This window comes from Mesorhizobium sp. M0077 (genome assembly GCF_040322955.1).
Lineage (GTDB): Bacteria > Pseudomonadota > Alphaproteobacteria > Rhizobiales > Rhizobiaceae > Mesorhizobium.
On record NZ_JAMYUL010000004.1, the window covers coordinates 169,272 to 280,689 of the forward strand.

Below are 111,418 nucleotides of genomic sequence, written 5' to 3' on the forward strand. Positions count from 1 at the left end.
AGGAGACTTCGCCGCCGAGGGTAAAAGCGGTCGCGACCCCTTCGCGCTTCAGCCAATTGTCGTCGATCGATGCGGCATGGCCGATGGCGGCGCGGCCGTCCTCGATGCCGAGCACGCCGCGATGGCGGCTGCTCCACGGCGCGTAGTCGCGGCCGCCATTGCTGAACCACAGCATGGTGACCGGAAGCTCCGCCGGGTTCTTCAGCACCAGCACCAGATCCTGTTCGGCCCGGCGCGCCAGCGCCGTCCAGCCCGGACCGTCATGATCGGCTTCGACCAGGGTGATGAAATCCTCGCGCTCATCCTCCATGCGGTAGTCGGTGAGATCGAGCGTGCCGCCGCCAGTGGCTGGAAAGCGCGTCAGATCGGTCGAGCGGGCGGGATAGGAAAGCTTGAAGCGGCCGCGGGCCGGATCGGGCTCCAGCGGTGCGTCCAGTGTCCCGGCAAAGCGCTTCGGCGAAAAGGCCAGCCGGCCGCCATCGCGCATCGCCGCCATCGGATGGTGGGCGGCGGAGACCGCTCCGGAACCGCCGGAAAAGACATGCTCCTGATAGAGAAAGGGATGACTGTTGCGGAGCGTGAAGATCTTGTCGACCGTCGCGCCCATCACCGTGCGGCGCAACCGGAAGACGGCCCGCCAGCCGTCGGATGTCGCTTCGCTGACGGTGACATCCCAGGGGCTGTTGGCCGGCCAGCCATGCAGCGGTGCGGCCTCGATGTCGCTGGCCGAAAACGGTGCGCATAGGAAATCGCCCGACAGCCGCACCGTGCCTTCAGGCAGGTCCGGCGGCAGCGTCTCGCCAGCATCGATCCAGGGCGCGCGGTGCAGCGGCTTCAGCTGGCGGCCATCGCTGTCGACCGTTATGTCGGCGATATGGCCGACAGTGAGATCGAGCGTGACCGAAATGCCCTTTGCCTTGATCGTGACCGTATCCATCCGCGCACCTGCTGATTCTGATGGCAGCGAACAAACCCGCTCCGCGAGGGATGCGCAAGCACAGCGACCGGCATTTTGCATCAGGGCGATTTTTACCCTCCCCCTTGTGGGGAGGGTCGGCGAGCGATCGGAGCGAAGCGGAGATCGATCGACGGGGTGGGGGTAGCGCCCTACGAGGAGCCCCCCCCCCCAACCCCAACCCGCGAGACAACCCTCCCCACATGGGGGAGGGTGGGCGCCTACTGCCGCTTATACTCGCGCACCGGCGACTTGGTGCCGTCGGTGTAGGTGACCTGCACCGCCATCGACGTCACGTTGTCGGCGACCTTGAAGTAAGGCTGGTAGTCATAAGGAATGGCGTACGGGTCCTTCTTGTCGCAAGGCGGCAGCTTGATCTCCCTGTCGAGCGCCGTGCCGTTCAGGCTGTAGCGCACCTCCTTGATGCCGCAGCGGAACGACAGCATCTGGGAGAAATAGACCAGGCCATGATTGCCGCTGGCGTCGAAGGCGATCCACGACGTCCAGAACTGGTCGAGGATCTGTTTGTTGCCCTGTTGCAGCGCTGCGTCCGGATCGAAACTTATGTTGAACGGCCCGGTCTCGCGGCCCCTGAGATCGAGATACTTGACCCCGATGGTGGTGGCCGTGGTGCTGTCGGGCAATTCGAAGCTCGGATTGGGCATCGGCTTGCCGGTGCGCTGGTCGTTCATCGCCATCAGCCCGGTGTCGGTGAACGGACCTGACACACCCATGCGCCAGGAAATGCCGGTCGCGGCCTCGGGCAGCGAGATGGAGATCGTCCAGCCGGCATTGGAGCGCATCGGCGTCAGCGTCGGGGCAAAGCGTGCTGGGTCGAGCACGTCGCCAAGCGCCGTCAGGCGGGTACGGCTGCGGTCGAGCCAGTCGGCGAGCTGCGTCTGGTCGACGAAATATTTGAGCAGCCCGCCTTCCTTTTCATAGGAGACGAACCTGGTCAGCGCCTCGGCCTCGCTGCGCTTGTCGGACAGCGACTGGACGCCGAGGCGATCCTCGGAAAACTCCTGCGCGAGCAGGTAATAGGCCGGTGCGAAATCCGGATTGGCGGCGATGAAGGCGTTGAGCTTGTCGAGACGCTGGGCATCGTCGAACTGCAGGATATGGACCAGCTTGATCGACAGCGCCTTGGCCTTGTCGGCCAGGGCGCCGAACACTTCGCGGGCGCCGGCCTTGCCGTCCTGCACGCGCAGCAGGGTGGCGAAGCGTGTGTAGGGATCGACGGCGTCGACGTCGAAACCGGCGAAAGCGAGATAGGAGCGCCGCGCATTCAGCATGTCGCCGGAAAGCTCGTAGACGCGGGCATTGTGATAGAATTCGTCCGGCCGCTTCGGCTCGGCGATCGTCCCGCCCTGCGCGGCCAATGCGGCAAAGCCCTTGGCGATGGTGTCGATCGAGGCGGCGATCTGCACGGTGGTCGCCTGAAGCTTATCCGCCTGCTCGGCCTGTTTCTGCTGGCCGGCAGCTAGCGTTTCGGTCGTCTGCTTGACCGCCTCTACCGACTTTTGCGTCTGCGCGCCCTGCTCAGCCTGCTGCTGCTGGGTCGACGCAATTTCCTCGGTCTTCTTCGCCACCGCGTCGGTCGATTGCTTGACCTGGTCGACCGCCAGCTTCGTCTCGGTTACCGTTCGCTCGATCCTGGCCACCCTGGCCGAGACGATGCCCATCTGCTGCTGCAACTGGGCGATGGCCGGCACCAGGCCGGCGATCACACCGTTCTGCGAATTGGTCTGCTGCTGCAGGCCATAGACGCCGCCGGCGACGGCGGCAGCGCTGGTGGCAAAGATCAGCGCCGGCAGCGCCTTGGCGGCCAGCACCAGCCGCAGAACGATGGCAATGGCGATGATGGCTGCGGCAACCGAAGCGACCAGCGCGATATAGGCGGCGAACGGCGCCAGCGGATTGAGGATGTCGGAAGCAGCGCCGCCGATGAAAGCGACGCTGCCGACCCATTTGCCGGTGCGGCTGAGCGAAGCCCTGATAAGAGATGGCGCAGCCGCGCCGATGTCACCGGTCATTGTCAAATCCCCCAAGCAATTGCCGCCTCTATAGCAGCACCGCGACCCCGCAGGCAAAACAGGACAGGAAGCAGGCGATTTCGGGCGGGTGGGCGGATGTCGAGGTTGCCGTTTCAGCGCCGATGATTGGCGAAGCCGAAGCGACATCTGATCTCCCCCCTTGCGGGGGAGATTGGCAGCGTCATCGGCAGCTCCGCCGTTAACCAAATGGACGAACACAATGGGTTAGGCTAGGTTCCGGCCCTCTCAGCAACGCCGGACTTGCCTTGCCAAACTTCCATTTCCCCTCCCTCGTCCAAAAATTTCTCGCAGCCCTCCTGCTGGTTGTCTTCATGGCCGGCTGCAGCACCACCGCGCCGCCCGACAGCGTGCTGGCGGTGCCGGCGCCGCAGGAGAAATATGCCGCCATCGTAATCGATGCCGGCAGTGGCAAGACGCTGTTCGAAGTCAGTTCGAGGGCGCAACGCTATCCGGCGTCGCTGACCAAGATGATGACGCTGTACCTGCTGTTCGAGGCGCTGGAGTCCGGCCGCGTCTCGAAGGAAACGCAGATCCCGGTCTCCGACAATGCCGCCCGGCAGCCGCCGACCAAATTGCGCTTCAAGCGCGGCGAGAGCATCGATGTCGATTCGGCGATCCGGGCGATCGTGGTCAAGTCGGCCAATGACGTGGCGGTGGCGGTGGGCGAATATCTCGGCGGCTCGGAGGACCAGTTCGCCGCCATGATGACGTCCAAGGCGCGCCAGATCGGCATGAGCAGCACCGTCTTCCGCAATGCCTCCGGCCTGCCCGACGATGGCCAGCACACATCGGCGCGCGACATGGCGACGCTGGGGATGGCGCTGCGCGCCCGCTTCCCGCAGCAGTTCCACTATTTCTCCGAAAGCGACTTCATGTTCCGCGGCCGGCTGGTGCGCGGCCACAACGACATGCTCGGCCGGGTGCGCGGCGTCGACGGCATCAAGACCGGCTATATCAGGGCATCCGGTTACAATATCGTCACGTCCTACAATGCCGACGGCCGGCATCTGATCGTGGTGGTGATGGGCGCCGACAGCGCTAGGCAGCGCAACGACCATGTCGAAGCGCTGATCCAGCGCAGTCTGTCGCCCGCCATGGCCGATACGAAGACGCGGCTGATGTTTGCGGGAGATCAGCCGGCCGCGTCGCCCGGCCTGCCGCCGCCTGGTTTGCCGGCGCAGGGGTCGCAGTTGCCTGGTTTACCGCCGCAATAGAACCGTCGTTGGGTGGAGGAACTCTGAAACGCCGGCGGACAGCACCCCCCCCTGGCCTGCCGGCCATCTCCCCCTCAAGTGGGGAGATTAGCAGCTTCGGCGTCTCGCCTCTTTTTCGTGTTTGGCAAAGCCATGGCGACATCTGATCTCCCCCCTTGAGGGGGAGATGTCCGGCAGGACAGAGGGGGGTCGTGAAGGATCGCTGCCTCATCTTAACTCTGCAGCAGGCGCAACAGCACTTCGGCGGTCTGGTTGCCGAGCAGCAGGCGAGCGAGGCCCCGGGGGGCTGCGCCGCCACAGGCAATTGCAGCAGGCATTCATCACAAGCGCTTGCACAAGCCCCCAATCTTCACCGCCACAGTGGCTATGGCGTGCCGGCTTGGCGTATCGTGGGCGCGACAGCAGGAGCCGGCATCATGAGCCCAAAACCATCCGAACAGGCCGACAATGAAAACGACAGCGGCGGCGAGTATTTCGAGGCGCCGCCCGCCCACGACGCCGAACTGGTTGCCGACGAGGCGCTGGAAGCGCCCGATGTGCCGGACTCCGAACCTCATGGCCGCCTTAAGCCGAAGCGGAAACCATCGGCGATATCGGGCCGCAAATTCCGCAAGCGTGACCTGGTGCGCATCGACGACCTCAGGCCGAGCCTGGCCGACCGCATCCGCTCCGATCATCCCGACCTGCCGCGCGGCGCCCGCATCAGCCGCGAGGAGCTCGGCCGCTACCGCATGCGCTACATGGAGGAGCTACTGCAGCAGGAGCATGGCGAATTCTCCGAGCTCGACCGCCAGGTGGTCGAATCGATCGCCAGGCAGGACACGATTTCGGAAAACTCGGAAGAGGAGTTCGAGGAGCACCGCTCGTTCGCCGACCGCGTCTCCGACAACATGGCGGCTTTCGGCGGCAGCTGGTGGTTCCTGATCTCGTTCGGCAGCGTGCTTGCGGTGTGGATCGGCATCAATTTGATCGCGGGCGTGAGCAGCGCCTTCGACCCCTACCCCTTCATCCTGCTCAACCTGCTGCTCTCCTGCATCGCCGCCATCCAGGCGCCGATCATCATGATGAGCCAGAGACGGACGGAGGCCAAGGATCGCCTGCGCTCGTTCAACGACTACCGGGTCAACCTGAAAGCCGAGCTGGAAGTGCGCCATTTGCACGAAAAGCTCGACTATCTGATCTCGCGCCAATGGACGCGGCTGGCCGAAATGCAGCAGATGCAGCTGGATGCGATGCACGAACTGACCGGCGCGAAGAAGGCGAAGCGGGCGCCGCGCAGGGTGCGCAGGCGGGTGGCGAAGGTGGAGGTGGCGGGGTGAGTCCCGGGCTGAGGCTGCAGGGCGGACGCGAACTTGCCAAGCCCGCGACGTGGCTTCAAAAATATCGCCACGCCAATTGCCCGTTGAAGCCCGGCGCGGCTTCCGCTAAGAAGCCGTGGCTGGCCGGCCTATCGGCTGGTTCGTTTTCAGGTTCCTTGAAGGCACCCGTAGCTCAGCTGGATAGAGCGCTGCCCTCCGAAGGCAGAGGTCACAGGTTCGAATCCTGTCGGGTGCGCCAATCTACCCATGTATTACAATAGCTCAGATAACCCTTAAGCGCGTCACGCTGAACGGATCCATGCGACCCGCTTGAAGTCTTTGTTTTAATGGATGTCGTTGTCCCAGAACCGCGGCACTTCTGGGCGACATGCATGAGTGCCCGGGTCTAGGCACGGGCGATCAGTCGATATTCGGTGTTATTGGCGCGTCGATTACCACTTCCGCCCGTTCAGTCAGACGCTATGCTGCTGACCGTGACACCAAGGCGCGCGTTCGTGATGAAGCAAAGTCAACACCGCTTGCATGAGCGGATGACCATTCGCGGCCACCTCGAACCCGCGTCCTTCCTGCCCTGGATCATGCGCCATGCGGCCAAGCTCGGTCTCGCGCACCACATCGCTCATGCAAGCACCGATCGCATCGAACTCGATATTGTCGGTGCGGCGGAACTGATCGACATGATGGAGATGGGATGTTCGCTTGGGCCCATTGAGGTCTGGGTCGAGACGATCGACCGCGCGCCTGTCGAGCAAAAAAACATATAGCTTTGCGTGTGGTTACCGTCCGTTTGCACCTAATTTAACCAATATTGCAATTGCGAAATAATTATGCATACGTCAGCCGCATCGAGCGGTTCGCCAACTCCTTGCGCCGGCATCTCTCTGGTCGGGAAACAGTGGTATCAGTACGGAAAGTAAGGTCATGCTGTCCGACAAGACGGACACCTGGGTGCCGGTCGCCCTTTCCCAGGATCTGCCAACAGGACAGGTAATGCCGGCGCGGACGCCCGCCGGTCCCATTGCCCTCTGGCGAAGCCAATCGGGGCGCTTGGCGGCATCGGCCGATCGCTGTCCGCATCGCGGCATGCGCCTCTCCCATGGCTTCGTGCGCGGCGAGGCGCTCTCCTGCATCTATCACGGCTGGACCTATTCGCAGGCCGGTCAGTGCCTGCGCATTCCTGCCCATCCCAGCCTCACGCCGCCGGAGACGATTCGCGTTGCGACCCGGTTGGTCGAAGAGGCCGGCGGGATCATCTGGGTCGCTGATGGAGAGCCTGATGGCAACCCACCCCTTTTTGAGGGTTACGTGCCGCTCCGTTCATTGACGGCCCGTGCCGGACATTCGGCGCTCTTTCTCGCTGCCGGTACGAAGGCCACCGTTGAAGGATACGTCTGGCAGGCACCCGGCGCGCCGGCAATTCGCCTGCTGCCTATCCCGCAGGAAGCCGGCGAGACGCTGATCCACGTCCTTGTTCCAGCCGATTGCGATGCGTCCGAGCGCATCGCCGCCTCGCGAGCCGCCGAGAGCCTTCGGCGCATGGCCGAAGGGATCGAGGCGAAAGGGGCTGTGCCATGATCGACGATGCGATGCGCGACGAATGGTATCCGGTCGGGCTTTTCAGCCGGCTCGACCGCTATGGGCGCGAGACCACCCTGATGGACGAGCGGATCAAGGTTGCGCTCGACGCCAATGGCGCGGCGAAAGTGACAGGCGAAAACGGGCGCGTGCTGCCGGTTTCGGTGCGCTATGGCCATATCTGGTCGTCGCTCGGCGAACCGAAGAAACCGGTCTTTCCGATTCCCGAGGCAGACCAGCCCGGGCGCCGCTTCGTCGATGTCGGCGTGGTGCGGGTGCGCTGCTCGCCGCTCCGCGCCGTCGAGAACTTCCTCGACATCGCGCACTTCCCCTTCGTCCATACCGACATCCTCGGCTCGGAGCCGCATACCGAGGTCGAAAACTACAAGGTCGAGATCCGCGAGGAAGAGGACGAGGTCTGGGCGACCCAGGTGAAGTTCTACCAGCCGCAGGCGGCGAAATCCGCGAGCGGAGGTATCACGACGGAATACATGTACCGCGTGCCGGCTCCGACCTGCTCAGTCCTCTACAAGACCTGCCCGCCGCGCCCGGGCGAATGGGATGTCATTGCGCTATTCGTCCAGCCGCTTGCCGAGGATCTCTGCGACGTCTGGCCATGGATGGCGCTTTTCGATGACGAGACACCACTGACCGATCTCATCCATTTCCAGCAGACGATTTTCCTGCAGGACCGCTCGATCCTCGAAAACCAGATCCCGCGTCTTCTGCCGCTCGATCCCGGCATGGAAATCCCGACGCGCGCCGACCTGACCTCGGTCGCCTATCGCCGCTGGCTGAAGCGCCACGATTATACCTACGGCGCGCAATTGGTGGCACAATGAGGCTTTACGACTACGTCCTCTCCCCAAGTTGCTACAAGGTGCGCCTGATGGCGACGCTGTCAGGTGTGAAGCTCGAAATCCGCCCGGTCGACTTCCATCCCGGCGCCGAGCATCGGGGCCCCGAGCTTATGGCTCTTAATCCGGGAGGCTCCATCCCGATCCTTGAAGACGGCGACCTGATCCTGACCGAGTCTTCCGCCATGCTTGGCTATCTCGCCGCGAAGGCAGCACCGGCCTGGCTCGGCAGCGGCGCCCCCGAGGAGACGGCGCGCATCCAGCAATGGCTCTCCTTCTCGCACAGGCTGACCGCCAACCTCGGCGGCGCGCGCCTGCATGAGATGCTGCTGCGCCCCGGTGACATCGGTGCGCTTCAGGCCAATGGCATAGCGGCACTACGTGAGCTGGAAGCCGGCCTCTTCGAACAAAAAATGCGTGGCGACCGGTTTCTCGCTTCCGACCGGCCGACGATTGCCGACATTGCTTGCTTTCCCTATGTTGCGCTCGCGCCCGACGGCGGCGTTTCCCTCGATTCGTATCCCACGATCCGGCTCTGGTCGCGAGCGCTCCGCAGCCTCGACAATTTCATCGAGATGCCCGGTATCCACCGGCTGCACGAGTTGAAGCCCGAACCGCGACCCATGCTGGACGAGGCGTGAGGTGACCGGCTATCTCCTGAAGAATTGCGCAGCGGTCATCACCGACGAGGGCAGGGGTCCGAGCGTCCGGCGCAATGTCGATGTGCTGACGAATGGCCCGCAGATCGAGGCAATCGGGCAAGGCCTGCACAGAAGCGAGTTGCCGGCCGGTACTATCGTGCAGGACGCCGACGGCTGGTTCGTCTATCCCGGCCTCGTCAACACGCACCATCACTTCTTTCAGTGCTTTGTGCGCAACCGTGCCGAACTCGACTGGACGAAGCTGTCGGTCATCGAATGGCTCGACCGGATCTATCCGATCTTCTCCCGGCTCAACGAGGATTGTTTCTACCACGCCTCGATCACGGCGATGGCAGAGATGATAAAGCACGGTTGCACGACGGCCTTCGACCACCAGTACAATTTTCCGCGCCATGCCGGAAAACGGCTCATCGACCGGCAGTTCGAAGCGGCCGATCTTCTCGGCATGCGTTTCCATGCCGGCCGCGGCGGCAACACGCTGCCAAAATCGGAAGGCTCGACCATTCCAGACGAGATGCTGGAGACCACGGACGAATTCATTGCCGACTGCGCACGCCTCATCGACACTTATCACGACACCAGTCCCTTCAGCATGCGTCAGGTCGTGGTCGCTCCCTGCCAGCCGGTCAACTGCTACCGCGAGACCTTCGTGGAATCGGTTTCGCTGGCGCGTGATCGCGGGGTGCGGATGCACACCCATGTCGGCGAGGGCGAAAGCCCGATCATCGAGGCCCGCCATGGCATGCGTACGGTGGACTATCTCGAGGACCTCGGATTTGCCGGCCGAGACACTTTCTATGCCCATTGCTGGGAGCTGACGCATGACGAACTGCGGCTGATGGCGGCGAGCGGCACCGGTGTCTCGCATTGCCCTGAGCCGGTCTATCTGGTGGGCGCGGAGGTGACTGATATTCCCGCCATGTCCGCCTTTGGCCTGCGCGTCGGTCTCGGCTGCGACGGTGCTGCCTCGAACGACAATTCCAACCTCATGCACTGCATCCATTCCGCCTACATGCTGCAATGCCTGGCGGCCTCGACGCGCGCTCATCCCGTGCCTGCGCCGGTCGATTTCCTCGGCTATGCGACAACGGGCGGGGCCGCGCTTCTGGGCCGCAATGACATCGGCCGACTGTCGCCCGGCATGGCCGCCGACCTCTTCGCGATCGACACGCGCCGCATGGATTATGTCGGCACGCGCCACGATCCATTGAGCCTGATCGCCAAGGTCGGCATCGGCATGCCCACCGACATGACCATGATCAACGGCCGCATCGTCTGGGAGAAGGGTGCGTTTACCGGGCTGAACGAGACCCGGCTTGCTGCGGACGCGGAAGCCGCTTTTGCCGCGGTGGAATTCTAACAACTTAAGACAGGGGAACTGACATGCTGAACTATCTGACCCGCAGAACTCTGATGAAGGGCCTTGCCGCGACAGGGCTTGCCGGCGCGCTTGGCAGCCGTCCCGCCTTTGCGGCCGACGAGCCGCTCGGTATCACGCTCGTGCTCCCGTCGCCGGTCGGCGATGTCGGCTGGGGCCATGCGCTCGCCGCCGGGCTCGAGCCGGTCAAGGCCGCGTACGGCGACAAGGTGAAGATCACCGTCATCGAGAACATCGCCGAAGGGCCGGACGCCGACCGGATCATGAACAAGACCGTCGCCGACGGTAACAAGTTCCTGATCGCCGGCTCATTCGGCTACCAGAATGGTGCACTACAGATCGCCCGCCGCGATCCTGGGGTCACCGTGCTGCATGCCTCCGGCTTCCAGACCGCGCCGAATTTCTCGCCCTTCGCGGCGAAGTATTTCCAGGGCACTTACCTGCTCGGCATAGCCGCCGCGGCTCTTTCCAAGACCGGCAAGCTCGGCTCCGTCTCGGCCTTCGCCATTCCGGAGCTGATCACCTCGATCAACGCATTCACGCTCGGCGCACAGACTGTAAATCCCGATATCGAGGTATCGGTCGTCTGGGTGAACTCCTGGTTCGACCCGGCCAAGGAACAGGAAGCCGCCAAGGCGCTGATGGCACAGAACTGCGACGTGATCTTCTCGAACGCGCAGGACACACCCTCCGTGATCTCGGCCTGCGAGGAGGCTGGCGTCTATGCGTTCAACCTCAATTCGTCGATGAAGAAATATGCGCCGAAGAAATATCTCGGCTGCATCGCGACGGACTGGTCGCCCTTCTTCAAGGCTTCCGTGGATGCCCATCTGGCCGGAACCTTCAAGGGCGCCAACACCTTCCTCGGCGTCGCCGAAAAGGTGGTGGAGGTCGTGGACTGGAACTCAGATATCCCAGCCGACACGATGACGAAGATCAAGGAAGTGGCGGCGAAGATCGCCGACGGCAGCTTCTCGCCCTTCACAGGTCCAATCACCAAGGCCGACGGCAGCGAAGCCGCCGCCGCCGGTGCGACGATAGCGGATCCCGAGATCGTCGCGATGGACTGGCACGTCAAGGGTGTCACCACACCACTGCCGAAGTAAGTCATGACCCCGCCCCTTCTGTCGCTCCGCGGCATCTCGAAGAGCTACGGCCAGATCCGGGCCAACCAAGCCATCGATCTGGACGTGGCGCCCCAATCGATCCATGCGATTCTCGGGGAGAATGGGGCGGGCAAATCGACGCTGATGAAGCTCATCTATGGCGTTGAACAGCCGGACGAAGGCACCGTCGTCTGGAACGGAGAGCCTCTGCGCCTTGCCTCGCCGGCTGAGGCACGGCGCAGGGGCATCGGCATGGTCTTTCAGCATTTCTCGCTGTTCGAGACGCTGACTGTCGTCGAGAACATCCAGCTCGTCGTCCCCGGCGGCAAGGCGGAGCTGGCGGGGCGCATCCGCAGCCTCGGCCAGGATTTTGGCCTTGAAGTGGATCCTCTCGCCGATGTGCACGCGCTCTCGGTCGGCGAACGGCAGCGGGTGGAGATCATCCGCTGCCTGATGACGGACCCGAAGCTGCTCATTCTCGACGAGCCGACCTCGGTCTTGCCGCCGCAGGCGGTGAAGAAGCTGTTCGACACGCTCAGGCGCCTTCGCGACCGCGGCGTGTCCATCCTGTTCATCTCCCACAAACTGGAGGAAATTCGCACGATCTGTGACCAGGCGACGGTCTTGCGTGGAGGGCGCGTTATCGGCACCGTCGACCCGCGCGACTATGATGCGCACGACCTCGCCCGGATGATGATCGGCCGCGACATGCCCGAGGTGATGCCCGCGTTGGCCATGCCCGAGGGGGAGAAGCGGCTGGAAATAATCGGCATGGACTACACGCCGGACGACCCCTTTGCCACGCCGCTCTCCGGCATCAGCCTCACGGTACGATCAGGCGAGATCCTTGGCATAGCCGGAATATCGGGCAATGGCCAAGGCGAGCTTGCCGCGCTTATCTCGGGCGAAGCGATGCTGCTGAAGGAACAACGCGACCGGATTTACATGATGGGCCGCGACGTAGGCGCACTCGATGCGGCCGCGCGCAGGAGATTTGGCTTCGCCTTCGTGCCCGAAGACCGGCTGGGACGCGGCGCGGTCCCTGAAATGTCGCTCGTGCTCAACACCGTTCTTACCGCCCATCCTTTCGATCTCGTGAGGCGCGGCCTCATCAACAGCGCCGGAGCGACGGCTTTCACCAGCGAATGCATCCGTCGGTACGACGTCCGCGCCTCCGGCCCGGATGCCGAAGCGGGCTCGCTGTCCGGCGGCAACTTGCAGAAATTCATCGTCGGTCGCGAGATGATGCTGTCGCCAAAACTGCTTTTCGTGGCGCAGCCGACCTGGGGTGTAGACATTGGCGCTGCATCCGCCATCAGAAGGCGGCTCATCGCGTTGCGCAACCTGGGCGTGGCGATCCTCGTAATTTCCGAGGAACTCGAGGAACTTTTCGAACTCTGCGATTTCATCCAGGTGCTCCATCATGGAATGCTGAGTCCGCCTCTGGTCACGCGGGACACGCGCCCCGAAGACATCGGCAGATACATGATCGGAGCACATGCCTCGCCAGAGAAGGTTCCTGCATGAGCGTTTGGGCCGCGCCGTTCCTCCCCGCGCTCGTCCGCCGGGAGCATGCCTCGCTCGTCGCGGCCATGCTGGCCCCGGCTGTCGCGCTTGGCATGGCGATCATCCTCAATCTGGGCCTTTATGTGCTGATAGGCCGAGATCCGGCGGCCGTCCTGTACGCGATGCTTCTCGAGCCGTTCCTCTCCTGGGCATCGTTTGCGGAGGTGCTGCTGAAGGCGGGGCCCCTTCTCCTCATTGCTCAGGGGCTGGCGATCGGTTTCCGCGCAAAAGTGTTCAACATCGGCGCGGAGGGCCAGTTTATCCTGGGCGCTATTTTCGCCTCGGCGATCCCCGTCTGGTTTCCGCAGGCGACCGGGCAGTGGATCTGGCCGCTGATGCTGCTTCTAGGTGCCCTCGGCGGTGCACTTTGGGCATCTATCACCGCCTTCTGGCGCGTCAGGCTCAATGCGAACGAGATCCTGGTCTCCCTGATGCTGAGCCTCGTTGCGGCGCAAGTCCTCAACTACCTGCTGCTCGGCCCATGGAAGGACCCGGCCGGCTTCAATTTCCCACAATCCGTCATGTTTCAGAACGACGCGATGGTGCCGACCCTGATCACCGGTACCCGCGTCAACGTCTCGCTGCTCATCACACTTGCGCTCTCGCTGGTGGCCTGGGTTTTCATGCAGCGAAGCTTCATGGGGTATAAGCTCAAGGTCGGCGGTCTTGCCCCGCGCGCGGCCGGTTACGCCGGCTTCAGCGAAGGGCGTGCGATTTGGCTATCGCTTCTGATCGGTGGCTTGGCGGCGGGACTGGCAGGCGCGGCGGAAGTCGCGGGGCCGCTCGGCCAGCTGCAGCGCTCGATCTCGACCGGCTACGGTTATGCGGCCATCATTGTCGCCTATCTCGGCGGCTTGCATCCAGTCGGCATCATCTTTTCCGCGCTCTTTATGGCTGTCCTCTATATCGGCGGCGACAATGCGATGGTGTCGGCAAACCTGCCGATCGCCGCCGTCCGCGTCTTCCAAGGCAGCTTGCTGCTCGCCTATCTCGGCGCTGTGGCCTTCGTGCGCTACCGCATCGAGTGGCGCCGCCCCCATCACCTGAGCCAGCCATGAACGCCGTCGAGTTCATTATTTCGGGCATGCTCGCAGCGGCAACCCCCTTTCTCCTTGCCGCACTCGGCGAGTTGGTGGTCGAGCGCGCCGGCGTTCTTAACCTCGGCGTAGAGGGCCTGATGGCCCTCGGCGCGGTGCTCGCGTTCATCGTCGTCTACCACGGCGGTGGACACCTGCTGGGGTTCGTTGCCGCCGGCCTCGGTAGCGCCGTCCTGTCCCTCGTCTTTGCAGTGCTGGCACTCGGATTCCGGGCAAACCAGGTCGCGACAGGCCTTGCGATCGGCATTCTCGGCCAGGGCCTTTCGGCGCTGTTCGGCAAAAGCTACGAGAGCTTGACGGTCAAGGGGCTCCCGAAACTTGCCTTTCCCGGCCTCTCGGAAATCCCGGTAGTCGGCAGGCTGTTTGTCCAGGACGTCGTCGTATGGCTTTCCCTTGCCGTGACGTTTGCGATCTGGGCGATGTTTGCCTATACGAGAGTCGGCCTTGTCGTGAGGGCAATCGGCGAGAATCCCAAGGCAGCCCATGCCATCGGCTATCCGGTCATCGCTATCCGTATCGCGGCCATAGCTTTTGGTGGCATGATGGCGGGTTTTGCCGGCGCCTATGCGGCGGCGGTGTACACGCCCCTTTGGGCGGACGGTATGATTGCCGGACGTGGCTGGATCGCGATCGCACTCGTTGTCTTTGGTACGTGGCTCGCTGGCCGCATCTTCCTGGGTGCCTGCCTCTTCGGTGCGGTTTCGCTGATGAGCCTCGCCGCCCAGGCGACCGGTCTGGACTTGCCATCGCAACTGCTTTCCAGCCTTCCCTATCTCGTTACGATCGTCGTGCTCGGTGTCATCTCGGCGGACCGCCGCTTGCTCAGGCTGAACGGTGTCGCCTCGCTTGGCGAACCCTTCGAACGTTAGCCGGGATGAAAGTGGATTTGCGAAACTCGGCGTAAGTTGAAGAGATTCGAAACGCCAGCGGATGATCGGCATCCGATCCAAAGGGCAGAAACGCCAAACGGGGCGAAGGTATGCCCGCAAGGGTAGCGCTGACGCCGTCGACTGCGAGCAGCGGAACGATGTGACGCACAACGCGCCCGACATCGGTGGAGATCGTCGCGGGTTTCTTGGGTCGTCCCCTTTTCTGCAGTACGAGCCCCATTCTCGAGGGTCCATTCTCCACCGCAGCCTAGCGAAGCGGCGTCGCAAGATGGCCTGAGGCATGCGCCCGGTAAATTCCCGCATGCGAGCACTCGTCCTGCCTGTCTAAGGTTCCGAGTCTAACCGCAAATCCTCGATTTTTTCCGCCAATTCCAAAATATATATTCCGGTCGCCGCAAGAAGCCATAACAACGATTCCCAATACTACCTATTCTTGCAGAAACTAAAAACGCTACACTCGCGTAATCATATTGGTAACGGATGCTGTTCAACCTGCGTCCAGGCAACCAACACGGGGAGCGTCATTATGGATTTCTTTAAAAGTTTAACAAAGGCCTTGGCCGGTGGCGCTGTTGCCGTGGCTTTGTGCTTTCCGGCTGGCGCGGGCGGGCTCAGTGTGGGCATCGGCGGCAGCGGTGGGGTGGGCGTCTCGGTCGGCGGCAGTGGCGGCGGGCTTGGCGTCGGCGTCTCGGTCGGCGGCAGCAAGGGCGCCAATGTCGGCGCAACGGTCGGCGGCACCAGCGGCACCACCGCCAGTGTCGGCGCTACGGTTGGCGGCACCAGCGGCGTTGCGGCCGGCGTCGGCGCATCGATGGGCACGGGCGTCGGGGTCGGGGTCGGCGCAACCGTCGGCAGCGGTGTCGGGGTCGGCGCCGGTGTCGGGGTGGGCAATGGGGTGACGGCCGGGGTCGGGGTCGGCATTGGCGCACCGACCGCGCCCACCAGCCCTCGGGATCCCAACACGCCGGCGGTGCCGACGCGACCGGCGGTGGTTGCCATCAGCGCCATGTCGGCCGGCCAGATCGCCAAGATGAAGAAACGCTGCGCCAGCGTGCTCAGCGGCAAGGGCACCTACGACCGGGACCTGAAGGAGCTCTGCCGGATATTGGCGCGGCGCTGAGTACCGCAACATCGCATGTGCCGTGGGGCATCAGTCTCTCAGCCAGCCCCAATGCCGCAAGGTGGCGGGCATTCTTAGGGAGAGAGCTTTGCCGAGCGGTTCAGCGTTTCGCGGAAAGGCGGAACCGGTCAGGCTGTGCGCTTTCATCGGCGGCATTCTGCATGGCTTGGTCACCGAGCCGAAGGAAGCGCGCCGCCCGGTTGCGGCCTTAATCTGACCTCTACCGTCCGTCCGGTCACCCGGTTGGGCCGGCTCGAAGATTCGCCTCTGGCCTTTTGTATCACCCGCTCTAGCTGCATTGTGTTAGGCTCGTCATGTTAGCCTTGTCTTGCTGATGGAGGTTTTGATGGATCGGCGATCATTCTTGACAGCATTGTTTGGCGTTGCGGGGGCCGCGGCGCTTGCTACCTCGGTTCGGCCTCTCGAGGCCGTGGCCGGGGTTCCCAATGTCGGTAACGGCATTCTCGATGAACTCGACAAGCAGGATGCCAATTCGTTTGATGACGACGAAGGCGCTGGCGATGTTGAGCAGATCTCGCATCGGCGATGGCACCATCGTCGCCACCACAGGCGGCATGTCTGGAGACGGCACTGCCGCACGTTCTGGCGGCATGGCCGGCTGCGCCGGCGCTGCTATCGCAGGCGCTCCTTTGTCGTCTTGCGGTTCTAACCGCGGCACGTTCCCGGATAGTCCCTGCCCTGAGGCGCAACCACCAAACAGACCCATCCCGATTTGCATCGGGATGGATTGGTTCAGCTTTATCCAGCCACAGCTGCCACCGACTCCCGCTCGACCAGCGGGCATTCCAGCTTGGTGATGGGATAGCGGCCGCGGCCGGCAGGCGGCGGCACTTCGAGCTGTTCGATCGCCCATTGGCCCATCGCCATGTGCGGCAGGATCGATGTCGTCAGCGGCGGGAACAGGTGACGGGCGATCTCCTCGTCGTCATAGCCGACGACGGAGATGTCCTGCGGGATGTGCAGGCCCGCCTCCTTCAGCGCTTCGTAACAGCCGATGGCCGTGCGGTCGTTCTGGCAGAAGATAGCGGTCGGACGCTCTTTCAGCGCCAAAAGCTTCACGGTCGCCGCGTAGCCGGCGCTCGCCGACCAGTCGCCCTCGACCACCAGTTCGGGATCGAACGGGATGTCGGCGGTGGCGAGCGCCCTGCGGTAGCCTTTGAGGCGGTCCTGCGCGGCCTGCATCCACGGCTCGCCGGTGATGGTGGCGATGCGGCGGTGGCCGTGGCCGATCAGATGCCGGGTCGAGTTCTGGCCGCCGGCGATCTCGGACGGCACCACGGCCGGGAAGGCATAATCGGCCGTGTAGCAGTTGAGCAGGATGACCGGGATGTCGAGGCCGTAGAGGAAGTCCGGTGCCGTGATCTCGCGGGTGAAGATGGTCATGTAGACCAGCGCCGAGATGCCGCGCCTGGTGAGCGCCGCAATGGCGCGCGGCTCCATGACGGAGTCGCCCATCGTCTGCGCCACGAGCAACACATTGCCGGCGTTCCACGACGCCTGGCGCGCGCCCTCGATGGCGACAACGGCTTCCGGGCTTGTCGCCAGCTGGTCGACAGCGAAACCGATGACACCGTCAAGTCCATCGAAGGCGGGAACAGGTTTGCGCAGCGCCGAGAAGGCGGGTGCTGCGTAGCCGAGCGAGCGCGCGGCGTCGATCACCCGCTCGCGCGTCTGCTGCGACAGCCGGATGCCGGGCGAATCGTTGAGCACGAAAGAGACGGTCGCCTGCGAGCAACCGGCTGCCCTGGCGATGTCGGTCATGGTGACGCGGCCGCCCTTGGCGGCTCTCGCCGGCGCCTTGCGCCGCTTCGCCGTGTCGTCCGGATCCCTCGTCTCGCTCATGGCATTGCGTCCCAATCCCCAGCCTGTCTAGTCGCAAGCCTGCCACACCGACAAGATGGTGTGGCGCCGTCGACCAATGGAAATAGTCGAAGGCGTTTATCTTTATTAGCAGCTTTGAAGTTCGCCGCCATGCCGCTTCGGGCCGCGTGAAATTCGAGGACTGCAAGGCATCTGCTTGCGCGAAGCCGTGCTGCACCTGTTCGGGCAAACTAGACCTAGGGCCACGCCGAGTGTCCGCGCGAGACCTCTGCTAATAGTGTTTACTAATACAAAACGACGCTGTAACGTCAATCCGCCGTGTCCGGTCAGGTGGGACCCCGTGCGGCGAGAAGTGCACGTGAATGGCCCGATGGCGAGCGGGGTTTGCCTCCGCAAGCCTGGTCTCGGACATGTGATATGTCAGACAAATCAGACTATTTACGAGCACGGGATGAGTCTCTAAAGTCCGTGATCGCGACCGACGACGCCATTCTTCAGCGCCGGGAACCCCTGAGGAGGAGGGCGTCCAAATCGCGAGCGGCAAGTCAGTGAATGCAAGATCGGTTCAGTCCGACGACTGAGCCAAAACGGGAGGTTGAACATGAAATCCTTGATACGACATGCATCCGTGGCCACCGCAGCCCTGCTGCTTGGCCTGACCGCGACAGCCATTGCGCGCGCCGACGACAAACCGACGCTGGCCTTCGTCGTCAACGGCGCTTCCGATTTCTGGAAGGCCGCCGAAGCCGGCGTCAAGAAGGCGCAGGCCGAATTGCCCGACTACAATCTCGAACTCAAATATCCCGAGCAGTCCTCGGTCGCCATCCAGCAGCGGCTGATGGACGATCTGGTGACCGCCGGCGTCAAGGGCATCATGGTCTCGGCCGTCGACCCCAAGACCTCGACCGACGGTCTGAACAAGATCGCGTCGGAAACGGCGCTGTTCACCACCGACTCCGATGCCCCGCAGACCAAGCGCGTCGCCTATATCGGCTCGTCCAATGTCGACGCCGGCAAGCAGGCGGCCGAGATCGCCAAGAAGGCGATGCCGGACGGCGGCAAGTGCCTCGGCTTCGTCGGCCTGCTCGGCGCCGACAATGCCAAGGAACGCATCCAGGGCATGAAGGACGGCCTCGCCGGCAGCAAGATCGAACTGGTGGACGTGCGCGGCGACGACATCGACCAGGCGCGCGCCAAGAAGAATGTCGAGGACGCGCTGGTCGCCAGCCCCGACATCACCTGCATGGTCGGCTTCTATTCCTACAACACGCCGCGCATCTATGAAGCGCTGCGCGACGCCGGGAAGCTCGGCTCGATCACGGTCGTCGGCTTCGATGACGATCCGATCACGCTGGGCGGCGTCAAGGAAGGCACCGTGGCGGCGACCGTCGTGCAGCAGCCCTTCGAATGGGCCTATCAGGGCATGAAGCTGATGGCCGCCTATCTCAAGGGCGACAAATCAGGCATTCCGGAAGGCGGCCTGATCATTATCCCGACCAAGATCATCGGTAAGGACGATGTCGACACCTATGCCGCCAATCTGAAGGCGATGTCCGGAAACTGAGACCACGAGCAGTTGCGCCGGCTCAGGGTTCGCCTTGAGCCGGCGATCGTGTTGACGGGCCGGCCAAGGCCCGTCAGTCTGTAGCCCACCGGCTGCTGGCAAGCCTGATCAAATATGGCGTGATGAATTATTCCGACCCATCCATCGTCGCAACCACCCCGTTCCTCGGCCTCGAGAACGTGCGCAAGACCTATCCGGGCGTGGTGGCGCTGGATGGTTTTTCCATGGAGGTCAGGCCGGGAGAGGTGATCGGCTTGGTCGGCGAAAACGGCGCCGGCAAGTCGACCTTGATGAAGATCCTCGGCGGCGTCACCAGGCCGGACAGCGGCGCCATCACCGTCGACGGCGTTGCGCATGACGGGCTCACCGTCGAAGGCAGCCTGGGGTCGGGCATCGCCTTCGTCCACCAGGAACTCAATCTATTCGAAAACCTCGATGTTGCCGCCAATATCTTCTTCGGCCGCGAGCCGTTGCGCGGCGGGCCGCTGAGATTGGTCGACCGCGCCAAGCTGCGCGAAATGGTGGCGCCGCTGCTGAAGCGTGTCGGCGCCAACTTTTCCGCCGATACGCCGGTTGCCTCGCTGTCGCTTGCCCAGCAGCAGATGGTCGAGATCGCCAAGGCGCTGTCGATCAAGGCACGGCTGGTCATCCTCGACGAGCCGACATCGAGCCTGCCGCTTGCCGAAACCGACAAGCTGCTCGACGTCATCAAGGCGCTGAAGGCCGATGGCATCAGCGTCATCTTCATTTCGCACCGGCTGCATGAGGTCGAGCGCGTCGCCGACCGCGTCGTGGTGCTGCGCGACGGCATGCTGGCCGGCACCTTGCCGAAGAGCGCCATCAACCACGACCAGATGGTCAAGCTGATGATCGGCCGCATGCTGAAGGAGCGCGAGAAGGCCTCCGAGGCGGCGCGGGCGCCGGGCGCCACGGCTCTCTCGGCCAAAGCCATCCGCACCCCCGCCTACCCTGCCCGGCCGGTCGACCTCGACATCAGGCGCGGTGAAATCCTCGGCCTTGCCGGTCTTGTCGGCTCCGGCCGCACCGAACTGGCGCGGGTGTTCTTCGGCATCGACAGCACGCTTGGCGGTGGGCTCGAACTCGACGGCAAGCCGCTTGTACTGGGTTCGGCGGCCGATGCGGTCGCGCATGGCATTTTCCTGGTTCCGGAAGACCGCAAGCTGACCGGCATTTTGCTTGACCTGTCGATCGCGCAGAACATCTCGCTGCCCAACCTGCCGGCGCATGCGAAGCGTCAACTGGTGTCGGCAAGCTCCGAGGCCGCCACCGCAGAGAAGCAGAAGACGAATCTCGGCATCAAAGCGCCGTCGGTGCAGACGCGAACCGGCACGCTGTCTGGCGGCAACCAGCAGAAGGTGGTGCTGGGCAAATGGCTGGCGATGAACCCGAAGGTGATGATCCTCGATGAGCCGACGCGCGGCATCGATATCGGCGCCAAGGCCGAGATTTACGGGCTGATGCGAGCCTTGGCCGACGCCGGCGTCGCCGTGCTGATGATTTCCAGCGACATGGAAGAGGTGATCGGCGTGTCCGACCGCATCGCCGTCATGCATGAGGGCCAGATCTCGGGCATTCTCGACAAGGAACAATTCAGCCAGGAAAACGTGCTGTTGCTGGCGGTCGGCAAGCCGGCAAACTAGCGGGCTTCAGGCGATTGCCGGTCCGGCGCATTGGGGAGAAGACGATGAGCAAAAAAGATCTCGGCCTGCTGATCCTGATCCTGGTGGTCGGCGCCGTGGTGACCGCCATCAACCCGCGCTTCCTTTTGCCGATCAACCTCGCCAACACCTCGAACCTGATCGGCCTGTTCGGGATCCTCGCCATCGGCCAGGCCTTCGTCATCATCACCGGCGGCATCGAATTGTCGGTGGGGTCGCTGGTGGCGCTGCTCGGCACGCTGTTCATCGATTTCATCGCTGTGCGCGACATGCCATGGCCGCTGGCGCTGCCGCTGATCCTGGTGCTGGGCGGCATCATCGGGCTGGCGCATGGCTGGCTGATCACAAGGCTGAAATTGCAGCCCTTCGTGGTGACGCTGTGCGGCCTTTTGATCTATCGCGGGGTCGCCCGTTTCTATACCGCCGACGGCACCGCCGGCTTCGCCTTCGGCCAGAATTTTCCCGAGCTCGAATTCCTCACCGCGGGCCGCAGCTATGGCGTGCCCAACAGTTTCATCGCACTGATCGTCATTTCGATCGTCATGTGGGTGGTGCTGCACCGCTCGGTGTTCGGACGCTACCTCTATGCCATCGGCAAGAACGAAGAGGCGGCTAAATATTCGGGCATCCGCACCGGCCGCGTCGTGATGGCCGCCTATGTCATCTGCGGCGTTCTGACGGCGCTGTCGGCGATCTATTTCGCCATGTACACGCGCTCGATCTCGCCGGCCAGCCACGGCCAGTTCTACGAGCTCTACGCCATTGCCGCCGCCGTTCTCGGCGGCTTCTCGCTGCGCGGCGGCGAAGGCTCGCTGGTTGGCGTCATCCTGGGCACCGTGCTGCTGCAGGAGTTGCAGAACCTGGTCAATCTGCTCGGCATCCCGTCCTCGCTCAACTTCGCGGTAATGGGCGGCGTGATCCTGATCGGCGTGCTGGTCGACCAGCAATGGGGCGTGTTCCGCGCAAGGCGGCTGATGCTCGATGCCAGCCGGAAGACTGTCGCGGCGGAGTAGCGCTACATCACGCCGGATATATCCGAGAAGGCCATCGCCTTGCGCAGCACCTCGACGAAGCGTTCTCCGGCGGCTTCGCGCCGGCCGCCATTGTCGATCGAGGTGACGCCGGAGCCGGACAAAGCGATATTGGCGCTGCGGGCGAGCCGAGCCAGCACTTCGCCGCGCGATTCGCGGCCGCGCTGGGCGAGACGCTCGGCGAGGATTTCCGGCGAAGCGGTGATCTCGACGACAGCCAGATTGGCATAGCGCTCCCGCAGCACCGGGATGACTGCGCGCGAGACATTGGCCACGGCGACATGGCCATTGGCTATCGACCAGTCGACATCGGCCGGGATGCCATAGCGCAGGCCGTGCGCCTCCCAGGAAATGGCGAAAGCGCCGTCGGCCTGGGCCTCGGCAAAGGCGGCGTCGGCCAGCGTGTCGTGATCCTCGCTTGCGGCGTCGCTCGGCCTGGTGATGACCCGGCGGACGAACTCCAGCCTCGTCTCGTCGGCAAACAAGGTGCGGGCATAGCCGATTACCGTATCCTTGCCGGCGCCGCTCGGGCCGACGACGGCGACAAACACGCCGTTGCGGAGCGGAAAGGCCTCGCTGCTGAGTTCGCGCTCGATCGACGCCGAGACCATCAGGCGACCCGGCGCCCTTGGCGCCAGACGGTGCGCACGACCGGCACATGGTCGTCGACGCGCACACGCACCAGATCGGCGCGGCGGCCCTGTTCGATGACGCCGCGGTCGTCGAGGCCGATCGCCTCGGCCGGATTCTTCGACACCATCGCAACCGCCTGCGGCAGGGAAATGCCCTCGACGACGTCGCCGAGGAAGAAGGCCGACTGGATCAGGCTGAAGGGAATGTAGTCGGACGACAATATGTCGAGCAGGCCGTCGCCGGCCAGCGTGCGGGCCGAGACATTGCCCGAATGCGAGGAGCCGCGCATGACGTTGGGCGCGCCCATCAGTACGCCGAGCCCGGCATCCTTCGAGGCCTTGGCGGCTTCCAGCGTGGTCGGGAATTCCGCGACGCGCACGCCCTGCTCGATCGCCTCGTCGACATGGCCTGATGTGGCGTCGTCATGGCTCGCCAGCACAATGCCCCGCTCGTTGCAGGCGGCTGATATCGCCACCCGGTTCGGTCCCGAATTCTTCGCCGATTCCGACATCCGCTTTTCGCAGAACAATTGGAAGTCGCGATCGGTCAATTTCAGCTTGCGCTGATAGTAATGGGCGTAGGTCTCGAGATTGACGAACTGACGCTGTCCCGGCGCATGGTCCATCAGCGAGGCCAGCTTGACCCGCTCGTCGCCATCGAAATTGGCGAAAGCCCGCAAGCAATCCGGCGCCGAGACCTCGCAGCGCAGGTGCAGGAAATGGTCGGCCCGCAACCGGTCTTTCGCGACGCTGTCCTCGATCGCGCCGGCGAGCTTGCGGATGTCGTCGGAGGTAATATCCGCGTCCTCGTCCATGCCGACACGCAACGCGTCGAGGACGGTGGTGATGCCGGCGGTGGCCACCTGCGCGTCATGGGCAAGGACGGCGGCGATCGGGTTCCAGCGCACTTTCGGGCGCGGCGCATAGTGGCCTTCGAGATGGTCGGTGTGCAGCTCGACCAGGCCGGGAATGATGTAGTCGCCGCCCATGTCCTCGCCGCCCATGCTCCCGCCGGTGTGGCCGGTGCCGGCGTCGACGCCGGAGATAAAACCGTCGCGCAGCACGAGCGACCCTTCGACGATCTCGTCGGCAAGCACGATGCGGGCGTTGTGGAGAACAGTTTCGGCGGTCATTCAGGCGGTCCCTGGTTACTCGGACGAATTGCGGTCAGGCGGTTTTTCGGGCAGCGCGGCGGCCGAGCGCATGATGCGAAAGCACCATGAACGGAGCGCCCGGTTCGGTTTCGACGAACAGCGTCAGCGCATCCACCAGCACCGGCTGCTGCAGCACATCGGCGAACAGGCTGTCAATTGCCGCGCGCAGACGTTGGCTTTCCTGCGGCCCGGCCCGGCCGGACAGTGTCATGTGGAAGCGAAAGGTCTCAAACACATAGGGATAGCCCCACTGGCAGAGATTGCGGAACTCGGCCGGCTTCAGCGAATCCGGGCTGCGCCGCTCGATCTCGGCCTCGGTGAGCGGCGCGCGAAAACGGTCGAAGCTAAGCACGACATCGTCGGCGAAACGGTTGAGCGGCGGCAGCGGGCCTTCCGGCACCAAAGCGAAGAAACCATCGATCTGGCTGACGACCAGGCGCGGGATGGTGACCGTCGGCGTTGCTTCGGCAAAGGCGTCCAGCGCCGCGCGCAGCGAGCTTTCGGTTTCGTTGGCGGCCAACCGGAAGGGCGCTTTCAGCGTCGCATGAAAGCCGTAGCGCCGCGCCGATGCGGTGTGAAAAGCGACTTCGGCCGCCGACAGCTCGCCCACCGCCTCGACCGGCCTGGTGGCGGCGCCAAAGGGGTCGCGACCCAGCCAGTTGGCGGCGATCCGCGCCAGCGGTTCGTCCTGCCTCGGGGTGAAATAAATGGCGTAGCGCATCGAAAAAAATCCTCGTCAGCCCGCTGCCATAGGTGATTTCCATGACGGATTGACGAAGCTTATGCGGGTTTTCGAAGGCAAATCGACCCCGCAGGTCCTTAGCCGACGATTTTTTCCTGCTGGACCGACAGCTTCCGCCGCAAGCGAAGGCCGATCAGGCCTTCATCAGCCATTCGTGCTCGGGCGCGTTGTGGAACTTCCACGTCCGCTTCGGCCCGGCCATGACGTTGAGATAATAGAGGTCGTAGCCGTGGCAGGCGGCGCAGGGGTGATAGCCCTTGGGCACCAGCACAACATCGCCGTCCTCGATCGCCATGGCTTCGTCCAGCTCGCGGGCGCCGGTCTTGTCGGCGTCGGTGTAGACGCGCTGGAAGGCAAAACCCTGCGGCGGGTTGAGGCGGTGGTAGTAGGTTTCCTCAAGATAGGATTCGGCCGGCAGATTGTCCTGGTCGTGCTTGTGCGGCGGGTAGCTCGATGTGTGGCCGCCGGGCGTGATGACCTCGACCACCAGCAGCGAGTCGGCGGGCTTGCCCTCGGGCAATATGTTGGTGACGTAGCGCGTGTTGGTGCCTTTGCCCCGAGTCTCCTGGCCGAGGTCGTCGGGTGCGATGACGCGAACGGGCAAGCCGCCGCCCAGGCCCGGCGCCGAGCAGACCGCGAGCTCGAGATCGGTGTCGGCGGTGACCGACCAATCCGACCCCTCAGGAATATAGACCGACCACGGCTTGCCCTCGAAGGGCGACATGCGCTCGCCGAGCAGGCCAAGTTCCCGGCCGCCGGCCTTGGCCGTGCCCTTGCCGGTGACGAACACCAGGCAGACTTCGCGACCGCCCGTCTTACCCGAGGCGTTTTCGCCGGGCTTCAAACGGTGCAGGTCGAAGCCGACATAGGTCCAGCCGGCGCTGTTGGGCGTGACATGCGCGACGCGGCCATGGCCCTTGTCGGCTTTGACGAGCAGTTTCGACATGTTTTGTCTCCTATCGCAAGTCTTCGAGGTCGGCCTCTCAACTTCGTCATCCTAGGGCGAAGCAGGAGCGAAGCTCCGTCGCGAAGACCCTAGGATGACGAAGCGAGGAACGTTCCGGCCAATCACCGACGTAGGCGATACGCCAGGTGTCCAGTGTCCGACCCGCAAGCCCTTCCGAGCCACGGCCGCTTCATTCCTTCGGTTCGGCGTCCGCCTTCGCTTCGCCGGTCTTCGGTCGATCAGGCGCAGCCTTGCTCTCCTCCACCGGCTTGTAAAGATAGAAGAACTGCCACACCGCGTAGGCAGCAAAGCCGAGCGCAATGATGCCCCAGAATGGGGTGCCGGAGGCGAATTCTATTCCGGCCCAGATCACGCAGACGGCGACGACGGCAACGCGCCGCCACAGCGGCCGGAAGAACGGGTGCTCGTAATCCTTCATCGGATCGCCTCAGGCATTGGGAAAGCCTTGCGTCTCGACCGTGTAGCCGGCCGCCGTCATCACCCGCATCAATTCCTTGTGGCCGACCTGCGCCATCTTCAGCGGCGGGTTCTTCTTCGGGTCCTGCTCGGCCTCGACGACGAACCAGCCTTCATAGCCATGGTCAGCGAAGCGCTGCACGATGGCGCCGAAATCGAGCGAACCGTCGCCAGGCACCGTGAAGGCACCGAGCGCCACGGCGTCGAGAAAGGACTGCTTTGTGCGGTCGAGCCCGTCGATCACGCCCATGCGCACATCCTTCACATGGACATGGCTGATGCGCTTGTGGTGGTTGTCGATGGCGCGCAGCACGTCGCCACCGGCAAAGGCGAGATGCCCTGCATCGAGCAGCAACGGAATGCCTTCGCCGGAATGGCGCATGAAGGCATCGAGCTCCGGCTCGGTCTCGACCACCGCCGCCATGTGATGGTGATAGGACAGCGGCATGCCTTGCTCTGCGCACCATTCGCCGAACTCGGTGAGGCGCCTGGCATAGGCCCTCATCTCGTCATTCGACAATTTCGGCTTGGTGGCGAGAGGCCTGGAGCGATCGCCCTGGATCGAGCGGCCGACCTCGCCATAGACGATGCAAGGCGCATTAACCGCCTTGAACAGGTCGATCATCGGCTGGATGCGATCCTTGTTCTTGCCCATGTCCTCATCAACCAGGGTGCCGGAGAACCAGCCGCCGCACAGCGTCACGTCGGCCTGCTTCAGGATCGGCAGCATGATTTCGGGGTCGTTTGGAAAACGCCGGCCCATTTCCATGCCGGTGAAACCTGCCGAGCGCGACTGGCGCAGGCACTCTTCCAGCGAGACGTCGTCGCTGAGTTCGGCAAGATCGTCGTTCCACCACGCAATGGGGGACATGCCCAGTTTGGCTTTCAAGTTTTAGCTCCGGTTTCTTGTTCACCCTCCCCCTTGTGGGGAGGGTCGCTGCGAAGCAGCGGGGCGGGGTGCGGCGCGAGCCCCCCCACCGGACCTTCGGTCCGACCTCCACAAGGGGAGGTAGGGGGCGGGTGCATGTACATCAATCGCCGATTGTCTGCATCTGCCGCTTTTCGTCATAGGCCTTGCGGGCTGCGTTGACCTGCGGCCGTGCGGAGACTTCCGGCACCGCGACATCCCACCAATGGCCGCCGGCATCGGTGGAAATCAGCGGGTCGGTGTCGATGACCAGCACGGTGGTGCGGTCGTTGGTTTTCGACTTTTGCAGCGCGGTCTCCAGGCCGGTGATCGACGGCACCTTCTCGGCAATAGCGCCCATGCTGGCCGCATGCGCGGCGAAGTCGATGTCGGGCAAGATCTCGTGGCGCGCGTCCTTCAGGAGGTTGTTGAAGTTGGCGCCGCCGGTGGCCATCTGCAGCCGGTTGATGCAGCCATATCCCCTGTTGTCGAGCACCACGATGATCAGCTTCAATCCGAGCATCACCGAGGTGGCGATCTCCGAATTCATCATCAGGTAGGATCCGTCGCCGACCATGACGACTATCTCCTGATCGGGCTTGGCCATCTTGGCGCCGAGCCCGCCGGCAATCTCGTAACCCATGGTCGAGAAACCATATTCGCCATGGTACGAGCCGGGCGCGCCTGCCTGCCAGAGCTTGTGCAGCTCGCCCGGCAGGCCGCCCGACGCATTCAGCAAGGTCACGCCGGACCCCAGCGCGCGCTGCACGGCGCCGATCACCTGCGCGTCCGAAGGGAAGGCGGCGTTGGTCGACGCCGTCACCTTGGAGGCTTCGGCCTGCCATGCCTTCTTGCCTTGGGTCGCATTGTCGGTCCATGTCGCCGGTGCTTTCCAGCTCCCCAACGCCGCACCCAGTTCGACAAGCCCTTCGGCCGCATCGGCGACCAGCGGCAGCGCACGATGCTTGCCGGCATCGAAAAGCTGCACGTTGAGTCCGATGATGGTCTTGCCGGAATTCTTGAACAGCGCCCATGAGCCGGTGGTGAAATCCTGCAGCCGGGTGCCGATGGCGAGCACGACATCGGCTTCTTCCGCCAGCCGGTTGGCCGCGGACGTGCCGGTGACGCCGACCGCCGCCATGTTGCGCGGATGTGTGTCGGGCAGCGAGGATTTGCCGCCTTGCGTTTCGCAGACCGGAATGCCGGCGCTCTCGGCGAATTTCGCCAGTTCATCCGAACCCTGCGAATACAGCACGCCGCCGCCGGCGATGATCAGCGGTTTTTTCGCACCCTTCAGCGCGGTGACCGCCGCCGCCAATTCATGCCGGTCCGGACGCGGCCGGCGCTGGTGCCAGACGCGCTCGGCGAAAAAGCTCTCGGGATAGTCATAGGCCTCGGCCTGCACGTCCTGGCAGAGCGACAGCGTCACCGGGCCGCATTCCGCCGGATCGGTCAGCACCTGCATGGTCCGCGCCAATGCCGGGATGATCTGCTCGGGACGGGTGATGCGGTCGAAATAGCGCGACACCGGACGGAAGCAGTCATTGACCGTCGCGGTGCCGTCGGAAAAGTCCTCGGCCTGCTGCAGCACCGGATCGGGGATGCGGTTGGCGAAGACATCGCCCGGCAAAAACAGGACGGGCAACCTGTTTACGTGGGCGAGCGCCGCCGCCGTCACCATGTTGAGCGCACCGGGGCCGATCGAAGAGGTCGCGGCCATGAAGCGGCGGCGGAAATTGGCCTTGCCATAGGCGATCGCCGCATGCGCCATCGCCTGCTCATTGTGGGCGCGGAAGGTCGGCAATTCGTCGCGCAGCTGGTACAGCGCCTCGCCGATGCCGGCGACATTGCCGTGACCGAAGATCGCCCACACACCGCCGAAGATGGGCACTCTTCTGCCGTCGATCTCGGTCATCTGCTTGCTCAGAAAGCGGGTCAGCGCCTGCGCCATCGTCAGGCGGATTGTCTTGCTCATGGTGTTTTCCTCCGCAGTCCTCTTGCCGCGCCTTTATGCTGCTTTACGGCCACGCGCGGCAAGCCACGCTTCGGTCAACTGTTCGAAGCGCGCGGCCATGTCGGCGATAGCCTGGTCATCCGTCATCTTGCCTGCCAGCCATCGTTCGGCGGCGTGGACGAAGATGGTGCGGCCGACGGCAAAGCCTTTGACGATCGGCGCCTTGGCGGTGGCGGCAAAGGCCGCTTCCAGTTCGTCCTGCGGCGCTTCGAGACCCAGCAGCACGACGCCACGACACCAGGGATCATGCTTCAGGATCACCGCTTCGATCTTGGCCCAGGCGCCGGCCGACGCCTGCGGTTCGAGCTTCCACCAGTCCGGCTTGATGCCAAGCGCATAGAGTTCTTCCAGGGCGCGCGGGATCGTCGTGTCATCGAGCTTGCCGTGCTTGCCGGCGATGATCTCGACCAGAAGCTCCCGGCCGACCTTCCGCGCGGCTTCGAACAGCGAGCGCAGCTTCTGCTGCTGCTCTTCCTTGAGCGCTGCCGGATCGTCGGGGTGATAGAAGCACAGGCATTTGATGCAGTGGTCGACCGGCCATTCCACCAGTTGCGAGCCGATGTCCTGCGAGAACTCGAAGCGCAGCGGCCGCGAGCCCGGCAGTTCGACGGGACGGCCGAGCCAGGCAAAGGGGTGGCGGGCGAATTCGAACATCGCTTCGCGGCCATGCTTCTCGTCGATCAGCATGCCATAGCCGTCGCGGCCGGCGGCGACTTTCGCCGCAGCCTTGACCGCCAGCACCTTGAAATCGCGGATGCGCGCCGGATCGGCGCCGGTCTTTGCCGCGACGTCCTCAAGCTGCACACGGTGGTCGCAGGCGAGCGCCATCATCGAGGGGATATCGCGGCGGCGGGTCGTCGCCCAATGGATGTGGTTGATCGCCTCGTCCTTGCGCAACGCTAAGTGCTTGCTGCCGTTCTTGAGGAAGAACTGCAGCTCCTCGAAGGTCGGATATTCCGGCGCGCAGAGCAGCCGCGACACGGCGAAGGCGCCGCAGGCATTGGCCCAGGTCGCCGCCGTCGCGTGGTCTTCGCCTCCCAGCCAGCCGCGCAGGAAGCCGGACATGAAGGCGTCACCGGCGCCCAGCACATTATAGATCTCGATCGGAAAGCCCTTGCCGACGATGCCGTCCTCGAGATCGTCGCTGATCGGCCCGTCATAGACGATGCAGCCCATGGCGCCGCGCTTCAGTACGATGGTCGCCTTGGACAGCGCGCGGATCGTCTTCAACGCACTCAGGCAATCGTCGGCACCCGACGCGATCATGATCTCTTCCTCGGTGCCGACGATGAGATCGCAATCGGGCAGCACCGTCTTCAGCTGGGCCGAGACGCGGTCGGATTTGACATAGCGCTCAAAGCCTTCCGCGTGGCCGGCAAGGCCCCAGAGGTTGGGGCGGTAGTCGATGTCGAACACCACCTTGCCGCCCCTGGCCTTGATGATGCGGATCGCCTTGCGCTGGGCGGCGTCGCTGTTGGGTCGGGAAAAATGCGTGCCGGTGACGACGATGGAACGGGCCGAGGCGATGAAGGCTTCATCGATGTCTTCTTCGGCGAGCGCCATGTCGGCGCAGTCGCTGCGATAAAAGATCATCGGCGAGACGCCTTCGCTCTCGACCGAAAGCAGCACCAGAGCCGTCAGCCGTTCCTTGTCGGTCTTCAGCCCGTCGACATTGACGCCTTCGCGCCGCAGCTGCTCGCGGATGAAGCGGCCCATCTGCTCGTCGCCGACGCGGGTGAGCAGCGCCGAGCGCAGGCCTAGTCTCGCCGTGCCAACCGAGATGTTGGCCGGGCAGCCGCCGACCGATTTGGCAAAGGAGGTGATGTCCTCCAGCCGCGAGCCGATCTGCTGGCCGTAAAGGTCGACGGAAGCGCGACCGATGGTGATGACATCGAGCGTCGCCTGTTTGGCGTCCACGGCTTCGCTCATTGGAACCTCCCGTCGGTCTTGTTGTCTTGAGCAACGTAGTTGGGGGACACGCGCGAGCGGCAGCGTGGCGCCGGGAATATGAAATAATAATTCCAATCCATAGTCAATATGGAATGAGCATTCCTCTGCGAATTCGAGCGCCGGGCGCCGGCCTAGGCCTTACGCTTCTTGCCCGTGCTGCGCCGCTTCTCGCCGACGCCGACGGTGAGCGCCATGGCCAGCGCCATGGTGGCCGACAGCGAGCGGAAGCCGGCAAAATCGGCCTCGGCAACCTCGAACCAGACCTTGGCGAACTGAGCTAGTGGCGAAAACGAACTGTCGGTGATGGCGATGATCGGCACGCCCTGTTCGGAAATGGTGCGGGCTTCCTCGATGGTGGCCGGTGCGTAGGGCGAGAAGCTGATGGCGATGACGGCGTCCGCCGGGGTGGCGAAGGCGACCATTTCGGCATTGAGGCCGGCGGCGGATTCGATCAGCTGGTTGCGGATCTTCAGTTTGCCCAAGGCATAGGCGATATAGCTTGCCACCGGGTAGGAGCGCCGCTTGGCCAGGACATAGATGGTCTCGGCCTTGGCCAGCAGCGAGATCGCGTCTTCCAGATGCGCCTCGTCGAGCGTTCGCGAAATATCGTTGAGCGAAGTGCTGGCGGCGGCGACGAAGCCGTCGAAGATGGCTCGGTGTCCAGCACCCGCATCGGCCTTGGCGCGCAGCGCCTGCAGGCGTTCGTCATAAGAGGAATTGCGCTCGCGCAGCCGCTCGCGAAACACCTGCTGCAGGCTGGTGAAGCCGTCAAAGCCTAGTTGCTGGGCAAAGCGGATCAAGGTGGACGGCTGCACGCCCGCCGAAGCGGCGATGCTGGCGGCGGTGCCGAAGGCGATGTCATCGGGATTGTCGAGCGCATAGGCGGCGATCTGGGCGATGCGCTTGGGCAAGGTTTCACGGCGATCGAGGATCGTGGCGCGCAGCGTCTCGAAGTCGCGAGGTACCCGTTCGTCCATCGTCGCCCCGTCCAAGCTCATCTAGAGCATGATGCCGAAAAGTGTGCAGCGGTTTTCGGGCGACATCATGCTCTCTTTAACTCAAGTGACGTCCTCTCTGCCCCATCATAGCGAGCCTGCGCAAGAAGGCCATAAAAAATGAGGCAGACATTCCATTCGGAGAAGAAATGGACTAATTCATCCATCGATCGCTTCAGGTATTGGGAGAAAGAAATGGTCGGCGTTGGTCTTATCGGCACGGGTTTCATGGGCAAATGCCACGCCATTGCGTGGAGCGCCGTCGGCGCCGTCTTTCCCGATGTCGCCAAGCCGAAGCTGGTCCATCTCGGCGAGGTCAACGAGGAGCTGGCCAAGCGCAAGGCCGGTGAGTTCGGCTTCGCCAAGGCGTCGGGCGACTGGCGTGCCGTCGTCAACGACCCCGAGGTCGATATCGTCTCGCTGACCACGCCCAATCAGTTCCATCCGGAGATGGCCATCGCTATTCTCGAAGCCGGCAAGCATCTGTGGTGCGAGAAGCCGATGGCGCCGAGCTTTGCCGAAGCAGCGGCGATGGCGGCCGCGGCGAAGAAGTCCGGCAAGGTCGCAGCGCTTGGCTACAACTACATACAGAGCCCGGCCATCCGCCACATCGGCGCGCTGCTCGAGGAAAAGATCATCGGCGAGGTCAACCATCTGCGCATCGAGATGGACGAGGACTTCATGGCCGACCCGGAAGCGCTGTTCTTCTGGAAGCACGAGGCTGCTTCCGGCTATGGCGCGCTCGACGATTTCGCCGTGCATCCGCTGTCGCTGGTCTCGACACTGTTCGGCCGCGTCGCAAAAGTCATCTGCGACATGGCCAAGCCCTATGCCGACCGCAAGCTGGCCGGCGGCGGCCGCCGCGCCGTCGAGACCTACGACATCGCCAGCGTGCTGATGCATCTGGAAAACGGCATTGCCGGCACGCTGCTGGTCAACCGCTCGGCCTGGGGCCGCAAGGGCCGCATCGCCATCCAGATTTTCGGCTCCAAGGGATCGATCCTGTTCGACCAGGAGCGGATGAACGAAATCCAGCTCTACGTCACCGCCGATCGCCCGACCGAACAGGGCTACCGCACCATATTGGTGGCGCCGCACCACAAGCCTTACGACGCCTTCCTCCCGGCGCCGGGCCATGGGCTCGGTTTCAACGACCTCAAGATCATCGAGTGCCACGAATTGCTGACGCGGCTTGCCGGCAAGCCGGCACGGGTCATCGAATTTGCCGACGGGCTGGAGATCGAGCGCACCGTGCACGCGATGGCGAGGTCGTTCGAGGAGAAGCGCTGGGTGGATGTGCGGTAAGATCCGCTCGCTTCAGCCGCCAGCGACAGCGTTCGCCTCCCAGCCATTGACCCAGACCTGCCGCAGGCGATCGCCTTCGCCCTTGAAGCGCCGTCCGGTCGGCTGGCAAGCCTCGATGCGGTCGCTGCGGAAATTGCGGATGGCCTGGCGCAGTTCACACCAAGGCGACGATGTTGGCGGTTTCTGAATAGTAGATCAGCGCGATTGGACGGATCAGCCGCTCGGAGGCGCGGCCGATTTCGTCGCGATAGGACAGGTCGAGCTTTTCCTCGTCGCGGATGGCGCGGCGCACAAGCGCCAGATCGATGGTGCCGATTTCCGGTGCAGCGAACCCCCAGACATGCAGTGCGTTGGCGTCGAACGCCTGGCGTAGTGGCGGCGGCACGGCGCCGGCGATCTTGGCGCTGACGCGCTTGGCCGCCTGCTTGAGTTCGCTGTCTCCCGTGCGCTCCAGCAGGGCGAGCGACAGGACGATCGCCTCCATCTCCTCGATTGAGAACATCAGCGGTGGCAGGTCGAAGCCGGGCCGCAATATATAGCCGATGCCACGCCCGCCTTCGATCGGCACGCGCATCGCCTGCAGTGCGGCGATGTCGCGATAGATCGAACGCACCGTGACTTCCAGCTGCCCGGCGATCATCGCCGCCGTCACCGGCTGCCGCGCCAGCCGCAGGATCTGGATGATCTCGAACAGCCGCGACGCCTTGCGCATTTCCTCTCCCTGATGAACGCTACTGACACATCCCCGTCAGTTGGGATGATTTATTGGACTGCCTATCGGGTTGAAAATCAACAAATTCCTCAACGGCACCCCAGCAGGAAGTGACAAGCAACTGACATGAGTTACGCGGAAAATCTCTGGCTGTTCTTTATCCTGCTGTCCGGCATCATCATCGTGCCCGGCATGGACATGCTGTTCGTGCTAGCCAACGCGCTCACCGGCGGCCGCGACCGGGGCCTCGCCGCCACCGGCGGCATCATGGTCGGCGGCATCGTGCACACGCTGAACGGCGCCATCGGCGTCGGCCTGCTGATGCATTTCGTGCCGATCCTGTACAAGCCGCTGCTGATAGCCGGCGCCGCCTACATGGCCTTCATCGGCATCTCGCTGATGCGCAGTTCCATCACCGTCGGCCACGACGGGCCCGCCGGCAGCCGTACGGCCTGGAAGGCCTTTCGCCAGGGACTGGTGACCTGCCTGATCAACCCGAAGGCCTATCTCTTCATATTTGCCGTCTATCCGCAGTTCCTGAAGCCGGATTACGGCCCGATCTGGATTCAGGCGACGGTCATGGGCTTGCTGACGATGCTGACGCAGGCCGCCATCTATGGCGGGCTCGCCATCACCGCCGGCCGCAGCCGCAATCTGCTGGTGGCCAATCCGCGGGCGACCGCTTTTGCGGGCCGGGCGGCCGGACTGCTGCTGTTTGCGGTCTCGGTGTTTACGGCATGGGAGGGGTTGAGGGCGGCGTGATCCCGATCAAGCGATGACGCCGCGTTTCTTCGCCTCGGCGCGGCGCTTGCGGATCACTGTCCCGGTCTTTTCGTCGTCGAGGGCGGCAGCTACCCCGTCCGCGAGACCGGTGACGTCATGACCGCCTCACGCCCTCGCCCAAGACGACGAGAAGCTCGTCCAATTGCTCGAACGTCTCGCCCATCGCATCCGCCGCCCCGGTACCGGCCGCGTCGAGAGCCTCCTTCGAGGGATAGAGTTCGTGCATGACCAGCAGCGTCTTGCCACCCTTTTCCTCGAAGGTCAGCGTGGTGACGGGTCCACCGTCACCACCTTCCTCATTGGTCCAGACGAGGCGTGAGTGGGGTGTCACTTCGATATACCTGCCGAAGAATTCGTGAAGGTCCGAGGCGTCGTGGCCGAACACCAGGCGGTACGTGCCTCCGGTACGAGCATCCATCTCGCAGGAACGCAGGAACATGCCCATCGACTTCGGCACCCACCACTGCTTGAACAGCTCGGGCTTGGTCCACGCCTCGAACACGATGCGCGCCGGACCGTTGACTGTTCGCGTGACGACCAGCTCGCGTTCGGACTTCCGTTCGACCGTGGTGCGGCTGTTCGTGGGCTCACTCTCGGTTCTTTGGTGCATCGGCTTTCTCCTTCCGTTTCAATTCCTCGACAACCTTGTCCAACTCGTTGAAGCGTGCGTCCCAGAGCAGGCGGTGCCGCTCGATCCAGGCCGCCTCTTCCTCCAGTCCGCGCAGGCCGAGCTTGCAGGTCCGCACGCGGCCAACCTTCTGCGTGGTGACGAGCCCCGCCTGCTCCAGGACGCCGACGTGCTTCTTCATGCCCGTGAGGGTCATGTGGAACTTTCCGGCAAGCTCGGTGATCGAAGCGTCTGCGCGTCCGAGCTGCTCCAGAACGCCACGCCGGGTGGCGTCCGAGAGCGCGGCGAACGAGGAATCCAAGTCTGTATACTGAACCATATGGTTCAGTATTTAGCAGACCGGTTGCCGGGGTGCAAGGGGAGCCGCAGCGTCCTTCCCGCGCATCGCCTCGTATCAGGCGGCGCCCGGCCGGTTCTCCATCATGGCGCGGCGGGCTGAGCGGCGCCATTCTACGGCGCCGGCGAGGCCGTGGAGCACCGTCTCTGTGGTCGCCCAGTCGATGCAGCCATCTGTGATGCTCTGGCCATAGACGAGCGGCTTGCCGGGCACGACATCCTGACGGCCGGCAACGAGATTGCTCTCGATCATGAGGCCGATGATGCGTTCGTCGCCCGCCGCGACCTGACCGGCGACATCCGCCGCCACCTTGGGCTGGTTCTCCGGCTTCTTGGCCGAGTTGGCGTGGCTGACGTCGATCATCAGCCGGGGTGCAACGCCGATGCGGGCGAGTTCGGCCGAGGCTGCCTCGACGCTCGCCGCATCGTAATTCGGCTGAACGCCGCCGCGCAGGATGACGTGGCAGTCCTCATTGCCGGTAGTAGTCGCAATGCCGCTGCGTCCGCCCTTGGTCACCGCCATGAAATGATGCGGCTGGGCGGCGGATTTCACCGCCTCGGCGGCGATCCTGAGATTGCCGTCGGTGCCGTTCTTGAAGCCGACCGGGCAGGACAGGCCGGAAGCCAGTTCGCGGTGGATCTGGCTCTCGGTGGTGCGCGCGCCGATGGCGCCCCAGGCGACGAGGTCGGCAATGTATTGCGGCGTCGTCATGTCGAGAAATTCGGTGGCCGAGGGCAGGCCGAGATTGTTGACCGCCGACAGCACGTTGCGCGCCATCCGCAGCCCCTTGTCGATGTTGAAGCTGCCGTCGAGATCGGGATCGTTGATAAGGCCCTTCCAGCCGACAGTCGTGCGCGGCTTTTCGAAATAGACCCGCATGACGATCTCCAACCGGTCGGACAGGGTCTCGCGCAGCGCCACTAGCCGGCTGGCATAGTCAACGGCCGCGACCGGGTCGTGGATCGAACACGGGCCGACGATGACAAGCAGCCGGTCGTCGGTGCCGTTCAAGATGGCATGGGTGGCGTTGCGTGATGCGCTCACGGTGCGCGTTGCCGTCAGCGTGCGCGGGATCTCCCGCATCACCTCGTCCGGCGTGCTCAATTCTCGGATTTCCTTGACCCGAAGATCGTCTGTGGTGGTCAACACGGCTTTCTGCTCCTGTTTTTAGGGAGACCTGCCGGCTGATACAAAAAAGCCGCCAGGTCTGGCGGCTGTTCGGACTTGTTGCTGCAATCTTCAGATCGAGCGCAATCCTCCCGCCGCCAGCGAGCTGCTAAAGTACCAATAGGTGGCGGTCAGGTTGATCATCAGGCGTCATATAGTCGATGCCGAGGCGCTTGTCACGTGGGGTATGCGGAGACAATTCGGGATGGGCCGAATCCTCGCGATTTCGTCATCCCTGGGCGGAGCAGGAGCGAAGCTCCGTCGCGGAGACCCTGGGATGACGAAGTGACGGGCGCTTTTCGCCAATCGCCAAGGCGTACAACGCCGAGCGGCTCATGCGGTCCAGGGATCGAAAAGTTCAATTCCCAAGCCTTCGAAATCTTTCGTATTGCGCGTTGCCAAGGTGAGCTCGTGCGCAATCGCAGTGGCTGCGATCAGGCCGTCCATCGACGATAGACCACGACCGCGGCGCTTGCCAAAACCCATCAGGTCGCCCCAGGCCAAGGCAACCGCATCGTCCACCGGCAAAACCCGCTGTTCGAAGCGCTGGGGCAGGTCCCGGGCGAGCCATTCGGCCAGCGCCTCGCGTTTGCGGCCCTCATCCATCAGAGAGACGCCGCGCCGGATCTCGCGATCGACACTACGCTGATGAAGGAGCGGTCCTCATCAAGCTCGTCCAGCCAGCCCAGGACACGTGCGACAGGCGCTGGCCTCGTCACCTCGGACAGGACATTCGTGTCGAGCAGCAGTCTCACCGCGGCAGGTCACGCGGTTCGTCGCGCTGACGTTCAAGGTCGAGATCGGCGCCGCGCAGCGGCGAGTCCAGCAGGAACTCGGCAAGCGTACCCTTGCGTGCGATCTTGCGCTGCCATTCCTCGGCCGAGACGACAACCACGCTTGGTTTGCCGTTCTTGGTGATCGTCTGCGGCGAGGACTGTGCGCGCTCGATGACCTCGGAGAGCCGGGCTTTTGCCCCGGCAACCGTCCAGTTGGTGTCTTTGGATGACGTTAGCATCGCATGCTCGTGACTAGCCTGACTATCATGACTATGTGGGAATGGCGATGTTGCTGCAACAGGGTTTGAGGCTACTCCGGCGAGGTCCCCGCGACGTTCTGGTCGTAGTCAACCAGCGAGCCGGTCATGACACCGGATTGCGGGCTGGCCATGTAGCTGATCAGCCGCGCCAGTTGGTCGGGCCTCACCAGTTGGCCCATGGGCTGGCCGGCCTCTGCCTTTGCCAGCCAGTCGTCGGAGGCACCGTGCCATTTCTTCTGCACGATGTCCTCGCCCTCGGTGTCCATCCAGCCCGGCAGCACGGCGTTGCAGCGGATGCGGTTGAAACGATAGGCGTTGGCGACGTTCTTGGTCAGCGTCGCCAGCGCGCCCTTGCTGGAGGAATAGGGCGCAAGGAACGACTGGCCGCAATGTGCCGACATCGACAGCACGTTGACGATCGAGCCCGGCGCCTTCTTGTCCAGGAGATGGGCCACCACGCCCTGCATCAGGAAGAACGGGCCGCGCACGTTGGTCTGGAAAATCTGGTCGAAGGTCTCCTCGGAGGTTTCGACCAGCGAACCGCGCGCGGACGTGGCGGCGGCGTTGACCAGCGCGTTGATGCTGCCGAAATGCGAGATCGCGGTTGCCACCGCGCGCTTGCAGTCCGCCACTTTCGAGACGTCGGCGCTGATGAAGATCGCATCGACGCCGGCCTTCTTGAAGTGGGCGACCGCCTTGTCGCCCTTCTCCTGCGAGCGGCCGATGAGCGCCAGCGCTTTGCAGCCCTCGTCGGCCAGCGCTTCGGCGACGGCAAAGCCGATGCCTTGCGCGCCGCCGGTGACGATGGCGCGCGTCTTCGAATTGCGATCGGCGGATGTGCTCATCGCTCTGCTCCTGTGCCTTGGTTCCGGTTCTTACTTGTCGAGACGGACGGTCTTGCCTGATGTCGCCGACTTCAGCGCGGCATCGGCCAGCTTCAGCGCCACGAGGCCGTCGGCGCCGCTCGGCGATGCCTTCTTGCCCGAGGTTGCAGCAGTGATGAAAGCGGCAATCTCGATGGCGTAGGCGTCGAGATAGCGGGTCATGAAGAAGTCGTGCAGCGGCGGGCGCGTATAGCCCTTCTCATTGGCGACCTCGATCGACACCGGCCGCTGGTTCTCGGCGGCGACCATGCCCTTGGAGCCATGCACCTCGATGCGCTGGTCGTAGCCATAGGTGGCGCGGCGCGAATTGGAGATGACGGCCTGCTTGCCGGACGCGGTTTCGAGGATGACGCTGACAGAGTCGAAATCGCCCGCTTCGCCGATCTTCTCGTCGACCAGAACCGAGGCATGGGCGCTGACCGCCGCCACCTCTTCGCCGAGCAGGAAGCGCGCCATGTCGAAATCGTGGATGGTCATGTCGCGAAAAATGCCGCCCGAGCGCTTGATGTAATCGACCGGCGGCGCGCCCGGATCGCGCGAGGTGATGGTGACCATCTCGACAGTACCGATGGCGCCGTCGTCGATCGCCTTGCGCACGGCGGCGAAGTGCGGATCGAAGCGGCGGTTGAAGCCGACCATCAGCGTCGCCTTGGCCTTGTCGACCACGGCCAGGCACTTCTCGACGCGCTTGACGTCGAGGTCGATCGGCTTCTCGCAGAAGATCGCCTTGCCGGCCTTGGCGAAACGCTCGATCAGATCGGCATGGGTGTCGGTCGGCGTGCAGATGACCACGGCGTCGATGTCCTTGGCCTTCTCGATCGCGTCGATGGTGCGCACTTCGGCGCCATAGGCGGTTGCCAACTCGGTCGCCGCCTTTTCAAAAGCGTCGGCAACGGCCACCAGTCTGGCCTGCGGGTTGGAGCCGACGGCGCGGGCATGGACCTTGCCGATGCGGCCGGCACCGAGGAGGGCGAAACGAACAGTCATGGGGTATTTCCTCTAGGGGGATGGGTTCGAGAGAGTTGTGTCTCCACCTTCCTTTTGAGAAAGGTGGCAAGATAATTTTTCGAGCACGCCAGAAAACAGGATGACCATCCTGTTCAGGCCGCGAGTTCCGCCTCCCCGGTCTTGGCGCCGGTGATGTAGGAGACGATGTCGTTGCCGTCGGTGTTTTCCTTGCGCAGGTTGGCGACGATGCGGCCGCGCCGGAAGACGACGATGCGGTCGCACAGGTCGAACACCTGGCGCATGTTGTGGCTGATCAGGATCAGCGGCTCGCCATTGTCCTTCAGCGTGCGGATGATGTTCTCGACCTGCGCCGTCTCCTGCACGCCAAGGGCTGCCGTCGGCTCGTCCATGATGATCAGCTTGGAGGCGAAGGTCGCGGTCCGGGCGATCGCAACGCACTGGCGCTGGCCGCCCGACATGTGGCGAATGGTGTTGGACAAATTGGGGATTTTCACTGCCGTGCGGATCAGCGCCGCCTCGGTCGCCTTGCGCATGTATTTGCGGTCGAGGATCGAGAACGGCCCGAGATTGAAAAGCACCTTTTCGCGGCCGAGGAACAGGTTCGACGGCACGTCGAGATCGTCGGCCAGCGCCAGGTTCTGGAACACGGTCTCGATGCCCGCCGTGCGCGCTTCGATCGGCCCGGCAAAATTCACTTCCCTGCCGTCGAACCAGATCTGGCCACTGGTGCGTTGCTCGACGGCGGTGATCTGGCGCACGAAGGTCGATTTGCCGGCGCCATTGTCGCCCATGATGGCGACATGCTCGCCCTTGCGCAGCTCGAAATTCGCGCCTTCCAGCGCGTGCACGCCGCCATAACGCTTGGTCAGGTTTTCGGTCTTCAGGACGATGTCTGTCGTGGAGATATCTGGCATGGTCAAGCCCTCAATGCCCGCATGCGCTGGCGCCATTGGTCGAGAACGACCGCGCCGACGATGATCACGCCCTTGACCATCTCCTGATAGTAGGCGTCGAGGCGCAGGAAGGTGAAGCCGGAAATGATGACGCCGAAGATCAGCGAGCCGATCACGGTGCCGACGATCGAGCCGCGACCGCCCGACAAAGAGACGCCGCCGATGACCGCCATTGCGATGGCGTCTAGCTCGTACATGACGCCCATGCCGGACTGTGCCGTCAGGTTCTTGGAGGAGAGCACGACGGCGGCCAGCGCGGCTAGGATGCCGGCAATGACGTAGACGAGGATCTTGTGGTTGGCGATCTTGATGCCCGACATGCGCGCGGCATCCTCGTTGGAGCCGATGGCATAGCAATGCTTGCCGTAGCGTGTGTAGGTCATGATCAGCTGGAACAGCACCGCCAGCGACAGGAAGATGATGACCGGCATCAGGCCCTTGCCGATACCAGCGAAACTTTCGGTCGGAAACGAGATCGGCTGACCCTTGGACCACCATTTGGCAATGCCGCGCGCGGTCACCATCATGCCGAGCGTGGCAATGAACGGCGGAATGCGCGTGTATGCAATCAAGGAGCCGTTGACGAGACCGGCGAGCAGACCGCAGCCGATGGCGACCAGTACCGGCACGACGACCGGCAGGTCGGTCCAGCCTTGCGCCAGGAACATCGCCTTGGGGTTGGGGTTACCGTTGACCGTCGCCACCTGGGCAAAACTCATGGCGATCATGGCGGTGGCGCCGACGATCGAGCCCGAGGACAAGTCGATGCCGCCGCAAATGATCACCTGCGTGACGCCGATGGCGATGATGCCGACGATCGACACCTGCAGGATGATGATCTGCAGGCGGGCCTCATTGAAGATCCCGGCGACGTTGTCGCGCGTGTTGAACAGGAAGCTGTCGCCAAGAAAGATGCGGCCGATCATTTCGAAGATGACGACCAGAATGACCAGCGCCAGGAAGACGTTGAATTCGGCCGGCCATGTCCGCCTCTTCGCGTCATAGCTGACCCCGCCGACGCCATGAGATGTCTGTGACATGTCTGTCCTCCGTGAGGCGGCATTTGCCCTCCCGCACGTAAGGGCGGTGAGGGAAACGGGAGCGGCGCGATTGATGCGCCGCTCCGTTAGTCGAACGAGTCGCCGGCTCAGTTCTTCTTCAGGAACTTGTCGATGTTGGCTGGCGTCACGAGTTGGAAGGGCACGTAGACCTTGTGCTCGACCTTCTCGCCCTTGGCGAGCTTCAGCGCTGCGTCCAGAGCGCCGGCGCCCTGGCCGGCCGCATCCTGGAACACGGTGGCATCGAGGTCGCCGGCCTGCATGGCGGCAAGCGCGTCCTGCGTGGCGTCGACACCGCCGACGACGACCGTCTTCATGTCGATGTTGGCGGCCTTCATCGCCTGGATGGCGCCGATGGCGCTTTCGTCATTGTTGGCGATGACGCCGTCGAACGGCTTGCCGGTCGACAGCCAGTTGGTCATCAGGTTCTGCGCTTCGTCGCGGTTCCAGTTCGAAGTCTGCTTGTCGATGATCTTGATGAAGCTGCACTCCGGCGTGGCGATCACCTCTTCGATGTCCTTGGTGCGCTGCACGGCGGCCTGGTTGGAAAGCTCGCCCATGATGACATAGACATTGGCCTCCTTCTTGCCGGCCTCGGTGAACAGGCGGCAGACTTCCTTGGTCTCGAGCGTGCCGGAATCGGCCTCGTTCGACGCGACGAAGGCCTGGTTGTCCGGCAGCGTGTCGACATTGACCGGCTGGCGGTTGACATAGACCAACGGGATCTTGGCGGCTGCGGCGGCGTCCGACATCGCCTGCGTGGCCGAGGTATCGACCGGGTTGACGATGATGGCGTCGACGCCCGAGGCGGCGAAGTTCTTGATCTGGTCGAGCTGCTTGGCGACGTCGTTCTGCGCGTCCTCGACCTGCAGTTCCACGCCGCTCATGCCCTTGGCCTGCTCGATCATGCCGTTGCGCAGCACGGTGAGGAAGTTGTCGTCGAACTTGGCCATCGACACGCCGACCTTGGCGGCAAAAGCGGACGAACTCATCAGCGCCGCAAAGGCGACGCCCAAAATCAGTTTCTTCATTGTGTTTCTCCTCCACATTGGTGTCCGGCTGCACCGATCTACCCGGAATCCCCGATAGCCCGAGGAATCGCTCCCTGATGCCTTCCTGTTCCGTATGGCGTTTTGTCCAAGGGATGGAACGCCAGGCTCCCAGTTTGAAACAGATGTTCCGGAACGAAAGAACCAAAATACCAATCTGATGAAATATTTATTCCATTTTTTCGCAAGACGTCAAGAGCGATTCCTAAGTCGGAAAGCGGATTTTCGGTCGCCGCGCCGCAATTTCACGTCGAATCGAGGCCGACAGCGGCCCAGGCCGAGTCTGAAGGCAGAATCTGATAGATTCTATCATCGCCGGAGAGCCCACGCCGAACGGGTCGGCGCGGCAACGCGTTAGATATTTTCCGGCAGATAGATGTCGAAGGGCAGAAAGGTCTGGCCCGGCGCGTTGGCGGCGCCGGCCTCGATGGAATGCGCCATCAGGTCGACAAGCTCGCGGCACAAGGCGGCGAGCGGCGTCGAGATCACCATTGTCAGGATGTTGTCGGCGAGTGCCGCGCGCGATTCGGCGTTGATCTCGTTGCAGACGACCACCGGCATGTTTGCGGGCTTCGCTGCGCGCAGCGCCGAGACCGCGCCTTCCATGCCGCCGCCGGCGACATAGCAGCCGGCAAGATCCGGATACCGCACCAGGAGATCGATCATCGCATCGTGGGTGACCTGGTTGGCTTCCAGATTGACCAGCGTTTCCATCACCGTGAAGTCCGGCGCATGTTCGCGGAAGAAGGAGCGAAATCCGATCTCGCGCAGTTCATGACCGTGGAAGCGATGACTGCCGACGAAAAGGGCGACCTTGCCGGGGTTCTTTGCCGCCCTGGCGATCATCCAGGCCGCGGTGCGACCGACCTTGCGATTGTCGAGGCCGACATATCCCTCACGGATGCCAGCGGCAAAGTCGGACAGCAGCGAGAAGACAGGTTGCCCCCTCGCTTTCAGCGACTCCACGACCGCCGTCAGCGTCGGATGGTCCGGACCGACAACGGCGATTGCTCTGGATTTCGCTGCCAGCTTGCGCATTTGGGCGGCGATCTCGTCGGCGGCTAGCGAGCTGGCGAAATCGATGGTGGCGACGCCGCGGAAGCGCTGCGATTGCGAGACCGCCATTTCTAGCTCCCTCGCGAAATCGCCGTAAAAAACATCATTGCCCCGCAGCAGCAGAAAGCCGAGGCGGTATTCCGGCAATTCCTGGCGCATGCGCCGCTTGATCAGCCCGGCGGCGTGGTAGCCGATGCCGGTCGCCGCCTCATAGACGCGGCGCGCGGTTTCCTCGCGCACCGGCAGCCGGTTGTTCAGCACCCTGTCGACAGTGGCGACGCTAACGCCGGAGATGCGCGCCAGATCGGTGATGGTTGGCCGTTTTGCCATGACTGTCCCGCATGAGTGCCTGCAACTGCTTACATCGTTCTGATGGAAAATGATAGAAACTATCTTTGTGATATTGAGACTATCACCGCATGGCGCTATTTTGCGCTCGGACACAAGCGCCTGTAATGGACATATCCGTCCTGACGGATGCTGTGGCCGACGGAGGCAGCCCCTATGGAAGCGACACTATCCACACCACCGTCCCGGCGCGACTACAGCCTGATGGGCCGCGATTCCAAGCTCGCCGTCGAGACCGGGCTGGCGGCGGCCGAGTGGTATCACACTGATATTCCGCGCAAGCAGATGAAGGAGCTGATGCAGCGCTCCGACGGGCCGGCGATCCGCGACACCGCGATCTGGCTGGCCGCGCTGATCCTGAGTGCCGCCGGCGGCGCCTGGTTCTGGGGCAGCTGGTGGTGCGTGCCGTTCTTCTTCGTCTATGGCGTGCTCTACGGCTCCTCCACCGACTCACGCTGGCACGAATGCGGCCACGGCACCGCCTTCCGCACCCAGTGGATGAACGACGCGGTTTACCAGATCGCCTGCTTCATGATCATGCGCAATCCGGTGACCTGGCGCTGGAGCCACACCCGCCACCACACCGACACCATCATCGTCGGCCGCGACCCGGAAATCTCCGTCATGCGGCCGCCGGATCTGTTCCGGGTCGCGCTTGGCTTTATCGGCGTGCTGGATGCCTGGCATGCGATGTCGGACATGCTGCGCAATGCCGCCGGCAATATCAGCGCGGCGGAAAAGACTTTTATCCCCGAACAGGAGCAGCCTAAGGCCATTCGCATCGCCCGCATCTGGACGGCGATCTATGCCGTGACGATCGCGCTGGCGCTTTATTTCGGTTCATGGCTGCCGCTGATGCTGGTCGGGCTGCCCCGGCTCTACGGCGCCTGGCATCATGTCATGGTCGGCCTGCTGCAGCATGGCGGGCTGGCGGAAAATGTCATCGACCACCGGCTGAACAGCCGCACCGTCTACATGAACCCGGTCAGCCGCTTCATCTACTGGAACATGAACTATCACGTCGAACACCACATGTTCCCGATGGTGCCCTATCATGCGCTGCCTAAACTGCATGCGCTTATCAAGCACGATCTGCCGGCGCCGACGCCGTCGATCCTGGCCGGCTACCGCGAGATGATCCCGGCCTTTTTGCGCCAGCTGCGCAACGAGGACTATTTCCTCAAGCGCGAACTGCCGCCAACGGCGCGGCCCTATCGCGAGGAACTCCACAACGACGCCGTCGCCGCCGCGGCGGAATGATCGCGCGATTAAGCTTTTGTTTTGTCGCAACTCCGAACGGAAAACCGCAACGCACTTTTCCTGGAATTGCTTTTGGGAGGAACACATGAGCGACTGGATCGAGGCCTGCGCCGCCGGCGACATCGACGAAGAAGATGTGATGCGCTTCGACCATGGCGGCCGCACCTTCGCCATCTATCGCAGCCCTGACGACGATTATTTCGCCACCGATGGCCTGTGCACGCACGAAAAGGTGCATCTGGCCGACGGGCTGGTGATGGACGACATCATCGAGTGCCCCAAGCACAATGGCCGCTTCAATTACAAGACGGGGGCGGCACGAGGCGCGCCGGTTTGCGTCAATCTCGCCACCTATCCGGTAAAGGTCGAGGCCGGCAAAGTGCTGATCCAGATCGGATAGGACCATGCAGGCGGGAATGGTCATCATTGGCGCCGGCGAGTGCGGCGGGCGGGCAGCGCTGACACTGCGCGAGCTGGGCTATGACGGGCCGGTGACGCTGGTGGGTGACGAACCCCATCTGCCCTATGAGCGGCCGCCCCTGTCCAAGGACGCAATGACGAGCGACGCGGCCGAGATCAAGACGATCGCCAGCGACGAAATTCTGGCCGAGAAATCGATCCGGCATATCCATTCCGTTCAAGCGGTGGCGATCGACCGCCCGGCGCATATGGTGCGGCTGTCGGACGGTTCGGCCCTGCCCTACGACAAGCTGCTGCTGGCGACCGGCTCGACACCGCGCAAGCTGCCGATGCCGGGATTGGGTCCGCGCTGCGTCTACCTCCGCACCTTTGCCGACGCGCTGGCCATTCGTGCCCACCTCAGCCCGGCAAACCGCATCGCCATCATTGGTGGTGGCTTTATCGGCCTGGAGCTCGCCGCTTCGGCGCGCAAGCTCGGGGCCAGCGTCACGGTCATTGAGGCGCAGCCGCGCATCCTCATGCGCGGGGTGCCGGCGGAGATCGCTGAAATCATCCATCAGGCGCATGAGGCCGAAGGCGTGACCGTGCTCACCGGTCAGGGCATCGCTGATATCGCCGACGACGGCGCTGAGGTGCACATCATGCTCGCCGATGGGCAGGACATCGTCGCCGATCTCGCCGTCATCGGCATCGGCGCCGTGCCGGTGACCGGGCTTGCCGCGGAAGCGGGCCTGACCGTCGATAACGGCATCGCCGTCAATGGCGAACTCCAAACAATCGATCCCGACATCTTCGCCGCCGGCGATTGCTGCTCGTTTCCGCTCGCTGTCTATGCTGGCCGGCGGGTGCGGCTGGAAGCCTGGCGCAATGCGCAGGAACAGGGTGCGCTGGCCGCGAAGAACATGTTGGGCGCCCGCGAAGCGCATGCCGCGGTGCCATGGTTCTGGTCGGATCAGTATGGTTTGTCGCTGCAGATCGCCGGCCTTTCGGACGAGGGCAAAAGCACGGTCCGCCGCGATCTCGGCGACGGTGCTTTTATTCTGTTTCATCTGGCCGAGGATGGCAGGCTGGTGGCGGCGAGCGGCCTCGGTACGGGCAATGCCGTGGCGCGCGACATCAGGCTGGCCGAGATGCTGATCGCCAAGCGGGCTAGGCCGGCGCCGGAGGCGTTGGGGTCGCCGGATGTGAAGCTGAAGTCGTTGCTGGCAGCGTGAAGGACTGACTTACCCTCCCCTTGTGGGGAGGGTCGCTGCGAAGCAGCGGGGTGGGGTGCGGCACCGGCCCCCACCCCGACCTGCGGTCCGACCTCCCCACAAAGGGGGAGGTAGACGGCTGAGCTAAGCCCGCTAAAACAGCGCCTTCAGCTCGTCCAGCTTGTCGTTGACCAGCCAGCCGTAATAATTCTCTTCCGGCAGTTTGACCGTCTCACCCGCCGCGCGGCGCTTGTCGTTCTCTGCTTTCAGCGCATAGGCGCGCTGCTCGGGATTGCCGACATTGTAGAGCGTGGCGGTCAGCCCCGGATTGCCTGAGATGTCGAAGCCGGCAATGTTTTTGTAGGCGTCGATCGACTTCCTGATCGTCGCTGCGACGTAGGGCAATGTCAGATCCGGATCCATGATGGTCTTGTAGACCCCATTGGGATCGCCGACATCGAGTTCGGGCAGCCCCGACACCTTGTGCACCAGATCGCTCATCTGCAGCGCGGTCAGCGGGTTGAGCTGGCCGAGGCCAAAGGTCTGGCCGGCATAATAGGGCTGGAAGAAGGTGGCGCCGAAGCGGTCGTTGGGAAAGCTGGTGCCGTCGACGGTCTTGCCGCGGAAGGAGCGGTTCCACACCTGCTCGCGGCATTCCCACAGGTCGTAGCTGTCCGACATTGTGCACTTCTTGAATTCCGGCCGCTGCACGAAATCGGTGATGTCCTCGCCGTCATAGGCGAAGGACAGCTTGCTGGAGAGGTAGGAGATCGCCTTGACGTAGTAGGTCTGCAGCCGGTCGTAGGCATCGACATTGTAGGTGTGCTCGCCGACGATGGCGCCGACGATGTGCAAGGGGTTGATGCCGTAACCGGCAGCCGCCTTCCTGATCTTGGCGCGCAATTCGGCGTCGTTCTGCAACAGAGCGTAGACCTTGCGGTATTTGGCCTGGAAGGTGGTGTTGGTCGCCTGGGTGCGGCGGCTGGAGGCGCCCGGTATGTCAGGCTGCACGACATTGCGGTTGCCCGCCGGCACCAATGTCGCCGCGTCAGCCGCGAACAGCGTCGCCGCCAGCGTCAAGCCGAGAATGAGCAGGATCAGTTTTTTCATGCGCCGCCGCCTAGAGAATTGCCGCGCAAACTAGGTAAAGCTCCCGGTCGAGTCGAGAGCGCCCTTGCAGCCGGCAAGACGAAAGATGGCCGCATGATACCATCCGGCCACACACGATGATGTTTGCCGGAAACTGTTGCCTAAGCATCGGCCCAAAAATCGAAACCGATTTTTGGAAAGTCCGATGCGTCGATTCAATACTGTTAGAGCGACCTTTGCGCGTCCAAAGGACGCGCGGCGCTCTAATACCGGCGCCGGATGAACCGGCGCCCTCGTTTAAAGGATGAATCGCGACAAATCTGTGTTTCGCGAGAGGTCGCCGACATGCTTTTCCACATAGGCGGCATCGATGGCGACGCTGGTGCCGTTGCGGTCGGGCGCGTCGTAGGAGATCTCGTCCAGCACGCGCTCCATCACCGTCTGCAGGCGTCTCGCTCCGATGTTTTCGACGCTAGCGTTGAGGTCGACAGCGATGCCGGCCAGCGAATCGATGGCATCGTCGGTGAAGGTGAGGTCGACGCCTTCGGTCTTCATCAGCGCGATATACTGCTTGATGAGGCTGGCCTCGGTCTCGGTGAGGATGCGAATGAAATCGTCCTTCTCCAGCGCCCGCAACTCGACACGGATCGGCAGGCGGCCCTGCAATTCCGGCAACAGGTCGGACGGCTTGGAGACATGGAAGGCGCCCGAGGCGATGAACAGTATGTGGTCGGTCTTCAACGGTCCGTATTTGGTCGCCACCGTCGTGCCTTCGATCAGCGGCAGCAGGTCGCGCTGCACGCCTTCGCGCGAGACGCCGGCGCCCATGCCGCCTTCGCGCGAGGCGATCTTGTCGATCTCGTCGAGGAAGACGATGCCGTCATTTTCGGTCGCGTCGAGCGCCCGGCGCACCACCTCGTCTTGGTCGAGCAGCTTGTCGGACTCGTCGTTGACCAACAGCGCGTAGGACTCCTTGACCGTCGTCTTGCGCGCCTTGGTCTTCTTGCCACCCATCGCCTTCGACAGCATGTCGTTGATGTTGAGCACGCCGATATTAGCGCCCGGCATGCCGGGGATCTCGAAGCCGGGCATGCCGCCGGTGCCGGTGTCGGCAACCTCGATCTCGATCTCCTTTTCGTCGAGCTCGCCGTCGCGCAGCTTCTTGCGGAAGGAATCGCGGGTCGCCGGGCTCGCCGTCTTGCCGACCAGGGCTTCCAGCACGCGCTCCTCGGCATTGAGGTGCGCGCGCGCCTTCACGTCCTCGCGCATCTTCTCGCGCACCAGGCCGATGGCGATCTCGACCAGGTCGCGGATGATCTGCTCGACATCGCGGCCGACATAGCCGACTTCGGTGAACTTGGTGGCCTCGACCTTGACGAAGGGCGCACCGGCGAGTCGCGCCAGGCGGCGCGAGATCTCGGTCTTGCCGACGCCGGTCGGGCCGATCATCAGGATGTTCTTCGGCATCACCTCTTCGCGCATCTGGCCTTCCAGCTGCTGGCGGCGCCAGCGGTTGCGCAAGGCAATGGCCACGGCGCGCTTGGCGTCCTTCTGGCCGATGATGAAGCGGTCGAGTTCCGAAACGATTTCACGGGGAGAGAAGGTGGTCATATCACTAGATTCCACTTTGCCACTGCTTGATGGACTCGAACGGATGCAGCAGCATGATCACGTTGAGCGTCAGATTGTCCCGGATGAGGTAGCCGACACCCAGTTCGAAGATGAGGGCGAGGCCGACGATGCTCCATATAGGTAGCTTTCGCGCCATCACAAATCCCAGCACCATGGCCAGCGTGTCGGACACCGAATTGATGATCGAGTCGCCATAGTAATCCAGCGAGATGGTGCCGGCGCGGTAGCGCTCGATGATGAACGGGCTGTTTTCCAGGAGTTCCCAGCCGCCCTCGATGACGACGGCGAATGCCAGGCGCAGACCGATTGGCGAGCGCGGGAACAGGAACCAGGCCAAGGCGTAGAACAGGAAGCCGTGGATGATGTGCGAGAACGTGTACCAGTCGGAAATATGCTGGGAATTCTCCGAACTGTTCACCACACCGTGCCAGAGTTTGACGTAACCGCAGGTGCAGATCGGCGTGCGGCCCATGCCGTAAAGCGCGCCGGCCTGGAAGATGAGCAGAGCGAGCACGAGCAGAAGCCCCATCCGCCAGCTGTCTTCATAGGCCGAGTAATTTTTGGCAGTGCCCGGTGTCGCCATCAACTCATTCCCCTTCTTCCGCGTCGCTCTCTTCGGCATCGACGGCCATCAGCACGACGTCCCCATATCTAGAGTGTCTGCGATCGATAGCCCTGAAGCCCGCCTTTTCATAGGCGCGGATGGCGCGGCCATTGTCGGGATGCGGATCGATGATGACGCGCGGCGCGCCTTCCTCGAACAGTTGCTCGACGAATTGCCTGACGATAGCCGAGCCATGACCTTTGCCAACCAGGTCCGGCACGCCGATCGACAGGTCGATGCCGAGCGTGCCGAACGGCTGGTCGGCATAGGGATGGCCGTCCTCCAGATGCGGATCGTAGCTCTGCAGATAGGCGATCGGCCTGCCCTCGAGCTCGACGATCAGCGGCTCGACCGAAATCGAGTCGATGTTCTCCCTGATACCGGCAATTTCCGTCTCGGGGTCGTCCCACCATTCGGCGACATGCGGCTCGGCCAGCCAGCCGGCGATCATCGGCAGGTCTTTTTCGGTAACCGGTCGAAAATCATAGAGCACCGGCGGGTTAGCCGGCATCGAGCGTTTCGACAACAAAGTTGTTGTTGGTGTAGACGCAAATGTCGGAGGCGATCTGCATCGCCTTGCGGGCGATCTCCTCGGCATCCTTGTCGCTATCCATCAGCGCGCGGGCAGCGGCCAGCGCATAGTTGCCGCCGGAACCGATGGCCATGACGCCGAATTCGGGCTCCAGCACGTCGCCGGTGCCGGTGAGCGCCAGCGAAACCGACTTGTCGGCCACCAGCATCATCGCTTCCAGCCGGCGCAGATAACGGTCGGTGCGCCAGTCCTTGGCGAGCTCGACGCAGGCGCGCGTCAACTGGTCCGGATATTGTTCGAGCTTGGCTTCGAGCCGCTCCAGAAGGGTGAAAGCGTCCGCCGTGGCGCCGGCGAAACCGGCAATGACATTGCCGCCTTTGCCGATGCGGCGCACCTTTTTGGCGTTGCCTTTCATGATGGTCTGGCCAAGGCTGACCTGGCCGTCGCCGGCGATCACCACCTTGTTGCCCTTGCGCACCGTCACAATGGTCGTGGCGTGCATACTCAGTTCATTGGACATCTGCTGCTCCGATTCGCGCGATCCCGATGAGGCGATTGGCGCGGGATTTCGATCGGCCATATGTATGCATGGGGCTAACGATTGCAAACCGCCTCCGCCACGGCCGATAGCGATCCGCATCGCAACTGGCTATCGCCGGATCATGCTGCTAGAAGGCTTTCGTTTTCAAGCAAATGAGCGCCTGGAGGCATTGTCTTTTCGTTTCGCCCCGGTCAGTTGCCAAAAGTGTCGTATGCCCAAAGACAAGGACAAGGTCATGGCGTCCCGTTCCGCCGAAGTCAGCCGCAAGACCAAGGAAACCGAGATCAGCGTCTCGGTCGATGTCGACGGCACCGGAAAATCCGACATGTCGAGCGGCGTCGGCTTCTTCGACCACATGCTGAACCAGCTGTCGCGCCACTCGCTGATCGACATGACGGTAAAGGCCAAGGGCGACCTGCACATTGACGACCACCACACGGTCGAGGACACCGGCATTGCGATCGGCCAGGCGCTGGCCAAGGCGCTGGGCGAGCGGCGCGGCATCATGCGCTATGCCTCTGTCGACCTTGCCATGGACGAGACGCTGACGCGGGCCGCGATCGACGTGTCGGGCCGTCCGTTCCTGGTCTGGAATGTCGCCTTCTCGTCGCCCAAGATCGGCACGTTCGACACCGAACTGGTGCGTGAATTCTTCCAGGCGCTGGCGCAGAATGCCGGTATCACGCTGCATGTCACCAATCATTATGGCGCCAACAATCACCATATTGCCGAGACCTGCTTCAAGGCGGTGGCGCGCGCGCTGCGTTTCGCACTGGAGCGCGACCCGCGCCAGCCGGAAGCGGTTCCCTCCACCAAGGGATCTCTGAAAGGGTAGGCTGATGGCCATCTATGTCGTGATGGAACCGCCAGGCCGCACCGAGGCGGCCGACGCAACGATTTTGGTCCGCGACGGTTTTTCCTGGCTGGCTTTCCTGGTGGCGCCGCTGTGGCTCGCCTGGCACCGGCTTTGGATCGAGGCGGGGCTCGCTTTCGTCGCCATGGGCCTGCTTTCGCTGCTTGGCGAAAGACTGGGGCTGGATTGGGCTGGCTCGGCGCTGTCGCTGCTGGTGTCGCTCTATATCGGGCTGGAAGGCCAAGGGTTGCGGCTCGCAGCGCTGCGCCGCGGCGGCTGGCATGAATGGGGCGTCGTCGAAGCCGACAATCCTGACGATGCCGACATCCGCCAGTCACTGGACGCCGAGGCCCTTGCCGATGAGCCGGCGCCGCTGCCGCGCATCGTGCCGGACGCCAGCCTGGCCCGGCCGGCGCAGACCGGGCTGACGCTGGGCCTGAGCCATACGCCGGGAAAAGCCTGAGATGCGGGTTGCCATCATCGATTACGGGTCGGGCAATCTGCGCTCGGCCACCAAGGCCTTCGAGCGCGCCGCGCATGAAGCCGGCATTGCCGCTGCCATTGAGCTAACCGCCGACGCCGAGCGGGTGCGCAGCGCCGACCGAATCGTTTTGCCCGGCGTCGGCGCCTATGCCGATTGCGCGGCGGGCCTGCGCGGCGTCGCCGGCATGTGGGAAGCGGTGGAAGAGGTAGCGATCGCCAAGGCGCGGCCGTTCCTCGGCATCTGCGTCGGCATGCAGCTGATGTCGCAGCGCGGCCTGGAAAAGACCGTGACCAAGGGCTTCGGCTGGATTGCCGGCGACGTCAAGGAGATCACGCCCGCCGATCCGGCACTGAAGATCCCGCAAATTGGCTGGAACACCATCGATCTGGAGCGCAAGCACCCGCTGTTTTCGGGTATTGCGACCGGGCCTAAGGGTCTGCACGCCTATTTCGTTCATTCCTACCATCTCGACGCGACAAGGCCGGACGAAGTGCTGGCCGTCGCCGATTATGGCGGCCCGGTAACGGCGGCGGTCGCGCGCGGTAACCTTGCCGGCACGCAATTCCATCCGGAAAAGAGCCAGGCGCTCGGCCTGGCACTGATCACCAACTTCCTGCGCTGGAGGCCTTGAGATGAGCAAGAAGGGCTACTGGATGGCGATGGTCGATGTGACCGATCCGGAAAACTATCCGAAATACATCGCCGCCAACAAAGCGGCGTTCGACAAATACGGCGCGAAATTCCTGACGCGAGGCGGTCAGTCGTCAAGCCCGGAAGGGCCATCCGGCAATCGCCATGTGATCGTCGAGTTCGAAAGCTACGAGGTCGCGCTGGCTTGCTTCCATTCCCCCGAATACCAGGCAGCGCTGAAATTCCGGCGCGCTTATTCGACCTCGCATTTCGCCATTGTGGAAGGGGTCTGAACGGTGATCCTGTTTCCGGCCATCGACCTCAAGGACGGCAAGTGCGTGCGGCTGAAGCACGGCGATATGGCGACCGCGACCATCTACAATGACGACCCTGCGGCCCAGGCCAAGGCCTTCGAAGAGCAAGGGTTTGAATGGCTGCATGTCGTCGACCTCAACGGCGCCTTCAAGGGCCAGAGCGTCAACAGCGCGGCGGTCGGCGCCATCCTCAAGGCGACGAAAAACCCGGTGCAGCTCGGCGGCGGCATCCGCACGCTGGCGCAGATCGAGGACTGGCTCGACCGCGGGCTGGCCCGCGTCATCCTCGGCACGGTGGCGGTGCGCGATCCCGACCTGGTCCGGGAAGCCTGCAAGGAATTTCCTGGAAAGATCGCCGTGGGCATCGACGCCAAGGGCGGCAAGGTGGCGGTCGAAGGCTGGGCCGAGGCCTCCAGCCTCGGCGTCATCGAACTGGCGCAGAAATTCGAAGGCGCCGGCGTTGCCGCCATCATCTACACCGATATCGACCGCGACGGCGTTCTGACCGGCATCAACTGGGATGCCACGATCGATCTCGCCGACGCGGTGTCGATCCCGGTCATCGCCTCGGGCGGGCTGGCTTCGATCGCCGACATCGTGCGCATGACCATGCCCGACGCGAAGAAACTGGAAGGCGCCATCTCCGGTCGCGCGCTCTATGACGGGCGCATCGACCCGGCCGAGGCGCTGGCGGTGCTGCAGGGCAAGGCGATGGAGACCCGGCCGTGAAAATCTCCATCATCCTGGCCTCTTATGACAGCGGCCACTATCACGGCGGTATGGGCCGAGGCCCGGATGCACTCATCGCCGGCGGGCTTGTCGACGCGCTGACGCTCTCCGGGCATGACGTCGTCGTCACCGATATCGGCAGGGTTGGCGACGAACAACAGCGCGAGATCGCCACCGGCTTTGCCGTGTGCGGTGCCGTCTCCGGCGAGGTCCGCATCGCCATAGACCGCGGCCGGTTTCCCATCGTGCTGGCCGGCAATTGCCTGACATCGGCCGGTGCGGTTGCCGGCGAGGATGCCGATGCGATCATCTGGGCCGACCAGCATGGCGATCTCAACACCCCGGAGACGTCCATCTTCGGCTTTCTCGACGGCATGGCGCTGGCCACGGTTCTCGGCCTGTGCTGGAAGCCGATGGCCTCGGCCATCCCCGGCTTCAGGCCGATCGATCCGGCGCGCTGCGTGCTGGTCAACGCGCGCGATCTCGATCCGGTCGAAACGGAGCTGTTGAAGACTTTGCCGGTCATCCGCACCGAATGCCCGGACTGGGCCACGGCCTGCGACAGGCTGAAGGCGCCGGACGCGAAGCGGGTGCACCTGCATCTCGATCTCGACGTGCACGACCCCGGGGCGCTGCAGGCCAACCGCTACACCACGCCCGGCGGCCCGGAGCCGAAACAGCTGCGCCAGGCTGTCTGCGGCATGGCCGGCCTGCTGCCGATTTCCGGCATCACCATTTCCGCCTACGATCCGGCGTTCGATGCGCAGGCCGAGGTTCCGCCGCTGGTCGGCGAACTGCTCAGCGAGTTGCTGGCGACGATGGAGAAGGGCTGATGCTGAAGGCCCGAGTCATCCCTTGCCTCGACGTCAAGAACGGCCGCGTCGTCAAGGGGGTCAATTTCGTCGACCTCATCGATGCCGGTGATCCGGTCGAGGCGGCCAAAGCCTATGACGCGGCCGGCGCAGACGAGCTTTGCTTTCTCGATATCACCGCGTCGTCCGACAACCGTGAAACCATCTTCGACGTCGTCGCCCGCACCGCCGAACAATGCTTCATGCCGCTGACCGTCGGCGGCGGCGTGCGCCAGGTGGCCGATATTCGCAAACTGTTGCTGGCCGGCGCCGACAAGGTGTCGATCAACACTGCGGCGGTGAAGAATCCCGATTTCGTCGCAGAAGCCGCCGACAAGTTCGGCAACCAGTGTATTGTCGTCGCCATCGACGCCAAGAAGGTGTCGGCGCCGAAAGAGCCCGGCCGCTGGGAGATCTTCACCCACGGTGGCCGCGAAAAGACCGGCATCGATGCGGTCGAGTTCGCGCGAAAAATGGTCGATCGCGGCGCTGGCGAGATCCTGCTGACCTCAATGGACCGCGACGGCACCAAGGCCGGTTACGACATTGCGCTGACCCACGCGATAGCGGATGCGGTGCGCGCGCCGGTGATCGCGTCGGGCGGCGTCGGCACGCTCGATCATCTGGTCGAGGGCATTCGCGACGGCCATGCCGGTGCCGTGCTCGCGGCCTCGATCTTCCATTTCGGCACTTACACGATTGCGGAAGCCAAGGCGCATATGGCCGAGGCCGGGCTGCCGATGCGGCTGGACTACCCGGTTCAATCCACTCCACAAAGGCTGTAGGCTGCGCCATGGCTGAATTTTCGCTGTCCGATCTGGAAACGATCATTGGCGAACGCGCCCGTTCCGGCGACCCGGACTCGTGGACGGCAAAACTGTTCGCCAAAGGCATCGACAAGGCGGCGCAGAAGCTTGGTGAAGAGGCAGTCGAGACCGTCATTGCCGCCGTCAAGGGCGACGAGAAAGCCCTCGTTTCCGAAAGTGCCGATCTCATATATCATTGGCTCGTCGTGCTTGGCATGGCCGGCGTTTCGCTGGGCGAGGTGCTGAAGGAGCTTGAGGGCCGTACCGGCCGTTCGGGCGTCACTGAAAAGGCATCCCGGCCGAAAGGCTGACCGCGAGAGCCGGATGATTTCGGGCCGAGGCCTTAAATCTGAATCCGTCTCTAAATTGATAGAGGGAGCATGATGTCGCCCGAAAACCGCTTCACACTTTTCGGCCTCATGCTCTAGAGGGCAGGAAACTCGATGGACCAGCTCGCTCCGACCGAGAAATATTCCCCCTATCGTTTCTTCTCGGCCGAGCAATGGTCGAACTTCCGCGCCGACACGCCGATGACGCTGGGCGAAGACGAGATCAACCGTCTGCGCTCACTGAACGATCCGGTCGACCTGGAAGAAGTCAAGCGCATCTATCTGTCGCTCTCGCGGCTGCTTTCGGCGCATGTCGAGGCCAGCCAGTTGCTGTTTCGCCAGCGCCAGGCCTTCTTCAACGCGCTGGATGTGGTCAAGACACCGTTCATCATCGGCATTGCCGGTTCGGTTGCGGTCGGCAAATCGACCACGGCGCGCGTGCTGAAGGAGCTTCTGGCGCGCTGGCCGTCGAGCCCCAAGGTCGATCTCATCACTACCGACGGGTTCCTGCTGCCCAACAAGGTGTTGCGACGCGACAATCTGATGGAGCGCAAGGGCTTTCCCGACAGCTACGATGTCGGTGCGCTGCTGCGTTTCCTGTCGGGCATCAAGTCGGCCCAGCGCAATGTCCGCGCGCCCGTCTATTCGCATTTGACCTATGACGTCATTCCCGGCGAGTTCGTCACCATCGACCGGCCAGACATTCTGATCTTCGAAGGCATCAACGTTCTGCAACCCGGCAAATTGCCGAAGGACGGCAAGATAGTGCCGTTCCTGTCGGATTTCTTCGATTTCGCCATTTATATCGACGCCGACGAAAAGCTGATCCACCAATGGTACATCGCCCGCTTCATGCGCCTGCGCGAGACGGCCTTCCGCAATCCGGACTCCTTCTTCCACCGCTATTCGCAGCTTTCGGAAGACGCCGCGCGTGCCATTGCGGAAGGCTTGTGGGCCAACATCAACCTGAAAAACCTGCGCGAGAACATCGTGCCGACACGAGCGCGGGCCGACCTCATCCTGCGCAAGGGCGCCAATCATCTGGTCGAGGAAGTGGCGCTCAGGAAACTGTGACGACCGCCTCCGGGCGGCTGCCGCCAGCCGCCGATTGCCGGGCCGGGCCTGGCATCAGGATTTCGCCGTCGGGTACCAGCTTGCGGACGGCCGCACATAGGGCGATCGTGAGCGCGACCGCCGCATAACCATCGATCGCATAGTGCCAACCAAGATAGACCGAACTCGCGACTATGAAGGCGACATACAGAAATGCGATGGCGCCCAACCGCTGGTCGTACTCCCAGGTATACACCGCATTCAGGGTGATCAAGGCGACATGAACGCTTGGAAATGCCGATATTCCCGACGCGAGTCCAGTCACACCCTCGGTCTGGAGCGTCCACAGATACTGCTGGTACACGGCGGCGGAACTCGCCGACGGGCTTTGCGCAAGAAACGAAAGCTGTTCACCGAAGCGTGGCACATCGCCGGTGACATAGCCGTAGAACGCCGGTCCGGCCGACATGAACAGCCCGGCCAGGATGTTTCCGACGACTACCCACACCACCATGAAGGACAGCACATAGCGTCTCTTCAGATGCGTGGTGCGTGGTGACGTGACCATGAAAAACAGCATGCTGTAGCAAATGATGAACCACAGCATGTCGTAGTTCCATCCGACGGTTTCCCGTACCCAGTCATGCTTGCCGATAACGTAGAGCCATCGCCACGGATCAGTGCCGAAATGCAGATAGGCATCGATATCCGCCAAGGCGCGATCATAGGGGAAACCTTTCCACAGGACGGACATGCCGTTCTTGACCGAGGTGAAGGTGCTTTGGAAAATCATGATGCCCATCAACAGACATATGCCGGAAAAGAGAACCGCCATCCGCTCGGCTGAGAACATCTTGCCCGCAGCAAATTTCCGCCGACGCTCAAATCGATGCAAAAGCCAGCCGGTTTCCAGGAGAAGCGATACCGCCGGCAGCACGAAACCGAAAACCATAAGCCATATCGGCACGTAGGTCTGGTATGCGGTGCGATGGAGCGCGCCGACCCAAGCCAGAAACCCCAGCCCCGTTGCAGTGTAGATGCCAATGAACAGGTAGAGCGATGCATCCGAGCGGGCGATCGAAACCGTGCGCCATGCGGCATTTCGAATGTAGCGCCAAATCACTTCGGATTCGATTTCGAGCATGGTATCCACACCGGGAATGATGACGTTTTGGCGCAGACTAGCGGCCGAAACCTTAAATTCCGTTAGGGACTTTTCATTCGCAAGGTCAGTGGTTCAGTAAGTGCAAGAATGCACTCTCACCTCTTCAAGGCAAGGTCACCCGCCGCAGCGTGAGATTGATCCTGCCGCCTTTTTTCAGAAGCGCCGAGGTCGACGGATAGATGCGGTCGACGCCGTGGAAGCAGAGCCGGCCTTCGCCGCCGAGCACGACGACGTCGCCGCTTTTCAGGCGGAACGATTTGGTACCGCCGTCGCGTGTGGCCCCCCTGCCCGTCACTTGGCCGACCCGGAACAGGCAATCGTCGCCAAGTGACACCGAGACCACTGGGGCCGAGAAATCGGCTTCGTCGCGATCCTGGTGCAGACCCATTTTGGCGTCCTGCGTATAGAAATTGACCAGGCAGGCCTCCGGCGGATTCGGATAGGCGGCGACCTCCCGCCACAATTGCAGCAGCGCGTCCGGGATCGGCGGCCATGGCTCTCCGGTGAGTGGGTGCGTTGGCTGGTAGCGATAGCCCAGCTCCTTGTCGGTGACCCAGCCGAGCGTGCCGCAATTGGTCATGCGCACGCTCATCTCCTTGCCGGTCCGCGGCATCGCCGGCACGTACAGCGGCGCCCGCTGTACAATTGTCCTCACCTCTTCGACCAGCGCTTCCTGCGCCGCGCGGGACAGATAACCAGGCAAGTGGCGGACGCCTTTGGGCAGAACGAGCATGACTTCGCCTCCGGTTGATACTGAAACCATGCCACCGCCAATCAGAAACGGCGACCCGAAAGCCACCGTTGTCGGCCTCCCTTTCTGTGGCAATGGCGAAACCTTGCGGCTGCGGCAGGGGAGGCCGCTTTATGCGCAGTCGGCGCGGTCCTTAGTCGTTCTCTACCCGGCCGCGCAGCTTTTTGATCGTGCCGCGCCCTGCCTTGCTTTGCAGCCGCCGCTCCACCGAGCCTTTCGACGGCCTGGTCTTCTTGCGCGGCGGCGGCGGCGGTTCCGCGGCCTTGGCGACCAGCGCCGTCAGCCTTGCCCGGGCATCGGCCCGGTTCTGCTCCTGGGTGCGGAAGCGGCCGGCCTCGATGACGATGACGCCGTCCTTGGTGGCGCGCTGGCCGGCGAGCTTGATCGTGCGCGCGCGCACGCGTTCGGACAGGCCAGCTGCATTGGCGGCGTCGAAGCGCAATTGGACGGCGGTCGCCACCTTGTTGACGTTCTGGCCGCCGGGACCCGACGAGCGGATGAAATCCTCGTGCAGGTCGCCCGGATGGATTACGGCTTCGTCTGATATGATGATGTCGTCGATAGGCATGCCGCAGTCATGGCGCGGCGGACCAAAAAAGAAAAGGCCCGATCGAGACCGCGCCTTTCAAGGATGCTTCGGTGAAGATGCCTGGACTATTCCGCAGCTTCCTGCAGGCGGGGTGCTGCGCCGAGCACGACGGCATCGACATGGCTCTCGAATTTCTCGAAGTTGACGGCGAACATGCCGACCAATCGCGCTGCCTGCCGGTCATAGGCTGCCTTGTCGGCCCAGGTCGAACGCGGGTCGAGAATGGCGCTCTCGACGCCAGGCACAGCAACCGGCACCTCGAAGCCGAAATTGGCGTCAGTGCGGAAACCGGACGCCTTCAGCGAACCGTCAAGCGCTGCGGCCAGCAAGGCGCGCGTCGCCTTGATCGGCATGCGCTTGCCGGTGCCGTAGGCGCCGCCGGTCCAGCCGGTGTTGACCAGCCAGCAATCGGCGCCGTGGCGGGCGATCAGCTCGCGCAGCAGATTGCCGTATTCCTTGGGGTGGCGCGGCATGAACGGGGCGCCGAAGCAGGTCGAGAAGGTCGCTTCCGGCTCGGTAACGCCCTTCTCGGTGCCGGCCACCTTGGCGGTGTAGCCGGAGAGGAAGTGATACATCGCCTGCGCCGGGGTCAGCCGTGCGATCGGCGGCATGATGCCGAAGGCATCGGCGGTCAGCATGATGATGTTTTTCGGGTGGCTGGCCCGTCCGCTCTTCGAGGCATTGGGGATGAAATCCAGCGGATAGGCGCAGCGCGTGTTTTCGGTGAGCCGGCCGTCGTTGAAGTCCGGCACGCGGTCGGCGTTGAGCACGACATTTTCCAGCACCGTGCCGAAGCGCTGCGTGGTGGCGAAAATCTCCGGCTCGGCCTCGGCCGACAGCCGGATCGTCTTGGCGTAGCAGCCGCCTTCGAAGTTGAAGATGCCGTGCGGTCCCCAGCCGTGCTCGTCGTCGCCGATGAGCGTACGTGACGGATCGGCCGACAGCGTCGTCTTGCCCGTCCCGGAAAGCCCGAAGAAGATCGCCGCGTCGCCGGCCGGGCCCTCATTGGCCGAGCAGTGCATCGGCATGACGCCCTTTTCCGGCAGCAGATAGTTGAGCATGGTGAACACCGATTTCTTCATCTCGCCGGCATAGGAAGTGCCGCCGATGAGCACGATCTTGCGGGTGAGATCGACCGCAATCACCGTTTCGGTGCGGCTGCCGTGGCGGGCCGGATCGGCGCGGAAGGACGGCAGGTCGATGATCGTCATCTCCGGCACGAAATCCTCAAGCTCGGCGGCCTGCGGGCGGATCAAAAGATTGCGGATGAACAGCGAGTGCCAGGCGAATTCGGTGATGACCCGCGTCGGCAGCTTCAGCTCGGCATCGGCGCCGCCGACGAGGTCCTGCACATAGAGATCGCTATTCGCGGCGTGGACAAGGAAATCGGCGAGCAGCATTTCGAACTGGCCCGCCGAAATCGCCTTGTTGTTGTCCCACCAGACATGGGGCTCGGTGGCGCCATCGCGGACGACAAACTTGTCCTTGGGCGAGCGGCCAGTGTGCTGGCCGGTCTCGGCAAGCAGCGCGCCGCCGGCGGTCAACCGGGCCTCGCCACGACGGATCGCTGCCTCATAAAGGGCGGCCGCACCAAAATTATAATGCACCGTGCCGGTGGTTTTCAGGCCGATACGATCGATCGCGCAAGCAGAATTGCGTTTGCCGACTTCCGACATCAAGGGTCCCTTCTTCTGGATTCGCCGCACTTTGCCGGCGCGTTTCCGGCGAGCCCGCGTTAGGGGCTGAGACGGTGAGAACCAGAAAACTCGAATGATATCAAATCATTAATCGATTTAAAAATTTTGAAAGTTGTTTAAATCGTTTATATGTGCAAAAAATCACGGTGGTTGCCCAAAGGATTGGCACACAGTGTTCGTCCAACCCGTGTAGAGGTTCCGATGGGGCCGCCGGCAAGCCGTCCGCGACAGCGGGTGGAGCCTGTGCCACATTTTGTACCTAATTTGTCCTGCAAAAGCCCCTTCTCTAAGACAGAAGGGACAGCTCATGAGGGAGCCGCTTGAAATGGCAACAATCGCGCTTGTCGATGACGACCGCAACATTCTGACATCGGTGTCGATCGCCCTCGAGTCCGAGGGGTATCGCGTCGAGACCTACACGGATGGTGCGTCGGCGCTGGAAGGCCTGGCGGCGCGGCCGCCGAATCTCGCCATCCTCGACATCAAGATGCCGCGCATGGACGGCATGGAGCTGTTGCGCCGGATGCGGCAGAAGTCCGACCTGCCGGTGATCTTCCTGACCTCGAAGGACGATGAGATCGATGAGCTTTTCGGCCTCAAGATGGGCGCCGACGATTTCATCCGCAAACCGTTCTCGCAGCGCCTGCTGGTCGAGCGGGTGCGCGCCGTGCTGCGCCGCGCCAGCGCCCGCGAAGCTGCGGCAAAGGCGCCCAGCCAGCAGGCCCGTTCGCTGGAACGCGGCCAGCTCGTCATGGACCAGGAACGCCATACCTGCACCTGGAAGGGCGAGCCGGTGACGCTGACGGTCACCGAATTTCTCATCCTGCACTCGTTGGCGCAGCGCCCCGGCGTGGTAAAAAGCCGTGATGCGCTGATGGATTCCGCCTATGATGAGCAGGTCTATGTCGACGACCGCACCATCGATAGCCACATCAAGCGGCTGCGCAAGAAGTTCAAGGCCGTCGATGACGACTTCGAAATGATCGAAACCCTTTACGGAGTCGGATACCGGTTCCGCGAAGCTTGAGTTGATGCATGTCGCCCAAAAGTGGTCGCGGTTTTTGGGACGACGACATGCATAAAACCAAAGACTAGGCGGGAGCTGCTATTCGATGGCAGTGGATGTACAGCGGAGCAGACGAACGAGCGCTGTCAGGCGGTCGCGGATTCTGCCCGCATTCCTGTTGAGGTTGACGGTGCCGATGCGCCGCTTCCTCGGCCACCACATCTTTTCCAGCCTGACCCGGCGCATCCTGTTCCTCAACCTGGCCGGTCTCGCCGTGCTGGTCACCGGCATCCTCTATCTCAACACCTTCCGCGACGGGCTGATCGACGCCCGCGTCGAAAGCCTGATGACGCAGGGCGAGATCATCGCCGGCGCCATTGCCGCGTCGGCGACGGTCGAGACCGATTCGATCAGCATCGATCCAGAAAAACTGCTTGAACTGCAGGCCGGCGAAAGCCTGGGGCCGGGCTCCGACCAGCTCGACAATCTGGATTTCCCGATCAATCCCGAGCGCGTCGCGCCGGTGCTGCGGCGGCTGATTTCGCCGACGCGCACCCGGGCCCGCATCTATGACCGCGACGCCAATCTGCTGCTCGATTCGCGCCATCTCTATTCGCGCGGCCAAATCCTGCGCTACGACCTGCCGCCGGTCGAGGACGAGCAGCCGGATATGCTGGAGCGCGTGCAGAAATTCGTCTTCGACTTCTTCCGCAACAAGGACCTGCCCGTCTACCATGAGCAGCCCGGCGGCAACGGTGCGGCCTTCCCGGAAGTGGTCAAGGCGCTGACCGGCAGTCCATCGACGATCGTGCGGGTGAGCGAACAGGGCGAGCAGATCGTTTCGGTGGCGGTGCCGATCCAGCGCTTCCGTGCCGTCCTCGGCGTGCTGATGCTGTCGACGGAAGGCGGCGACATCGACAAGATCGTCGCCGCCGAACGCAAGGCTATTTTGCGCGTGTTCGGCATCGCCGCCCTGGTCACCGCCATCCTGTCGATGCTGCTCGCATCCACCATCGCCAATCCGCTGCGCCGCCTATCGGCGGCGGCAGTGCGGGTGCGGCGCGGCGTCAAGAGCCGCGAGGAGATCCCCGACTTTTCCGACCGCCAGGACGAGATCGGCAATTTGTCGGTCGCGGTGCGCGACATGACCAATGCGCTCTATGCCCGCATCGAGGCGATCGAAAGCTTCGCCGCCGATGTCTCGCACGAGCTGAAGAACCCGCTGACCTCGCTGCGCAGCGCGGTGGAGACCTTGCCGCTGGCCAAGAACGACAATTCACGCGGCAGGCTGATGGAGATCATCCAGCACGATGTCCGGCGTCTCGACCGGCTGATCACCGACATTTCCGATGCCTCGCGCCTAGACGCCGAACTGGCGCGTGAGGATGCCGCCACGGTCGATTTGAAGAAATTCATCACCGATCTCGTCGCCGTGTCGCGCGAAGCGACGCGCAACAAAAAGGCTGTCGAGATCGAATTCAAGGCCGCCAAGCTGCCGCAAGGCGTCAAAGGCTATTTCGTCACCGGCCATGATCTCAGGATCGGCCAGGTCATCACCAATCTGATCGAGAATGCCCGCTCCTTCGTGCCGGAGGACCACGGTCACATCGCCATTTCCCTGGCACGCTCGGGCAAGGTCAACATCGTCACCGTCGACGACAACGGCCCCGGAATCCGCGCCGACGCCATCGACCGCATCTTCGAGCGCTTCTACACCGACCGCCCGGCCGGCGAGGCGTTCGGCCAGAATTCAGGGCTTGGCCTGTCGATATCCAGGCAGATCGTCGAAGCCCATGGCGGCACGCTGACCGCCGAGAACATCCCCGGCACCAAGCCCGGCGACATCAAGGGCGCGCGCTTCGTCGTTACGCTGCCGGCCGAAGGCTGATCGCGGCTGCGCATGCCCGATCCCACCGCGAAACCCGAGAACATCCATGCCACCGCAATCCTGATTGGCGAGCGGGGCGTCCTGATCACCGGGCCGTCCGGCTCGGGCAAGACAACGCTGGCGCTGGCGCTCATCGACCATTTCAGCCGGCTCGGGCTGTTTGCGCGGCTGATCGGCGACGACCAGCTGTTTGTCGCGGCGCGTTTCGGGCGGCTGGTCTGCCATGCGCCCGCCAGCATCGCCGGCCTCACAGAGGTGCCCGGACTTGGTCCGAAGCCGCTTTTGTTCCAACCTGTTGGGGTCATCGACCTTACGATCCAGCTGGTTGCCGCAAACGCTGTGGAGCGTTTCCAGGAAGAGTCGAGCGCGACCATTGCCGGCTGTGTGGTGCCGCGCATCGACCTCGTTCAGCGCAACGTCACTGCGGCTTTGCCGGCGGTAATGGCGCGGCTGGCGATTGCGCCTTTCGTATGATCCGCCGCCGGTTTTTTGCTGCAATGCGTCAAATTGGCCATGGCCGACGCAATTTTGGGCTTGTCAACGCGCCGCGCGTCGACAAGATAGCGCTCCCGCCGCCTGGGATGGCCGGCGAGCATAAAAAGCGCCTGTGAAGCGGCGATGACGGGAGCCACCATAGAATGATCGGACTCGTGCTTGTAACGCACGGTCAACTGGCCGCCGAGTTCCGCCATGCCGTGGAACATGTCGTGGGGCCACAAGACAATTTCGAAACCGTGGCAATCGGCGCCGATGACGATATGGAGCAGCGTCGGCGCGATATCGTCGACGCCGTCGGCCGCGTCGACACCGGGACCGGCGTCATCGTTCTGACCGATATGTTCGGCGGCACGCCTTCCAACCTCGCCATTTCGGTGATGGAATCCGGTCGCACCGAGGTCATCGCCGGCATGAACCTGCCGATGCTGATCAAGCTGTCGTCGATCCGCAAGGGCGACAACATGGCGACCGCGCTCGACGAGGCGCAGGCCGCGGGGCGCAAATACATCAACGTCGCAAGTCAGCTGCTGAGCAGCAAATGAACGCGCTGTCGCCCGGTGAGATCGTGCGCGAGTTCCCGATCGTCAACCAGCGCGGCCTGCATGCGCGCGCCTCGGCGAAGTTCGTCCAGGTCGCCAGCGGCTTCGACGCCACCGTCCATGTCGAGAAGGATGGTCTCAAGGTCGGCGGCACCTCGATCATGGGGCTGATGATGCTGGCGGCGAGCCCCGGTTATTCGATCCGCGTCACCGCCAGCGGCGCTGAAGCCGCAGCGGCGATGGACGCGCTGGAGCAGCTGGTCGCCTCGCGCTTCGGCGAAGAGTGCTGAAGTTTTTGCTTTGAACGCCGTTGTCCCAAAACCGCGGGATACTTTTGGGCGGCATGCATCCCCGTAAAACACATACGCGCATAAAGATTTCTTTATATCCCATTGTCGTCTTGGCGGCGATCTGCTAGTCAGGCCGGCATTCCGCGCCCTTCGACGCGCCGTGTGGCGCAGGCGCATTCTGAAGACAAATCACACCGGAGCACTGCCATGACAGGTAGCAAGGACTATGTGGTCGCCGACATCTCGCTTGCCGGCTGGGGCCGCAAGGAACTCGATATCGCCGAAACCGAAATGCCGGGCCTGATGGCCTGCCGAGAGGAATTCGGCGACAAGAAGCCGTTGAAAGGTGCGCGCATCACCGGCTCGCTGCACATGACCATCCAGACTGCGGTGCTGATCGAGACGCTGAAGGCGCTTGGCGCCGATATCCGCTGGGCCTCGTGCAACATCTTCTCGACCCAGGACCATGCGGCCGCAGCCATCGCCGAGGCCGGCATCCCGGTGTTCGCCGTCAAGGGCGAGTCGCTCGAGGAGTATTGGGACTACACCGACAGGATCTTCCAGTGGGCCGATGGCGGCCTCTCCAACATGATCCTCGACGATGGCGGCGACGCCACCATGTACATACTGATCGGCGCCCGCGCCGAGGCCGGCGAGGACGTGCTGTCCAACCCGCAGAGCGAGGAAGAGGAATACTTCTACGCCCAGGTCAAGAAGCGCCTGAAGGCCTCACCCGGCTTCTTCACCAAGCAGAAGGAAGCCATTCGCGGCGTCACCGAAGAGACGACGACGGGCGTCAACCGTCTCTACCAGTTGCAGAAGAAGGGCCTGCTGCCCTTCCCGGCGATCAACGTCAACGACTCGGTCACCAAGTCGAAGTTCGACAACAAATATGGCTGCAAGGAATCGCTGGTCGACGGCATCCGCCGCGGCACCGACACCATGATGGCCGGCAAGGTTGCGGTCGTCTGCGGCTATGGCGACGTCGGCAAGGGCTCGTCGGCTTCGCTCAAGGGCGCCGGCGCCCGCGTCAAGGTCACCGAAGTCGATCCGATCTGCGCGCTGCAGGCGGCGATGGACGGCTTTGAAGTCGTCACGCTGGAAGATGCCGCACCAACCGCCGACATCGTCATCACCACCACCGGCAACAAGGATGTCGTCACCCTCGACCACATGCGCTCGATGAAGGACATGGTGATCGTCGGCAATATCGGCCACTTCGACAATGAGATCCAGGTCGCGTCGCTGCGCAACCTGCAATGGACCAACGTCAAGCCGCAGGTCGACATGATAACCTTCCCGGACGGCAAGCGGATGATCCTGCTGTCCGAGGGGCGCCTGCTCAACCTCGGCAACGCGACCGGTCATCCGAGCTTCGTGATGTCGGCTTCGTTCACCAATCAGGTGCTGGCGCAGATCGAGCTCTACACCAAGCCCGGCCAGTACCAGAACCAGGTCTATGTGCTGCCCAAGCACCTCGACGAGAAGGTGGCGCGTCTGCATCTCGACAAGCTTGGAGCCCGCTTGACCGAACTTTCCGGCGAACAGGCCGCCTATATCGGCGTGACCCCGCAGGGTCCGTTCAAGCCGGAACACTACCGCTATTAGCCAAAGCGGCGTTTACCACTAGATATTGAAGCCGGGCGATTGACTTTTCGCCCGGCTTCTTTTTTGCGCGGATGATTCTTCACGCCGATTCCAGCACGCGCTATTGTGCTGATTCGTGGGCCGGGGACGAGGCCGGCGTACGCATCGAGAGCATGATTCGAACCGAAGGACCGCGTCAGCGAAAAGTGGGAAGCGGTTTTCGGAAAAGATCATGCTCTTTAGAAAAGAGTTAGGTCAGAAGGGCGTTTCCATCAAACGTGATCCTGATCTAGGCGGTCTTGCATTCAGGCGGCGAAGAGGACCAAGGCATGCCGGGGGAAAACCCGCCTCGCGCGGGATCGGCCGTTTCCGGCGGCCATGACGATTCCGATAGCAATGGCTCCGTCACGACAGGCGGTGGCCTGAAGAGGCGCGTTGGCGCCCGCACCGCCGGCTTTCTTGCCACCTCAGCTCTTGCCGGCCCGCTCACCTCGTTTGCCGCCCATGCCGAGCCGGCCATTGCGCAGAAGGCCGGACTGTCGGTCAGCGCGGTCGAAGTCATCCAGCTCGCCATGTTCGTCGGCGTCATGGGCGCGGCACTGGTCTCGGCCATCTTCCTGATCCGCGAAAGAGCCCGCACCTCGGCGCAGAATGTCGAACTCAGAGCCCGCATTGCCGACATCAATGCGGCGCTGCAGCGCTCCGAGGCGCTGCTCAATCTGCGTGACCAGCGCGTCATCGTCTGGGCGTCCGAGAACAAGAAGCCGGAGCTGATCGGCACGCTGCCGCTGGAAAGCGGTGCGCCGGACGACCGTGCAGCCTTCCTCGCCTTCGGCCGCTGGCTGATGCCGCGCTCGGCGGCGGCGCTCGAAAATGCCGTCGCTGGTCTGCGCGAGAAAGCGAAACCCTTTGATCTCGTGATCGAATCGCAGGCCGGGGCGCCGCTTGAAGTGCATGGCCGCAAGAGCGCCGCGCATGTGCTGGTGCGCTTCGTCTCGCTGTCGGAGACGCAGCGAAGCCAGGCCAGGCTGAAGATCGAGAACCAGCGGCTGGCCGCCGACTACGAGACCATGATCGGCCTGCTCGACGCCTTGCCGATGCCGGCCTGGCTGCGCGCCACCGACGGGCGGCTGAAATGGGTCAACCGTGCCTATGCCGGAGCGGTCGAGGCACCGAACGCCGAGACCGCGGTGCGCGAAGCCAAGGAATTCCTCGGCGCCCAGGCGCGCGAACAGATCGCCGCGCAGCACAAATCGCGCCCGATCTTCGAACAGACGCTGTCGACGGTGATCGAGGGCGACCGCCGCGTGTTCGCCGTCACCGACTTCGCCGGTGCCGACGGCTCGGCCGGCCTTGCCTGCGACACCAGCGCCACCGAAACCATTCGCGGCGAATATGAGCGCACGGTGCGCAGCCATGCCGACACGCTCGACCAGCTCAACACGGCGGTGGCGATCTTCGATGCCAACGAGAAGTTGCGCTTCTTCAACCAGGCGTTCCAGAAACTGTGGGGGCTGGACCCTGGCTTCCTGCACAGCGCGCCCGACAATGCCCTGCTGCTCGACCGGCTGCGCAGCGAAGGCAAGATCGCCGAGCAGCCGGAATGGCGGCGCTGGAAAGAAGGCCTGCTTGGCGCCTACCGCGCGGTGGAATCGCAAGAGCATTGGTGGCATCTGCCCGACGGCAAGACCATCCGCGTGGTGGCCAACCCGCAGCCGAAGGGCGGCGTGACCTGGGTGTTCGAGAACCTGACCGAGAAGATGGACCTGGAAAGCCGCTACCAGACGGCGGTGCGGGTCCAGGGCGAAACGCTCGACAATCTGGCCGAAGGCGTCGCGGTGTTCGGCCCCGATGGGCGGCTGCGCCTGTCGAACCCGGCCTTTGTCGCGCTGTGGGGACTGAGCCAGGATGTGATCAAGCCCAACGTCCATGTCTCGGCGATCCGCGATCTCAGCGACCAGCGCGCCGTCGACAGCCCGTGGGGCGGGTTCGTCGCCGCCATCACCGGTTTCGACGACGAGCGCCGCGACCGCCATGGCCAGACCGAACTGAAGAACGGCACAGTGCTCAGCTACGCCGTCATCCCGCTGCCCAACGGCCAGGTGATGATGACCTTTGTGGACGTCACCGACAGCGTCAATGTCGAGCGCGCGCTGAAGGACAAGAACGAAGCGCTGCAGAAATCCGACCAGCTGAAGAACGAGTTCGTGCAGCACGTCTCCTACGAGCTGCGCTCGCCGCTGACCAACATCATCGGCTTTACCGAGCTTCTGTCGCTGCCGGCGACCGGGCCGCTCAGCCCAAAGCAGCGCGAATATGTCGAGCATGTCGGCTCGTCATCCTCGGTGCTGCTCACCATCGTCAACGACATACTCGACCTCGCCACCGTCGACGCCGGCATCATGCAGCTCGACATTTCGGAAGTAAGCGTCGAGCGCACCATCGAGGCCGCGGCCGAACTGGTCGCCGACCGGCTGCAAGAGCATTCGATCAAGCTTCGGATCGATGCCGCTGCGGCGCCGAAGAGTTTTCACGGCGACGAGACCCGGGTTCGCCAGATCCTCTACAATCTGCTCAGCAACGCGGCCAATTACGCGCCGGAGGCGAGCACAATCACGCTCGCCTGCCGGCATTTGGAGCAAGGCGTGGAATTCTCCGTCCATGACAACGGCCCCGGCATGCCGCCGGACCTGCTCGATTCGGTGTTCCGCCGCTTCGAGCCGCGCACCAATGGCGGACGCCGGCGCGGCGCGGGCTTAGGCCTGTCGATCGTCAAGAGCTTTGTCGAACTGCATGGCGGCAGCGTGCGCATCGAGACCGGCAAGGACAAGGGCACCACCGTCATCTGCACCTTCCCCGATGCACCGTCGGGCATCCGCGCCGCGGCCGAGTAGCGGGCTCGATGACCGTTGTTATGCTGGAGCGTTTTCTCGCCGACGAGGCTGCGACCGCAAGGTTCGGCGAGGACCTGGCCATGGCGCTGCGGCCGGGCGACGTGCTGGCGCTCAAGGGCGATCTCGGCGCCGGCAAGTCGACGCTGGCGCGGGCCCTGATCAGGGCGCTGGCCGATGATGCCGGCCTCGATGTGCCGAGCCCTACCTTCACCTTGGTGCAAAGCTACGACACGCGCATCCCCGTGCACCATTTCGATCTCTATCGCCTGTCCTCGGCCGGCGAGATGGACGAGCTGGGTTTCGACGAGGCGCTGCTGCAAGGGGCTGCTTTGGTCGAGTGGCCGGAACGAGCGGTGGCCGCTCTTCCGAGGACGTCGATCTGGATCGAACTCATCCATCAGGACGAAGGACGATTGGCGAAACTGTCGGGCCAAGGCGTTGCCTTCGAACGCGTGGCGCGATCGCTGGCAATGCGTGATTTCCTTGAAACCGCCGGCTGGGGCGACGCCGCGCGGCGCTTTTTCGTCGGTGACGCCTCGGCGCGCTCCTATGAGATCGTCTCGCGCGCCGGCCTTGCGCCGCGCGTGCTGATGAATTCGCCGCGGCTGGTGCTGGGGCCGCCGGTGCGCGACGGCAAGCCCTATGCCGTGATCGCCCACACGGCGCAGTCGGTCACCGCCTTCGTCGCCATCGACAAGGCGCTGCTGGCGCAAGGTGTCAGTGTCCCAAAAATCCATGCCGAGGATCTCGAGCAAGGGTTTCTGCTGCTGGAGCATCTGGGCTCGGAAGGTTTTCTCGACGGCAATGGTGAGCCGGTGGCCGAGCGCTACGCGGCAGCAGCCGAATTGCTGGCCATGATGCATGGCAAGACCTGGCTGCAGCGCATGGAAGCCGTCCCAGGCGTCTTCCACGAGGTGCCGCCCTTCGATCGCGACGCCATGCTGATCGAAGCCGATCTCTTGGTCGATTGGTATGTGCCGATGGTGACCGGCAGCCCGGCAAGCGAGGCTTTACGCGCCGGCTATCACAGGGAATGGAACGCGGTTCTCGATCGGCTGGACACACAGGAATACACGCTGATGCTGCGCGACTTCCATTCGCCCAACATCATCTGGCGCGGTGACCGCAAAGGCCACGACCGCCTCGGCATCGTCGACGTCCAGGACGCGCTGATGGGTCCGGCGGCCTATGATGTTGCGTCGCTGGCCATGGATGCCCGCGTCACCGTTTCGCCCGATATCGAGCAGCGGACCGTGGACGCCTATGTCGCTGCGCGCCACGCCGCCGTCGGCTTCGATGAGGACGCCTTCCGCGCGGCCTATGCGATCATCGCGGCGCAGCGCAATTCAAAGATCCTCGGCATTTTCGTGCGGCTCGAAAAGCGCGACGGCAAGCCCTATTATCTCCGACACCTGCCGCGCATCCGCGATTATCTCAGGCGGGCGCTGGCGCACCCGGCGCTGGCTCAGCTGAAGGAGTTTTACATGGCACATGGCCTGCTGGAGGAACGGCTCCCGTGACCTTGACCACAGCGATGGTGCTGGCGGCTGGTCTTGGCAAGCGCATGCGGCCGATCACCGACACCATGCCGAAGCCGCTGGTGCGGATAGCCGGCAGGACCTTGCTCGACTGGGGGCTGGACAGTCTCGAAGCGGCCGGCGTCGAGAAAGCCATCGTCAACGTGCACTATCTGCCGGACCAGATCGTCGCCCATATCGCCCACAGGCGGGCGCCAAAGATCGTCATTTCCGACGAGCGCGACGCACTGCTGAATTCGGCGGGTGGCATCGTCAAGGCATTGCCGCTGCTGGGCAGCGACCCCTTCTACATCATCAACGCCGATACGTTCTGGATCGACAGCGGCCAGCCCAGCCTCGAGCGCCTTGCCCTTGCATGGGACGGCGCGAAAATGGATATTCTGCTGATGCTTACCGATCTCGACTCGGCCACCGGACACGGTGTCGGCACGGATTTCCTGATGGCGCCGGATGGCGGCCTGCGGCGCTCGAAAGGCGATCCGGCCGGGTTGATCTATGCCGGAGCGGCAATCGTCAATCCCGCCATCTTCAGGGATGCGCCGGCCGGGGCGCATTCGCTCAACACCCATTTCGACGAGGCAATCGCCTCTGGCCGTCTGTTCGGCATGCAGATGCGCGGAAGCTGGATCACCGTCGGCACTCCCGACGCCATTCCGCAGGCGGAAGCGGCCGCCGCCGAAGCTCTCGCGAAGGTGGTATGAGCGGCGCGCGCCGCGTTCTTTCGATCCCGCCCGGAGCGCCATTCCTGCCGACTCTGGCCGAGGCCTTGCTGGCCGGACGGCTGGTGCCCGGCTTCCGGTTCGACGGCGATCCGCTGGCGCTGGCTGATGTCACCATCTATGTGCCGACACGGCGCGCGGCCCGTGCGCTGCGCGGCGCTTTTGTCGACGCGCTTTCGGGACCGGGAGGGAGCCGCCGTTCGGCGATCCTGCCGGTCATCCGCCCGCTCGGAGAGTTCGACGAGGACGAAGCCGCCTTCGACCCCGGCACGCCGACCGAGCTTGAAATGGCGCCGCCGATCGCAGCCATCGAACGCCTGCTGCTACTGGCGCCGCTGGTGCGGGCCTGGAAGCGCACCTTGCCGGCGCATGTCCTTGATATGTTCAACGAAGAGATCGTCGTGCCGGCCTCCGCCGCCGATGCGATCTGGCTAGCGCGTGACCTCGCCCGGCTGATGGACGAGATCGAAACCGAAGGCACGGACTGGACCAGGCTTGCCGATCTGGTCACCGGCAATCTTGCCGGATGGTGGCTTGTGACGCTCGATTTCCTCCGTATCGTCACCGAGGCCTGGCCGAAATTGCTGGAGGAGCGCGACCGCTCCAACCCGGCCGCGCACCGCAATGCGCTGATCCGGCGCGAGGCGAAGCGGCTGGAACGCAACCCGCCCAAAGGCCCGGTGATCGCCGCCGGCTCGACGGGCTCTATTCCCGCCACGGCCGAACTGCTTGCCACGGTCGCCAGCCTGCCCAACGGCGCCGTGGTGCTGCCCGGGCTCGATGGGATGCTGGACGAACCGTCTTTTGCCGCGATTGGGGCGCCCGGTGCGCGGCCGGCACTGCTTGGCCACCCGCAATACGGCATGGCCAAGCTGATCGGCAAGATTGGCGTGCTGCGTGGCGATGTCGAGGAAGTGGTCTCCGCCGAGCCCGCACTGGCGCTCCGCGCGGCCCTTGTCGGCGAGGCGCTGCGGCCGGCCGAGACCACGGAATTATGGGCCGAGACCCGCATATGCTTCAACGCCGTAGACATCGCCGAGGCCTTCGCCGACGTGACGCTGGTCGAAGCCGCCAGCGAACGCGACGAGGCGGCGGCGATCGCCATCGCGCTGAAAACCGCCGTGGAACAGCCGGGGCACAGGGCAGCGCTCGTTACCGGCGACCGCGGGCTGGCGCGGCGCGTCTCGGCCGAGCTGTTGCGCTTCGGTGTGATCGCTGACGATTCCGGCGGCACGCCGCTCGCCAACACGCCTGCAGCCAGCCTGCTGCGGCTCACACTTCAAGCGGCATTCCGGCCCGGCGATCCCGTCGGCCTTTTGTCGCTGCTCAAGCATCCGCTGCTCGGGCTCGGACTTGAGCGCACCGGCGTGCGCCGTGCCGCCGAGCTCATCGAACTCGTGGCGCTGCGCGGCGGCACCGGACGCCCCGACATCGCCTCTTTGCCAGCACTGTTCGAGGAGCGTCTCGCCGGGCTGAGCGGGGACAAGCGCCAGCCCTTCTGGTTTTCGCGCCTGAGCGGGCGCGGCATCGACGATGCCCGCGATATGCTGAGCCGGCTTGTGACGGCACTGGCGCCGCTGACCGCCTTTCGCGGTGAAGAGAACGCCGATCTCGTCGCGTTGACCAGAGCGAGCGTCGCCGCGCTGGAAAATCTCGGCCGCACGGCGGAGGGCAGCCTGGCTGAATTTTATGCCGGCGACGCCGGCGAGAAACTCGCCGAGCTGCTGCGCGGTGTGGTCGCCGCGTCTGCATCGTTCGACTTCCCGGCCGACGAATGGCCTGATGTGATGGACGCGCTGGTAGCACCGGAAACGGTCAAGCCGGGGCAAGGCACAGACCGCAACATCGCGATATGGGGCGCGCTGGAGGCGCGGCTGCAGAGCGTCGACACGCTTGTCATTGGCGGGCTGAACGAAGGCGTGTGGCCACGCAAGCCGGAAAGCGATCGCTTCATGTCGCGGTTGATGAAGACCGGCATCGATCTCGAGCCGCCGGAGCGGCGCATCGGCCTTGCCGCCCACGACTTCCAGATGGCGATGGGGGCGAAAAAGGTGGTGCTGACGCGCTCCGCCCGCGCCAGCGACGCACCGGCGGTGCCGTCGCGCTGGTTGCAGCGCATCCTCACCTTCATCGGCAAGGATCCTGCAGCCGCACTGCGCGGACGCGGCGACGAATTGCTTGCCTGGGCGCGCGCGCTCGATGCCGGCGAGCGGCAGCATTTCGCGCCGCGACCGCAGCCGAAACCGCCGCTGAGCATGCGGCCCACCCACTTCTCGGTGACCGAGATCGAGACGCTGCGCCGCGACCCCTATGCGGTCTATGCCAAGCGTATTCTGAGCCTTCTGCCGCTCGAGCCGGTGATCCGCGACCCCGGCGCGGCCGAGCGCGGCACGCTGTTTCATGACATCCTGCATCTGTTCTCGACAGAGGTGGCGGATCCCCGCGCGCCCGAAGCTCTGGAACGCCTCATCGCTGCCGGCCGGACCTGCTTTGCCGAGATCGCCCTGCCCGCCGATGTCGAGGCTGTGTGGTGGCCGCGCTTCGAAAAGCTTGCCGCCAACATCATCGAATGGGAGCGCGGCCGCGCTCCCGCCGTCGCCCGGCGGCATGCCGAGGAGCGTGCCGAAAAGACCGCTGTCGGCCGCACCGGCGTGACGCTGTCCGGCTATGCCGACCGCGTCGACCTTTTGGCCGGTGACATGGCCGACATTCTCGACTACAAGACCGGCTCGTCCCCGTCCAAGGCGCAGGCCCACACGCTGCTGGCGCCACAGCTGGCGCTCGAAGGGGCGCTGCTCCGGCGCGGCGCCTTCAAGGGGCTTGGCGCGCGCGAGCCCTCCCAGCTCGCATTCGTGCGGCTGAAGCCGAATGGCGAAGTGTTCGAGGAATCCATCCTCGACTACAACCGCCAGCCTCGGACCGCCGAAGACCTCGCCGAGGAGGCTTGGGCGCGGTTGGAAAAGCTGCTGGTCCACTATGCCGATCCGACGACCGGCTATCTGTCGCGGGCGCTGCCATTTCGCGAGGGCGAGAGCGATGGCGATTACGACCATCTGGCGCGCGTGCTCGAATGGTCGGCCGGCGGCGACAGCGATGACGAGGCGGGGGAGGCATGAAAAAAGCCTATCCCATCCCCAGCGAAACCGCCTCCAGCCAGGCGCGCGCCTCCGACCCGAAGAACTCGGCCTGGGTGTCCGCCAATGCCGGCTCGGGCAAGACGCATGTGCTGGCCCAGCGCGTCATCCGGCTGCTGCTCAACGGCACCGATCCGTCGAAGATCCTGTGCCTGACCTATACGCGGGCGGCCGCCGCCAACATGTCGAACCGCGTGTTCTCGACCCTGTCGGAATGGACGGCGCTCGGCGATGCCGAGCTTGCCACAAAGATTGAGGCGGTGGACGGCCGCCGACCCGACCGCGACACGATGCGGCGGGCGCGCCGGCTGTTTGCCGAAGCGCTGGAAACGCCGGGCGGGCTGAAGATCCAGACCATCCACGCCTTCTGCGAATCGGTGCTGCACCAGTTTCCGCTGGAGGCCAACATCCCGGCGCATTTCGAAATGCTCGATCCGCAGATGGAGGCCTCGCTGTTTGCTGGCGCCCGCCGCGACATGATTTCGGGCACGTCAGCCGGAGACACCGGACTGGCCGAGGCCTTTGCCACCGTGCTGGAGCGCGGCGGCGAACACGGACTCGATGCGCTGCTCGCCGAAATCGTGCGCAAGCGCGACGGCTTACGCGGCTTCATCGATGCGGTCCGGCGCGACGGCGGCGGCTTTCAGGCCCTGTTCGACGAATTCCATTTTCGCCCCGGGCAGAGCGCCGAAGACATAGCGGCATCGGTATGGCCGCTGCCGGGTTTCCTGCCGGACTTCTTTGCAGTGTTCGCCAGTGCCGCCGAGGCCGCCGACGCCCGCACCGTGCTCAACAATCTCTTGCCCTATGCCCGCTTGGCCTTTGCCGAGACGGACCCGACCCGCCGGCTGCAGATGCTCGGCAAAGCCTTTCTCAAGGCCGATGGCGACCCCTATGATCCCTCAAAGTTGTTCAAGAAGGCGCTGCTCGGCCGGCTGCCCGACCTTCCCGAGCGCTATCTGGCGGCCGTCAAGTCGATAACAGACGTCTCCGACCGGCTGGCGCTGTTCCGGATGCTGGAAGGCACGGTCGCGGCGTTGACCATAGCCGACTGGCTGATCGTGCGGTACGAGCGCCTGAAGCGCAGCCGCGGCTTTCTCGATTTCAACGACCTCATCACCCGCACCGTCAACCTTCTGGCGCGGCCCGATGCCGGCCCTTGGGTGCAGTACAAGCTCGACCAGGGCATCGATCACATCCTGCTCGACGAGGCGCAGGACACCAGCCCCGACCAATGGGAGGTGGTGAAGCGGCTGGCGGAGGAGTTCTTTGCCGGCCACGGCCAGCGCGGCACGACCAATCGCACGGTGTTCGCCGTTGGCGACGAAAAGCAGTCGATCTATTCCTTTCAGGGTGCCGCGCCGGATTCCTTCGCCGACAGCCGGCTCTTGTTTTCCGGACGCGTGAACGCCGCCAATGCTTCGTTTGCCGACCTGAAACTGACCTGGTCGTTCCGGTCGACCGACGACTTGCTTGCCGCCGTCGACCGCGTCTTTGCCGATCCGGGCGTGCGGCGCGGCATCAGCCATGACCCCGATCCGCTCGACCACAAGGCGATCCGCAACGACGCGCCTGGCTATGTCGAGGTCTGGCCGTCGCTCGGCGCTGACGCCGTCGAGGAGCCCGACGACTGGACGCTGCCGGTCAACCATGCCAGCGCGCCGGCTGTGCGGGTGGCCGAGCATGTGGCTGCGACCATCCAGACCTGGCTCAAGGACCGCGAGATCATCGAGGGCAAGGGACGCAGGCTGAGGGCCGGCGACATTCTTGTGCTGGTGCGCAAGCGCGACCGCTTCGTCCATGCGCTGTCGCGCGCGCTGAAGGACCGCGATATTCCCGTCGCCGGCGCCGACCGGCTGAGCCTGCCCGGCCATATCGCGGTCAAGGACCTGATCGCACTCGGCCATTTCCTCATCCAGCCGCAGGATGACCTGTCGCTCGCCGCCGTGCTGCGCAGCCCGGTTTTCGACGTGTCGGAGGAGACGCTTTTTACGCTTGGCGCCGGACGGCCAGCCGGAACATCGCTGATCGCCTCACTACGCCAGCATGCTGGCGACAATACCGCGCTGACCGATGTCGTTGCCCGGCTCGACGGCTGGGCCAACGAGGCGGCGTTCCAGCCGGTGTTCGAATTCTACGCCGGGGTGCTGGCGCGCGACGGCCTGCGCAAGAAGATGATCGCCCGGCTTGGACCGGAAGCCGGCGACATCCTCGACGAATTCCTGAGTTTCTGCCTGGCCGAGGAACGCACCGGACTGCCGGGGCTGGAGGCCTTTCTGGCGACGCTGGAGAACACCGGTCCGGAGATCAAGCGCGAGATGGACCAGTTGCGCGACGAGGTCCGCGTGATGACCGTGCACGCCGCCAAGGGCCTGGAAGCGCCTGTTGTCTTCCTGGTCGATGGCGGGTCGGCGCCGTTCAGCGACCAGCATCTGCCGCGGCTGATGCCGTTCGACGCTTCGAGCCGCAATTTCGACGGCAAGGGCTATCTCTGGCGCTCGGCCGCCGATGTCGCCAACGGCTTCTCCAAGGCGGCCTCGGCCAGGGCGCGGGAGCTTGCCGACGACGAATACCGGCGGCTGCTCTATGTCGGCATGACACGCGCCGAGGACCGGCTGATCGTCTGCGGCTATCACGGCAAGCGTCAGCCCAGCACCGGCACCTGGCATTCGATCGTCAGCCGCGCGCTGACAGGTGCACCCGAAAGCACCGAGCTCCGCCACCCCGCCAGCAGCGAGCCGGTGCACCGCTTCGTCATCACCAAGCTGCCGCCGGTGGCGCTGGCAGCCGCCGACGAGGCGCGGCTGCCGCAACCGCTTCTGCCGTTCTTGCCGGCAAACCTGTTTCGCCCTTTGCCGCCTTATGAAGAACTGCCGCGCCCGCTATCGCCCTCTGGCGCTTCGGCGCTGATCGACGAGGGCAAGGAGGCGGTCGTCGATACGCGTTCGCCGGTGCTGGACAGCGAAGCGGAGCCCGGTTTTGCCGTGATGCGCGGGCTGGCGCTGCACAAGCTGCTGCAGATGCTGCCCGGTTTTGCCGAAGACGAACGGCAAGGCGCGGCGGCGCAGTATCTCATTCGAGCCGGCGCCGACTGGCCCGAGGCCGAGCGTAACAAGGCGCTGGCCTCGGTGATGGCGATCCTCGGAGATTCTCGCTTTGCCGGGCTGTTTTCGCCCTCGTCACGCGCTGAAGTCGCGGTCATGGGCAGCCTCGAAGTCAAAGGCAGACTGCGCTCGATCTCGGGCAAGATCGACCGGCTGGCGGTGACGCCCGAGCGCGTATCGATCGTCGACTACAAGACCAACCGGCCGGCGCCCGCAGGCCTGGCCCAGGTGCCGCCGGCCTATATCCTGCAGCTGGCGCTCTACCGCGCGCTGCTCCAGCCGCTTTACCCCGGCCGCGCGGTGACGGCGGCTCTGCTGTTTACCGAGGCGCCGAGGCTGATCGAACTGCCGGCGCAGGCGATGGATGACGCCCTTGCCCGACTCACGGGAGCGTGACACAAGTTCTGCTTGAAGAAGGGCTGCTCAACCACCACATTTGGTGCGAGATAAATTTCGAAAGGATTTCGCATGGCCACCGTCAAGGTCGACAAGAGCAATTTCCAGGCCGATGTGCTCAACGCCTCGCAGCCCGTCGTCGTGGATTTCTGGGCCGAATGGTGCGGCCCCTGCAAGATGATCGGTCCGTCGTTGGAAGAGATCGCCAATGAGCTCGGCGACAAGATCAAAATCGCCAAGCTGAACATCGACGAGAACCCGGAGCTTGCCGCCCAATTCGGCGTGCGCTCGATCCCGACGCTGATGATCTTCAAGGGCGGCGAAGTCGCCGACATGAAGGTCGGCGCCGCGCCGAAGACCGCGCTGTCGCATTGGATCAATGGCAGCCTCGCCTGATCCTGTAGGAGTTTCTGACGTTAAGCCCGGCCCTCGCGCCGGGCTTTTCTTTGGCGTTATCGCCTGACCTCTCTGGCACTCGCGCCTGGAGGCTCCATGTCTTTTGCTTGAGGCTGGACAGGAGAGACAGAATGACCGGATCCGCCAAGGCCACCGTCTTCATCGACAACGAGCGCGTTATTGTCACCGAGTATCGGTTCCAGCCCGGCGACAACACCGGCTGGCATCGCCACGGCCACGACTATGTCGTGGTACCGCTGATGGACGGCAAGGTGAAGCTGGTGACCAAGGACGGCGAGAGTTTTGCCGAGATGAAGAAGGGTGCGCCCTATTTCCGAAAGGAGGGCGTCGAACACGACGTCATCAGCGCCAATGACGGCGAGTATGCCTTCATCGAGATTGAGCTAAGGTGATGGCTTGCCATCCTCTGCCATCTTGATGGCTCGTCCTAGTTTAAATGGGGGATATATTTTCTCGAAGGTATTTTGAAATGGCCGAACCCCGGCTTTCCGTCCGCAGCGCAAAAGCACGAGATCTTGCGCATCGTCTTGCTCATCGCGAAAACCGCTCGATAGCGGATATCGTCGAACGCGCGCTTGAATCCTATGAGATTCGGGAGGCGGGGCGAGAACCGGCGTCCACCTTCTACTCCCGCCTGACGGCAAGCAGTGGCGCGGATATCGATCTGGAAGAAATCATCCGGAAAAGCCGCAAGGTCCATACAGGGCCGGAGCTTTGATCCTCGTCGACACCAACACAGCTCACCAGTCGGCGATGCGGTCGCCGCCGGCGAATTGCGCGCTTTTTGCGGTGTATTCGAACAGCTCTATCTTCACGCCGTTGGGATCTCGGATCCAGGCCTGAAAGGTGTCGTCGCAGGCGTGCTTCTTGGCGGTAACGTCGATGCTCTTCGATTTGATGTGGGCGATCGCCGCGTCTAGATCTTCGACCTCAAGGCAGAAATGATTGATCTGGTTCTGCTCGCTATATGCAGTGCCGTCCTTCTGGAACACCTCGACATGGCTGCGGCCGCCGCAATTGAGGTAGAAGCCGAAGATCTTGCCGTCGCGCAGGAAATTGAACCGGGTGTCGAGGCCAAGCACGTCGCGGTAGAAGCTTCGCGTCGCTTCGAGGTCGTGCGCAAAGATGCAGACATGGGCGAGCTGCTTGACCTTGATCATGTTCGGCTCCTCGCAGTGAATAGCTTCAGGTCGGCGGCGTGCCGTTCTCGGCCAGCACCGCGCCGGCGAGATATAACGACCCGCCGATCAGGATGCGTGGCGCCGGCCCGTCCCAGGTGTCGCGCAGCAGCATCAGCGCACTTGCGACGGAACTGACCGGTTCGGCCGTGAGGCCGGCTTCGGTCGCCCGCACCGCCAGCTCGTCATTCGGCACGCCGGCATCGCTCATGCTCACCGGCACGGTGTAGACGTGCCGAGCCAGGCCCTTGAAGGCGTGGAAGTAGCCGCTCTGGTCCTTGGTGTTGATCATGCCGGAGATCAGAAACAGCGGCCGCGGGTTCTTTTCCTCCTGCTCGGCCAGCGCCTCGGCAATGACCATGCCGGCGCCCGGATTGTGGCCGCCGTCGAGCCAGATGTCGGCGCCCTTGGGCGCCAGCTCCATCAGCCGGCCCTGTACCAGTTTCTGCATGCGGCCCGGCCATGCGACGCTCGCCATCGCCTTCTCAGTGGCGCGATGACTGATTTCGAAACCGGTGGCCTTGACGGCGGCAATCGCTGCCGCCGCATTGGCGAACTGGTGGCGCCCGGGCAGGCGCGGTGGCGGCAGGTCCATCAGCCCGTCCTCATCCTGATAGACCATGCGGCCGTTTTCCTCGAAGGCGAGAAAATCCTGGCCGTAGACGAAGGTCGGGCAATCCAGCCGCTCGGCGGTTTCGATCAGCACTTGCAGCGCCGTCTCGCTCTCCTGCGCGCCGATGACCACCGGGCAGCCGCGCTTCATGATGCCGGCCTTTTCGGCGGCGATCAGTTCGACCCGGTCGCCGAGATAGGCTTCGTGATCCATCGACACCGGCATGATCACCGACACCGCCGGCCGGGCAACGACATTGGTGGCGTCGAAGCGGCCGCCAAGGCCGACCTCGATGATGGCGGCGGCAGCCGGATGCTCGGAAAACAGGATGAAGGTGACGGCGGTTAGGATTTCGAAGACGGTGATCTTCTGGCCGGCATTGGCCCGGGCGACGCGGGCGATGGCCTCGGCGAAGGTCTCGTCGTCGACCAGCCGGCCGCCGCCCTCGGCCGCCAGCCGGTAGCGCTCGGCCCAGTTCACCAGATGCGGCGAAGTGTGGACATGGACAAGGTGGCCGCCGGCTTCGAGCAGCGCGCGCGAAAAGGCCGCGCACGAGCCCTTACCGTTGGTGCCGGCGATATGGATGACCGGCGGCAGCCGCTCCTGCGGATTGCCGAGGCGTTCGAGCAGCCTTGTGATGCGGTCGAGCGAAAGGTCGAAGCCTTTCGGATGCAGCGCCATCAGGGCTTCGATTTCACGATCTGCGGCAAGCGTTGTCATGAGCGAATCCTACGCATGCGCGCAGGTGCACGCAATCGCGGTTTGCGGCCAGAAATGTCGCGTCAGGCTTGCGGGCGGGCTTCCGTCGGGATGACCGACGGCGGCAGGATTTCCGGCTCCAGCGGCTTTTGCTCCTGCGGCAGTTTGAGCAGGATTTTCAACAGCCGTGAAATCGTCTCGCGCAGTTCCAGCCGCGACACCACCATATCGACCATGCCGTGCTCCATCAGATATTCGGAGCGCTGGAAACCGTCCGGCAGTTTCTCCCGGATGGTCTGCTCGATGACGCGCGGGCCGGCAAAGCCGATCAGCGCGCCGGGCTCGGCAATGTGGACGTCTCCCAGCATGGCGTAGGAGGCGGTAACGCCGCCGGTGGTCGGGTTGGTCAAGACGACGATGTATGGCAGGCCGGCTTCCTTCAGCCGGTCGACGCCGATCGTGGTGCGCGGTAACTGCATCAGGGACAGAATGCCTTCCTGCATGCGCGCGCCACCGGAGGCGGCAAACAGGATCAGCGGCCGCTTGCGCTGCAAGGCGACCTCGAAACCGTGCACAATGGCGTCACCCGCGGCCATGCCGAGCGAGCCGCCCATGAAGGCGAAATCCTGCACCGTCACCACAACCGGCAGGCCTTTGACCGTGCCCAGCGCGTTGATGATGGCGTCTTCCAGGCCGGTCTTGGCCTTGGCGTCCTTCAGCCGGTCCGTGTAGCGCTTCTCGTCGCGGAACTTGAGCGGGTCCTGCATGACCTTGGGGTTCTCAAGCTGCTCGTATTTGCCGTCGTCGAGGAAGAATTTCAGCCGTTCCTTGGCCGAAATCTTCATGTGATGGCCCGATGACGGGATGACGAACTGGTTGGATTCCAGGTCCTTGTGAAACACCATCTCGCCGGTCTCGGGATCCTTGATCCAGAGATTCTCGGGCATGTCGGTGCGCCGACCGAGCATCGAATTGATCCTCGGGCGAACGTAATTGGTGATCCAGTTCATCGCTTCGGCTCCTGTCCTGACGAAGAGTTGGCTCGTGCATGTCGCCCAAAAGTGGGAACCGGTTTTGGGATAACGACTTGCACAAGGCCTAAGTAGGGAAACTATTCGGCAGCAGCAAGGCGGGCCGAACGCACGCCCTGAGACAGTCCGCTGACCAGGGTGGCGACGGCCTCGGCCGGGTCGGCGGTCTTCTCGCCCTTCGGTCCCAACACATTGGCGACCGCGTTGACGATCGCGGTGCCGACGACGACGCCATCGGCATTGGCGCCGATAATGCGCGCCTGCTCGGCGGTCTTGACGCCGAAGCCGACGCAGACCGGCAGATTGGTGTGGCCCTTGATGCGCTTGACCGCGGCGGCAACCTTGCCGGTGTCGGCCAAAGCCGAGCCGGTGATGCCGGTCATCGACACGTAATAGACGAAGCCCGACGTATTCTGCAGCACCTTGGGCAGGCGCTTGTCGTCGGTGGTCGGCGTTGCCAAGCGGATGAAGTTGATGCCGGCCTTCAGCGCCGGAATGCAGAGTTCTTCGTCCATCTCCGGTGGCAGGTCGACGACGATCAGCCCGTCAATGCCGCTGGCGATGGCGTCCTTGAGGAAGCGATCGACACCGTAGATGTAGATCGGGTTGTAGTAGCCCATCAGCACGATCGGCGTTTCATTGTCGGTGGCGCGGAAATCAGCCGCCGTCTTCAGCGTCTTGACCAGGGTCTGGCCACCTTTCAGCGCCCGCAGGCCAGCGGCCTGGATCGCCGGTCCATCGGCCATCGGATCGGAAAACGGCATGCCCATTTCAATGATGTCGGCGCCGGCCTTGGGCAGCGCCTTCATGATCGACAAAGCGGTGTCATAGTCGGGGTCGCCGCTCATGAAATAGGTGACGAGCGCCGGGCGGCCCTCGGCTTTCAGTTTTGCCATGCGGCGGTCGATGCGGGTCACCATGATCAGATCTCCATGCCCAGCATCGAGGCCACTGTGTGCACATCCTTGTCGCCGCGTCCCGACAGGTTGACGATGACGATCTGGTCCTTGTCCATATCAGGCACGATCTTCACCGCATGCGCGATGGCGTGGGCGGATTCCAGCGCCGGGATGATGCCTTCGACGCGCGTCGTCAGCTTGAAGGCTTCCAGCGCCTCGTCGTCGAGGATCGGCACATATTCGACGCGGCCGGAATCGCGCAGCCAGGAATGTTCGGGGCCGACGCCGGGATAGTCGAGGCCGGCTGAGATCGAATGGCCGTCGAGGATCTGGCCGTCGGCGTTCTGCAAGAGATAGGTGCGGTTGCCGTGCAGCACGCCGGGCGCGCCGGCATTCATCGAGGCGCAATGCTCGATGCCGTCAAGGCCGCGGCCGCCGGCTTCGATGCCGATGATGCGGACTTCTTTGTCATCCAGGAACGGATGGAACAGGCCGATGGCGTTCGAGCCGCCGCCGACAGCCGCGATGATGGTGTCGGGTAGCCGGCCTTCCTGTTCGAGGATCTGGGCGCGCGCCTCGATGCCGATCACCGACTGGAAGTCGCGCACCAGCTCCGGATAGGGATGCGGGCCGGCGGCAGTGCCGATCAGGTAATAAGTGTCCTCGACATTGGTGACCCAGTCGCGCAACGCTTCGTTCATGGCGTCCTTCAGCGTGCCGTGACCGGCGGTCACCGGCCGCACTTCGGCGCCGAGCAGCTTCATGCGGAAGACGTTGGGGCTTTGGCGGGCGACATCGGTGGCGCCCATATAAACGACGCAGGGAAAGCCGAAGCGCGCCGCGACCGTGGCCGCGGCAACGCCGTGCTGACCAGCGCCCGTCTCGGCGATGATGCGCTTCTTGCCCATGCGCTTGGCCAGCAGGATCTGGCCGAGGCAGTTGTTGATCTTGTGCGAACCGGTGTGGTTCAAATCCTCGCGCTTGAAGTAGACTTTGGCGCCGCCCCCGAGGCCCTTCGCCGAGGAAACCTCACGAAGGTGTTTTGTGAGCCCTTCGGCGAAATACAGCTTTGATGGCCGACCGGCATAATGGGTCGACAGGTCGGTCAGTTCGGCCTTGAAGTCCGGATCGTTCTTGACCTCGTTCCAGTGCCGTTCGAGGTCGAGGATCAGCGGCATCAGCGTCTCGGCCACGAAGCGGCCCCCGAAGATGCCGAACATGCCCTGTTCGTCGGGTCCCGTGCGGAAGGAATTGGGTGTCGCCGGCTTGTTCATCGCCGATCTCCTGGTCTTGGTTCTGAGCATGTCTTATCGGAAAACCGGTTCCCACTTCTCCGGAACATGCTCGGGTTCGAAAGAAGTGCCTCAGGCAGCGCGGTCGTCGCGCGCGGCCCTGACGGCCCGGAAGAACTGCTCGATCAGCGCCGGATCCTTGACGCCCGGGCCGCTTTCCACCCCCGACGAAATGTCTATCGCGGGCGGATTGGCTGATATCAGGGCGTCGCCGATATTGGCGGCGTTGAGCCCACCGGAAAGCATGTAATCGAGCCCGGCGTCAAGGCCGGCCAGGATGCGCCAGTCAAAGGCGACGCCATTGCCGCCCGGAAGTTGCGAGCCCTTTGGCGGCTTGGCATCGAACATGAAGCGATCGGCAACGCCGATGAACGGCTTTAGCCGCTCGAGATCGGCTACCTCACTGACGGAGAACACCTTCATGACAGGCAGGCCGTAGCGAGCTTTCACCTCGGCCACCCGCTCGGGCGTCTCCGTGCCGTGCAACTGCAGCATGTCGGGGCGCATCTTTGCGACGATCTCATCCAGGAACGCGTCATCGGCATCGACCGTCACGGCGACCGCCCTGGCCTTGCCGATTGCCGCCTGGCGCAGGCGGCCGGCTGCCGCAGGCTCGACATAGCGCGGGCTCCTGGCAAAGAAGATGAAGCCGACATGGCTGGCGCCGCCGGCCAATGCCGCGGCCATTGCATCATCGGTCTTCAATCCGCAGATCTTGATATCGAGCGCCATGGCGCGGGGATTGGCACGAAACCGGCCAAGAGTCGAGAAAAAGCATGCTGTTTGCCGGCAACGCCAAAGGCGCTACCTATTGATGGGAGAAGCAAGGCGGAGCAGACGAATGGCCGACCAGAGCATAGCCGAACTCAGGCAGAAGATCGCGCAAGCGCGCGACGTCATCGCGCATCTGATGCAAAAGGCCGCCTTCGACGGGGCAGAAGCGCACCGGGTCCTGGATTATTTCGGCAGCGATGCGTTCGAGCAGAATTTCCTGCCATGGCCGCGCCATGGCGACGAAGGGCTGCGGCCTGAAGAGCTTAATGCGGCCAATGATGATTGAGCGCGGCGCTGGCGCAGGCTAATCGAACACAATCGCCTGCAATGCCCCACCATTCCGCTTCAGCCAGTCCTTGCAGCGGTCGGTGTCGGGGCAGAGCTGCTCGCACAGTTTCCAGAATTTCGGGCCGTGGTTCATCTCCTTGAGATGCGCCACCTCATGCGCGACCAAGTAGTTTATCACCGGCGTCGGCGCCATCATGATGCGCCATGAGAAGGACAAATTGCCGTCGGAAGTGCAGGAACCCCAGCGGCTCGACGTGTCCTTGAAGCGGATCGCCTTGGCGCGCTTGCCGATGGCCTCGGTATGCTTGACCACCAGCTTCTCGATGTCCTTCTTGGCCTCGCGCTTGAGGAAATCGGCGATGCGGCGCGGCAAATGTATGCGCTCGCCATGGACGATCAGCAGCGGACCGCGCTCGTCGCGCGACACGGTGACGGTGCCGCGTTTCGACGGTTCGTGGACGATGCGATGCGCGACGCCGCGTATCGGGATCTTGATGCCGGGGCGCACCTGAGGCCGGGTCGGGACCTTGGCCAGCCGCTGCTCCAGCCAGTCCTGGTGGCGGTGAAGGAATTTCTCCACCTCGCCGCGGCGCAGGCCCGGCGGCACGGTGATGCGCAGCCCCTGGCCGCCCGAATCAATGCGCAGCGTCAGCCGCCGTGCGCGGGCGCTCTCGACGATCCTGAGCGGCAGTGTGCGGCCGGCAACGACGTGCTCTCGCTCTTCGACAGGCGAGGGTTTTGGTTTGGTCAGGTTGCGGAAAAAGCCGAAGGACATGGCTGAACGATACGCGATTCGAGGAAAACGACCAGAACAAAAAAGAAACGGCGCCGCTCGCGCGACGCCGTCCATCATGCCAAGGCCTGTCTTAGAGCGCCGCGCGTCTCTGACGCGCAAAGGACGCTGTAGCACTCTAATTCGGCGCATGAACCTTTCCGAAAATCGGTTTCGATTTTCGGGGTCATGCGCGCAGCCTCAGTCGTCAAGCAGGTTCGGGCCCTTGCGCTTGGGCGTCGCGGGCTTGGCCGTTTCGGCCGAGCCTGTCTTCGCAGGCGCTGTCGACTTGTTGCGGTTGGCCATGAAGCGGTCGAACTCGTCCTGGTCCTTGGCGCGGCGCAATTCGCGGGCGTACTCATCGAACTCGCTCAGCATCTCATCGAGCTTGCGACGCTCTTCGGCGAGGCGTTCGAGTTCCTTCTCGCGCCAGTCGTCGAAAGCGACATTGCCGGTGCGGGCCGAACCGTGGCCCCAGCGCGCGGCCTTGTCGGAACCGCGACGGCAGCCGGCGAAGATGCCGTCGGTGGCCCGGTTGACGTCGCCCTTGAAGCCGTCAAGCCGGTCGCCCCAGATGATGTAGGCGAGCATGGCGAAGCCAAGCGGCCAGAACACCATGAAGCCGATCACCATCAGCGCGATGGTCGCCGGCGTCCAGGCCGGGCGGATCAATGCGGATGTGTTCATTTTCTCCCATTCCTTCGATTGGAGACAGCCAAGAGCGGCTGCGTGGATTCGAAATGGGATGAGAAAAACGGCGATTCAAGACAACGTCGGCCAAAACCGGACAAGGTCCTGAAATGATTATCGCTTTTTGACCGCTTCGAGGAAAAGCACGACCAGGCCGGCGACCAAGCCCCAGAAGGCGGCGCCAACGCCGAACAAAGTCAGCCCCGACGCGGTGACAACGAAGGTGACAGTAGCCGCCATGCGCTGGTCCTCGTCCTTGAGGGCGATCGACAGCGCGTTGGCGAGCGATCCCATCAGCGCCAAGCCGGCTACCAGAACGATCAGGCTCTGCGGCAGGACGGCGAAGATCGCCACCAGCGAGGCGCCGAAAACCGCGAAGATCAGATAGGCAAGTGCATAGAAGGGTCCGGTCTTCCAGCGCTCGGCCGGGTCGGGATGGACGTCCGGCCCGGTGCAGATCGCCGCAGAGATCGCGGCCAGATTGGTGGTCGAGCCGCCAAACGGCGACGACAGCAGCGAGAACAGGCCGGTGACGCCGATCAGCGGGCCGGGTTCGGGGTGATAGCCGGCGGCGCGCAAGACGGCGAGACCCGACAGGTTCTGCGACGCCATGGTGACGAGGTAGAGCGGCAGCGCCAGGCCGATGACAGCTGCGGCGCTGAAATGCGGGGCAATCAGCGTCAGCGTCGACAGCTCCGGCGCCGGCAGTCCGCCGACGCGGCCTGTCAGAAAGGCGGCGATGCCGCCGCCGATCAGCACCGCCAGCACCGACAGCGCCGGGTTGAACAGGCGAATGACGAAGAAGGCCGCGATCAGCGGCAGGATCAACCAGGGGTCGACCGGAATGGTCTTGACGGCATTGAGCGCGAAGGTGACGACGATGCCGGCCAGCATGCCGGACGCGACCGACGTCGGTATCCTTGATATAAGCTGGGTCAGCGGCTTGAACAGGCCGGTGGCGATCAACATTAGGCCGGTGACGATGAAGGCGCCGACCGCATCGGCCATGGTAAAGCCGCTCGATGCCGCCATCAGCGCCAGGCCTGGTGTCGACCAGGCGGTGATGATGGGCATTTTCGTGCGCCAGGACAGCCACAGGCATTCGATCGCCATCGCCACGCACACTGCCGTCACCCAGCTCGCGGTCTCGGCCTGGGTGGCGCCAACCGCCTTGGCGGCGGCAATGACGACGGCGAGCGTGCCGCCGAAGCCGACGATTGCCGCGACAAAGGCGGATATCGGGATGGAAATGCGCATTCTTGCCTACCCCGCCCGCTGAACCATGTCGCCCACCGCCGTCAGCAGCATGTCGAGATCCTGCGGCCGCGACAGGCGGTGGTCGCCGTCGGGAATGAGCGACAAGGTGACGTCGTCGGCTGGCAGCAGCGAGACCAGCTTCAGCGCATGGCTTGCCGGCACGTCGGCATCGGCCAGGCCCTGCAGGATGTGGACGGGGCAATGGGTATCGATCGGCCCGGCCATGACCCGGTTCGCTCTGCCGTCCTCGATCAGCGCGCTTGTGTAGATGTAAGGCTCGGCGGAATAGTCCGAAGGTTCTTCGAAAAAGCCTTTCTCCCGAAGTTCGCGCCTCTGTGCCTCCGTCAGAGCCGGCTCGACCAGCTCGGCGGTGAAATCCGGCGCCGGCGCGAGCAGCACCAGGCCAACCACATTGCTGTCGCCCGCCTTGCGCAGCTCCTGCACCATGCGCAGCGCGATCCAGGCGCCCATCGACGAGCCGACCAGGATTTGCTTGCCCTTGGTGAAACGCCGGAAGACGGCGAGGCTCTCGCCAAGCCATTTCGAGATAGTACCGTCGGCAAAGGCGCCGCCGGATTCGCCATGGCCGGAATAGTCGTGGCGCAGATATGCGCGGCCTTCCCTGGCCGCCCAATCCGACAGCGTCTGCGCCTTCGTGCCCAGCATGTCGGATTTATAGCCGCCGAGCCAGACGATGCCGGGCGTTGCGCCCGAGGAATGGCGAACCGCGATATCAATGCCGTCGACATCCAGCAGGGTTGGGGTGGTCGCGGTCATGGCTGTGGATCAATCCTGGTTCTGGGGGCCTGATTGCGGGAGCCTGATTTTACTCGCCGGTCTTTTGACACAGGCACAGGCGAGGCGGAAAGTGCTCGCGACATCCTTTGTTTGGTGCAGGCCTGCGATCAGGGTGATTTTCTGTCAGCGCTGTGCTATTGACTCCGCCCGCGCGCTCACCACATTGGCGCGTCCCGAACATTTCTAGATTGAAACCCTGAACGAAACGGCCAAGGAGACCACGACCATTCGCAGACCTTTCAAAGCAGCGGCGCCCACCAAAGATGGCCCGCGCTCCAACCGTGATATCCGGGTTCCCCGGGTCCAGCTGATCGACGCCGATGGCCAGAACCGCGGCGATATTTCCATCAACGACGCATTGCTGCTCGCCGAAGAGGCAGGGCTCGATCTGGTCGAGATCTCGCCCAATGCGGTGCCGCCTGTCGTCAAAATTCTCGATCTCGGCAAATTGAAATACGCCAACCAGAAGAAGGCGGCCGAGGCGCGCAAGAACCAGAAGGTCATCGAGATCAAGGAGATCAAGATGCGCCCGAACATCGACAGCCATGACTACGAAACCAAGATGAAGGCCGTGCGGCGCTTCTTCGAGGAAGGTGACAAGGTCAAGCTGACGCTGCGCTTCCGCGGCCGCGAGATGGCGCATATGGAACTCGGCATGCAGCTCCTGAACAAGGTGCGCGAGGAGACGGCTACCATCGCCAAGGTCGAAGCCGAGCCGAAGCTGGAAGGCCGCCAGATGATGATGGTGCTGGCCCCGCGCTAGATCAGTTCGGGCGTTGCGCTCTAAATCCGCCTGAATCCTGTCTCATGGCGTCCCGGCGATCGGCGGGACGCCGATTCTCCTGTCCAGACGCCGCGATCGCCGGCAAAGCTTCTCGACGATCGGATTCCCGACATGGCCAATGAAATCAACCCTGCGCCCATCAAGGAGCTGGGCGGCTACCAGCACATGCGCCGGATGGTGCTTGCGGTGCTGGTGGTGGTGCTGTTTGCGGCACTGCTGTTCGGCCAGTCGACCTTCCCGCCCGATACCCCGGTGCATGAAACGATCGAGATGGTCGGCGTGCTGCTGATCTTCCTTGGCGTCGTCGGCCGCTTGTGGTCGACACTCTATATCGGGGGGCGCAAATCCTCCGAAGTGGTCACCGGCGGACCCTATTCGATCACCCGCAATCCTCTCTACGTGTTCTCGACCGTTGCCGCCGCCGGCGTCGGGGCGCAGATCGGCTCGTTCTCCGGCATCGTCCTGTTTGCGCTTTTGTGCGCCGGCGCCTTCCACATCGTCATCCTGCGCGAGGAACGGTATCTCAAGGAGGTTCTCGGCGCGCCCTACACAGCCTATCTGGCGCGGGTGCCGCGTTTCTTCCCCAAGCTGTCGCTCTACCAGGAAGGCGACACCGGCAGCTTCAAGCCGCGCCTCTTGCTGACCACCTTGCTCGACGGGCTGGTGTTTCTGGTGGCGTTGCCGGTGTTCGAGACCATCGATGGCGCCCAGCAATCGGGCATTCTGCCGGTGCTGTTCAGGCTGCCCTGATCGCGGACAGAGCGTCGCAGCCGCTCGGGTGTTGCGCGCCAGCCCGCTTTGACGTATAGGACCGCCGTTCCAAGAAAACCGCCCGGCAGGGCATGCCGTGGCGGTTTCATTTGCTTTTCGGGCTTTTGGTCCGCCCGAAGCGAACAAGAAGCGCGATTGTGCGCCACCAATACGGAGTAGCAAATGCCCAAGATGAAGACCAAATCGGCCGCCAAGAAGCGGTTCAAGATCACAGGTACGGGTAAAGTCCTGTCGGCTGCGGCCGGCAAGCGTCACGGCATGATCAAGCGTTCCAACAAGTTCATTCGAAATGCCCGCGGCACGATGGTTCTGGCTGAACCGGATGGCAAGAAGGTCATCAAGAATTTTCTGCCGAACGGCCTCTGAGCATTCGGTTTCAGGAACAGCGTTTAAGGAGATCATGACATGGCACGCGTAAAAAGAGGCGTCACCTCGCACGCCAAGCACAAGAAGGTCCTGAAAGCCGCGAAAGGCTTCTACGGCCGCCGCAAGAACACCATTCGCATCGCCAAGCAGGCGGTCGAAAAGTCGATGCAGTACGCGTATCGCGACCGCAAGAACCGCAAGCGCTCGTTCCGCGCGCTGTGGATCCAGCGCATCAACGCCGCGACGCACGAGCATGGCCTGACCTATGGCCGCTTCATCGACGGCCTCAACAAGTCCGGTATCGAGATCGATCGCAAGATCCTGTCCGACATGGCTGTCCATGAGCCGCAGGCTTTCGCCGCACTCGTGGCCAAGGCCAAGGTCGCACTCGAATATCTGAAGAACACCACCCCGAATGCTTTTGAAAGCGCTGTCGCCTAGAGCATGATGCCAAAAAGTTGCTGACTTTTTGGACAACATCATGCTCAGGGAAATTTAGCGAGGAGTGCGATCTTTCCGAAAAGTCTGCAACTTTTCGGGATCGGGCTCCGAGCCCAGCGCTTCCCAGCATTCGCAATTCTGATTGGGGAACCCGCGCTGGCACGGCTGGCGCGGGTTTTTCTTATGGCTGAACTTTCAACTTGAAAGTGACTTTCACCTCAAAGTTGACTCCCAACACAGCGAGTTTGACCGTGAACGACATAGCTACCGGCTTGGATACTCTCGAAAACTCCCTGATGGCCGACGTCGCGTCGGCCGCCGATGAGGCTGCTATCGAAGCCGTGCGCGTCGCGGCTCTCGGCAAAAAGGGGTCGATCTCGGAATTGCTGAAGACACTGGGCGCGATGAGCGCCGAGGAGCGCCAGGTCAAGGGCCCCGCGATCAACGGCCTGAAGAACCGCGTCACCGAAGCGCTGACGACACGCAAGGCCGAGCTGAAGGATGTGGCGGTCACGGCGCGCCTTGCCGCCGAGACGGTCGACGTGACGCTGCCGGTGCGGCAATCGCCGGCCGAGCGCGGCCGCATCCATCCGATCAGCCAGGTCATCGACGAGATCGCGGCGATCTTCGGCGATCTCGGCTTTGCCATCGCAGAAGGTCCCGATGTCGAGAGCGACTATTACAATTTCACCGCGCTGAATTTCCCCGAAGGGCATCCGGCGCGCGAGATGCACGATACCTTCTTTTTCCAGCCGGACGAAAAGGGCGAGCGCAAGCTGTTGCGCACGCACACCTCGCCGGTACAGATCCGCACCATGGAGAAGCAGAAGCCGCCGATCCGCATCGTCATTCCCGGCAAGACCTACCGGCAGGATTCCGACGCTACCCACTCGCCGATGTTCCATCAGGTCGAGGGGCTGGTGATCGACAAATCGGCCAATGTCGCCAACATGAAATGGGTGCTGGAGGAGTTCTGCAAGGCGTTCTTCGAGGTGCCGCAGGTGAAGATGCGCTTCCGGCCGTCGTTCTTCCCGTTCACCGAGCCGAGCCTCGAGGTCGACATCCAGTGCGACCGCTCGCGGCCCGGCGAAGTGCGATTCGGCGAAGGCTCCGACTGGATGGAGATCCTCGGCTGCGGCATGGTCCACCCCAATGTGCTGCGCGCCGGCGGGCTCGATCCCGACGAATATCAGGGCTTTGCCTGGGGCATGGGCATCGACCGCATCGCCATGCTGAAATACGGCATGCCGGACCTGCGCGCCTTCTTCGACGCCGATGTGCGCTGGCTGTCGCATTACGGTTTCAGGCCGCTCGACATGCCGACGCTGTTCGGAGGTCTTTCCGCATGACGGCGCCGCACACGGGTGGCTGCCGCTGCGGCGCGGTACGGTTCGAGGCATCAGTCGAACCGCACCATATCAGCTATTGCCATTGCGGCGATTGCCGGCGCGCCAGCGGCGCGCCGGTGTCGGCCTTTGTCGGCTTCCTGACCGAGCAGGTGGCTTTCACCGGCAAGGCGCTGAAGATGTGCGAGAACGGGCCGGTGACGCGCTCGTTCTGCGGCATTTGCGGCTCGCCTATCGCCTATGTCGACGAGCGGCTGGAAGACCACATCTATTTCGTGCTGGGCGCCATGGACATGCCGGCCTATTTCCGGCCGACGCACCATGCCTATGTGCGCGAGCAGCTGCCCTTCGTGCATATGCCCGACGACTTGCCGCGCCATTTGAAGACAAGCGTGCCCAGACCCGATGGACAAGGTCCGGGCGGGTACAGACAAAACGGAACACAGTGATGAAACTCACCCTTTCCTGGCTCAAGGATCATCTCGACACCGACGCCACGCTCGACGAGATCGTCGAGAGGCTGACCTCGATCGGCCTCGAAGTCGAGCATGTCGACGACAAGGCCGGCCTGAAGCCGTTCGTCATCGCCAAGGTGCTGACGGCGGTGCAGCATCCCGACGCCGACCGGCTGCGGGTGCTGACCGTCGACACCGGCAATGGCGCAGCCCCTGTCCAGGTGGTGTGCGGTGCGCCGAATGCCCGCGCCGGCCTGATCGGCGCCTTCGCCGCGCCCGGCGCCTATGTGCCCGGCATCGACGTGACGCTGACCGTCGGCAAGATCCGCGGCGTCGAAAGCCATGGCATGATGTGCTCCGAGCGCGAGCTGGAACTGTCGGACGAGCACAACGGCATCATCGACCTGCCGGCCGATGCGCCGGTCGGCACCAGCTTCGCGACCTATGCGCATCTCGACGATCCGGTGATCGAGATCAATCTGACCCCGAACCGGCCGGATGCGACCAGCATTTACGGCGTCGCCCGAGACCTGGCGGCAAGCGGGCTTGGCCGGCTCAAGACCGCGCCAGTCGAAGCGGTCCCTGGCAAAGGTGAAACGCCGGTCAAGGTGACCATCGAGGCGCCGGAGCTCTGCCCCGGCTTCGCGCTGCGCCTGGTGAAAGGCGTGAAGAACGGGCCGTCGCCGAAATGGCTGCAGCAAAGGCTGATCGCCATCGGCTTGCGCCCGATCAGCGCGCTGGTCGACATCACCAACTACGTCACCTTCGACCGTGGCCGGCCGCTGCATGTGTTCGATGCCAAGAAGGTCGCCGGCAATCTCGTCGTGCGCCGCGCACGCGACGGCGAGAAGGTGCTGGCGCTCGACGGGCGCGAATACACGCTGACGCCGCAGATGTGCGTGATCGCCGATGATAATGGCGTCGAATCGATCGCCGGTGTCATGGGCGGCGAGCATTCCGGCTGCGACGAGAGCACCACGGACGTGCTGATCGAATCCGCTCTTTGGGATCCGATCACCACGGCCCGCACCGGCCGCACGCTTGGCATCATCACCGATGCGCGCTACCGTTTCGAGCGTGGCGTCGACCCAGAATTCATGGTGCCCGGCGTCGAGCTGGCGACAAAGCTTGTGCTGGAGTTCTGCGGCGGCGAGCCGACGGAAACCGAGGTCGTTGGCTATGCCGGCTACAAGCCTAAGATCGTTTCCTTCCCGATCTCGGAAGTAAAGCGGCTGACCGGCACCGAAGTGCCGAAGGCGGAAAGCCTCGACATCCTGACCCGCCTCGGCTTCGAGCCGCAGGGCTCGGGCGACGTCGTCGATGTGGCCGTGCCGTCCTGGCGCCCTGATGTCGACGGCAAGGCCGATCTGGTCGAGGAAGTCATGCGCATCCACGGCGTCGACAACATCGCGCCGCAGCCGCTCGGCGCCCATGACGCGGTCAACGCAAAGATCCTGACGACGCTGCAGGTGCGCACCCGCACAGCCAAGCGCTCGCTCGCCGTGCGTGGCATGCTGGAGGCCGTCACCTGGTCGTTCATTCCGGCCAGGCACGCCGAGCTGTTCGGCGGCGGCCAGACGGCGCTGAAGCTCGCCAACCCGATCGCCGCCGACATGTCGGACATGCGTCCCTCGCTGCTGCCCGGGCTGATTTCCGCCGCGCAGCGCAATGCCGACAAGGGCATTAGCGATGTCGCGCTGTTCGAAGTGTCAGGCACCTATGAAGGCGACGGCCCCGACCAGCAGCGGCGCGTTGCCGCTGGCGTGCGCCGTGGCACCGCCAAGCTCGACGGCTCCGGCCGCAGCTGGGCGGGCAATTCCGGGCCGGTCGGCGTGTTCGATGCCAAGGCCGACGCCATTGCCGCGCTGGAAGCCTGCGGCGCGCCGGTCGACCGGCTGCAGATCGAGCCTGGCGGCCCGGCCTGGTATCATCCCGGCCGCTCCGGCACGATCAAGCTCGGCCCGAAGACGGTGCTCGGCACCTTCGGCGAATTCCACCCGAAGACCCTGGAGGGGTTGGACGTTTCCGGACCGATCTGCGGTTTCGAGGTCTATGTCGACGCCGTGCCGGAACCGAAGGCCAAGCCGACGAAAACCAAGCCGAAGCTCGAGCTGTCCGCCTTCCATGCGGTGAAGCGCGACTTTGCTTTCGTCGTCGAAAAGGCGGTCGAGGCCGGTACGCTGGTGCGCGCGGCGCTCGCTGCCGACAAGAAGCTCATCACAGGCGTTTCGGTGTTCGACGTCTTCGAGGGGGCATCTCTCGGGGTCGCCAAGAAGTCGATTGCCATCGAAGTATCTATCCAGCCGGTTGAAAAGACGCTCACCGACGAGGATTTCGAGGCGCTGGCCAAGCGCGTCGTCGACAATGTCGGCAAGCAAACGGGCGGCGTGTTGAGGACGTAGAGCGGCTAACGCCGCCGTACGTATTTCGACTTCACGCAATTCTTAGGGAAAGCGCGTCTTAGGGAAAGCGCGGCGCGCTTTCCTGGGAAAACCGCTACACACTTTTCCTGGAATTGCTTCTGAGGATTGCCGGCAGTTGCGAATCGCTCTCCAAAGGGCGATGGACCATCTGCGCTATTCCGGTCTGCCGTTCGAAGCCCAGCGCGAAGCGTTTCTCGCCATGGTGTTGGCGGATGCGCTCGTCAGCGACGCGCTGGAGCGGGCCCGCACGCTGGCGTTGCCGGACTGGCTGGTGGTGTCCGGCGCGCTCTACAACAGCGTCTGGAACCACCTGACCGGCAAGGCGCCGGGCTACGGCATCAAGGATGTCGATCTCTTCTACTTCGATGACAGCGACCTGTCCTACGAGGCCGAGGACGCGGTCATCCGTCGAGCCGCGCAGCATTTCGAGGGGTTGGCTCTGCCGGCCGAGGTGCGCAACCAGGCACGGGTGCATCTGTGGTATCCGCAGAAATTCGGCCAGCCCTGCCCGCGCTATACGAGTTCCAGCGAGTCGGTGAGCTATTTTGCTTCGAAGACGCATGCGGTCGGGGTGCGATACGATGCCGATGGGCAGCTTGAGGTCGTGGCGCCGTTCGGGCTGGATGACCTCTTCGCGTTTCGCATCACGCCCAACCGGCTGATGGATAACAGGCGCACGCATGAGGCCAAGGGGGCGAGGGCGAAGGCGTGCTGGCCGGAGATTACGGTGGTGCCGTGGTAATACGAAATGGCGGCGCGAGGCACCCCCCTCTGGCCTGCCGGCCATCTCCCCCGCAAGGAGGGAGATTGGCAGCTTCATCGTTGGCGCACTTTCTGCAACGTTGGTGATTGGCGAAAACAGCGACGACAGCCGATCTCCCCCCTTGCGGGGGAGATGTCCGGCAGGACAGAGGGGGGTGCCGCGCGCTGACTTCTCAGGGCGCCAAGCTCCCCCGCTTGTTCACCCATTCACCAGCGCCAACAGCTCCTCCGTATAGCGCTTGCCAACCACCTTGTCCGGCGACAGCGCATCGCCGATCGCCGCGACCTCAGCCGCGCTCAGCTCGATCCCGACCGCCGCCGTGTTCTGCTCGAGATGGCGTATCTTTCTTGCGCCGGGGATCGGCACGATGAAGTCGCCCTGGTGCAGCACCCAGGCCAGCGCCAGCTGCGCCGAGGTGACGCCTTTTTCCACCGCCAGCTTTTCCAGCGTCGCAACGACCTTGGCATTAGCGGCCATGGCGTCGGCCTGGAAACGCGGCAAGGTGCGGCGCCAGTCGTCGTCGCTGAGGGCCTCGGGCTTGGCGATGGTGCCGGTGAGCAGGCCGCGACCGAGCGGGCTGTAGGGGACGAAGCCGATGCCGAGTTCGCGGCAGACATCGAACACTTCGTCTTCAGGGTCGCGGCTCCAGAGCGAATATTCACTCTGCACGGCAGCGATCGGATGCACGGCGTGCGCCCGGCGGATGGTGGCGGCACTGACCTCCGACAGGCCCAGCGACCGCACCTTGCCGTCGCGCACCAGTTCCGCCATGGCGCCGACCGTGTCCTCTATCGGCACGCCGGGATCGACGCGGTGCTGGTAGTAGAGGTCGATGACATCGGTATCGAGCCGTTTCAGCGAGGCTTCCGCCACTGCCTTGACGTGCTCCGGGCGGCTATCGACGCCAACCATGCGTTCGAGGCCTGAGCCTTCCTCGGAAATCTTGAAGCCGAATTTGGTGGCGATCGTCACCCTGTCGCGCACCGGCTTCAACGCCTTGCCGAGAAGGATCTCGTTCTCAAAGGGACCATAGACTTCGGCGGTGTCGAAAAACGTCACGCCGATTTCGACAGCGCGGCGCAGCGTGGCGATTGCGTCCGCCTCGGCCTGACCGCCATAGGCGAAGCTCATGCCCATGCAGCCGAGGCCGACGGGGAAGACTTCGAGTTCAGTACCAAGTTTGCGGGTTTTCATGGCGCGTCTCCTTGTTGCGATGAAAGAGAGATAGCGCTTGGCTTTACGTTCGATAATTGGCTGTCATTCGCACGGGCTGTTCTATAAAATAGAGCAATGAACCGAGCGCATCTTTCTCAACTGGCTGTACTGGCAACAGTCGCCCAATGCGGCAGTTTTCGTGGCGCGGCGCGCGAACTGGCCATCGCGCCCTCGGCAGTGAGCCATGCCGTGTCCAGCCTGGAGGCGCGGCTCGGCGTGCGGCTTTTGGCGCGCAGCACCCGCAGCGTAGCGCCAACAGAAGAGGGCGCGCAGTTGCTCGAACGGCTGCGGCCGGCGCTGTCCGAGATCGATCTGGCGCTGGAAACGGCGATCGAGGCGCGCGACCGGCCGGCCGGCAACCTGCGGCTGACCGTGCCGCGCACCGCGGCCCACCTGGCATTGACGCCCAGGCTCGGCGGCTTTGCCGCGGCCTATCCCGACATCGTGCTGGAAATCGTCATCGAGGATCGCTTCACCGACGTCGTCGAAGGCGGCTTCGATGCCGGCGTGCGGCTCGGTGAGAGCCTGCAGCGCGACATGATCGCGGTGCGCATCGGACCGGACCTTCGCGGCGCCGTGGTCGGCGCGCCATCCTATTTCGCGACCATGCCAAGACCCCGTCATCCGCGCGATCTTGCCGACCACCGCTGCATCCGCTTCCGTTTTTCCAGCGGCATTCTTTACCGCTGGGAATTCGAGAAGGATGGCGAAGAGATCGAGATCGCGGCGCAAGGGCCGCTGATCCTCGACGAAGACCATCTGATCGCCCAGGCGGCGGTCGACGGCGCTGGGCTCGCCTTCGTCTTCGACGATTATGTGCGCGCGCCGCTCGCCGACGGTCGCTTGATCCGCGTGCTGGAAGACTGGTGTCCGCCCTTCGACGGTTTCTTCGTCTACTACCCCAGCCGCCGCCAGATGCGCCCGGCGCTGCGGGCGTTTGTGGATTTCTTCAAGGTCGGTGCTTAGCCACCCTCCTTCTTGTGGGGAGGGTCGGCGCGAAGCGACGGGGGCTGCGCCCTACGAGGACCCCCACCCCGATCCGCTACGCGGATCGACCCTCCCCACAAGGGGGAGGGTAAGGACGCGCCGGAAGAAAGCCCATCCGGCATTCGTTCTTCTCCCATGCAGTCCATCACCAACAACTCAACCCGCTACGGCTGGGCGGCGATCGTCCTCCACTGGCTGATCGGCATCCTGTTCATCGGCCAGTTCATGCTCGGCTTCATCATGGTGCGGTTGACCAGCCAGCGCACCGCCTTCGAGCTGATCCAGCTGCACAAATCCTTCGGCTTCCTGCTGCTCGGCCTCCTCATCCTGCGCATTGCCTGGCGGCTCGGCAATACGGCCCCGGCCTTGCCGGCCTCGGTCGGAGGCCTGGAGCGTCGGACGGCGCCGCTGGCGCATCTGGCGCTTTATGGCTTCCAGCTCGCGGTGCCGCTGTCCGGCTGGGCACTGGTTTCGGTGTCGATGCTGGAGATACCCAGCATGCCGTTCAACCTGTTCGTGATGCCGAACCTGCCGCTCGGCGTGTCCGATGCGGCGGAAAACTTCTGGGCGATAGCACACTGGTATCTCGCCTATGTCGGCATTGCCTTGGTCGCGCTGCATGCGCTGGCGGCGCTGCGGCATCATTTCTGGCTGCGCGACAGCGTGCTCACGCGCATGATCACGCCTTCGTCAGATCAGGACATGGAATAGCGCGCGCCGCGCATTCGTTCATTGGAGTGAGGGCGCAACACTTCGCCTGCCCCAGAAGGACAAAACCCATGTATGCGCGCATCTTCGGATTGGCGGCTGTTGCCGCTTGCCTTGCCATGCCTGTCTCCGCCGCTGTGGACCTCGGCGACGCCGCCGGCAGCTACACGGTCAACCGGGCCAGCTCCAGCATTCGCTTCTCCATCGGCAAGGTCGGTGGCGGCGGCCTCGACGGCGCCTTTGGCCGCTTCAAGGGCTCCATCCGCATCGACAACAGCGATGTCGGCCGTTCCGCGGTCAACTTCACCATCTATCCCGAAAGCGCCGGCACCGGCCAGGGCCGCATCGACGCCTTCCTGCGCTCCGATGCGGTGTTCGACGTCGCCAACAGCCCCGAAATCCAGTTCCGCTCGACCAGCGTAACCCGAACCAGCGACACCACGGCGCTGGTCAGCGGCCGGCTGACGGCGCGCGGCAAGACGTTTGCGGAAAAGTTCACTGCCGAGCTCGGCCGGCTGAAGGGTGGCGTCATTACGTTCCACGTCACCGGCAAGGTGCTGCGCTCCCGCTACGGCATGGATGTCGGCACGCCGATCTATTCGAATATCGTCGATTTCGACATGACGCTGACGGGCAAGCGAGGCTAGCAGGACCAGCGATCCGCATTGGCTTTTCCCGCAATTTCGGGCAAACCTCCTCGCCTGTAAATCGATAGGAGAAGCCTGATGTTCCGATGGGGTGTTTTGTCGACGGCCAAGATCGGCCGCGAGCAATTGTTGCCGGCAATCGTCGAGGCCGAGAATGGCGTTTTGTCCGCGATCGCCAGCCGCGACCTGTCGAAGGCCGAGGCGCTGGGCGAGCGGTTCGGCGCCAGGCATGCCTTTGGTTCGTATGAGGAGCTGCTGGCTTCGAAAGACGTCGACGGCGTCTACATCCCGCTGCCGACATCGCAGCATGTCGAATGGACGGCCAAGGCCATCGAAGCGGGAAAACATGTGCTGGTGGAGAAGCCGCTGGCGCTCGACGCCAAGGACATCGCGCCGCTGATCAAGCTGCGCGACCAGAAGAAGGTGCTGGTCTGCGAGGCCTTCATGGTCATCTACCACCCGCAATGGATCAAGGTGCGCGATCTCATCGCCGATGGCGCCATCGGCCGGCTGCGCCATGTGCAGGGCGCCTTCTCCTATTACAATGTCGATCCCACCAACATGCGCAACCAGCTCGATCTCGGCGGCGGCGCGCTGCCTGATATCGGCGTCTATCCGACGGTGTCGACGCGGTTTTCAACCGGCAAGGAGCCGCTGCGCGTGCAGGCGACGATCGAGCGCGACAAGAAATTCGGCACCGACATCTATTCCTCGATCCGCGCCGATTTCGGCGATTTCGAACTGTCCTTCTATCTGTCGACGCAGATGGCGGCGCGGCAGGTGATGGTGTTCCACGGCGAGAAAGGTTTCATCGAGGTGTTCTCGCCGTTCAATGCCGGGCTCTACGACCATCACCGCATCGAACTGCACAACCAGAACCATACGGAGGCGCAGGTGTTCCGCTTTCCCGGCACCCAGCAATACCGGCGCGAGGTCGAGACGTTTGCCAGGGCGGCACAGGGTGGCAAGGAGCGTGTCTTCACGCTGGAGGAGTCCGTGCTCAACCAGAAGGTCATCGACGCCATCTTCCGCGCCGGCGGCAAGGAAGGCTGGGAGGCCGTCTGATACAGCAATCTTAGCGGGTAATTTCATGGGAGAAGGGCGTCCGCATTGTGCATGCGGACGCTCCTTTCCTATTGAACTGACGATCTCACGCGCCTCTGAGCGTCAGGTGCAAGGTCTCGGCGAAGCGGTCGGGATAGGGCGCAAAGCCCATATGGTCGCCGGGGAAGGCGGCGCGCTTGCTGCCGAGCCTGTCGGCCAGCGCCTTGCCCATGCCGTCGATCGGCTGGCCGATGGACTCTTCGCCTATGCCGACCACGACCGGGCGGCCGCGCAGCGCCTCGATATCGGGAAGATAGAGCGACAGCGGCATGACGCCATGCGCCAGCCAGTATTCGAAATTGCCGCTGACCCTGGCAAAGGTCTCGGCCTCCTCGGGCGACGGTTCGAACGAAGGCGGTCCGTCATGCGGCTCGTGCGGTCCGGCTTCACCCTGGTCCGGCCCTTCCGACAGGCCGTTCTCGCTGAAGAATTTCTGCATCGCCGCCTCGACGCCCTGGCTGCGATAGGTGTCGTGCAGGTCGCGCATGCCGGCCAGTGACGGCGACGGGTCGTCGAGCAGCATCATGCTGGGCGGCTCATGCGCCACCAGCGCACGAACCCGGCCGGGATGGCGGGCGGCGAGGTTGAGCCCGATCTGGGCGCCGCCGCTGGTGCCGAACACATAGGCCGGTCCGGCGCCAAGCGCCTCGATCAATCGCGCGGCATCGTCGCCATGGACATCGAGGTCCTGCTCTTGCGGCTCTCCGTCGAAGGTGCTGCGCGAATTGCCGCGCGGATCATAGGCGACCACCGTGTAGCGGTCGGCGAGGTAGCCCGCGACATCGGCGAAGACGCCGGCATCCTGCGGTCCGCCGGGGATTATCAACAGTACGGGGCCGGAACCGCGCATCTCATAATAGAGGCTGGCGCCCGGTACTTTCAGCGTCGACGTTTGGGGGGTCATGTCCATCTCTCCTGTTGTTCTCATGTCAAAGTTCGGCTTTGCGCCGGGTCCGATCATTTGCCGGCGACAACCATGCGGTTGCCCTCGCTGTCGCGGAATTCGGCGACCGTGCGGCCCGGCTGCCAAGGCGCTTCCTGCGGCTCGGTGATGATTCCGACGCCGCGCGCCTTCAGGCCCGCGACCGTTGCCTCGACATCGCCATCAACGAGCACCAGCACGGGCTCAGTGCCCGGCGTGTCATCGGGGCGTTTGACGAAATGCAAATTGGTGACGGCGCCGGGAAATGTCAGCTCGATCCAGCGCCAGCCGCTGTCGCCCATCAGCTGGTCCGCCGACACCTGGCAAGCAAGATGGCCGGTGTAGAAGGCCTTGGCGCGGTCCTGGTCGAACACCGGCAATTCGGCAAACTGGATGTGCATGATGGGTCTCTCCTGCTCCTCGATGGCTGCCGCGCAGCCGTCCACGGGAAAGACGATCCGGACGATCGAAAAGATTCGCCGGGCGACGAATCTTTCGAGGCCGCGAAACGTCTTCTCCGTGCAGAGTTGAAAAACAGGAGACGACAATGGGCTACAATCTCATCCGCTACGGCGTGAAGGACGAAAGCATCGCCGAGAACCGTATGCTGGTTGCACAGGTGTTCGAGGCACTCGACGACACGAAGCCGCAATCCGTGCGCTACCTCGTCCTGGAACTGGAGAATGGCGAGTTCATCCATCTTGTCAGCCAGGATGGCGACGGCCTGACGGGGCTCGCAGCCTTCAAGGCCTTCAGCGCCGATTATGCCGGGCGCCGCTCGACGCCGCTTGCCAGATCGCCGGCAAAGATCGTCGGCAATTATCGTATGCTGGCCGGCGAGGTCGTGCCGGCTTGAATGCAAAGACCGGCATTTTGGGAACGGACAGGATGAACACAGCAAAACTCGACCGCGTTGCCCTGGAGGCGATGCTCGGCGCCTTGCGACCGAAGCTGCACCGCTACTGCGCCCGCATGGCCGGCTCGGTGATCGATGGCGAGGACATCGTCCAGGAGACACTGATCAAGGCACTGCAGGCCATCGACGGCGACGCCGCCGTCGAGCGTCCGGAGCAATGGCTGTTCCGCATAGCCCACAATGCCGCGCAAGATCATCTGCGCCGGCGCCAGCGGGAGCAGGCGCGCATGAGCGAGACCGACATGACGACGATCGAAGACCCCTCCGCCAGCGCCGATGCGAGACTCGCCACCGCCGCCAGCCTGCGAAGCTTCATGCAGCTGGCAACAGTGCAGCGCAGCGCCGTGATCCTTGTCGACGTGCTTGGCCTCAGCCTGCACGAAACCTGCGAAGTGTCCGGCGCGACCCTGGCTGCGACCAAGGCAGCGCTCCATCGCGGGCGGTCGCAGCTGCGCCTGCTGGCGTCACAGGACGAGCAGGCGCCTGCCCCAAAGCTCGACGCCGACGACGAGCGGCGCCTGCGCCGCTATGTCGACCTGTTCAACGCGCGCGACTTCGACGCCGTGCGCGCGTTGATCGCCGAGGATATCCAGCTTGAAGTCGTCAACCGCACCCGCATGCGCGGCAAGGCGCAGGTTTCCAACTATTTCGGCAATTACGACCGTGTCCAGGACTGGGCGCTGTCGCTCGGCTTCGTCGACGGCAGGCCGGCCATCCTGATCCGCAACCCGCAAACGGGAGATGACGCCGTGCGCGGCTTCATGCTGGTCGACTGGCAGGATGGAAAGGTCAGCCATATCCGCGATTTCCGCTACGCGCCCTATTGCCTTGCCGATGCGGACATCCGCTTCATCGACGAGTAAGCATCGGCCAGAGAGCGCGGGCTTCGCGCCTCAGGCGAAGCTTTGCAAATTGGCGTCCTGCAGCTTGGAGCCGGCGAGCAAGGCCTCGAGCACCTGCTTCTTGAGCGACAGGCACTGCGAGCGGGCAAGCTTTGCGATGGCCGAGACTTCGGCCAGCTCGCAGGCAAGCACCAACTCCTTCTGCTGGCCGATGATCGCTTGCGTGAAGTCGCGCGATTTGAAGCCGAGATGGAGGACACGCTCCGACTGGTCGAGCGTTTGGTCGAGCAGGCGAACCAGCCGCAGATTGCCGGAGAGTTCGGCCAGGGCCAGGCGAAAGGCGCGGTCGGCCGCCAGAAAGGCGACATGGCTGCGCAGCGTCTCCGGCTTCAGCACCTTCTGCGCCGCCAGCCTGATGTCGTCGAGCCCGCGTTCGGTGAGGTTTGCCGCGGCCACCCGGAACACTTCCGGTTCGATCAGGCTGCGGACGTCGAAGATCTCGTTGACGTCGCGCAGGCTAAGCGGTGCGATGACATAGCCGCGGCGCGGCTCGCTCTTGATCAGCCCTTCCTGCGTCAGGCGGGCCAAAGCCGAGCGGATCGTCGCCTTTCTGATCTGGTAGCGGTCGCCGATCTGCTTTTCGGTCAGGCTTTCGCCGGGTTGCAGGACGCAGGCGACGATGTCGCTCTTCAGCTGCTCATAAGCTTCCTCGCTGCGCAATATGTCGGCGGTCGACGGCGCCTTGACGGCGGACGGTGACACTGATTTCGGAAGAGCCATATCTGCCTGCCCGTGTGGTCTGCCCGCGTGGTCTGCCCGCGTAGTCTGCTTGCCCGTTTCGACCATCCGGTTGACGGATCTGCCGGCATTCGCTAGCCTGATCATCTCAGTTGTATTGGTTGAGCTTCCCAATGGAGATGACGACAAATGTCTCTTGCCGCCAACTCGCCTCTCTACGCCGTAACCGCCGATATCGTCAACGCAGCCAAAGGTGCTCATGCCTTCGAACGGGTCAAGGCGGTGCTGCGCGAACACACCGATCGCTTTCATGCATCAGGCGTGCTCGCGCATGAGGAAGACGACGATGAGGTGCTGCTGCATGCCAGCCCCGACTTGACCATCTACCACATCACGCTGTCGCCCGGCCTGCAGTACCCGCCGCACAACCATCTGATGGATGCGCTGATCGGCATCTACAAGGGTAGCGAGACCAACTTCAACTATCCCGTTGACGGCAGCGAGATCGATGCGCCGGAACGCCACGACATCGCGGCGCCCGCCGTGGTGCACATGACCCCTGATACTGTGCACGCGGTCGCCAACACCGGCAGCGCCCGCTCAGGCGCACTGCATGTCTATCTCGGCAATCTTACCGAGACCCACCGCCACATGTGGAGCCCGGACAGCACCCACGCCGAGCCGTTCGACAATGAGCGGTATCTGGCTGGGGCGAGGCCGATTGGGCCCTGATCCGGGAAAGCGGAATAACGGTCGCCGCATACCGGCCCATTTCAAGAACACCGCAGCGCGTTGACTAGCGCAGTTAGTGCGGCAGGCTGATGCTGGTGACTGGGGTAATACATGAAGAAGCCTGGAATAAGCGGCGTCCAGTTCTCCAGCACTCGAATGAGGCGGTGCTCGGCAACGTGTTCCGCGACCTGCTCTTCATATGCGAGCCCAAGACCGGCTAGCGGATCGCAGGAAATCACAGTTTCGGCGGAAATGGCGCGCCCGAAGAGATTCGAACTCCTGACCCCCAGATTCGTAGTCTGGTGCTCTATCCAGCTGAGCTACGGGCGCGCAACAGGCCATGCTTTACATAGCCCCGCTAACCGATCCTGACGACCGGCCGCGACAAGACGTGTTCCCTAGCGACTGAATTTCCGAAAAGCAAGCCAATCCGGCAAAAGTTTTGTCGCAGCTGCTTTCGACGGTGCCGATCAAGGTGTGCTGAGATTCAGCTAAGTCCGACTTCGGCTGAATATCAAATACAGCTCAGGCCGGGCGGCGCAGGCCGCTGCGGGCCTGGTCGAGGCGGACCGGCTGGTCGGGGATGGTGACGGCGAAGGTGGTGCGTCCGCCGATCGATTCGACCAGCTCCACCGTGCCGCCATGGGCGCGGATCAGTTCATGCGCGATGGCCAGGCCAAGGCCGGTGCCGCCGCTGCGGGCCGAGCCGCGAAACGCCGCGAACAGGTTTTCTCGCGCCTTCGCCGGCAGGCCGGGACCGGTGTCGGTGACAATGATGCGGCTTACGCTGCCTATGCGCTCGGCCGATACGGCGAGCCGGCGCACCAGCGCGCTCTCGGCGTCGGCCGCCATCGCCTGGACCGCGTTGCGACAGAGATTGGTGAGCACGCGAAACAGCTGGTCGGAATCGGCATCGACCTCGAAGGCGAGCTCGACGGCATTGACGAATTCGATGCCGTCCTCGATGTCGAGCAGGCCGTGGACGTCGTCGACCAGCTGGCGCAGCCGCAAGCGGCGGCGTGAGGGCGCCGGCTCCTGCGTGCGGCCATAGTGGAGCACGCCTTCGGAATAGGAGACGGCGCGGTCGAGCGCGCGCAACAGCTTTGGCGCGAAGGCCTGCACCGTCGGGTCCTTGACCAGGCGCAGGCGGTCCGACATCAGTTGCGCCGAGGCCAGGATGTTGCGCATGTCATGGTTGATCTTGGAGACGGCGAGGCCAAGATCGGCAAGATGCTTCTGCTCCGACAGCATCTTTTGCAGCCGTTCCTGCATCTGCGACAGTTCGCGCTCGGCAACGCCGATCTCGTCGGCACGGGCGGCCGGGTGGATGATGCGCCCTGGATCGTCGGGCGCCTCGGAAAAGGACAGCATCGAGCGCGTCATGGTGCGGATCGGGCCGATCATGATCAGGTCGATCGCGGCATAGACCAGCATTGCGGTGAACAGCGAGATCAGCAGCGAGACGAAGGCGACGTTGCGCGAATAGCGCAGCATGGCGTTGCGCAGGGAATAGTCGGGCATGATCAGCTCGAATTCCTTGTCGCTGTCGCCGACCGGGCCGAACACCCGCAGCATGCGCTTGCCGCCGAAGAACAGCGTATCCAGCGCCCCGGTCATGCCCTTGATCATGCCGACATTGGCGATGTCGATATGCTCGTCGACCTGCGGCGGCATCTCGGCCACCACCAGCAGGCGCGATACGCCGCCGTCGCGCACCGCGATCGCCTTGGCGCCGATTGCCATCAGCACGTCGTTCTGGGCGGCGCGGGAGAGCGAATTGGGCTCGCCCTGCACCAGCACGATCGACACCGCGGCAGCGGTGCTTAGCCGCTCCTTCAGCCAGGCCAGGCGGTAGCTGGCGATCCAGGGCAGGAAAATGAGGACTTCGGCCAGGAGCACGAAGACAATGGTGAGCAAGAGCAGCTTGGTCGACAGGCCGCGCGCCAAGGGCACTGAACGATTGGGCACCGAACGGCTCGCAACCGGGCGAACGGTCGCCGGGCTGGCATCGGCTGTCGCCGGGCCGCTCCCTTCATCCGCTGATGCAACTTCGCTCATTAAGGCCTGTCTTCACAAACGCTTGATCGGTTGAGATTAGGCGATTGCGGCTTTTTTGCCAATTTCATCCTTCGTTGGACGATGGTACCAGCAATAAAAATAGCCTCGAACGGGGTGTCGCGTCGTGACGAACTGGCAGTTCGCACTGCGACGAACTGGTATTCGCGCCGCGACGAACTGGTATTCGCGCCGCGACGAACTGACGTTCGCGCCGGATTGACTCCCAAAACCCTTCTTTCTATAAGCCGCTCACGCTCGGGCCATTCGTCCCGGCGCGGTTTCGATCGCGCCAATGCCGGCCCGGCAAAGCTCCTGTTACACAGTGACAGAATCAAGAAGGGCCGCACCCCGCGGTATTAAAACAAATGAAGCGTACCTACCAACCGTCCAAACTCGTCCGCAAACGCCGGCACGGTTTCCGTGCTCGCATGGCCACCAAGGGTGGTCGCGGCGTCGTCGCAGCTCGCCGCAACCGCGGCCGCAAGCGGCTCAGCGCCTGAACGGAAGACGAGATCGTTGCCCGCAACCGGCAAGCCAGTGGGACCAAACCCCAAGCGGCTTCTGAAACGTGCGGAATTCCTGGCCGTCCGCCGCGGTGAAAAGCGGCGCGGGCGGCTTTTTCTCGTCGAAGTTCTCGACCGCAATGACGGCCTGCCGCCGCGCGTCGGCTTCACCGTCACCAAGAAGGTCGGCAATGCGGTTGTCCGCAACCGCGTCAGGCGGCGGCTGAAAGAAGCCGTGCGCACCCATGCCGCAAGTGACATGGCGCCCGGCAATGACTATGTCATCGTCGGGCGTGAAGACGTGCTCACCATTCCGTTCGGCCAGTTGAAGGCCGAACTCTCCCGCCGTCTCAGCGGAACACGATAGGCCAAGGGCTTTCGATGGAAAACAACCGGAACTTCTACATCACCATCGTCTTGTCGGTGCTGATCCTCGGGCTGTGGCAATATTTCTATGTGCTGCCGCGCAGCGAACAGCAGCGCGAGGCGGCCCGCATCGAAGAGCAGCGGGCGGCGGAGCAGAAGAAGGCGGCCGAGGCCGCCAACCCCGGCGGCACGCCGGCGCCCGCAGCGCCCGGCGCCATTCCAAACGCGCCCGGCACCTATGTCACGACGCCGGAAGGCCGCGCGCAGGAAGTGGCCAAGACGGCCCGCGTCAACATCGACACGCCGAGCCTGTCGGGCTCGATCAACCTGGCCGGCGCGCGTCTCGACGACCTAAAGCTCAAGCACTATACCGAGACGGTCGACAAGACATCGCCGCAGATCCAGCTGCTCAATCCGCAGGCGCTGCCCACCGGCTATTATGCCGAGATCGGCTTTGTCGGCAGCGACACGACCGGCACGGTGCCGGGCCCGGAAACGGTCTGGAGCGTCGACGGCAATGCGACTCTGACGCCGGCGACGCCAGTGACGCTGACCTTCACCAACGACAAGGGCCTGACCTTCAAGCGCACGATCTCCGTCGACGGCGACTACATGTTCACCGTTTCCGATGCGGTGCAGAATTCAGGCTCGGCCCCGGTCACGCTGTCCAATTACGGCCGCGTCATCCGTTTCGACAAGCCAGCCATTGCCAGCTCCTATGTGCTGCATGAAGGCCTGATCGGCGTCACCGGCACGGAAGGCCTGCAGGAGCACAAATACGCCGACATCGAGAAGAACAAGCTGTATACGCCGAGCAAATCGACCGATGGCTGGCTTGGCATCACCGACAAATACTGGGCGGTCACCCTGGTGCCGACCGAGAAGCAGCCCTTCCAGCCGCACTATGCCTATTACGACAATGGCCGCCCGCGCTACCAGTCGGACTTCCTCACCGACCCGATCACCATTGCCGCCGGCCAGTCGGCGACGGTGGAGACCGAGATCTTCGCCGGCGCCAAGGAAGTCAACAAGATCAACGCCTACGCCCAGGACCGGCAGATCAGGCTGTTCGACCGGCTGATCGATTGGGGGTGGTTCATCTGGATCACCAAGCCGATGTTCTACCTGATCGACACGCTGTACAAATTCTTCGGCAATTTCGGCCTGGCCATCCTTGCCACCACGGTCGTCGTCAAAACCCTCTTCTTCCCGCTCGCCAACAAATCCTATGCGTCGATGGCGAACATGAAGAAGGTGCAGCCCAAGATGCTCGAGATCCGCGAGAAATACGCGGACGACAAGATGAAGCAGCAACAGGCGATGATGGAGCTGTACAAGACCGAGAAGATCAATCCGCTCGCCGGCTGCTGGCCGGTGGCGCTGCAGATCCCGGTGTTCTTCTCGCTCTACAAGGTGCTCTACATCACCATCGAGATGCGGCACGCGCCGTTCTTCGGCTGGATCCAGGATTTGGCCGCGCCCGATCCGACCTCGGTCTTCAACCTGTTCGGCCTGCTGCCCTTCGCGCCACCGGCATTCCTGCCGCATATGGGCGCCTGGGCGGTGGTCATGGGCATCACCATGTTCCTGCAGATGCGCATGAACCCGACGCCGCCGGATCCGACGCAGGCGCAGATCTTCACCTGGATGCCGGTGATCTTCACCTTCATGATGGGCAGCTTCCCGGCCGGCCTCGTCATCTACTGGGCCTGGAACAACACGCTGTCGATCTTGCAGCAGGGCGTGATCATGAAGCGCCAGGGCGCCAAGATCGAATTGTGGGACAATCTGACGGCATTGTTCCGAAAGAAACCCTCGCCGGCTGAATAGAAGGCGCTATTCCGGCAATCAAAGCCCCGGCTCGTCCGGGGTTTTTGTGGACGAGGCGCGCATCACGTTCCCGTGAGGCGCGAAACTTGCGGCGTGCAACCGGCGTGGCTGCTGCTTGTACCGCCAAGGCCGATCAACACCGATCAGCTCTAATCCGAAGACCGCTGTTTTTGATCCGTGACCCCGTCATGTCCATCGCGGGGATGCGGCGCGTGGAATGGGCATTCGCCTTTAAGTATTTGTTATCATTATCATTTTTTACTCTGCACCGAAACTTTCCCGCAATCGCCGCGTAACTCTTCCCGACAATCGAATCAACAATTGTCGCACCAGAAGGGTTCTCCAATGGCAAAGTCCATCCTCAAGGCATTCTGCTTTTCCGCCGGCCTGGCTCTATCGGGCCTCGCAGCTACGACGGCCTATACGCTCGCCAATCCCGCCGTTGGCGGCGCTGCGATGCTGACCTCGAAGAACATCGTCGAGAACGCCCTCAACTCGCCGATCCACAAGACGCTGGTTGCCGCCGTCAAGGCCGCCGGCCTGGTCGACACGCTGGAAAGCGCGGGACCCTTCACGGTGTTTGCGCCGACCGATTCCGCCTTCAAGAAACTGCCGGCCGGCACCGTCGCCACGCTGGTGAAGCCCGAAAATAAGGACAAGCTGACCA

The 111,418-nt window shown here is 63.6% G+C and carries 110 protein-coding genes, 2 tRNA genes and 2 pseudogenes (2 of these 114 only partly in view); 64 read left to right on the forward strand and 50 right to left on the reverse strand.

The window, feature by feature from the left end; all coding sequences use genetic code 11:
• Together NKJ57_RS10580 and NKJ57_RS10585 are read right to left on the reverse strand one after the other, a co-directional pair.
• On the reverse strand, positions 1-937 hold the 5' portion of the coding sequence (locus NKJ57_RS10580) for a hypothetical protein (RefSeq protein ID WP_023755467.1). It extends 155 nt beyond the left edge of the window; the window shows 937 of its 1,092 coding nt (coding positions 1-937); the start codon lies at positions 935-937; its stop codon lies beyond the left edge, outside the window.
• Between the two features lie 239 nt (positions 938-1,176).
• Complete coding sequence (locus NKJ57_RS10585; RefSeq protein ID WP_352510627.1) at positions 1,177-2,988, reverse strand: methyl-accepting chemotaxis protein; 1,812 nt, start codon at positions 2,986-2,988, stop codon at positions 1,177-1,179.
• 332 nt (positions 2,989-3,320) lie between these two features.
• Here NKJ57_RS10585 and NKJ57_RS10590 point away from each other — a divergent pair, with 332 nt between their 5' ends.
• The 13 genes from NKJ57_RS10590 (at position 3,321) to NKJ57_RS10650 (ending at position 15,793) form a co-directional block, all read left to right on the forward strand.
• Positions 3,321-4,223, forward strand: a complete 903-nt coding sequence (locus NKJ57_RS10590; protein WP_084026274.1) for a D-alanyl-D-alanine carboxypeptidase family protein — start codon at positions 3,321-3,323, stop codon at positions 4,221-4,223.
• A gap of 416 nt (positions 4,224-4,639) precedes the next feature.
• Entirely contained in the window at positions 4,640-5,542 is a 903-nt protein-coding gene (locus NKJ57_RS10595) for a DUF1003 domain-containing protein (protein WP_023703727.1), read from the forward strand.
• A gap of 161 nt (positions 5,543-5,703) precedes the next feature.
• Positions 5,704-5,780: transfer RNA gene (locus tag NKJ57_RS10600), tRNA-Arg, on the forward strand.
• A 223-nt stretch (positions 5,781-6,003) separates the two neighbouring features.
• Complete coding sequence (locus NKJ57_RS10605) at positions 6,004-6,306, forward strand: acylphosphatase (RefSeq protein WP_488377148.1); 303 nt, start codon at positions 6,004-6,006, stop codon at positions 6,304-6,306.
• A gap of 157 nt (positions 6,307-6,463) precedes the next feature.
• The gene (locus NKJ57_RS10610) at positions 6,464-7,117 is read left to right on the forward strand and encodes a Rieske 2Fe-2S domain-containing protein (RefSeq protein ID WP_352510628.1); all 654 of its coding nucleotides are present in this window, start codon (positions 6,464-6,466) and stop codon (positions 7,115-7,117) included.
• Entirely contained in the window at positions 7,114-7,959 is an 846-nt protein-coding gene (locus tag NKJ57_RS10615; protein ID WP_352510629.1) for an aromatic ring-hydroxylating dioxygenase subunit alpha, read from the forward strand. Before NKJ57_RS10610 ends, NKJ57_RS10615 begins: the two co-directional genes overlap by 4 nt.
• Positions 7,956-8,615, forward strand: coding sequence for a glutathione S-transferase family protein (locus tag NKJ57_RS10620; protein ID WP_352510630.1), 660 nt, complete (start codon positions 7,956-7,958; stop codon positions 8,613-8,615). The genes NKJ57_RS10615 and NKJ57_RS10620 overlap by 4 nt, the downstream gene beginning before the upstream one ends.
• Before the next feature lies 1 nt (position 8,616).
• Positions 8,617-9,996, forward strand: a complete 1,380-nt coding sequence (locus NKJ57_RS10625; protein WP_352510631.1) for an amidohydrolase — start codon at positions 8,617-8,619, stop codon at positions 9,994-9,996.
• 26 nt (positions 9,997-10,022) lie between these two features.
• Complete coding sequence (locus tag NKJ57_RS10630; RefSeq protein ID WP_352510744.1) at positions 10,023-11,120, forward strand: BMP family ABC transporter substrate-binding protein; 1,098 nt, start codon at positions 10,023-10,025, stop codon at positions 11,118-11,120.
• 3 nt (positions 11,121-11,123) lie between these two features.
• Complete coding sequence (locus tag NKJ57_RS10635; protein ID WP_023671210.1) at positions 11,124-12,647, forward strand: ABC transporter ATP-binding protein; 1,524 nt, start codon at positions 11,124-11,126, stop codon at positions 12,645-12,647.
• Positions 12,644-13,744, forward strand: coding sequence for an ABC transporter permease (locus tag NKJ57_RS10640; protein ID WP_023671209.1), 1,101 nt, complete (start codon positions 12,644-12,646; stop codon positions 13,742-13,744). Before NKJ57_RS10635 ends, NKJ57_RS10640 begins: the two co-directional genes overlap by 4 nt.
• Positions 13,741-14,652 (forward strand): ABC transporter permease, encoded by a 912-nt coding sequence (locus NKJ57_RS10645; protein WP_023710456.1) that lies wholly within the window; start codon positions 13,741-13,743, stop codon positions 14,650-14,652. Before NKJ57_RS10640 ends, NKJ57_RS10645 begins: the two co-directional genes overlap by 4 nt.
• Before the next feature lie 547 nt (positions 14,653-15,199).
• Complete coding sequence (locus NKJ57_RS10650) at positions 15,200-15,793, forward strand: hypothetical protein (protein ID WP_352510632.1); 594 nt, start codon at positions 15,200-15,202, stop codon at positions 15,791-15,793.
• A 358-nt stretch (positions 15,794-16,151) separates the two neighbouring features.
• Here the strand turns inward: NKJ57_RS10650 and NKJ57_RS10655 are convergent, their stop codons facing one another.
• On the reverse strand, positions 16,152-16,406 hold the full coding sequence (locus NKJ57_RS10655; RefSeq protein ID WP_196815243.1) for a hypothetical protein: 255 nt from the start codon (positions 16,404-16,406) through the stop codon (positions 16,152-16,154).
• 146 nt (positions 16,407-16,552) lie between these two features.
• Complete coding sequence (locus NKJ57_RS10660) at positions 16,553-17,656, reverse strand: LacI family DNA-binding transcriptional regulator (protein WP_031198361.1); 1,104 nt, start codon at positions 17,654-17,656, stop codon at positions 16,553-16,555.
• Positions 17,657-18,236: 580 nt separating this feature from the next.
• On the opposite strand from NKJ57_RS10660, the gene NKJ57_RS10665 reads away from it, so the two are divergent.
• The 3 genes from NKJ57_RS10665 to NKJ57_RS10675 all read left to right on the forward strand — a co-directional run bounded on the left by NKJ57_RS10665 (position 18,237) and on the right by NKJ57_RS10675 (position 21,891).
• On the forward strand, positions 18,237-19,199 hold the full coding sequence (locus NKJ57_RS10665) for a sugar-binding protein (protein ID WP_023672352.1): 963 nt from the start codon (positions 18,237-18,239) through the stop codon (positions 19,197-19,199).
• Between the two features lie 122 nt (positions 19,200-19,321).
• Positions 19,322-20,860 (forward strand): sugar ABC transporter ATP-binding protein, encoded by a 1,539-nt coding sequence (locus tag NKJ57_RS10670; protein WP_352510633.1) that lies wholly within the window; start codon positions 19,322-19,324, stop codon positions 20,858-20,860.
• Positions 20,861-20,904: 44 nt separating this feature from the next.
• Positions 20,905-21,891 carry an ABC transporter permease gene (locus NKJ57_RS10675; protein ID WP_023672350.1) on the forward strand — a complete coding sequence of 329 codons (987 nt, stop codon included), beginning with the start codon at positions 20,905-20,907 and terminating at the stop codon, positions 21,889-21,891.
• Between the two features lie 2 nt (positions 21,892-21,893).
• On the opposite strand, the gene phnN is transcribed toward NKJ57_RS10675, so the two are convergent.
• The 9 genes from phnN to NKJ57_RS10720 form a co-directional block, all read right to left on the reverse strand.
• Complete coding sequence (gene phnN, locus NKJ57_RS10680) at positions 21,894-22,523, reverse strand: phosphonate metabolism protein/1,5-bisphosphokinase (PRPP-forming) PhnN (protein WP_352510745.1); 630 nt, start codon at positions 22,521-22,523, stop codon at positions 21,894-21,896.
• Positions 22,520-23,674 carry an alpha-D-ribose 1-methylphosphonate 5-triphosphate diphosphatase gene (locus tag NKJ57_RS10685; RefSeq protein WP_352510634.1) on the reverse strand — a complete coding sequence of 385 codons (1,155 nt, stop codon included), beginning with the start codon at positions 23,672-23,674 and terminating at the stop codon, positions 22,520-22,522. Before NKJ57_RS10685 ends, phnN begins: the two co-directional genes overlap by 4 nt.
• Positions 23,675-23,708: 34 nt before the next feature.
• Positions 23,709-24,416, reverse strand: coding sequence for a DUF1045 domain-containing protein (locus NKJ57_RS10690; RefSeq protein ID WP_023741265.1), 708 nt, complete (start codon positions 24,414-24,416; stop codon positions 23,709-23,711).
• Between the two features lie 154 nt (positions 24,417-24,570).
• Positions 24,571-25,383: a 5-deoxy-glucuronate isomerase gene (gene iolB / locus NKJ57_RS10695; RefSeq protein WP_352510636.1), complete on the reverse strand. Its 813-nt coding sequence runs from the start codon at positions 25,381-25,383 to the stop codon at positions 24,571-24,573.
• Positions 25,384-25,573: 190 nt separating this feature from the next.
• Entirely contained in the window at positions 25,574-25,822 is a 249-nt protein-coding gene (locus NKJ57_RS10700; protein WP_023672345.1) for a hypothetical protein, read from the reverse strand.
• Between the two features lie 9 nt (positions 25,823-25,831).
• The gene (gene iolE, locus NKJ57_RS10705; protein WP_352510637.1) at positions 25,832-26,749 is read right to left on the reverse strand and encodes a myo-inosose-2 dehydratase; all 918 of its coding nucleotides are present in this window, start codon (positions 26,747-26,749) and stop codon (positions 25,832-25,834) included.
• A 142-nt stretch (positions 26,750-26,891) separates the two neighbouring features.
• Entirely contained in the window at positions 26,892-28,742 is a 1,851-nt protein-coding gene (gene iolD, locus NKJ57_RS10710) for a 3D-(3,5/4)-trihydroxycyclohexane-1,2-dione acylhydrolase (decyclizing) (protein ID WP_352510638.1), read from the reverse strand.
• A gap of 33 nt (positions 28,743-28,775) precedes the next feature.
• A complete protein-coding gene (locus NKJ57_RS10715; protein WP_352510639.1) occupies positions 28,776-30,710 on the reverse strand; it encodes a bifunctional 5-dehydro-2-deoxygluconokinase/5-dehydro-2-deoxyphosphogluconate aldolase in 1,935 nt (644 codons plus the stop codon).
• Between the two features lie 152 nt (positions 30,711-30,862).
• Positions 30,863-31,708: a MurR/RpiR family transcriptional regulator gene (locus tag NKJ57_RS10720; RefSeq protein WP_023823976.1), complete on the reverse strand. Its 846-nt coding sequence runs from the start codon at positions 31,706-31,708 to the stop codon at positions 30,863-30,865.
• Positions 31,709-31,921: 213 nt separating this feature from the next.
• Between NKJ57_RS10720 and NKJ57_RS10725 the strand changes: the two genes are divergently transcribed.
• Positions 31,922-33,031: a Gfo/Idh/MocA family protein gene (locus tag NKJ57_RS10725; protein ID WP_352510640.1), complete on the forward strand. Its 1,110-nt coding sequence runs from the start codon at positions 31,922-31,924 to the stop codon at positions 33,029-33,031.
• A gap of 12 nt (positions 33,032-33,043) precedes the next feature.
• On the opposite strand, the pseudogene NKJ57_RS10730 reads toward NKJ57_RS10725, so the two are convergent.
• A pseudogene (locus tag NKJ57_RS10730) lies at positions 33,044-33,743 on the reverse strand (helix-turn-helix transcriptional regulator).
• 126 nt (positions 33,744-33,869) lie between these two features.
• Between NKJ57_RS10730 and NKJ57_RS10735 the strand changes: the two are divergent.
• Complete coding sequence (locus tag NKJ57_RS10735; RefSeq protein WP_023821753.1) at positions 33,870-34,505, forward strand: LysE family translocator; 636 nt, start codon at positions 33,870-33,872, stop codon at positions 34,503-34,505.
• Between the two features lie 115 nt (positions 34,506-34,620).
• Here NKJ57_RS10735 and NKJ57_RS10740 read toward each other — a convergent pair whose 3' ends face one another.
• From NKJ57_RS10740 to NKJ57_RS10790, 11 genes and pseudogenes are all read right to left on the reverse strand, one after another.
• Positions 34,621-35,136 (reverse strand): SRPBCC domain-containing protein, encoded by a 516-nt coding sequence (locus NKJ57_RS10740; RefSeq protein ID WP_023821752.1) that lies wholly within the window; start codon positions 35,134-35,136, stop codon positions 34,621-34,623.
• A complete protein-coding gene (locus tag NKJ57_RS10745; RefSeq protein WP_023672338.1) occupies positions 35,114-35,473 on the reverse strand; it encodes an ArsR/SmtB family transcription factor in 360 nt (119 codons plus the stop codon). The genes NKJ57_RS10740 and NKJ57_RS10745 overlap by 23 nt, the downstream gene beginning before the upstream one ends.
• 75 nt (positions 35,474-35,548) lie before the next feature.
• Positions 35,549-36,640: a 3-deoxy-7-phosphoheptulonate synthase gene (locus tag NKJ57_RS10750; protein WP_023732717.1), complete on the reverse strand. Its 1,092-nt coding sequence runs from the start codon at positions 36,638-36,640 to the stop codon at positions 35,549-35,551.
• Between the two features lie 351 nt (positions 36,641-36,991).
• Positions 36,992-37,413: pseudogene (locus NKJ57_RS10755) on the reverse strand (type II toxin-antitoxin system VapC family toxin).
• Entirely contained in the window at positions 37,410-37,673 is a 264-nt protein-coding gene (locus tag NKJ57_RS10760; RefSeq protein ID WP_023684063.1) for a type II toxin-antitoxin system Phd/YefM family antitoxin, read from the reverse strand. Before NKJ57_RS10760 ends, NKJ57_RS10755 begins: the two are co-directional and overlap by 4 nt.
• 71 nt (positions 37,674-37,744) lie before the next feature.
• Complete coding sequence (locus tag NKJ57_RS10765; protein ID WP_352510641.1) at positions 37,745-38,539, reverse strand: SDR family oxidoreductase; 795 nt, start codon at positions 38,537-38,539, stop codon at positions 37,745-37,747.
• Positions 38,540-38,569: 30 nt separating this feature from the next.
• Positions 38,570-39,565 (reverse strand): inositol 2-dehydrogenase, encoded by a 996-nt coding sequence (gene iolG / locus NKJ57_RS10770; RefSeq protein WP_023732721.1) that lies wholly within the window; start codon positions 39,563-39,565, stop codon positions 38,570-38,572.
• 113 nt (positions 39,566-39,678) lie between these two features.
• A complete protein-coding gene (locus NKJ57_RS10775; RefSeq protein WP_027049093.1) occupies positions 39,679-40,461 on the reverse strand; it encodes an ATP-binding cassette domain-containing protein in 783 nt (260 codons plus the stop codon).
• A 2-nt stretch (positions 40,462-40,463) separates the two neighbouring features.
• Positions 40,464-41,540: an ABC transporter permease gene (locus NKJ57_RS10780; RefSeq protein ID WP_023710443.1), complete on the reverse strand. Its 1,077-nt coding sequence runs from the start codon at positions 41,538-41,540 to the stop codon at positions 40,464-40,466.
• Positions 41,541-41,647: 107 nt separating this feature from the next.
• Complete coding sequence (locus NKJ57_RS10785; protein WP_023684065.1) at positions 41,648-42,589, reverse strand: sugar ABC transporter substrate-binding protein; 942 nt, start codon at positions 42,587-42,589, stop codon at positions 41,648-41,650.
• Positions 42,590-42,961: 372 nt separating this feature from the next.
• Positions 42,962-43,993 (reverse strand): LacI family DNA-binding transcriptional regulator, encoded by a 1,032-nt coding sequence (locus NKJ57_RS10790; protein WP_023684066.1) that lies wholly within the window; start codon positions 43,991-43,993, stop codon positions 42,962-42,964.
• A 174-nt stretch (positions 43,994-44,167) separates the two neighbouring features.
• Here NKJ57_RS10790 and NKJ57_RS10795 point away from each other — a divergent pair, with 174 nt between their 5' ends.
• From NKJ57_RS10795 to NKJ57_RS10805, 3 genes are all read left to right on the forward strand, one after another.
• A complete protein-coding gene (locus NKJ57_RS10795) occupies positions 44,168-45,271 on the forward strand; it encodes a fatty acid desaturase family protein (RefSeq protein WP_023752325.1) in 1,104 nt (367 codons plus the stop codon).
• 85 nt (positions 45,272-45,356) lie between these two features.
• Positions 45,357-45,671, forward strand: a complete 315-nt coding sequence (locus tag NKJ57_RS10800) for a MocE family 2Fe-2S type ferredoxin (RefSeq protein ID WP_023672328.1) — start codon at positions 45,357-45,359, stop codon at positions 45,669-45,671.
• 4 nt (positions 45,672-45,675) lie between these two features.
• Positions 45,676-46,905, forward strand: coding sequence for an NAD(P)/FAD-dependent oxidoreductase (locus NKJ57_RS10805; protein WP_031196408.1), 1,230 nt, complete (start codon positions 45,676-45,678; stop codon positions 46,903-46,905).
• A gap of 132 nt (positions 46,906-47,037) precedes the next feature.
• Here NKJ57_RS10805 and NKJ57_RS10810 read toward each other — a convergent pair whose 3' ends face one another.
• The 5 genes from NKJ57_RS10810 to hslV form a co-directional block, all read right to left on the reverse strand.
• A complete protein-coding gene (locus tag NKJ57_RS10810; protein WP_023703755.1) occupies positions 47,038-47,994 on the reverse strand; it encodes a DUF1402 family protein in 957 nt (318 codons plus the stop codon).
• Positions 47,995-48,270: 276 nt separating this feature from the next.
• Positions 48,271-49,584 (reverse strand): ATP-dependent protease ATPase subunit HslU, encoded by a 1,314-nt coding sequence (gene hslU, locus NKJ57_RS10815; protein WP_023703756.1) that lies wholly within the window; start codon positions 49,582-49,584, stop codon positions 48,271-48,273.
• Positions 49,585-49,588: 4 nt separating this feature from the next.
• Entirely contained in the window at positions 49,589-50,188 is a 600-nt protein-coding gene (locus NKJ57_RS10820; protein WP_023695986.1) for a DUF2585 domain-containing protein, read from the reverse strand.
• Positions 50,189-50,192: 4 nt separating this feature from the next.
• Entirely contained in the window at positions 50,193-50,720 is a 528-nt protein-coding gene (locus NKJ57_RS10825) for a GNAT family N-acetyltransferase (protein ID WP_023703757.1), read from the reverse strand.
• Positions 50,710-51,261: an ATP-dependent protease subunit HslV gene (gene hslV, locus NKJ57_RS10830; protein WP_023672322.1), complete on the reverse strand. Its 552-nt coding sequence runs from the start codon at positions 51,259-51,261 to the stop codon at positions 50,710-50,712. The genes NKJ57_RS10825 and hslV overlap by 11 nt, the downstream gene beginning before the upstream one ends.
• A gap of 256 nt (positions 51,262-51,517) precedes the next feature.
• Between hslV and hisB the strand changes: the two genes are divergently transcribed.
• The 9 genes from hisB (at position 51,518) to coaA (ending at position 57,352) form a co-directional block, all read left to right on the forward strand.
• On the forward strand, positions 51,518-52,117 hold the full coding sequence (gene hisB, locus NKJ57_RS10835) for an imidazoleglycerol-phosphate dehydratase HisB (RefSeq protein WP_023724184.1): 600 nt from the start codon (positions 51,518-51,520) through the stop codon (positions 52,115-52,117).
• Positions 52,118-52,121: 4 nt separating this feature from the next.
• The gene (locus tag NKJ57_RS10840) at positions 52,122-52,598 is read left to right on the forward strand and encodes a DUF2628 domain-containing protein (protein WP_023703758.1); all 477 of its coding nucleotides are present in this window, start codon (positions 52,122-52,124) and stop codon (positions 52,596-52,598) included.
• A 1-nt stretch (position 52,599) separates the two neighbouring features.
• Positions 52,600-53,250: an imidazole glycerol phosphate synthase subunit HisH gene (hisH, locus tag NKJ57_RS10845; RefSeq protein WP_023672319.1), complete on the forward strand. Its 651-nt coding sequence runs from the start codon at positions 52,600-52,602 to the stop codon at positions 53,248-53,250.
• A gap of 1 nt (position 53,251) precedes the next feature.
• Entirely contained in the window at positions 53,252-53,542 is a 291-nt protein-coding gene (locus tag NKJ57_RS10850) for a DUF1330 domain-containing protein (RefSeq protein ID WP_023672318.1), read from the forward strand.
• A gap of 3 nt (positions 53,543-53,545) precedes the next feature.
• Positions 53,546-54,292, forward strand: a complete 747-nt coding sequence (hisA, locus tag NKJ57_RS10855; RefSeq protein WP_023672317.1) for a 1-(5-phosphoribosyl)-5-[(5-phosphoribosylamino)methylideneamino]imidazole-4-carboxamide isomerase — start codon at positions 53,546-53,548, stop codon at positions 54,290-54,292.
• Complete coding sequence (locus NKJ57_RS10860) at positions 54,289-55,125, forward strand: arginase family protein (RefSeq protein WP_023694621.1); 837 nt, start codon at positions 54,289-54,291, stop codon at positions 55,123-55,125. The genes hisA and NKJ57_RS10860 overlap by 4 nt, the downstream gene beginning before the upstream one ends.
• Complete coding sequence (hisF, locus tag NKJ57_RS10865; RefSeq protein ID WP_352510746.1) at positions 55,122-55,928, forward strand: imidazole glycerol phosphate synthase subunit HisF; 807 nt, start codon at positions 55,122-55,124, stop codon at positions 55,926-55,928. The genes NKJ57_RS10860 and hisF overlap by 4 nt, the downstream gene beginning before the upstream one ends.
• Positions 55,929-55,936: 8 nt before the next feature.
• Entirely contained in the window at positions 55,937-56,260 is a 324-nt protein-coding gene (locus NKJ57_RS10870) for a phosphoribosyl-ATP diphosphatase (RefSeq protein ID WP_023681408.1), read from the forward strand.
• A 132-nt stretch (positions 56,261-56,392) separates the two neighbouring features.
• On the forward strand, positions 56,393-57,352 hold the full coding sequence (gene coaA, locus NKJ57_RS10875; RefSeq protein ID WP_023672313.1) for a type I pantothenate kinase: 960 nt from the start codon (positions 56,393-56,395) through the stop codon (positions 57,350-57,352).
• On the opposite strand, the gene NKJ57_RS10880 is transcribed toward coaA, so the two are convergent.
• The 4 genes from NKJ57_RS10880 to NKJ57_RS10895 form a co-directional block, all read right to left on the reverse strand.
• Positions 57,339-58,475, reverse strand: a complete 1,137-nt coding sequence (locus NKJ57_RS10880) for a phosphatase PAP2 family protein (RefSeq protein WP_352510642.1) — start codon at positions 58,473-58,475, stop codon at positions 57,339-57,341. The two genes, coaA and NKJ57_RS10880, sit on opposite strands and share 14 nt — an antisense overlap.
• Before the next feature lie 124 nt (positions 58,476-58,599).
• Entirely contained in the window at positions 58,600-59,229 is a 630-nt protein-coding gene (locus tag NKJ57_RS10885; RefSeq protein WP_023703765.1) for an alpha-ketoglutarate-dependent dioxygenase AlkB family protein, read from the reverse strand.
• 151 nt (positions 59,230-59,380) lie between these two features.
• Positions 59,381-59,815, reverse strand: a complete 435-nt coding sequence (arfB, locus tag NKJ57_RS10890; protein WP_023672309.1) for an alternative ribosome rescue aminoacyl-tRNA hydrolase ArfB — start codon at positions 59,813-59,815, stop codon at positions 59,381-59,383.
• Positions 59,816-59,901: 86 nt separating this feature from the next.
• Complete coding sequence (locus tag NKJ57_RS10895; protein ID WP_352510643.1) at positions 59,902-61,512, reverse strand: phosphoenolpyruvate carboxykinase; 1,611 nt, start codon at positions 61,510-61,512, stop codon at positions 59,902-59,904.
• 346 nt (positions 61,513-61,858) lie between these two features.
• On the opposite strand from NKJ57_RS10895, the gene NKJ57_RS10900 reads away from it, so the two are divergent.
• The 14 genes from NKJ57_RS10900 to NKJ57_RS10965 all read left to right on the forward strand — a co-directional run bounded on the left by NKJ57_RS10900 (position 61,859) and on the right by NKJ57_RS10965 (position 80,261).
• On the forward strand, positions 61,859-62,560 hold the full coding sequence (locus NKJ57_RS10900; protein ID WP_010912942.1) for a response regulator transcription factor: 702 nt from the start codon (positions 61,859-61,861) through the stop codon (positions 62,558-62,560).
• Between the two features lie 85 nt (positions 62,561-62,645).
• Complete coding sequence (locus NKJ57_RS10905; protein ID WP_352510644.1) at positions 62,646-64,427, forward strand: sensor histidine kinase; 1,782 nt, start codon at positions 62,646-62,648, stop codon at positions 64,425-64,427.
• 12 nt (positions 64,428-64,439) lie between these two features.
• The gene (locus NKJ57_RS10910; RefSeq protein ID WP_023710429.1) at positions 64,440-64,901 is read left to right on the forward strand and encodes an HPr kinase/phosphorylase; all 462 of its coding nucleotides are present in this window, start codon (positions 64,440-64,442) and stop codon (positions 64,899-64,901) included.
• 164 nt (positions 64,902-65,065) lie between these two features.
• Positions 65,066-65,467 (forward strand): PTS sugar transporter subunit IIA, encoded by a 402-nt coding sequence (locus tag NKJ57_RS10915; protein ID WP_023672304.1) that lies wholly within the window; start codon positions 65,066-65,068, stop codon positions 65,465-65,467.
• Positions 65,464-65,754: an HPr family phosphocarrier protein gene (locus tag NKJ57_RS10920; protein WP_023672303.1), complete on the forward strand. Its 291-nt coding sequence runs from the start codon at positions 65,464-65,466 to the stop codon at positions 65,752-65,754. Before NKJ57_RS10915 ends, NKJ57_RS10920 begins: the two co-directional genes overlap by 4 nt.
• Positions 65,755-65,961: 207 nt before the next feature.
• Positions 65,962-67,362 carry an adenosylhomocysteinase gene (gene ahcY, locus NKJ57_RS10925; RefSeq protein WP_023681401.1) on the forward strand — a complete coding sequence of 467 codons (1,401 nt, stop codon included), beginning with the start codon at positions 65,962-65,964 and terminating at the stop codon, positions 67,360-67,362.
• A gap of 308 nt (positions 67,363-67,670) precedes the next feature.
• On the forward strand, positions 67,671-70,235 hold the full coding sequence (locus tag NKJ57_RS10930; protein WP_023672300.1) for a sensor histidine kinase: 2,565 nt from the start codon (positions 67,671-67,673) through the stop codon (positions 70,233-70,235).
• A gap of 8 nt (positions 70,236-70,243) precedes the next feature.
• Positions 70,244-71,755, forward strand: coding sequence for a tRNA (adenosine(37)-N6)-threonylcarbamoyltransferase complex ATPase subunit type 1 TsaE (gene tsaE / locus NKJ57_RS10935; protein WP_352510645.1), 1,512 nt, complete (start codon positions 70,244-70,246; stop codon positions 71,753-71,755).
• A 14-nt stretch (positions 71,756-71,769) separates the two neighbouring features.
• Positions 71,770-72,474 (forward strand): nucleotidyltransferase family protein, encoded by a 705-nt coding sequence (locus tag NKJ57_RS10940; RefSeq protein WP_352510747.1) that lies wholly within the window; start codon positions 71,770-71,772, stop codon positions 72,472-72,474.
• Positions 72,471-75,608 (forward strand): double-strand break repair protein AddB, encoded by a 3,138-nt coding sequence (addB, locus tag NKJ57_RS10945; protein ID WP_352510646.1) that lies wholly within the window; start codon positions 72,471-72,473, stop codon positions 75,606-75,608. Before NKJ57_RS10940 ends, addB begins: the two co-directional genes overlap by 4 nt.
• On the forward strand, positions 75,605-79,126 hold the full coding sequence (addA, locus tag NKJ57_RS10950; RefSeq protein ID WP_352510647.1) for a double-strand break repair helicase AddA: 3,522 nt from the start codon (positions 75,605-75,607) through the stop codon (positions 79,124-79,126). The genes addB and addA overlap by 4 nt, the downstream gene beginning before the upstream one ends.
• 72 nt (positions 79,127-79,198) lie before the next feature.
• Entirely contained in the window at positions 79,199-79,522 is a 324-nt protein-coding gene (gene trxA / locus NKJ57_RS10955; RefSeq protein WP_023672297.1) for a thioredoxin, read from the forward strand.
• A gap of 131 nt (positions 79,523-79,653) precedes the next feature.
• Positions 79,654-79,935, forward strand: a complete 282-nt coding sequence (locus NKJ57_RS10960) for a cupin domain-containing protein (RefSeq protein WP_023696001.1) — start codon at positions 79,654-79,656, stop codon at positions 79,933-79,935.
• A gap of 77 nt (positions 79,936-80,012) precedes the next feature.
• Positions 80,013-80,261 carry a hypothetical protein gene (locus NKJ57_RS10965; RefSeq protein WP_023696002.1) on the forward strand — a complete coding sequence of 83 codons (249 nt, stop codon included), beginning with the start codon at positions 80,013-80,015 and terminating at the stop codon, positions 80,259-80,261.
• A 22-nt stretch (positions 80,262-80,283) separates the two neighbouring features.
• On the opposite strand, the gene NKJ57_RS10970 is transcribed toward NKJ57_RS10965, so the two are convergent.
• The 6 genes from NKJ57_RS10970 to NKJ57_RS10995 all read right to left on the reverse strand — a co-directional run bounded on the left by NKJ57_RS10970 (position 80,284) and on the right by NKJ57_RS10995 (position 85,987).
• Entirely contained in the window at positions 80,284-80,703 is a 420-nt protein-coding gene (locus NKJ57_RS10970; protein WP_023696003.1) for a VOC family protein, read from the reverse strand.
• A gap of 25 nt (positions 80,704-80,728) precedes the next feature.
• The gene (locus NKJ57_RS10975) at positions 80,729-82,054 is read right to left on the reverse strand and encodes a bifunctional folylpolyglutamate synthase/dihydrofolate synthase (protein ID WP_023672293.1); all 1,326 of its coding nucleotides are present in this window, start codon (positions 82,052-82,054) and stop codon (positions 80,729-80,731) included.
• A 62-nt stretch (positions 82,055-82,116) separates the two neighbouring features.
• Entirely contained in the window at positions 82,117-83,043 is a 927-nt protein-coding gene (accD, locus tag NKJ57_RS10980; protein WP_023672292.1) for an acetyl-CoA carboxylase, carboxyltransferase subunit beta, read from the reverse strand.
• Between the two features lie 101 nt (positions 83,044-83,144).
• Positions 83,145-83,984 carry a tryptophan synthase subunit alpha gene (trpA, locus tag NKJ57_RS10985; RefSeq protein WP_023693067.1) on the reverse strand — a complete coding sequence of 280 codons (840 nt, stop codon included), beginning with the start codon at positions 83,982-83,984 and terminating at the stop codon, positions 83,145-83,147.
• A 2-nt stretch (positions 83,985-83,986) separates the two neighbouring features.
• Positions 83,987-85,237, reverse strand: a complete 1,251-nt coding sequence (gene trpB / locus NKJ57_RS10990) for a tryptophan synthase subunit beta (RefSeq protein ID WP_023681393.1) — start codon at positions 85,235-85,237, stop codon at positions 83,987-83,989.
• 90 nt (positions 85,238-85,327) lie between these two features.
• Complete coding sequence (locus tag NKJ57_RS10995) at positions 85,328-85,987, reverse strand: phosphoribosylanthranilate isomerase (protein ID WP_352510648.1); 660 nt, start codon at positions 85,985-85,987, stop codon at positions 85,328-85,330.
• A 109-nt stretch (positions 85,988-86,096) separates the two neighbouring features.
• On the opposite strand from NKJ57_RS10995, the gene NKJ57_RS11000 reads away from it, so the two are divergent.
• A complete protein-coding gene (locus NKJ57_RS11000) occupies positions 86,097-86,315 on the forward strand; it encodes a hypothetical protein (protein ID WP_023672288.1) in 219 nt (72 codons plus the stop codon).
• An 18-nt stretch (positions 86,316-86,333) separates the two neighbouring features.
• On the opposite strand, the gene NKJ57_RS11005 is transcribed toward NKJ57_RS11000, so the two are convergent.
• From NKJ57_RS11005 to NKJ57_RS11020, 4 genes are all read right to left on the reverse strand, one after another.
• The gene (locus tag NKJ57_RS11005; protein ID WP_023702070.1) at positions 86,334-87,092 is read right to left on the reverse strand and encodes a M48 family metallopeptidase; all 759 of its coding nucleotides are present in this window, start codon (positions 87,090-87,092) and stop codon (positions 86,334-86,336) included.
• 198 nt (positions 87,093-87,290) lie between these two features.
• Complete coding sequence (locus tag NKJ57_RS11010) at positions 87,291-87,776, reverse strand: DUF2852 domain-containing protein (RefSeq protein WP_352510649.1); 486 nt, start codon at positions 87,774-87,776, stop codon at positions 87,291-87,293.
• 117 nt (positions 87,777-87,893) lie between these two features.
• Positions 87,894-89,036: a benzoate/H(+) symporter BenE family transporter gene (locus NKJ57_RS11015; RefSeq protein WP_352510650.1), complete on the reverse strand. Its 1,143-nt coding sequence runs from the start codon at positions 89,034-89,036 to the stop codon at positions 87,894-87,896.
• A 6-nt stretch (positions 89,037-89,042) separates the two neighbouring features.
• Positions 89,043-89,813 (reverse strand): alpha/beta hydrolase, encoded by a 771-nt coding sequence (locus NKJ57_RS11020; protein WP_352510651.1) that lies wholly within the window; start codon positions 89,811-89,813, stop codon positions 89,043-89,045.
• 247 nt (positions 89,814-90,060) lie between these two features.
• Between NKJ57_RS11020 and infC the strand changes: the two genes are divergently transcribed.
• From infC to NKJ57_RS11060, 8 genes are all read left to right on the forward strand, one after another.
• Entirely contained in the window at positions 90,061-90,597 is a 537-nt protein-coding gene (gene infC, locus NKJ57_RS11025) for a translation initiation factor IF-3 (RefSeq protein WP_023744911.1), read from the forward strand.
• Positions 90,598-90,729: 132 nt separating this feature from the next.
• Positions 90,730-91,368, forward strand: a complete 639-nt coding sequence (locus NKJ57_RS11030) for a methyltransferase family protein (protein WP_023755491.1) — start codon at positions 90,730-90,732, stop codon at positions 91,366-91,368.
• Between the two features lie 183 nt (positions 91,369-91,551).
• Positions 91,552-91,755: a 50S ribosomal protein L35 gene (rpmI, locus tag NKJ57_RS11035; protein WP_006201248.1), complete on the forward strand. Its 204-nt coding sequence runs from the start codon at positions 91,552-91,554 to the stop codon at positions 91,753-91,755.
• A gap of 39 nt (positions 91,756-91,794) precedes the next feature.
• On the forward strand, positions 91,795-92,196 hold the full coding sequence (rplT, locus tag NKJ57_RS11040; protein WP_352510652.1) for a 50S ribosomal protein L20: 402 nt from the start codon (positions 91,795-91,797) through the stop codon (positions 92,194-92,196).
• 296 nt (positions 92,197-92,492) lie between these two features.
• On the forward strand, positions 92,493-93,545 hold the full coding sequence (gene pheS, locus NKJ57_RS11045) for a phenylalanine--tRNA ligase subunit alpha (protein WP_032891898.1): 1,053 nt from the start codon (positions 92,493-92,495) through the stop codon (positions 93,543-93,545).
• Positions 93,542-93,991 (forward strand): GFA family protein, encoded by a 450-nt coding sequence (locus NKJ57_RS11050; protein WP_352510653.1) that lies wholly within the window; start codon positions 93,542-93,544, stop codon positions 93,989-93,991. Before pheS ends, NKJ57_RS11050 begins: the two co-directional genes overlap by 4 nt.
• Entirely contained in the window at positions 93,991-96,399 is a 2,409-nt protein-coding gene (gene pheT, locus NKJ57_RS11055; protein ID WP_352510654.1) for a phenylalanine--tRNA ligase subunit beta, read from the forward strand. The genes NKJ57_RS11050 and pheT overlap by 1 nt, the downstream gene beginning before the upstream one ends.
• A gap of 160 nt (positions 96,400-96,559) precedes the next feature.
• Positions 96,560-97,162 (forward strand): nucleotidyltransferase family protein, encoded by a 603-nt coding sequence (locus NKJ57_RS11060; RefSeq protein WP_023672277.1) that lies wholly within the window; start codon positions 96,560-96,562, stop codon positions 97,160-97,162.
• Positions 97,163-97,381: 219 nt separating this feature from the next.
• Here the strand turns inward: NKJ57_RS11060 and NKJ57_RS11065 are convergent, their stop codons facing one another.
• Positions 97,382-98,377 carry an aldo/keto reductase gene (locus NKJ57_RS11065; RefSeq protein WP_352510655.1) on the reverse strand — a complete coding sequence of 332 codons (996 nt, stop codon included), beginning with the start codon at positions 98,375-98,377 and terminating at the stop codon, positions 97,382-97,384.
• Between the two features lie 96 nt (positions 98,378-98,473).
• On the opposite strand from NKJ57_RS11065, the gene NKJ57_RS11070 reads away from it, so the two are divergent.
• The 4 genes from NKJ57_RS11070 to NKJ57_RS11085 all read left to right on the forward strand — a co-directional run bounded on the left by NKJ57_RS11070 (position 98,474) and on the right by NKJ57_RS11085 (position 101,805).
• Positions 98,474-99,364: a LysR family transcriptional regulator gene (locus tag NKJ57_RS11070; protein WP_023687444.1), complete on the forward strand. Its 891-nt coding sequence runs from the start codon at positions 98,474-98,476 to the stop codon at positions 99,362-99,364.
• A gap of 156 nt (positions 99,365-99,520) precedes the next feature.
• Positions 99,521-100,096: a cytochrome b gene (locus NKJ57_RS11075; RefSeq protein WP_352510656.1), complete on the forward strand. Its 576-nt coding sequence runs from the start codon at positions 99,521-99,523 to the stop codon at positions 100,094-100,096.
• A gap of 68 nt (positions 100,097-100,164) precedes the next feature.
• Complete coding sequence (locus tag NKJ57_RS11080) at positions 100,165-100,740, forward strand: YceI family protein (protein ID WP_352510657.1); 576 nt, start codon at positions 100,165-100,167, stop codon at positions 100,738-100,740.
• Between the two features lie 78 nt (positions 100,741-100,818).
• On the forward strand, positions 100,819-101,805 hold the full coding sequence (locus NKJ57_RS11085) for a Gfo/Idh/MocA family protein (protein ID WP_023693056.1): 987 nt from the start codon (positions 100,819-100,821) through the stop codon (positions 101,803-101,805).
• Positions 101,806-101,890: 85 nt separating this feature from the next.
• On the opposite strand, the gene NKJ57_RS11090 is transcribed toward NKJ57_RS11085, so the two are convergent.
• Both NKJ57_RS11090 and NKJ57_RS11095 read right to left on the reverse strand, forming a co-directional pair.
• Positions 101,891-102,748: an alpha/beta fold hydrolase gene (locus NKJ57_RS11090; protein WP_352510658.1), complete on the reverse strand. Its 858-nt coding sequence runs from the start codon at positions 102,746-102,748 to the stop codon at positions 101,891-101,893.
• Between the two features lie 53 nt (positions 102,749-102,801).
• Positions 102,802-103,167, reverse strand: coding sequence for a VOC family protein (locus NKJ57_RS11095; RefSeq protein WP_352510659.1), 366 nt, complete (start codon positions 103,165-103,167; stop codon positions 102,802-102,804).
• 146 nt (positions 103,168-103,313) lie between these two features.
• On the opposite strand from NKJ57_RS11095, the gene NKJ57_RS11100 reads away from it, so the two are divergent.
• Positions 103,314-103,622: a hypothetical protein gene (locus NKJ57_RS11100; RefSeq protein ID WP_352510660.1), complete on the forward strand. Its 309-nt coding sequence runs from the start codon at positions 103,314-103,316 to the stop codon at positions 103,620-103,622.
• Positions 103,623-103,654: 32 nt separating this feature from the next.
• A complete protein-coding gene (locus NKJ57_RS11105; RefSeq protein WP_352510661.1) occupies positions 103,655-104,545 on the forward strand; it encodes a sigma-70 family RNA polymerase sigma factor in 891 nt (296 codons plus the stop codon).
• Positions 104,546-104,575: 30 nt separating this feature from the next.
• Here the strand turns inward: NKJ57_RS11105 and NKJ57_RS11110 are convergent, their stop codons facing one another.
• Positions 104,576-105,304, reverse strand: coding sequence for a GntR family transcriptional regulator (locus tag NKJ57_RS11110; protein WP_023714481.1), 729 nt, complete (start codon positions 105,302-105,304; stop codon positions 104,576-104,578).
• Between the two features lie 147 nt (positions 105,305-105,451).
• Here NKJ57_RS11110 and NKJ57_RS11115 point away from each other — a divergent pair, with 147 nt between their 5' ends.
• The gene (locus tag NKJ57_RS11115) at positions 105,452-105,994 is read left to right on the forward strand and encodes an autotransporter (protein ID WP_352510662.1); all 543 of its coding nucleotides are present in this window, start codon (positions 105,452-105,454) and stop codon (positions 105,992-105,994) included.
• 253 nt (positions 105,995-106,247) lie between these two features.
• Here the strand turns inward: NKJ57_RS11115 and NKJ57_RS11120 are convergent.
• A tRNA-Arg gene (locus tag NKJ57_RS11120) sits at positions 106,248-106,324 on the reverse strand.
• Between the two features lie 195 nt (positions 106,325-106,519).
• Positions 106,520-108,052 (reverse strand): ATP-binding protein, encoded by a 1,533-nt coding sequence (locus NKJ57_RS11125; RefSeq protein ID WP_023728827.1) that lies wholly within the window; start codon positions 108,050-108,052, stop codon positions 106,520-106,522.
• A gap of 365 nt (positions 108,053-108,417) precedes the next feature.
• On the opposite strand from NKJ57_RS11125, the gene rpmH reads away from it, so the two are divergent.
• The 4 genes from rpmH to NKJ57_RS11145 all read left to right on the forward strand — a co-directional run.
• Positions 108,418-108,552 carry a 50S ribosomal protein L34 gene (gene rpmH / locus NKJ57_RS11130; RefSeq protein WP_008833937.1) on the forward strand — a complete coding sequence of 45 codons (135 nt, stop codon included), beginning with the start codon at positions 108,418-108,420 and terminating at the stop codon, positions 108,550-108,552.
• Between the two features lie 16 nt (positions 108,553-108,568).
• Complete coding sequence (gene rnpA, locus NKJ57_RS11135; protein ID WP_023672264.1) at positions 108,569-108,922, forward strand: ribonuclease P protein component; 354 nt, start codon at positions 108,569-108,571, stop codon at positions 108,920-108,922.
• 14 nt (positions 108,923-108,936) lie between these two features.
• Positions 108,937-110,751 (forward strand): membrane protein insertase YidC, encoded by a 1,815-nt coding sequence (gene yidC, locus NKJ57_RS11140; RefSeq protein ID WP_023739770.1) that lies wholly within the window; start codon positions 108,937-108,939, stop codon positions 110,749-110,751.
• 345 nt (positions 110,752-111,096) lie between these two features.
• Positions 111,097-111,418, forward strand: partial view of a fasciclin domain-containing protein gene (locus NKJ57_RS11145; RefSeq protein ID WP_352510663.1) — the 5' portion only. It continues 254 nt past the right edge of the window; 322 of the gene's 576 nt are visible here — the first part of the coding sequence; its start codon is at positions 111,097-111,099; the stop codon falls past the right edge of the window.

Coding starts and splice junctions, on each gene's coding strand:
- NKJ57_RS10585 (WP_352510627.1), bottom strand. CDS start 2,988: ATGACCGGTGACATCGGCGCGGCTGCGCCATCTCTTATCAGGGCTTCG.
- NKJ57_RS10590 (WP_084026274.1), top strand. CDS start 3,321: ATGGCCGGCTGCAGCACCACCGCGCCGCCCGACAGCGTGCTGGCGGTG.
- NKJ57_RS10595 (WP_023703727.1), top strand. CDS start 4,640: ATGAGCCCAAAACCATCCGAACAGGCCGACAATGAAAACGACAGCGGC.
- NKJ57_RS10605 (WP_488377148.1), top strand. CDS start 6,004: ATGCTGCTGACCGTGACACCAAGGCGCGCGTTCGTGATGAAGCAAAGT.
- NKJ57_RS10610 (WP_352510628.1), top strand. CDS start 6,464: ATGCTGTCCGACAAGACGGACACCTGGGTGCCGGTCGCCCTTTCCCAG.
- NKJ57_RS10615 (WP_352510629.1), top strand. CDS start 7,114: ATGATCGACGATGCGATGCGCGACGAATGGTATCCGGTCGGGCTTTTC.
- NKJ57_RS10620 (WP_352510630.1), top strand. CDS start 7,956: ATGAGGCTTTACGACTACGTCCTCTCCCCAAGTTGCTACAAGGTGCGC.
- NKJ57_RS10635 (WP_023671210.1), top strand. CDS start 11,124: ATGACCCCGCCCCTTCTGTCGCTCCGCGGCATCTCGAAGAGCTACGGC.
- NKJ57_RS10640 (WP_023671209.1), top strand. CDS start 12,644: ATGAGCGTTTGGGCCGCGCCGTTCCTCCCCGCGCTCGTCCGCCGGGAG.
- NKJ57_RS10645 (WP_023710456.1), top strand. CDS start 13,741: ATGAACGCCGTCGAGTTCATTATTTCGGGCATGCTCGCAGCGGCAACC.
- NKJ57_RS10650 (WP_352510632.1), top strand. CDS start 15,200: ATGGATTTCTTTAAAAGTTTAACAAAGGCCTTGGCCGGTGGCGCTGTT.
- NKJ57_RS10655 (WP_196815243.1), bottom strand. CDS start 16,406: ATGCCGCCAGAACGTGCGGCAGTGCCGTCTCCAGACATGCCGCCTGTG.
- NKJ57_RS10660 (WP_031198361.1), bottom strand. CDS start 17,656: ATGAGCGAGACGAGGGATCCGGACGACACGGCGAAGCGGCGCAAGGCG.
- NKJ57_RS10665 (WP_023672352.1), top strand. CDS start 18,237: ATGAAATCCTTGATACGACATGCATCCGTGGCCACCGCAGCCCTGCTG.
- NKJ57_RS10670 (WP_352510633.1), top strand. CDS start 19,322: ATGAATTATTCCGACCCATCCATCGTCGCAACCACCCCGTTCCTCGGC.
- NKJ57_RS10675 (WP_023672350.1), top strand. CDS start 20,905: ATGAGCAAAAAAGATCTCGGCCTGCTGATCCTGATCCTGGTGGTCGGC.
- NKJ57_RS10685 (WP_352510634.1), bottom strand. CDS start 23,674: ATGACCGCCGAAACTGTTCTCCACAACGCCCGCATCGTGCTTGCCGAC.
- NKJ57_RS10690 (WP_023741265.1), bottom strand. CDS start 24,416: ATGCGCTACGCCATTTATTTCACCCCGAGGCAGGACGAACCGCTGGCG.
- iolB (WP_352510636.1), bottom strand. CDS start 25,383: ATGTCGAAACTGCTCGTCAAAGCCGACAAGGGCCATGGCCGCGTCGCG.
- NKJ57_RS10700 (WP_023672345.1), bottom strand. CDS start 25,822: ATGAAGGATTACGAGCACCCGTTCTTCCGGCCGCTGTGGCGGCGCGTT.
- iolD (WP_352510638.1), bottom strand. CDS start 28,742: ATGAGCAAGACAATCCGCCTGACGATGGCGCAGGCGCTGACCCGCTTT.
- NKJ57_RS10715 (WP_352510639.1), bottom strand. CDS start 30,710: ATGAGCGAAGCCGTGGACGCCAAACAGGCGACGCTCGATGTCATCACC.
- NKJ57_RS10720 (WP_023823976.1), bottom strand. CDS start 31,708: ATGGACGAACGGGTACCTCGCGACTTCGAGACGCTGCGCGCCACGATC.
- NKJ57_RS10725 (WP_352510640.1), top strand. CDS start 31,922: ATGGTCGGCGTTGGTCTTATCGGCACGGGTTTCATGGGCAAATGCCAC.
- NKJ57_RS10735 (WP_023821753.1), top strand. CDS start 33,870: ATGAGTTACGCGGAAAATCTCTGGCTGTTCTTTATCCTGCTGTCCGGC.
- NKJ57_RS10740 (WP_023821752.1), bottom strand. CDS start 35,136: ATGCACCAAAGAACCGAGAGTGAGCCCACGAACAGCCGCACCACGGTC.
- NKJ57_RS10745 (WP_023672338.1), bottom strand. CDS start 35,473: ATGGTTCAGTATACAGACTTGGATTCCTCGTTCGCCGCGCTCTCGGAC.
- NKJ57_RS10760 (WP_023684063.1), bottom strand. CDS start 37,673: ATGCTAACGTCATCCAAAGACACCAACTGGACGGTTGCCGGGGCAAAA.
- NKJ57_RS10765 (WP_352510641.1), bottom strand. CDS start 38,539: ATGAGCACATCCGCCGATCGCAATTCGAAGACGCGCGCCATCGTCACC.
- iolG (WP_023732721.1), bottom strand. CDS start 39,565: ATGACTGTTCGTTTCGCCCTCCTCGGTGCCGGCCGCATCGGCAAGGTC.
- NKJ57_RS10775 (WP_027049093.1), bottom strand. CDS start 40,461: ATGCCAGATATCTCCACGACAGACATCGTCCTGAAGACCGAAAACCTG.
- NKJ57_RS10780 (WP_023710443.1), bottom strand. CDS start 41,540: ATGTCACAGACATCTCATGGCGTCGGCGGGGTCAGCTATGACGCGAAG.
- NKJ57_RS10785 (WP_023684065.1), bottom strand. CDS start 42,589: ATGAAGAAACTGATTTTGGGCGTCGCCTTTGCGGCGCTGATGAGTTCG.
- NKJ57_RS10790 (WP_023684066.1), bottom strand. CDS start 43,993: ATGGCAAAACGGCCAACCATCACCGATCTGGCGCGCATCTCCGGCGTT.
- NKJ57_RS10795 (WP_023752325.1), top strand. CDS start 44,168: ATGGAAGCGACACTATCCACACCACCGTCCCGGCGCGACTACAGCCTG.
- NKJ57_RS10800 (WP_023672328.1), top strand. CDS start 45,357: ATGAGCGACTGGATCGAGGCCTGCGCCGCCGGCGACATCGACGAAGAA.
- NKJ57_RS10805 (WP_031196408.1), top strand. CDS start 45,676: ATGCAGGCGGGAATGGTCATCATTGGCGCCGGCGAGTGCGGCGGGCGG.
- NKJ57_RS10810 (WP_023703755.1), bottom strand. CDS start 47,994: ATGAAAAAACTGATCCTGCTCATTCTCGGCTTGACGCTGGCGGCGACG.
- hslU (WP_023703756.1), bottom strand. CDS start 49,584: ATGACCACCTTCTCTCCCCGTGAAATCGTTTCGGAACTCGACCGCTTC.
- NKJ57_RS10820 (WP_023695986.1), bottom strand. CDS start 50,188: ATGGCGACACCGGGCACTGCCAAAAATTACTCGGCCTATGAAGACAGC.
- NKJ57_RS10825 (WP_023703757.1), bottom strand. CDS start 50,720: ATGCCGGCTAACCCGCCGGTGCTCTATGATTTTCGACCGGTTACCGAA.
- hslV (WP_023672322.1), bottom strand. CDS start 51,261: ATGTCCAATGAACTGAGTATGCACGCCACGACCATTGTGACGGTGCGC.
- hisB (WP_023724184.1), top strand. CDS start 51,518: ATGGCGTCCCGTTCCGCCGAAGTCAGCCGCAAGACCAAGGAAACCGAG.
- NKJ57_RS10840 (WP_023703758.1), top strand. CDS start 52,122: ATGGCCATCTATGTCGTGATGGAACCGCCAGGCCGCACCGAGGCGGCC.
- hisH (WP_023672319.1), top strand. CDS start 52,600: ATGCGGGTTGCCATCATCGATTACGGGTCGGGCAATCTGCGCTCGGCC.
- NKJ57_RS10850 (WP_023672318.1), top strand. CDS start 53,252: ATGAGCAAGAAGGGCTACTGGATGGCGATGGTCGATGTGACCGATCCG.
- NKJ57_RS10870 (WP_023681408.1), top strand. CDS start 55,937: ATGGCTGAATTTTCGCTGTCCGATCTGGAAACGATCATTGGCGAACGC.
- coaA (WP_023672313.1), top strand. CDS start 56,393: ATGGACCAGCTCGCTCCGACCGAGAAATATTCCCCCTATCGTTTCTTC.
- NKJ57_RS10880 (WP_352510642.1), bottom strand. CDS start 58,475: ATGCTCGAAATCGAATCCGAAGTGATTTGGCGCTACATTCGAAATGCC.
- NKJ57_RS10885 (WP_023703765.1), bottom strand. CDS start 59,229: ATGCTCGTTCTGCCCAAAGGCGTCCGCCACTTGCCTGGTTATCTGTCC.
- arfB (WP_023672309.1), bottom strand. CDS start 59,815: ATGCCTATCGACGACATCATCATATCAGACGAAGCCGTAATCCATCCG.
- NKJ57_RS10895 (WP_352510643.1), bottom strand. CDS start 61,512: ATGTCGGAAGTCGGCAAACGCAATTCTGCTTGCGCGATCGATCGTATC.
- NKJ57_RS10900 (WP_010912942.1), top strand. CDS start 61,859: ATGGCAACAATCGCGCTTGTCGATGACGACCGCAACATTCTGACATCG.
- NKJ57_RS10905 (WP_352510644.1), top strand. CDS start 62,646: ATGGCAGTGGATGTACAGCGGAGCAGACGAACGAGCGCTGTCAGGCGG.
- NKJ57_RS10910 (WP_023710429.1), top strand. CDS start 64,440: ATGCCCGATCCCACCGCGAAACCCGAGAACATCCATGCCACCGCAATC.
- NKJ57_RS10915 (WP_023672304.1), top strand. CDS start 65,066: ATGATCGGACTCGTGCTTGTAACGCACGGTCAACTGGCCGCCGAGTTC.
- NKJ57_RS10920 (WP_023672303.1), top strand. CDS start 65,464: ATGAACGCGCTGTCGCCCGGTGAGATCGTGCGCGAGTTCCCGATCGTC.
- ahcY (WP_023681401.1), top strand. CDS start 65,962: ATGACAGGTAGCAAGGACTATGTGGTCGCCGACATCTCGCTTGCCGGC.
- NKJ57_RS10930 (WP_023672300.1), top strand. CDS start 67,671: ATGCCGGGGGAAAACCCGCCTCGCGCGGGATCGGCCGTTTCCGGCGGC.
- tsaE (WP_352510645.1), top strand. CDS start 70,244: ATGACCGTTGTTATGCTGGAGCGTTTTCTCGCCGACGAGGCTGCGACC.
- NKJ57_RS10940 (WP_352510747.1), top strand. CDS start 71,770: ATGGTGCTGGCGGCTGGTCTTGGCAAGCGCATGCGGCCGATCACCGAC.
- addB (WP_352510646.1), top strand. CDS start 72,471: ATGAGCGGCGCGCGCCGCGTTCTTTCGATCCCGCCCGGAGCGCCATTC.
- addA (WP_352510647.1), top strand. CDS start 75,605: ATGAAAAAAGCCTATCCCATCCCCAGCGAAACCGCCTCCAGCCAGGCG.
- trxA (WP_023672297.1), top strand. CDS start 79,199: ATGGCCACCGTCAAGGTCGACAAGAGCAATTTCCAGGCCGATGTGCTC.
- NKJ57_RS10960 (WP_023696001.1), top strand. CDS start 79,654: ATGACCGGATCCGCCAAGGCCACCGTCTTCATCGACAACGAGCGCGTT.
- NKJ57_RS10965 (WP_023696002.1), top strand. CDS start 80,013: ATGGCCGAACCCCGGCTTTCCGTCCGCAGCGCAAAAGCACGAGATCTT.
- NKJ57_RS10970 (WP_023696003.1), bottom strand. CDS start 80,703: ATGATCAAGGTCAAGCAGCTCGCCCATGTCTGCATCTTTGCGCACGAC.
- NKJ57_RS10975 (WP_023672293.1), bottom strand. CDS start 82,054: ATGACAACGCTTGCCGCAGATCGTGAAATCGAAGCCCTGATGGCGCTG.
- accD (WP_023672292.1), bottom strand. CDS start 83,043: ATGAACTGGATCACCAATTACGTTCGCCCGAGGATCAATTCGATGCTC.
- trpA (WP_023693067.1), bottom strand. CDS start 83,984: ATGGTGACCCGCATCGACCGCCGCATGGCAAAACTGAAAGCCGAGGGC.
- trpB (WP_023681393.1), bottom strand. CDS start 85,237: ATGAACAAGCCGGCGACACCCAATTCCTTCCGCACGGGACCCGACGAA.
- NKJ57_RS10995 (WP_352510648.1), bottom strand. CDS start 85,987: ATGGCGCTCGATATCAAGATCTGCGGATTGAAGACCGATGATGCAATG.
- NKJ57_RS11000 (WP_023672288.1), top strand. CDS start 86,097: ATGGCCGACCAGAGCATAGCCGAACTCAGGCAGAAGATCGCGCAAGCG.
- NKJ57_RS11005 (WP_023702070.1), bottom strand. CDS start 87,092: ATGTCCTTCGGCTTTTTCCGCAACCTGACCAAACCAAAACCCTCGCCT.
- NKJ57_RS11010 (WP_352510649.1), bottom strand. CDS start 87,776: ATGAACACATCCGCATTGATCCGCCCGGCCTGGACGCCGGCGACCATC.
- NKJ57_RS11015 (WP_352510650.1), bottom strand. CDS start 89,036: ATGCGCATTTCCATCCCGATATCCGCCTTTGTCGCGGCAATCGTCGGC.
- NKJ57_RS11020 (WP_352510651.1), bottom strand. CDS start 89,813: ATGACCGCGACCACCCCAACCCTGCTGGATGTCGACGGCATTGATATC.
- NKJ57_RS11030 (WP_023755491.1), top strand. CDS start 90,730: ATGGCCAATGAAATCAACCCTGCGCCCATCAAGGAGCTGGGCGGCTAC.
- rpmI (WP_006201248.1), top strand. CDS start 91,552: ATGCCCAAGATGAAGACCAAATCGGCCGCCAAGAAGCGGTTCAAGATC.
- rplT (WP_352510652.1), top strand. CDS start 91,795: ATGGCACGCGTAAAAAGAGGCGTCACCTCGCACGCCAAGCACAAGAAG.
- pheS (WP_032891898.1), top strand. CDS start 92,493: ATGGCCGACGTCGCGTCGGCCGCCGATGAGGCTGCTATCGAAGCCGTG.
- NKJ57_RS11050 (WP_352510653.1), top strand. CDS start 93,542: ATGACGGCGCCGCACACGGGTGGCTGCCGCTGCGGCGCGGTACGGTTC.
- pheT (WP_352510654.1), top strand. CDS start 93,991: ATGAAACTCACCCTTTCCTGGCTCAAGGATCATCTCGACACCGACGCC.
- NKJ57_RS11060 (WP_023672277.1), top strand. CDS start 96,560: ATGGACCATCTGCGCTATTCCGGTCTGCCGTTCGAAGCCCAGCGCGAA.
- NKJ57_RS11065 (WP_352510655.1), bottom strand. CDS start 98,377: ATGAAAACCCGCAAACTTGGTACTGAACTCGAAGTCTTCCCCGTCGGC.
- NKJ57_RS11070 (WP_023687444.1), top strand. CDS start 98,474: ATGAACCGAGCGCATCTTTCTCAACTGGCTGTACTGGCAACAGTCGCC.
- NKJ57_RS11075 (WP_352510656.1), top strand. CDS start 99,521: ATGCAGTCCATCACCAACAACTCAACCCGCTACGGCTGGGCGGCGATC.
- NKJ57_RS11080 (WP_352510657.1), top strand. CDS start 100,165: ATGTATGCGCGCATCTTCGGATTGGCGGCTGTTGCCGCTTGCCTTGCC.
- NKJ57_RS11085 (WP_023693056.1), top strand. CDS start 100,819: ATGTTCCGATGGGGTGTTTTGTCGACGGCCAAGATCGGCCGCGAGCAA.
- NKJ57_RS11090 (WP_352510658.1), bottom strand. CDS start 102,748: ATGACCCCCCAAACGTCGACGCTGAAAGTACCGGGCGCCAGCCTCTAT.
- NKJ57_RS11095 (WP_352510659.1), bottom strand. CDS start 103,167: ATGCACATCCAGTTTGCCGAATTGCCGGTGTTCGACCAGGACCGCGCC.
- NKJ57_RS11100 (WP_352510660.1), top strand. CDS start 103,314: ATGGGCTACAATCTCATCCGCTACGGCGTGAAGGACGAAAGCATCGCC.
- NKJ57_RS11105 (WP_352510661.1), top strand. CDS start 103,655: ATGAACACAGCAAAACTCGACCGCGTTGCCCTGGAGGCGATGCTCGGC.
- NKJ57_RS11110 (WP_023714481.1), bottom strand. CDS start 105,304: ATGGCTCTTCCGAAATCAGTGTCACCGTCCGCCGTCAAGGCGCCGTCG.
- NKJ57_RS11115 (WP_352510662.1), top strand. CDS start 105,452: ATGTCTCTTGCCGCCAACTCGCCTCTCTACGCCGTAACCGCCGATATC.
- NKJ57_RS11125 (WP_023728827.1), bottom strand. CDS start 108,052: ATGAGCGAAGTTGCATCAGCGGATGAAGGGAGCGGCCCGGCGACAGCC.
- rpmH (WP_008833937.1), top strand. CDS start 108,418: ATGAAGCGTACCTACCAACCGTCCAAACTCGTCCGCAAACGCCGGCAC.
- yidC (WP_023739770.1), top strand. CDS start 108,937: ATGGAAAACAACCGGAACTTCTACATCACCATCGTCTTGTCGGTGCTG.